Raw genomic sequence first — 113,210 nt, forward strand, 5'->3', positions numbered from 1 at the left:
TGAAATTCCGAGCGTCTCGGACCATCCCGCGGTTTCCTCCCTCGAGGCTTATCCGACGCCTGCCCACACGCGCCGCGGCACACTCACAGCCATGTGAATGAGGGCAGACGTCGAATAACCCTTAACGCTTACCGAAGCTCGCCGGTCAGTTCCGGCCCGTTCGTGGACAATCGGGAAACCCGGCAGCAAGGCAATGGTCGCTGGGATCGCGGCACCAGGGAGGCAACCGCTCCCGGGTTCCGGCGTGCGCCGAAGATTGACATTTCCGGCGCACAAGTCGTTCCGCGATTGATCAAGCAGCGGTTCCGATGTGGCACACCACAGCGGGAAGAAGGGGAAGGTACTACTCGCCTCCAAAATAGAGTTGCTTCATGTCTTCGGTAGAGGCGGGGCGAACGACCGCGCGGGAACCGGACGTCGATGAGCCGAAGGGCACGCCGCCATACGCGGTTGGGCTCTGGGTCGATATCCGTGCCTCCGCCGCCTGGATGTCGCTCGGATAACTCGCATCCTCGCCTTTGGCCGGATCATACCCGGCCTGTTCGAGCTGCTGTAGCTCCGCCCGCACCTGGGCACGTGTCGGTGTCGGATCGGTCTGAGAGAACGTGAAAAGAGGGAAGGAAAGCGCCGACGCTGCGGCAACCGCGATAACGACTGATTTCATGACAACCTCCTCATAATTGCCAGCAAGCAGGATTTCTCGACTCCCGTTTCCCGGCGCTGTCATATTGATTTTCGACGACAGCCCACGCCGCCGACACCCACGTAGGTAGGCGAGCGCCCGAAATCGAGCTGCGAAAGATGTAGGAATCCGGAAGCAGACAGGCACATTCGTACCGCTACATTTGTGTGTTCGGACTCGAATGACGTCCTGCTATTCTGTTTGAATGTCACGCTGCCGTATCCGCGGACGGCGACATTCCTGATCGAGTATCGCCATGAGATCGTCGGGCCTCTGGGTGCGCAGGTTCAGATCGGCGGCTCAGGAACGTGCGTTCCGGATGGACTACGCGCAGCGCTTCTCCGGACAGCGAAGACTGGCCATCGCAATCTTCACCGCGTTATGGATCGTTTTTTCCATCCGTGATTTCGGGCGACTCGACATACTCGATCCCACCTACCTGCACCACAACGAACTCATTTTCGTGAGAACCGCTGCGGCGATCGGCATGGGCGTGGCCGTCCTGTTGTGGACCCCGCGCGCACTCGACGAACGCTGGGCCGTCGGGCTGCTCTGCATGTGGACGCTCAGCGCCTGGTTGGCCACCCTCAGAATGCTGCAGATCGTTGACCTGCAGTGGCATGAACACTATTCGATCCTGACGCTTACCCTGTTCACGATATTCATGGCTTTCCGGCTTCGGGCGATCACGGCAGCGTGGCTGGTCGGGCTTTGCGTCGCGAGCTACCTGCTCATGCTCTACCTCCAGCCTCCGGGCGAGAGGTTCGGCATGCACCTGTCGTCGGTGATTGCGCACGGCACGAGCGTGCCGCTGACATATGCCATCGGGCTGGTTGTCAGTATTCCCTTGGAACGTTCGGCAAGACGCGAATTCATGTATCAGCGCAACTTGCGCGCGGCCAAGGCGCGCGTCGAAGCTGCGTCGCGTGCGGTCAACGAACAGAACAAGCGCATGCAGGAACTCGTCAAGGAGAAGGAGCGGTTCTTTTCGTCGGCGTATCACGACATCCAGCAGCCGCTCGCCGCGATCAACCTTTTCATCCGCAGTGCCCGGACGAGGATCAGGGACGAACGCGCGGTGGAACGCGACCTCGACGTCATCCAGGAGACCGCGTCCGACATCCTCGACATGTTCAAGGACATCCAGGACTATAGCGAGTTGGGCTCGTATGTTCCCCGCCTGACGTCGGTCAATACGCCCGACCTGTTGACCGAGGTGCTCGAGCAGTACCGGCAGACGGCCCAGTTGCGGGGAATCGATCTCAGACTCGCGCGGCGACGAGTGGCCCCGCCGTCCATCGAGACCGAGCGGTCACTCTTCAAGCGGGCCATATTCTCAACGGCACGTTCATGCTGCTGTGTGACGACGAACCAACCGTCCTCGAAGGCCTGCGACGCCTTTTCTCGAGCGCGGGCTCGCTTGTGCAGGCCGCGGAGTCGATGGCCGGGTTTGAAGCCATTCTCGCCGATGATAGCCGCATTCCCGATCTCATCGTGACCGATATCCGGCTGCGCGATGGGGCTTCCGGCAAGGAGGTTGCCGATCGGATCAGGCGTCACTTCGCGTGGGCGGGCGTTATTCCGGTCGCATTCATCACGGGCGAGTTACTCTCCGTTCAAGTGCTTCGCGACTTTCCGGAGCCATTCGTGCTGCTGCGCAAGTCCTCGGCACCGGAAGATCTGGTGGCGAATATCAGCCGGTTCGTTGCGGCCCATCGGAAGGCGAGTCTCGATCTCGCGAAGGATCAGTGACCGATAGCGTCCCGAGCGTTATGCCCTTGTCGGCCAGCATCACGATGAGTTCAGTGCGGCGCCGCAGGTTGAAGTGCGCAAGCAGATGACTGATGTACTTGCGCACTGTGATGTCTTCGAGCCCCATCTTCGACGCGATGGCTTTGGAAGGGAGCCCGCGTACGAGCCACGCAAGTGTTTCGTACTCACGCGGCGTGAGTCCAAGGAGCGGAGCGTCCCAAGGGTCGGCGCCGCCGTTCGTCGGCTGTGCTACTGCTGATTCGCGTGCCGGTGCCCCGGCGATGTCGATCGCGCGCCTCAGCCCGGCGATGCTCGCCGCGGGCAGGAACACGCCGCCTGAAAGCACGGCAACGATCGCGGCATGGAGTGCTTCGGGCGACGACGATTTCGGCACGTAGCCCATCGCGCGGAGTTCGAGGCATCGACCGACCGTCTCCATGCTTTCATCAGCCGATACGACGACCACGGGCAAGGACGATCGTGCGTCTTTCAACCGGACCAGCGCGTCGCAACCGTGCCCGTCAGGGAGTTCGAGGTCGAGAAAAACGATGTCCGGCTGCTCGGTCATCGCCAGATCGACTCCATGCGATAACGTATTCGCATGCAGCAGTTCGACATCCGGAAAAAGCTCCTTGATGAGCAGTCCGAGACCGGCTCTGAAGAGTTCGTGATCATCGACGAGCAGTACGCGCATCGCATCGTCTCCCGGCAACACATGCACATTCGTACGGATGAAGCAAGCGGCGTTCGAATTACAGCAATCGGCCACGGTGGCAGTATTCGAACGATCTTACACGCGGTTTGCCGTTGAGACCGGCCTATGTCACGCGATGCGAAAAGCGAACGAGTGTATCGGAGTCTGACTTCTTCCTGCTTGACTGGCTGGAACTGCTGATGGCGCACAATTCCAGCCGATCGCCTGTATCGGCGCTTGTCTTTCAAGGGTACTGTCACGTTATTGGCAGGTTGACGGAGATCCGGCGACAATCTCTGATATGAAACGAGCCGCCCTGCAGCACGACGCACCTGCCACCGACACCATTTCCTATGCCGGCTACCGATTCCCGCCCGACGTGATCGGCTACGCGCTGTGGTTGTACTACCGTTTCCCATTAAGCCTGCGCATGGTCGAAGAACTGCTGGGCGCGCGCGGCATCGATCTGACCTACGAGACGGTGCGGCGCTGGTCGGTGAGGTTTGGCCTGGGCATTGCCCGGCGTATTCGCTCTACCGCGTTGGCCCGCGGCGATAAGTGGCACCTCGACGAAGTAGTGGTCACCATCAACGGCAAGAAGCACTGGTTGTGGCGTGCGGTGGACCAGCACGGCGCGCCCCGCGTGTACTGATCACCGACAAGCTCAAGAGCTACGCCGCAGCGAACAAGGATCTGGGGTTGAACGTCGAACACCGCCAGCACAAAGGATTGAACAACCGGGCGGAGAACTCGCACCAGCCAACGCGGATACGCGAGAAAGTGATGCGCCGCTTCAAGTCAGTGCGTCAACTACAACGATTCGCTTCGGTCCATGATCAGGTGGGCAACCTGTCGCGCGAACGTGACAACGCCCTGCGAAGGCAATATAGTGAGCCGGTGCGACGGCGAACCCTGAGTATTCGTTGACGAGCGCAAGCGCACCCGCGGACTCGAAGCTAAAGCGGCAAACGTCCAGGCGTTTGGGTCGACCATGTGCGCACGGGGCGAGGCTTGCTTGGGTGACGAAATCCAGCATTATTTCGAGTCCATCGCGGTCCGCCGTTGCATGAATGCCGTCGTGACTCCCTTGGCGTAATCAAATAAATTTCAGATGCCCAACAACGACACTCCCGAACCACAAGCCGTCTGTGATCCGATTTCCCGAAGTGCGATTTTCCTCACACTCACGGTAGCGCGCGGCGAAGGCCAAGCCGACACCGTGCGTGAATGGTGCGGCGACATTGCCGCGCTGGTCCGCGCGGTCGGCACACGCGCGCCTACCGCTAACCTTTCTTGCGTGTGCGGCTTCGGTTCCGAAGCGTGGGATTTTCTTTTCGGCGCGCCGCGTCCCGCGTCGCTGCATCCTTTCATCGAGGTCGGATCGGGCGAGCGCCGCGCCATTGCCACACCCGGAGACATCCTGCTGCATATCCGCGCGGATCACTTGGATCTATGCTTCGAGCTCGCGTCACAGTTGCTCATCAAACTGGGCGACGCCGTCACGGTCGTCGACGAGGTGCAGGGTTTTCGCTACTTCGACCTGCGCGACATGGTGGGCTTCGTCGACGGCACGGAGAATCCATCAGGGAGAAGCGCCCCGAACCACACGATCATCGGCGAGGAGGATTCGGAATTCGCGGGCGGCAGCTATGTGATTGTGCAGAAGTACTTTCACAATATGGATGCATGGGATGGCCTGACGGTGGAGCAACAGGAAAAGATCATCGGGCGCAAGAAGCTGTCCGACGTCGAACTAGACGCGGCTGTGAAGCCCTCGTGCTCGCATAGCTCGCTCACGACCATCGATGAGAACGGCCAGGAGATCAAGATCCTGCGGCACAACATGGCCTTCGGCCGTCCTGGCGCAAAGGAGTTTGGGACATACTTCATCGGCTATGCGCGCACGCCCGCGCCGATCGAGCAGATGATGGAAAACATGTTCGTCGGTCGCCCGCCGGGCAATTACGACCGATTGCTCGACTACAGCCGCGCAGTGACGGGAGGTCTCTTCTTCGTGCCGTCCGCCGATCTGCTCGATGCGCTCCCGGACAGAGGCTCTGCGGCGGCGTCGACGTCATCTCAGCCGTCCAGCACGCCATCAAACGAAACAAGCCGCAGAGGAACATTGAACATCGGCTCACTTAAAGGAACTTCACAATATGAATAACCTGCATCGCGAGCTTGCGCCGATTTCCGAGGACGCATGGGAACAGATGGAAGCCGAAGTGGCGCGCGCCTTCAGGCGCTCCGTCGCGGGGCGGCGCGTCGTGGACGTGAAAAGCCCGGGGCGGCACGGCCCTGGCGGCCATCGGCACGGGGCACCAGACGAGCGTCGCGGCGCCGAGGAAAGGCGTGTCGGCGAAGCTCTACGAAGTCAAGCAATTGGTGCAGCTGAGCATGCCGTTCACGCTGCAGCGCGAGGCGATCGATAGCGTGGAGCGCGGCTCGAACGACGGCGACTGTCAGCCCGCGAAGACCGCCGCGAGCGAGCTGACACTCGCCGAGGACAGCGCAGTCTTCGAAGCTGCGGCTCGCGGGCGTTGACGGCCCATACTCCGTGCTGCTTGGGGCGGATGCCAGAGGTGGCCTCGCGAATTCGGACAGTCGGCTAAGTGGACGGGCCGGGGCCTGAGCCAGCGGTAATGCTGGCAAAGGATAATTGTCTCGCACCACCGCCCGTTGAATATCATCGAGCCCTCTGGGCATCGCAGGATGCGATGCGCGTCGCACGCGCCGGCGCAGCCCGCGATCCAGTAGTTCGGCGCCCGGCCGTGCCGGGCGTGACGCGCTTACTGCTTGACGCCTTCGGCCTGGATATGCAGCGTGGTCTTCATGTTGAAGCCGTACGCCTTGCCGAAGTCGATGCCGAAATCGTCGCGATTGAACGTCGCGACCGATTCGGTGCCGCACACTTCGCGCTTCAGAACCGGGTGCTGGATGCACTTGAACGATTCGATCTTCAGGTTGACCGGTTTCGTGACGCCGTGCAGCGTCAGCGTGCCGATCACTTCGACCGGCTTGTCGCCGTCGAAGCGGATCTGCGTGCCCTTGTAGGTCGCGGTCGGGAACTTCGCGGTGTCGAAGAACTTGTCGCCGACCAGTTCCTCGTTGAGCTTGTCGTTGCCGATGCCGACCGAGGTCAGGTCGATCGTCGCCTCGACCGTGCCGGTCTTCGCCGCGCGATCGAGCACGACGGTGCCGCTGCTTTTCTGGAACTTGCCGCGCCAGATCGACAGGCCGCCGAAGTGGTCGGTCTCGAAGCTCGGCGACGTGTGCGTCGGATCGAGCAGGTAGGTTTCGGCGGCGGCCATCGCGTTGAACGAGCATGCAGCGGCGAGCGCGCCGGCGGCGAGCAGGAAGGATTGCTTCAAGGTGGACTCCAGGGGTCGAAGGGTAAGGCGGTGCTGCGGCGTTGTGGGTTATTTCTTCGCCGCGACCAGATGAAATTTGATGACGACTTCGTCGGCGACCACCGACGTGTCTTTCCATTCGCCGGTGCCGACGTCGAACTGCGTGCGCTTGATCGGCAGCGAGCCGTCGAAAGTTTGCGTGGCGCCCTGGCTCGCGATCACGACCGGCACGACGACCGTTTGCGATTTGCCTTTGATCGTCAGCTTGCCGGTCACCTTGTACTGGTTGCCGCCAGCCGGCGCGATCGAGCTCGACACGAAGGTCGCGCTCGGGAAGGCGCCGCTGTCGAACCATTCCTTGCCTTGCGCCTGCTTGTTGTAGTCGTCGGCGCCGAGGTCGTAGCTCGCGGTGTCGATCGACACGTTCGCGCTGCCCGCAGCCGGCTTCGCCGGATCGAAATTCAGTTGCGCGGAGAACTTCCTGAACTTGCCGTCGACGGGCACGTTCATCTGTTTGGTCGTGGCGATGACGCTGCTTTTCGCGAGGTCGACGTCGGCGTGCGCGAGGTTTGCGCCGAGCAGCGCAAGCGCCGCGAAAGAAGCGAGCGTCGCGCGATGAGCGGAGAGATAAAAGGGTGTCTTCATGATGGTACACATCCTATCCGAGCTTCGCGGCGTGATTGCACACCGCGAGGAATTTGATTGCCAACCAGTCGTAACCAATCGACAAAAGTGATGGCTTTCTTCAAGCTGTCGTATCGTTATGCGCGGGTCTTCAGAAACGGCACCATGCGCGCGAGCAATCCGTCGCGATCGACGAACTGATGCTTGAGCGCCGCAAGCACGTGCATGATCACGAGCGCGAGCAGCGTGTAGTTGAGCAGCACGTGCACCGTGCGCAGCGCGGCCTTCAGCGCCTGATCGGGACCGATGATCGTCGGCAGCGGCAGGATGCCCAGATACACGACCTGAATGCCGGCCGCCGAGTTGTAGAAGTAGCCGGACAGCGGAATCGCGAGCATCAGCAGATACAGCAGACCGTGCACCAGATGCGCGGCGGCCTTCTGCCACGCGGGCGTCGCGGCATCGAGTTCGGGCGCGCGATGCGTCGCGCGCCACAGCACCCGCAGCAGCGCCAGCGCGAACACGGTCACGCCGATCCATTTGTGCCACGAGAAGTACTTGAGCTTCGTCGGCGTGAAGCCGGGGATATCGGTCATGATCCAGCCGATGTAGAAGCCGCAGATCATCAGCGCGGCGACCAGCCAGTGCAGCGCGATCGCCGCGCCGTGGTAGCGCGTGGGAGCGCAAGCGTGTGTTTGCATCGTGTTCTATCCGTTGCTCGCGAGAAGCCGCGTGAGAATGCGGATAGTAGGGATGCCCATTCAAACTGAATAGGCGGGTGGGCGGGAACAGATCGTTGTCGCGGTGATGTTGATCGTGTCGAGAGGTATGCGCGCAGAAAGGTCCGCGCATGAAGGCACGCACACTGCTATGGAGCGCTCGCCGTGGTACCGCTGTGGTAATTTGTTGCCCCGAACAACAAGGTTGCGCGCTTTGCGCAGCCACGGACATAACCCATTATCCGGGCGTTAAGCCGTGAATTCCGTTTTTCTTTCCTGGAGTATTGCCGCGCTCGCTACCGCCGGCGTGATCACACGGCCGTTCAAATGGCCCGAAGCCGTGTGGGCCGTCGCCGGCGCGGTGCTGCTCGTCGCCCTCGGCCTATTGCCCTTGCATCTCGCGGTCGAAGCGATCGGCAAGGGCACCGACGTCTATCTGTTCCTGTTCGGCATGATGCTGCTATCCGAAGTCGGCCGCCGCGAAGGGCTGTTCGACTGGGTCGCGGTGCTCGCTGTCAATCATGCGCGCAGTTCGCCGCGCAAGCTGTTCGTGCTCGTGTATCTGTTCGGCGTGGTGATCACCGCGTTTCTTTCCAACGACGCCACCGCCGTCGTGCTGACGCCCGCCGTGTTCGCGGCGGCGAAGAAAGCGAAGACACCGCCGCTGCCGCTGCTGTTCGTCTGCGCGTTCGTCGCCAATGCGGCAAGCTTCGTGCTGCCGATTTCGAATCCGGCCAACATCGTGCTGTACGGCAATCACACGCCGCCGCTGGGACCGTGGATGCTGCGCTTCACGCTGCCGTCGGTGCTGTCGATTGCCGCGACCTTCGTGATGCTGCGCTGGACGCAACGCGAGGCGCTCGCTGGCGTCTGCGAGGCAAATCTCGACGCGGTCGAGCTGTCGGCGAGCGGGCGCGTCGCGCTCGCGGGCATCGCGGTGACGGCCGGCGCGCTGCTGACGGTCTCCGCCTACGACATCCAGCTCGGCCTGCCGACCGCGATCCTCGGCACGCTGACCGCGCTCGTCGTGCTGATCAAGGAGCGCAGATCGCCGCTGCCGATGATGCGCGAAATTTCGTGGAACGTGTTGCCGCTCGTCGCCGGGCTGTTCGTGCTGGTCGAGATGCTCGATCACACCGGTGTGATCAACATGTTCGCGGGTGCGTTGCGTCGCGCGACCGAACACAACGAAATGGAAGCGGCCGGGTGGGCCGGCGCGAGCGTCGCGTTCCTCAGCAATCTGATCAACAACCTGCCGGCCGGCTTGATCGCGAGTTCGACCGTGATGCAGGCGCATAGCCCCGAGCGCGTGATCGACGCGCTGTTGATCGGCGTCGACCTCGGGCCGAACCTGTCGATCACCGGCTCGCTCGCGACGATCCTGTGGCTCAACGCGATTCGCCGCGAAGGCGAAGACGTCAGCTTCATGAAGTTTCTGAAAGTCGGCGCGCTGGTGATGGTGCCCGCGCTCGTGCTGGCGCTTGGGGCGCGGATATTAACTGGCTGAACGGATGCCGGACCCGCCCGCCATCAGCGGGCTTGTGCAGGAACCGACGCGCGTCGCGCCGGCGAGCTGGTCCAGTCGCGCGCCGACCGAGCGCAGCCTTGCTTCGAGGTGGGCGACGCGCTGGCGTTGCGCGGGCACCATCGACGAACGGCTCAACGCATGCAGCCGACGATGCCAGTACGACAGCGGAAAACGGTCGCGCCCAGAAAGTGCGTTGAAAACGACTTCGAGGTGGGCGATTTCCTTGTCGATATCTTGGTAGCTCATCACAAAGGTCCAGGAAAGAAGGTGGGATAAGGGGCGCGCGAACCTGACAGGGGTCGCAAGGTCCGTTCCATCCCGCCTATATGTAGTCAATATCAGCCGTGCCGGCGCAGAGCGCCACATCGAGCGCGCGCCTGGCGCCGTGCGCGATGGTAAGAAGCGGCAAACTCCATGCAAGCTTTACGCGGCGCTCCACCTTTCAACGGGACAACGGGAATTCACCAGGCGTGCCCGCGAGGCGCGTGTCCTATGCTGAGTCAACGGCGTGGGCCGGTCTCGGGGCGATCGAAACCGCCAGCGCGACGGCCCGGCGCGCGCTTTCAACGCGGCGCGATCACGAGCGGTTGCGCATAGCTGACCGTCGGCGCGGGCACCACCGCATAGTTGAGCGCGGGCGGCGCCGCGACGATGGTCGCGGCCGCCACTGGCACGTCGACAGGCGGTGCCGATACATACACGGGATTGACCGGCACCGGGTAGTAGACCGGCCGCGGCGGCGGCGCGTAGACCACGGCGGCGGGCAGATACACGACGACTCGCGCGTAGGCAGCGGAAGAACAGGCGAGACCGATGGCGGTGAAAGTCGAGGCGCAGGCGAGACGGATAGTCATTTGGGACTCCTGATACGTGAATGCCGACGAACGGCAGACGGAACGATACGCAGCAGGCCCGCAAAACGAAACCGCGAACTCATTTCATTCGATGTCACGCTGCAGCGGCACCCGGCGCCGTGACATGATTCGACATGATTCTCGAATTGCGATCGCGCGGCGTCTGACCAACAATTCGGCCTGTCATCGAAACGGATCGCGGCACCCAGGCAGGCGACGGTCGATGTTCCAACCGAAGGAGTCAGTCATGAAGAAGTTGCTCGCCACCGTGCTGCTGTGCTGCGCGTCCACCGTCGCGTTCGCTCAGGCCGCCGCGCCGCAAGGTATCAGCCAGCAGCGGATGGAGCGCATGGAGCAGCAGTTGCAAACGCGTTTTTCAAGCGCGAACACCACCCACGACGGCAAGCTGACGCGCGACCAGGCAGCGGCCGGCATGCCGCTGCTCGCGCGTCATTTCGACGAGATCGACACGCAGAAGGCCGGCTACATTACGCTCCCGCAGATCGAGGCATTCATGCAGGAACGCGGGGCCGCACACTGAGCGGCTCGGTTATCGAGGAGCTTTCGGATGGAACGCCCCGCCAGGATCATCGTGCTCGACGACGAAGCCGAGTTGCGCAACATGCTGCTGCGCTTTCTGCGCGGTCACGGCTTCGACGTGCGCGCGGCCGAGGACGGCAAGCGCCTGAATCGCTACCTGGAGCGCGAGCCGTTCGACCTGCTGATACTCGATCTGATGATCGGCGAAGAGGACGGCCTCGAGATCTGCGCGAAACTGCGCGCTCAAGGGCAGACCTTGCCGATCCTGATGTTGACGGCGAAGGGCGATCCGCTCGATCGCGTGACCGGCCTCGAAACCGGCGCCGACGACTACCTCGCGAAACCGTTTCTGCCGCGCGAACTGGTGGCGCGAATCAATGCGTTGCTGCGCCGCCAGAAGATGGCCGCGGGCGACCTCACGCTGACGTCGCAGCGCGTGCGTTTCGGCGACTTCACGCTCGACATCGGCAAGCAGGAGCTGTCGCGCGCGGGCGAGCCGCTCGAGATTCATTCCGCGCAGATGCTGCTGCTGGTCGCGCTCGCGTCGTCGCCGAATCGCGCGGTGAGCCGCGACAACCTGCTCGCTCGTGCGCGAGGGCGCGACCATGACGCGCTCGATCGCAGCATCGACGTACAGGTACTGCGGCTGAGGCAGATCGTCGAGGACGATCCGTCGAAGCCGCGTTTCATTCGCACCGTCTGGGGCGTCGGCTATATGCTCGTCGCCGATGTCGAATCATGATGCGCTCACTGTCGCGCACACTGCTGCCGCGCACGCTGCTCGCGCGCAATATCGCGCTGTTGATCGCGCTCGTGATGCTGAGCCAGATCTGCTCGATCGTCGTGCTGCTGCATTACGTGCAGCGGCCACGCGTCGAACGCGCGGCGGCCGTGTTCGCGACCTACGTGACGACGCTCGACAACCTGCTCGCGGCCACTCCGCCCGCCTCGCGCGCGGCGCTGACCGCGCGTCTCGACGCGCGCGAACAGTTGCCGCCCGAAGCGACCGACGCACCGCCGCACGATCTGTTGCATGTGTACAGCACCTATCAGCACGGCGTTTTCGTCGACAGCTTGCAGAAGCATCTGCCCGCCGATATGCCCGTGCGGTGGCAGACCGAGGGCGGGCAGCGGCTGTGGATTCGCATGCATGCGCCGGCTGCCGGGTCCGACCACGCGGCCGGTTCGTTGGCCAGCGCGCCATACTGGATTGCGCTGCCGGTTCCCGAGGACGCGCAGGGCAGCGGCCTCGAAGCGGCGATCTTCCTGTCGTTGGGTCTCGGCGTGCTCGCCGCGCTCGCCGGCTACGCGATCCAGCTGCACCTGAACGAACCGTTGCACGAGCTCACGCAAGCGGCGCGGCGCGTCAGCGCCGGCGACCTGCCCGCGCCGCTGCCCACCGACGGCCCCGCCGAAATCGCCGCCGTGGGCAGCGCTTTCAATCAGATGACGCGCGCGTTACAGGACGCCGAAGCGACGCGCGCGTTGATGCTCGCGGGCATCTCGCACGACATCCGCACGCCGTTGACGAAGCTGCGCCTGTCGATGGCGATGGCGATGCCGCAGGGGGCCGACAGCAGTTTCGTCATCGCCGCCGAATCGTATCTCGATCAGATCGAGACGATTCTGCAGCAGTTCATGGATTACGCGGGCAGCGGCGAGCGCGAGGAAGCGCAGCCCGGCGATCTGAATGCGCTGATCGAACGGCTCGCGGGCGACTTCGCGGGGCTCGGGCACGAGTTCGACCTGTCGCTGGGCAGCTTGCCGGCCGTTCGATATCGGCCGATCAGCATGATGCGGCTGCTGATGAATCTGATGCAGAACGCGATCGTCTACGGCGGCAGCGGGCTTGCGGTGCGCACGTGGGCGACGCAGGACGCGGTCACGGTTGCGGTCGGCGATCGCGGTAAAGGTTTGACGGCAGAGGAGTTGGAGAAGCTGAAGGCGCCGTTCCAGCGCGGCCGCAATGCGCGTGCGCATAGCGGCGGCACGGGGCTGGGGCTGTCGATCGTCGATCGGATCGCGCGGCTGCACGGCGGCGGCCTGCAGTTTCATCCGCGCGACGGCGGCGGCCTCGAAGTGTGGGTCGTATTGCCGGTCGAGGCGGCATGACGGGATGAGGACGTGGCGTTCTTGCCGCTCACTCGCGATCGAGCCACGCGTCGAGCCCGACCCGAAACGCAACGCCCGCGATGACCGGCACCGTCAGCATCAGGATGATGCCGAAGTTCGGGATCTCGTCGCCGTACATGATCGGGTTGTACAGCACGACGCCCGACACGATCGTGAACATCACGACGCCAATGGCGACCATCAGGAGATTGCGCACGGACATGGACAGCGTCTTGCGCTTCGGCTTGTCCGTCGTGTCGTGAGCGCCGGGTGCTTCGTCGTGTTGGGCAGGCATGATGGTTCTCGTGGCAAAAAATGCGGCATCGGAAGCGGGTGCGGAGGGCACCGCGCCCGGCATCATACCCGCACCCGCGCGGCTGATGCAGATCGGGGCCGCGCCGTTGCGGTACTCATCCTTACCAACAATATATGCCATTCCAGGCCGCGATTTCAGGCGTCGGCAGTCGACCCCGCCGGAGGCGCCGAATCCGCGCGAGACGCCGATGCAAGCGCGCAACCGCTCAGGCCGAGCTCGTCGAGAATCGCGCTCATCAAGCCCGTGCGGCGCCATTGCAGCCACCTGATGTAGCACGTCTGCGACGGCGGAAACGTGCCGGGCAGCCGATGCCATTTCTCGTTGCGCGTGACGACCCACAGAATCGCGTCCAGGATCTCGCGCGGAGGACGCGCGGGCCGGCCCAGACGTTTCTTCGGGTCCTGCTTGAACAGATGACTGATGCGCGCCCAGGCGTCATCGGAAAGAGGAAGATCTAGCATGCCGCGAACACCTGACTGACCGGTTTATGTCGATCTTACGGTTTGGGCGGTTCCTTCTAATTCCGGATTTACGCGGGGTTTGGCCCGCTGAACCGCGGATTGCTTCGCGTCCGATGACGCTAGCGTTGCTTTCCTGACCTTCATCTGCGACGCGCCGGGGATTACCGCGACCACGTTGAAGGAGCTGACGCTGATCTCTTCGGCCCTAGGACGCCGCTTCGGTGTGGTCGAGCCATTGCGCGAACTCGCGTCGCAACTGCGCGATATCGAGCGGCTTGCCGAGTAGCCGTGCACCCGGAATCGCCGCCCCGATCTCCGCGCTGCGACCGTAGCCCGACACCAGCAGCACGCGTATCTCCGGCTGCACGCGCCGCACCGCGCGCGCGAGTTCGTGGCCGGACATGCCGGGCAGCGTGAGGTCGGTCAACAGCACGTCGTAGCGCTGCGTGTTCGCGAGCGGCAACGCTGCTTCCGCGCTCGCGACCGCGGTGCAGGCGAGGCCTAACGCGCCGAGCAGTTCGCCGAGCGCCTCGCGCGATTCGGTGTCGTCCTCGACGAACAGCACGCGCGCGGCTTCGTGGGCCGCACGCGGCTGGATCGGCTTGTGCGGCTTTTTCTTCGGCTCTTTGTTCGACGCTTTCCGCGGGCCCTTCGCAGTGGCGCACGGGTTGGCGCTTTCGTACGCGGCGGGCGGCACGCATGCGGCGATACGCGCTTCGCGCATCCCGGCCGCGTGGTCCGCGCGCGCGGCGCCCGCGCGTAGAACGTTACGCACCAGACGGGCAAGATCGTCGCGCCGGTACGGCTTCGACAGCAGCGTGATACCGGCGTCGAGCTTGCCGTGGTGGACGATTTCGTCGCGCGTATAGCCCGACGTGAACAGCGTAGGCAGCGGCGGCGTGCGCGCGGCCGCGCGTTGCGCGAGCTCGACGCTCTTCAGCTTGCCGGGTATCACGACGTCGGTGAACAGCAGATCGATCGGCACGTCGCTGTCGATGAATTCGAGCGCCGCGTCGCCGTTCGACGCGGTCAGCACCTTGTAGCCGAGTTGCGCGAGCATTTCGACCGCGGTCAGCCGCACGTCGGCATCGTCCTCGACGACGAGTATCGTTTCGCCGCCCCCGACCGATGCCGCGGTGCCATCGACGGTCTCCGGCGTCTCCGCCTCGCAGCAGCGCGGAAAGAACAGCGACACCGTGGTGCCGTATCCCACTTCGCTTTCTATCGACACATGCCCGCCGCTTTGCCGCGCGAAGCCGAACACCATGGACAGGCCAAGGCCGGTGCCGTGGCCGTCGGGTTTGGTCGTGAAGAACGGCTCGAACACGCGTTGCAGCACTTCGGGCGGCATGCCCGAGCCGGTGTCGGCAACCGAGAACTCCACGTATTCGCCGGGCGACAACTCCGGCTTGCCGCGGCAGAACGCGGCGTCGAGCGTGCGGTTGGTCGCGCGCACGGTCAGCACGCCGTCGGCGCGCATCGCGTCGCGCGCATTGATCGCGAGATTGAGCAGCGCGTTTTCGAGCTGGTTGCGGTCGACCTGCACGTTCCACAGATCGTCGCTGAGCACCGTGTCGATCCGCACCGTTTCGCCGAGCGCGCGATGCAGCATCTCGCTCATGCCGGTCAGCAGGCGGCGCGGATTCAGCACGGTCGGCGACAGCGGCTGACGCCGCGCGAACGCGAGCAGATGCGCGGCGAGCTTCGCGCCGCGTTTGACGGCATCGGTCGCGGCGGATAGACGCCGCTGCGTGACCGGGTCGTCGTCGGCGTCGGCCGCGAGCATCTGCAGATTGCCGTTGATCACCTGCAGTACGTTGTTGAAGTCGTGCGCGACGCCGCCCGTCAGGCTGCCGATCGCTTCCATCTTCTGCGCCTGGCGCAGCTGTTCCTCGGCGAGCGCGCGCGCCGCGATCGAATCGGCGACGCGCTGCTCGAGCGTTTCGGTCAACTGAAGAAGCTGCTGTTCGGCGATCTTGCGCTCGTGAATGTCGATCAGCACGCCCGGAAAGCGCGTCGGTTCGCCGTGTTCATCGAACTGGCAGCGGCCGTTCGCCTGTACCCACATATAGCCGCCGTCAGGCCGCCGGATTCGGTACTCGGCGCGAAACGGCTCGCCGCTGCGGATCGCTTCGGCGGTCAGGCGGTCGTTGAGCGCCTGGTCGTCGGGGTGGATCATCTGCGTCACGGCTTCGCGCGCGACGCCCTTCGACGCTTTGTCGCGCGCAAACAGGAAGGTCCGCGCGAAGCGTTCGTCGCCCGTGACCTCGCCGGTGCGCACGTCGAGCACCCAGGTGCCGAGCACCGCGCCGGTGTTCAGAGCGAGCTGCAGGCGTTCGTTGGTCTCGTGCAATTCGGTTTCGGCTTGCTGGCGCATCCGCTCGGTCAGCACGCGCCCAGTGGTCTCGACGACCATCGCGAGCACACCGGCCGGCGCGCCGCTGTCGCCCGCGACCGGGCTGTAGTACAGATCCATCCACACGTCTTCCGGCTTGCCGTCGCGCAGCAGCATGAGTGCCTTGTCGCGATACGACAGCGTGCCGCCCGCGAGGCAGGTGACCATCACGTGATGGTTGAAATCGGCGACTTCGGGCCAGCCCTCTTCGACCGGACGGCCGAGCAGATACGGATGCCGCCCGCCCGCGAAGACCGCATAGGCGTCGTTGTAGATCATGTAGCCGGGCTCGCCCCACAACAGCACGAGCGGCACCGGCGAGGCGAGCATCATCTGGACCGTCGAGGTCAGACTGCGCTGCCAGTTTTCGATCGCGCCGAGGGTGGTGGCGCGCCAGTCGAATTCGCTGATGCGTCGCGCCATCTCGCCGCGCCAGCCAGCGCAGCCGCAGTCTTGTGCCGGAAAAGGCATGCAGCGCTCCACGTGAAATCACGTCGAAAATGATTGGCTCTTGACCGAAGCTTCGAGGGTTCGCGCGCGTTGCGCAGCCTCGCGAACCCCAAATATTGTAGGGCACAACGCCTTATCGTTGATGCATCGCAGACGCTATTCGGGGTTTTGCCGGGTAAGCACCCGTGTCCGAAACCGTACCAATTTGGCACCTCGTTCGATGCGCGGGCAACATTTACCGCGAGGCGCATTTGCTGCGCGGCGAAAGCGGAAGAAGCGCCCGCATTTCAGGCGTGGCTCGATACCTTCGCGTAGGGCGTGGTCGTGCCAAGGTCAGGTGCGAATCGTGCTGTCGTCCCCGATTCCTGCGCGAGCTTCGAACTTCAACGGAACGCACCGTACGAAGCCTCGACCTCACCCAACGAGTGCGTCCGTCAGTTGGACAGCGACAGATACTGCGACGTCAACGGCACCGGCGGGAACGGCTGCAAGCCGGTCTGCTTGTTGAAGCTGTAGCGCACGTACACGGCCGCGAGCCACTCGCGATATTCATAGGCATTGCCGAGCGACGCGGTCGCCCCGACCGCGAGCTGCGGCGCGAGCTGATATTCACCGACGCCGCTGATCGAATACGACACGCCGGTCTTGCTCTGACCCGGGTAGACGGCGCTCAGACCGTTGCCGAGGGATTGCGCGGCGGCGGCCGCGTCGCCTTGCCGCGTCGAGCCGTCGTTCAGCGGGAAGTAGTTCGACGCATCCTCGCGATAATGCTGCACGCCGATCGAACCCTTCACGTCATATGTAAACAGGCCCGCGCGGCCCGACCATTCGACCGGCAGATTCAGGATCACGTACTGCTGCGGACTGAAGTAGCCGCCCTGGCCATAAGTGAAGTACGACAGATTGCGGTTGTAGCCCATGATCGTCGTGTTCACGCCGACCGTCAGCGTCTGGTCGGCGTCTTTCAGCAGACGCGTGTAGACGCCGCCGCCACCCTTGATCGCGTTGTTGCTCGGCACGTTGGTGCCCATGTAGTGCTGATACGACGCGTTCACGTACAGGCCGCTCGTGCCGTCGTCCCAGCTGAGGCTGGCAAGCGCGCCGTTCGACGTGACGCCGCCCCATTCGAGGCCGGCGGCCGCATCGCGCGCGCCCGCGTACGACAGCAGGCTGTCCGTCACCGCGCGCCGCGCGACCGCGATCGAGTACGAGACCTTGTCGGTGATGCCGCCGTTGTATTGCGCGCCACCGACGATGTTGGTCTCGCGCAAGCCGATCGGCGTCACGCCGATATCGCCGCTCATGCTGCGACTGTCATAGCCGACGGACAGGCCCACACCGCTCGCGGTCTGGCTGCCGTAGTTGTTGGTGCCGTTCTGCGCCGCCGATTTCGACGACGCGGTCGAAAGCCCCGCGCCGAAGCGCGCGAGCGTCGACGTGCTGTTCGACGCGGTGCCTGCGTCGAGCGTGACCGGGGTCGCGGTCACGACCACGTGACCGTTGCCCGCCTTGATACGCCCCTGAATCGGCGCCTCGATGTCGGTGAGCGACGACAGTCCGTCCTCGCCGACTCGATTGCGGAAGATCAGGCCGCCCGACACGGTGCTCGACTGCTCGCGATTGACCTGCGCAAGCTCCTCGGCGACGCCGAGCGTCTGCGCGTTCGCGACGTTCGACTGCGGGTTGTTCTGCGCGTTGCTGCCGGGCGGGTAGTACGGTTGCGCGTAGCCGGCCGGCGGTTGCGGAATGTACGGCTGCTGCGCGTAGTAGCCCTGGTTCGGGTAAGGCTGCGGTTGATAGGGCTGTTGCGGCGGGTACGGCTGATACGGCTGCGCGTAGCCCTGCTGCTGCGGATACGGCGGCGGCTGCGCGTAGACCGGCGCGGGTTGGCTCGTTTTCGCCGTGCTCTTCTTGGCGCTCTTCTGCGTGCTCGTGCGTGTCGATCCGTACGGCAGCGCCGTCGTCGACGCGGCGTTGGCCTGCGCCTCGCGCGCGGCTGGCGACATAGGCCACGGTGTGGCCGCATAGCCGTCCTGCGCGCCGTAGGGCTGCTGCCCGTATGCCGGTTGCCCGTACGCCGGTTGCTGCGGATACGCTTGCTGCTGCGGGTAAGGCTGTGGCTGCGGATACGCTTGCTGCTGCGCATAGGGCTGCTGCTGCGCATAGCCCGCGTCGTACTGCTGCCGCGGCATCGGCTGCCCGGGCGCCTGACCTTGCCCCGGATAAGGCTGCAACGGCGCGCCCGACTGGCTCGATCCGTTGGATTCCTGTCCGTAGCCGCCGACCTCGGCGGCGGAGCGAGGCGCTCCGTACGGTGCGGCGACCGGCGCGGGCTGTGCGGCAGGCGCGTTATAAGGCGTCGCGGCGGGCGCCGTATAGGGCGCGACATACGGCGCGGGCTGAAGGGGCGGCGGATAGTTCGGCACGGTCTGCGTCGGCGAGGAAGACTGCGTATTCAGGAACGGAAGCGCGGGACGCGCGGCATTGTCGGCGTCGCCCGAAGGGACGATCGCCGTTTTGCCTTCGAATGGATTGGTGCCCGGCAGCGGCGTCGCGCCGATCTGGCTCATCGCCGCTTCCCAGCCGCGCGGCACGTTGGTGCCTGCGTTGCGGGGCGCGTTCGCCGCCAGCGGCGTATTGGCCGCGACCAGCGAGCGTTGCAGATAGGTCGACGCGAGCGACAGCTTGCCCTGGGCGCGATACATGCGCCCCACGGTCGCGAGCACGCCCGGGTCGTTGGGCGCGAGGGCGAGCGCCTGGTTCGCGAGGGTTTCGGCGTAGCTGAACTGCTTCGCGCCGGCCGCGGCCGAGATCGCCGCCTGCAGCAGATTCAGATCGTCGGGGCGGCGCTGCAGCGCGACACGGAAGCTCGTGAGCGCGTTGCGGTCGTCCCCCGCGCTCGCATACATGCGGCCGAGCGCGGCCTGCAGGTCGGGGTTGTCGGGCATCGCGGCGAGCCACGGCGCGATCACGTCGTAGGCGCTCGCGAGATCGCCGCGCAGGCGTACCGCGTCGGCTTGTCGGATGACGATGCCGAGATTCAGGTTGTTGAAGTCAGTGCGCTGCTGCGGCGTCAGTTGCATGCCTTGCAACTGGCGCATCACGGCGCCGAGCTCGGCCTGCTGGTTGGCCGCGGACAGAATGCTCGCGTATTGCAGCAGCAGATCGGTGTTGCCGGGCGCCGCGCTCATCGCGCCGCGCACGAGTGCGAGCGCGCGGGTCGGGTCGCCGGCCTGCTGGTACGCGCCGGCGATCACGCCGATCAGCTCGGGGTTGTTGCCGGCCACCGGCTCGGCGGCGCGCAACGTCGCGATGGCCTGCTGCGTCTGGCCGTTCTTCGCCATGCGCGTCGCGAGGTCGGCCTGCCGATGCACCCACAGCCGATGCTGCAACGTCGTCATCGCATCGGTGCGCTGCGCGGGCGCAATACGGTCGAGCTGCGCGAGACCGGTCGACCAGTCCTGCGTTTCCGCCGACAGCAGCGCGCTCGCGTACAGCGCATCGGTCATGTCCGGATGCGTGGCGAGCAGACCGTCCATCATGCTGCGCGCATTCGCGACCGCGCCCTGGCGCACGTAGATGCGCGCGAGGTCGAGCCGCAGCCACGGATCGTCGGGCTTGTTCAGCAGCGCGTCTTCGAACAGGCTGCGCGCGCTGCCGAGATCGCCGCGCGCTTCGGCCGCGCGCGCCTGCGCCGCCTGCGCGTCGCCGCGCAAACGGTCGATGCCGCCGACCTTCGCCTGTTGCTGCGCGTTCAGCTGATTGGCGAACTGCAGCGCCTCGTCGGCACGGCCCTGCGCGGCGAGCGCACCGACGAGACCGCGAATCGCGTCCGGGTTGTCGGCCTGGCGGCGCAGCGCCATCCGGTATGCCTGCTCGGCGCCGGCCGGGTCGCCGGTCGTGAGCAGCATTTCACCGAGCTGCACCTGGGCGGTCACGTCGGACGGATTCAGCGCGATCGCGCGCTCGAACAGTGCCTTCGCCTTCGCGAACTCGCCATTGCTGCGCGCGCCGATCGCTTCGCTCGTGTAGGTCCAGTAGGTCGCGCTGTCGAGCGCGGTTTTCCAGCGCGCCGGATTCGGTCCGCGCGAGGCACGCTCGAGGTAGTTGCGCGCCTCGGCGAAACGCTCCTGCTTCAGCGCGGCGATGCCCATGCCGCCGAGCGCGTCGGTATCGTTAGGACTGTTCGCGAGTACCGACGAGAACCTGGCGCGCGCGCTCACGAGGTCGTCGCGGTCGAGCGCGGCGAAGCCGTCGGCGATCACGCGGCCGCGCGCGTCGGCGGCGGCGTTTTCCTGCGCGCGGGCGCGCGCCGCGCTGCCCTGCTGCACCATCGATTCGAAGCGCGCCTTCACGGCGGCATCTTCGCCGGCGGTCTGGAAGTACGACTCGTACAGCGCGGCGTCCGAGGGCCGCGCGTCGAGCCACAGCAGCGCCTGGCGCCAGCTCTTTTTCGCCGCCGCACCGACCGAGGTGTCGCCGGCGAGCTTTTGCAGCCGCGCGATACCGTCGCGCCGCGTGACGTCGCGATAGGTCAGATGCTGCGCGTACGCGAGTGCGAAACGCGGGTCGTTGGGGTTGTCGTGGGCGAGCTGTTCGAGGCCGCGGCGTGCTTCGTCCCAGCCCTGCGGCGTCGCCGACAGCGCCTGGTAATACTCGAGCTGCAACTGGGGCGTGGCGGGCTTGCCGGCCAGCGCGCGCTGATACTCCTGCGCCGCGCTCGCGCTCTGACCGGCTTGCGCGAGCCGTCGCGCCTCGCTGATGGTCTGGTCGCGCGGGCTCGTTTCGCCAAGGCGGCGGCCGAGCTCATCGAGATTCGGATAATTCGGCGCGACCGCCTTCAGCCGCGCGAGGTACTGCTGCGCGCCGGCGCCGTCCTTGCGGTCGGCCAGCACCATGCCCATGCCGAACAGGGCGTCGGGCTGCTTCGGATCGATGCTGAGCACCTTCTGCCAGGCTTGCTCGGCGAGGTCGCCGCGCTGATGCGACTGCCAGTACTTGCCCTGATCGATCAGCACGGTCAGCGGATCTTTGCTCGCCTGCGCGAGCGCATCGGGCGCGGCCGCGGCCGCGCACAAGACCGCGCCGACGGACAGCGCGATATGCAGCGCGATATGCAGCGACCCGGCGAGGGCGTTCAATCGCATGCGGTCCTCCAGGCGGGCACGAGAGCGCCGGCTTCATCGAAGCGATAGCGGCCATCGATGAACCCCGTGCCGAACAGACCCAACACACGATCGTAGTACACCGGTTCACGGCCCGGAACGTTCGCGTCGAGCGCGGCGAGCCGCGTGCGCGCGAGGCCGAGTCCGTGCTCGTCGCCCAGCGTCTTGAAGTATGGCGCGAGCGCGCCCCAATAGCTGAGCGGGCCTTCGCCGCTCGCCGCGCCGCTGGTCGACGACACCTTCTCCGGCGGGAAGCCGTTCTGCGCGACCTTCGCGCGCATGCCGCCGAGCGCGCCGAGCCACGGCTTCGCGAGCGGATCGGCGGGCGAAGCGAGGCCGGCCCACAGATAGACGCGGATCGCATCGTAGCTGCCGACGTCGCCGTTCTTCGGATCGACGACGAACCGACCGTTCTGCCACGCCGCCCAGTCAGGCGCGAAGCCTTGCGGCGACACGGTTTTGACGAACTGATAAGCGTTGTCGGCGAGCTTGGCCCACGGGCCGTCCGGCACCTCGTGCGCGAGCGCGCGCAACACCGGCAGCGGCAGATAGCTCGGATTTAGACGCGTGACGTTGCCGTTCCTGAAGCCCTGCGCCCCCGGCAGCAGCATCGGCCCGAGGCCAGATAGATTCGCGACTTCGTCGCGCGCGATGCGCTCGGCGAGTGCCTGGCCCAGTTGCGTGTAGGCGGGGTTGTGCCACAGGCGGCCGGCCTGCAGCAGATCGTAGGCGATCCACAGGTCGGAATCCGATGCCGAATTCGGATCGAGCACGCCGTACGAGCCGTCCGGCTTCTTGCCCCATTGCCATGCGGGCAGCCGCAGGTTCTCGGCGTCGAACTGGTTGCCCGCGAGATTCGCGCGGGTCCAGCCGAGCAGCTTGTCGAAGGTCGCGCGGTCGTTGGCGACCAGCGCGAAAAAGAGCGCGTAGGACTGGCCTTCCGAGGTGGTCTGCTGGGCCGGCGTCGAGTAATCGATCACGCGGCCGTCGGCCTGGACGAAGCGTTGCACGAAGCTTTGCCAGGCGACCCAGTCGCCGCATGCAGCGCCGTTCTGCGCGGCCTGAGCGGCGCCGCTCAAACCCGCCAGACTGGCCGACGCCGTCATGCCGATACCGAGCGCCAGCGCAAAAGTGGTTCTTCTGTTGATCCGAAACCGCATACGAGTCATAGCCGTTCCATTAGGGTCTGTTTACATATGGAACGCACGTGCGTTGCCGCGAGAAGGGCCGCTCGCAAGGACTGCGACGCCGCGAATACTCGACGTATTCGCAAGGAGCATGACGCAGCGAGCGGCCCTTCTCGCGGCAACCCCATTGCCTGGATTTCATTTCAGGGGAATGCCCGCTATCGGCCGCATGGCGGCGTCGCGCGTCGCTCACGTGGCGCGGCCACGCAGCGCTCCTTACTCCTTGCCCTGCGGCCGATAGCGGGCATTCGCACGTGCGTTCCATATGTAAACAGACCCTAGTCCTTCAGTCGACGCGCGGCGATCGCGCGAAGGGTCCGGTAGCACAAGGCCGCGATGATCAGCGCGGCGAGCACGCCGCCGAGCAACAGCAGCAGCGGATGCGACGACAGTGCCCAGCGCAGATACTCCTGCGGCGACAGACGGCCCACGTAGTATGCGGTGCCGTTCGACGTGATGGTGACGGCGCGGCCATGGATCACAGCCATCGCGCCTTGAATCTTCGGCAGCACGTCGGCGTCGAGCAGCGCGGCGGACAGATCGGCATCCGACGGGCCGGCCGCGCTGATCAGCGCAACCGCGCTGCGGCCTCGCTGCAGCGGCGACTCGAAGCCGGTTAGCAGCGCCGCGCCGTTCGAGCTGACCATCGTCAGATCGGCACGCGCGGGCGTGCGCTCGACGCCGCGCTCGCCGTGCCACCAGTCCCGCAGCTTGAACACCAGGTCGGTGAGCTGGAACGTGTGCGCGGCGCCGTCGCTGGAGAACGGCATCGACTTCGACCAGCGCTGCAACAGCGGCTGCTTGCTAGGCGCGCCGAACACCAGCAAGTCCTTGTCGGCGAGGCGGTCGACGTCGGCCGCATGAGCGACGGTCACGCCGGAGACCGGATAGCCGGTCGATTCGCCCATCCGGCCCATCGTCAGCAGATACAGGCTGTAGTCGCTCGCGTCCGGGTCGTCCGGCAGCACGACGGCGGTCTCGGAGAGGTCCGCCATCCGCGTGAACGGAAAGCCGCTGTTGGCGAACGCGGCCAGATCGGGCAGCGCCATGTAGTGCGGGAACGACGACAGGTCGATCGTCGAGTTCGGATCGATCGCGCCGACCACGTTCTGCAGCAGGCGGCCCGCGCATTCGCCGGTGTTTGGGATGTCGTAGTAGAAGTGCAGCCGCAGCTGTGTGCGCGGCGTCATCAGCAGCGGCGGGATGCGGATGTTGCGGCGCGCGTCGGCGGTGCCGTCGGGCATGATGAGGTTGAAGTAGCGGCTCAGGTCGAACACCGACGCAGGGCGCGCCGGAATCGGCAGCGCCTGCACGAAGCCGTTGTTCACGCCGATATTCAGCGACGAGCGGTCGCGCGCCGGCCGCACCGTGTAGCGGTAGCGCAGATCGATCGGCACGCCGCGCGTGTGCCACATGAACAGATCGGGCGGCACCCGCATGTTGATGCGCACCGCGTCGGCGTCGTAGCCGAACACGGTCAGGTCTTTCGGATCGGCTAGCTCGCCGAAGCGCACCGCGCGGTCGGTCGGCAGCCAGTTCGGCGCGTCGTACGGCACGCGCGGCGTAATTTCGTTCAGCGACGTGATCGTGGCGCTCGCGCCGGACAGCGCGCTATGGCCGATCCCGAGCGACCTCGCGGCGGTCTTCAGCTCGGCCTCGTTGCGGCCGAGCACGAGCAGCAGCTTGCCGCGCGCGGTCGCGTCGCGCTCGACCACCGCGATGGTCGGCCCGGTGATCTCGGGAATCGTCACGCCGGCCGGATGCTGGTCGCTGGTCGCGAACACGACCGCGTTGCCCGACAGCGGCGCGTTGTCGAGCTGGGTGGGAAACACCGCGCCGCGGTAGCCGGCGAGCGAGCCGAACCACGACGCGACGATGCCGGCGGCTTCGAGCGTGCCGTTGCCCGGCTTCTGCGCGAGCACGAACGGCAGCTCGAGGCGGCGCAGGTCGCGGCGGTCGAAAAACGGCTGCGGCAGGGCGGCCAGCTCCGCCTTCGTCGCGAGCGACGAGTAGGTCAGGTCGAGCGAGCTCGCGTTGCTGATCGTCGCCCACAGCGACGAGTTCGCGGGGTCTTCGCAGGCCGTCGTGTAGTGGCCGATCAGCTGCAGGTTCAGGTGGTTGAAGTCGGTGATGAAGCGCGGATCGATCGTGATCTCGCGCGCGACCAGCATGCCGGCCTGCTCGTGCGGCAGCGGCAGGGTCGCCGCGACTTCGCCGTTGACCAGCACCTTCAGCTGCGACAGGTTCGCCAACAGCGCGGGCGAATAACTGTAGATCAGATGCAGCGTCGCGCCGGTCACGACCTCGTCGCCGCGCACCGAGAAGGCGATGCCGTTCTGTCCGTCGACGCCGCGCAATTGCAGCGGGTCGAGCGCGCCGAAGTCGGCGAACGTCAGCGTCTGGCGGCGGCCTCCGGGCACCAGCGTGCCGGGCTCGGCGGTGGTCGGCGTGCGCATGCCGAGCGCCTTCACCGACGCCGCCGCGAGCGCGGGCGTCGGCGTGGCGAGCTGGCCCTGGGCGATCGCGTTCGGATCGAACGGCACCGCCGCGCTCGGCGCGGGCACGTTGCCGACACCGGTCGCGACTTGCGGGGTTTGCGGCGCGCCGGCGGGTGCCGCCGCGTCCGACGCCCGTTTGGCCGCGGCGGCGGCAGGGCTGGCCGCTTCAGCGAGCGGCACGAACGACGCCAGCGCGGTCTGCAGCGCGAGCCAGCAGGCGACGCCGCGCATGATTCGCCGCGAGTGTCGCAAGCCGTGACAAGCAAACAGGCGCGATTGGGGTCCAGTGCTGTTGCGCCCGTGTGCCGGGCGTTCGATATTGTCCGTGGCCATCCGGTAGCCCATAGATCAGTCTTTCGTTTTTAGCTTCTTGACGTCCGCGGGACGGCTTTTGATCGAACTGCGCAAGTCGTCGTACAGATGTTCGAACAGCCCCGCGATGCCGCGCACGCCGACCTTCAGCACGTGCGACAGACCGCGCAGCGGTGTGTCCGTCTCGCGTCCCTCGGCCCAGCCGGTCCACGCGTCCGCGCGGGCGAAGGTGGTTTTGACGAACTCGTACTCCTGTTCGTGCGACATCGACGAAAAGCGCAGCCCCACGCGGCCCGGCTCGGTAAAACTGACGGTGGCGGGGAACGCGTACTCTTCGTCGCCGCGGAACAGCGACACGGTCACGCGCTCCTGCATCGGCACTTCGATGGTGCTGGGCAGCGCGACGCCGACGCCCCCTTCCGAGTAGTCGATCGTTTCGCACGCGAGCGTGCGGCCGGTCGAGAACTTCAGCATCACCGGCATCTTCATCGCGACGCGCGGCACCGCGCGGATCTGGCGGCGCTCGCTCGCGGCGGCCACGCTCGCGCCGAGGATCAGCATGTTGTAGCTGGTCCACGCGAGATTGAGCAGCGTGGTCTCGACGATGCTGCGCACGTGCCAGTTCATGTAGATGTGCACCAGACCGGCGAGGAAGCCGAGCAGGTTCAGCAGCAGCAGGAACAGATACGGCCGCGAGATCGACCAGTCGAAGTAGCTCTTCTCGATCACGCCGCCCTTGGCCGTCACGTTGAACTTGCCGAGCTTCGGGTTGATCAGCGCGAGCAGCGTCGGCGCGGTGATGTACGACGCCAGCACCGACTCGTACACCTCGGCCCAGAACGAATGGCGGAACAGGCGCTGCATCCGCGAGTTCGTGATGCTCGCGTGCATCATGTGCGGCAGCGCGTAGATCGCGATCGTGCTGGCCGCCGCTTCGATCACATGCGCGCCGAAGAACAGATACGACAGCGGCGCGGTCAGGAACACGAGACGCGGCACGCCGTAGAAAAAGTGCATCATCGCGTTCAGGTAACACAGCCTCTGGCCGATCTTCAGCCCCTTGCCGGTGAGCGGATTGTCGATGCGGAAGATCTGCGTCATGCCGCGCGCCCAGCGGATGCGCTGGCCGATGTGGCCCGACAGGCTTTCGGTCGCGAGGCCGGCGGCCTGCGGAATCGCCAGATACGCGGTGGTGTAGCCGAGGCGGTGCAGCTTTAGCGCGGTGTGCGCGTCCTCGGTGACGGTCTCCACCGCGATGCCACCGATCTCGTCGACCATGCTCCGGCGCAGCAGCGCGCACGAGCCGCAGAAGAACGTCGCGTTCCACAGATCGTTGCCGTCCTGCACGAGGCCGTAGAACAGCTCGCCTTCGTTCGGCACCTTGCGGAAAGTGCCGAGGTTGCGCTCGAACGGGTCGGCGGAGAAGAAGTGGTGTGGCGTTTGCAGCATCGACAGCAGCTTGTCGCGCAGGAACCAGCCGAGGCCGATCTGCAGGAACGAGCGGGTCGGGATGTGATCGCAGTCGAAGATCGCGAGGTACTCGCCGCTCGTGATCTTCAGCGCCTCGTTGATGTTGCCGGCCTTCGCGTGGCGATTGTGCGTGCGGATCGTCCAGTTCACGCCGACTTCCTCGCAGAACGCCTTGAACTCGGCGCGGCGGCCGTCGTCGAGCACGTGGATCGACATCTTGTCGGCCGGGTAGTCGAGCGCGAGCGCCGCGTAGACGGTCGGCTTCACGACGGCGAGCGGCTCGTTGTAGGTCGGGATGAACACGTCGACGGTCGGCCATTCGTCGCGATTGGCGGGCAGCGGCATTGGTTTGCGCTTGAGCGGCCACGCGGTCTGGAAGTAGCCGAGCATCAGCACGATCGTCGCGTAGAGCTCGGCGGACACGAGCAGCAGACCCCAGGTGGCGTCGAGCGGATGCTCCCAGTAGGTCGTTTCGGTCAGCCGCCAGTACATGTAGCGGCCCGACGCGACGATCGACAGCATGATCATCACCATCGTCGCGTAGCGGCCGGGCCGACGGCGAAACAGCAGCGCGAGCACGAAGCACAGGGTCGCGAAGGTCAGCTGCTGATAGAACTCGAGCGGCACCGTGAACACGAAGTACAGCATGTACAGCGCGAGCATCGTGACGAGCCCGGTGACGATGCGGCTGTTCCAGAAGCTTGCGTCGATGAAGCGTTGGAACCGCGACGGCTCGCCGCCCTCGGGCTCGCGCGAGGAGGCTGGACTGCTCATGCGACGTTCCTCGGCTGGGCGGCGATCGCGTCGAGCGCCGCCATGAGCCAGGCGGCGCATGCGCGGAAATCGGCGGCGGCCTGGCTCAGCGGATCGTAATGGATCAGCGTGGTGTCGCAGGCGAGCGCTTCGCTGACGCCTTCGTCGAGATGGATCACGCCGGGGAACACCTTGCCGGCGAGCATCTGACGCAGCACCTTCAGCACGTCCTTGGTCAACTGGCGGGATTGGTCGATCTGGTTGATCACGTAGCCGACGCCGCCGAAGTCCGCGCGCGGCGCCGCGTAGGTTTCGATCAGCCGCTCCATCTGCGGGATCGCCGCGTACGACGCGGCGTCGGCGAGCACGATGTTCAACGCGAAGGTGGCCGCGCTCAGCGCGGTTCGCACGTAGGTCGACGAGCCGGGCGGCGTATCGACGATCACGATGTCGGACGCATCGAGCCGCAGGTGCTGCAGCGACTGCGCGAGCCATTGCGGACGCTGGTCGATCTGCGCCTCGAGGCGGCGGCGGTCGTCCTCCAGCAGCGCGCCGTACGGCAGCACGGTCACGCCGTCGATACCGTCGAACATCACCGTTTGCCACGGGTTGCCCGAGAGAGTCGCGCGCGACAGGCCGTCGATGCTGTCGAGCGGCACGCCGAAGTGCAGCCGCAGGGCGTTCTGCGGATCGAGATCGAGTGCAATCACACGCCGGCCGCTGTTGGCGAGCACGGAGGCGAGATTGGCGGCGAGGGTGGTCTTGCCGACGCCCCCTTTGGCGGACACCACGGCAATGACTTTCATGAGCGACGCGGACCGTCGGTGAGCCACGAGGCGAAGCCGCCGCGCGCGGTGCCGGCGGGTGCTTGCGCGCCTTGGGCGGACGTGCCGCGCAGACGGTCGAACACCGAGTTCAGCGACGCGGCCGCGGCCGTTTGCGGCGGCGCGCTCGGGGTTTGCGCTGCAAACATCTTGCCGAGGATCGACGGCGGTTGGGCCGGTTGCGCGGGTTGGGCCGTATAGGTCGGTTGCGGCGCTGGTGGCTGTGGCATCGACGATGCCGGTGCCGTGCTCGCGCTGCCATAAGCGGGCGCGGCGGGCGCGGCGGGGCGTGTCCTGCCTGGCGCGACAGGCGCAATCGTTTGCGCGGCCGCCTCGTCGAGTTCGTCGGCCGTGCGAAAGCGTGACGCGCCGCTCGGCGCCGCGGGCTGGGCTGCGGCCACAGGTACCGGTGGAATGTCACGCCGGTGCGGGCGCGTGAACAGCGGTGCCTTCGCGCGCGTCACGGATGCCATGTCCTTCGGTGTCGTGTCCTCGTGGACGGCGGCCCGTGGCGCCACGCTTATCGGCGGCTGTGGTTTCGCGTCGCGAAGCTGGCCGATTGCCGGAATCGCCGGTTGCGTCAGATCGAGCGTCACGAGCAGCGGCCAACGAGTGCGCGCGGTGCGCGCGTCGTTCTCGCGGCCAATCTCCTGGTACGCGGTTGCGTCGCCGCCAAATTGCTCGAACAGTTTTTCGATGTCGCTCGATGAACTCATGATGCCGTCGTCTGTTACATACCGTGCATGGCCCCAAACCGACTGCTCGGGGTGCTGTTTATTTGAACTGCCTTCCCTGATTCTGCATGGCGGCTGTATCGCCGTCGCACGCTCGTTCGCACGTGCGCGTGCAGCGCCCGCTGGTGCTCAGGCGGGGTGACGGCCGAGGCGGAATTCGAGCGAGCTGTCCTCGCCGAACGCGCTCGTCTGCACGACCGACAAACCCTGCGCGCCCAACGCGCTCAACCACGTCTGATAGGCGCCTTCGAGAAATGCCGGCGTCCAGGCGAGCGCCGATTCGCCGAAGGCGGGCAGCGGCGCGCAATAGTGAATGATGCGCAGCGACTCCGCCTCATCGGCGAGCGCGACGTAACCCCAATCCATCTGATGCCAGTAAGAATTCAACACCTGCTCGAGCTCGGCCGTCGATGCGCAGGCGGGCAGCGGATACGCGAGCGCGAAACGGCTGCCGACGCGATGCATCAGCTGGCGCAGCTCGTCGTGTCCGATTTGCGCTTCGAACTCGCTCGCCAGCGCGCTCAGCATGCCGCGCCATTGCGGCGAGATTTGGCGTTCCAGCAGATAGTTGAGGATTGGGACCATGTTTTCCGGAAGTGGTCGCGGCCCGTTGCACATCGCGAACGTGACACCCATTGAGCATTGGAGTCGTTCGGCAATCGGGCGCCGATTACGTCATTTCTACCGGGTTGTCTAGGGTTCCCGGCACACATCGTGAGAAGTCTACTTAAGAGACCGGCTTTTAGCCACTTCCATTGCTCAGCTTATACGTTAATAAACACGCATCGAGACACATGAATTGCGTAATTTTTGCTGCTTAAAAGAAATTGAAAGGTTAATCTTTGCCTGGCGCGCGAAAACGCTTGCGGAACCATAGGTGTATTAGCCGGCAATCCGGCCTGCTTTGAGCTTTAGTCTTTTAATCATGCATTCGGCGGATAGTGAGTCGCGCGAAAGATCGGCGCGGCGTCGTTCGATTCAAATAATTTGCAATGCTCAATCCACTCACTATTCTGCTGGTCACGATTCTGGCGGACGCAATGGCGAAGGCCGTGCGGTGTGAACTACTGGATCGCCGCCAACGCGCTCGCGGCCGTGGCCCGCTTATGTGGGGCTGCTGTTCGTGCTGGTCGGCATGGTCTACTGGACCTTCGTCGCGCCGAACTTCAATGCGCGCGTCGCGCTGGTGTCCGCCCATCACGCGAGCCTCTATGGGGTGCTCGGGCTGCTGATGCTGACCGGAACTCGGCCAACCGGCCGCGCTACAGCTTCTACTTTCTCGCGACAGCGGCGCTGCTGCTGTGCCTCGGCCACACGATGCGCGGCGCCATGTACGGCTCGCGCAGATGATGGCGCGCGCCGACCGTGCGTTGTACGCGGCGAAAGCTGCGGGGCGCGATCGGGTGATGGCGGCGTAGCGCGGCCCGGCCGGTGGCCGGATCGCCGGATCGCACAGTGGGAAGCAGCGCGACTTTCAAGCACGCAGGCGCCGAATTTATACGTCGTGTTACGTTAGCCATAAATGTTTATCGAACGTTTGCCGATAACTATTGGCGGAGTGACCGGAAACCCTGATCAGCTATCTATGTCTGCCATCCCGACGCAGCACCTCCCCGAGCCAAGCATGCGTGAGCGCTTTCACCGGCGCTCGCTCGACCATCAGCGGCCGCTTTCCCTCGTGACGATGGGCTTCACGGTGGTTGCGTTCCTGTGCATGGTAACGGCGCGCGAACTGGTCGGCGCACCGGCCGGGCCGCTCGCGTACCGGCTGCTGTGCGCGCTCCTGCTCGCGCTGCTGGTGCTGGCGATCCCGCGCGCGAAGTCGACGGCGCTGTTCGGCGCGATCGGCGTCGCGTACGAACTGGTGCTGATCGCCGGGCTCGTGCTGAACGCGAAGGGCCTCGCGTATCCGTTGCCGTGGCTATTGCCCGCATTCGTGGTGATACCGATCTGCGCGGCGCCGCTATGGCTCACGCCCGCGCATTTCGTCACCGGCAGCGTGGTGTTCTACGCGGCGGCCATCGCGCTGCTGCGCGGCAAAGCTCATGCGCCCGAGGTCGAGGCGGCCGTGTGGACGTGGGGCATCGCGATCGGCGCGCCGACGGCGGCGGTATTCCATTTCGGCTTCTACCGTTTCCGGCGCAATCACTTTCTGCTCGAGAGCCAGCTCGCGCAACTCGCGGCGACCGATCCGCTGACGGGCCTGCAAAATCGTCGCTCGTTCGTCAAGCACGCGGAGGGACGCCTCGAGACGCTGGCGCCAGGGGCGCAGATCAGCGCGATCTTTCTCGACATCGACAGCTTCAAGTCGCTCAACGACCGCTTCGGTCATGCGGTCGGCGACCATGCGCTGTTCCAGGTCGCGCAGGTGCTGAAGGACGCGGTTGCGCTCTACCCAAGCGTGAGCCGCATCGGCGGCGAGGAATTCGCGCTGCTGCTCGACGACGATCTCACCGGCGCGCTGCAGCTCGCCGAGCGGCTGCGCCTCGACATCGCCGCGATCGAACGGCCGGACGGCCATCTGACCGCGAGCTTCGGCGTCGCCGAGCATCGGCGCGGCGAAAGCTTCATGATGCTGCTCGATCGCGCGGACGAAGCCTTGCTGCGCGCGAAGCAGACGGGGCGCAACCGTGTCTGCGCGGAGCGCGCGCTGCCGTTCGACGCGCTGCAGTCACCGTTCGGCGACCCGAGCGCCGACGCGGCGCGTTACCGCTGGGAAGACTTCTATCTGATCTCGCACTTTCAGCCGCTCTACAGCCTGTCGCATCAGAAGCAGGTCGGCTTCGAGGCGCTGCTGCGCGGAGAGCATGGCGACGGCACGCTGGTGCCGCCGGTCGTGATGTTCGCGCCGAAGCCGTCGAGCGACGAAGGCGCGCTCGACCGCGCGAGCCACGCGGTGCATCTCGGCAACGCGCGTCGCGCGCTGCCCGGCGACGCGTGGCTGTTCCTGAACATCCTGCCGTCCACCTTCGTCGCCGAAGGCTACGCCGACCAGTTGACGAAGATCGTGCGCGTCGCGGGGCTCGAACCCGAGCGCGTGATTCTGGAGATTCTCGAATCGCATGGCGGCAGCGTCGACGAGATGTCGCGCGCGGCGGCGCGCTATCGCCAGCACGGCTTCCTGATCGCAGTCGACGACTTCGGCGCGGGCCAGTCGAATCTCGACCGGCTGCTGCGGATCCGGCCGGACCTCGTCAAGCTCGACGGCGAGCTGATTCGCGCGACCACGTACGGCACGCAGCAGCCGATCCTGCCGAAACTCGTGTCGCTGCTGCACCAGGCGGGGATGCTGGTGGTCGTCGAAGGCGTCGAGACGGCCGACGAGCTGATTCTCGCGGTCGAGTCGAATGTCGATTTCGCGCAGGGCTATCTGCTAGGGCGGCCCGCGGCAGAAATCGCGCCGCCCGAGTCGGTGCATCGCCAGATCGACGATGCGTTCGACGTGATCGCGCAGGGCCGTGCGCATCAGCATGCGTTGTTCGAATCGGAAATGGAGCCGTACCGGCTCGAACTGCGGCGCGCGGCCGACGGCTTGCGCGCCGGCGCCATGATGGACGACGCGTTCGCGCTGCTCGCCACCTTCAAGCGTTGCATCAGCTGTTTCATCCTCGACGACACCGGCCGCCAGATCGGTCACGAGGTGCGTGGGCCGGCGTGGTGCGAGGACGCGGCGTCGCTGCAGCCGGTCGCGAATCCGCGCGATGCGCGCTGGGATCATCGGCCGTACTTCCGCAATGCGGTGCTGCTGCCCGGCGAGGCGGTCACCAGTAATCCTTATCTGTCGCTCGCGAGCGGGCGGCCGTGCATCGCAGTGACACTTGCCGTGCAGCTGGCGAGCGGGCGCTGTGTGATGGGGGTCGAGCTGGATTGGTCGGCGCGAGGCTTGCCTTGGCCGGCGGGCGAGTAGGGGAAGTGAAAGGCTTTCGCTTCAATACCCGCCTTTGACCTGCGGCGCGCTCGCCGCCAGCTCCTTGTACGACGCGGCGAGGTCCGCGGCCGCGCGGCTCAGCAAGCCGGTGTCCGTGCCGACCGCGACGAAGGTCGCGCCCGCCGCCAGATATCCGGCCGCCAGCGCGGGATCAGGGGCGAGCACGCCCGCTGCCTTGCCAGCGGTGCGCACGGTATCGATGCCGTGGCGAATCGCGTCGCGCACGCGCGCGTCGCCCGGCTTGCCGAGCAATCCCATCGATGCGCTCAGATCCGACGGCCCGAAAAACACGCCATCGACGCCATCCACATGCGCGATCTCCACGAGATTGTCGAGGCTCTGCACGGTCTCCGCCTGCACGATCACGCACAGTTCGTCGGCGGCGGTGTCCAGATAGTCGGGCACGCGATTCCAGCGCGACGCACGCGCGAGCGCGCTGCCGACGCCGCGAATGCCTTGTGGCGGATAACGCGTGGCCGCGACCGCATCGAGCGCTTGCGCGGCCGTGTCGATCATTGGCAGCAGCAGCGTTTGCGCGCCGATGTCGAGCAACTGCTTGATCAGCGCGGCGTCGCTGCGTACCGGCCGCACGACCGGATGCGACGGATACGCGGCGACCGCCTGCAATTGCGACAGCGTGCTGCGTACGTCGTTCGGTGCGTGCTCGTTGTCGATCAGCAGCCAGTCGAAGCCGGCGGTGGCGAGCAGCTCGGTCACGTAGGCGTCGGCGAGCGCGGCCCACAGGCCGAACTGCGGTCTGCCTTCGGCGAGCGCGCGTTTGAAGGAGTTTTTCGGCAAGGACATATTGATGCGTTCAGATGAAATTCAAACCAATGCCGCCGAGCGGGCCATAGTCGATGTGGAACGTGTCGCCCGCGCGGGCGGGAATCGGGCTCGTGAACGAGCCGCTCAGGATCACATCGCCCGCATTCAATGATTCGTCGTGCGGAGCAATTTTGTTGGCGAGCCACGCGACGCCGATGGCCGGATGGTTGAGCACCGCCGCCGCGAGCCCGCTTTCCTCGACCGCGCCGTTCCTGTACAGCAACGCGCCGACCCAGCGCAGGTCGACGTCGAGCGGACGCACCGGCCGGCCGCCGAGCACGACGCCGGCGTTCGCGGCGAAGTCGGAGATCGTGTCATGGACCTTGCGCGGCGCGCGTGTTTCGCGATCGAACTGCTCGATGCGCGCGTCGATGATTTCGACGGCCGGGCTCACGTACGCGGTCGCGTCGAGCACATCGAACAGCGTGACGCCGGGGCCCTTCAGCGGTTTGTTCAGCACGAACGCGAGTTCCACTTCGACGCGCGGCGCGATGAAGCGATCCACGCGAATGTCCTGGCCGCTTTCGATGAACATGCTGTCGAGCAGGGGCGCGTAGTCCGGTTCGTCGATCTGCGACGAGCGCTGCATGGCGCGCGACGTCAGGCCGATCTTCCTGCCCTTGATTACGTGGCCTTCGGCGAGTTTCAGCTTGACCCACTCGCGTTGTATCGCGTAGCCGTCCAGTACGGTCATCTCTGGATACTGCGCGGAAAAATGGCGCAGCTGCGTGCGGGTCTTTTCCGCGTGATCGAGTTGCGCGGCGAGGTCGCGGATGGTTTGTTCGTCTAGCATGATGATGTCAGCCCTTGAGCCGCGCGTGCAGATTGTTGTGCTTCCAGGTGCCCGCTTCGCTGAACTCGTTGATTTCGAGCGACAACGCGAGCCCCTGCCGTTCGAACCCAGTGGCGAAGCGCTGCTTGATCAGCGCGAACAGTGCGTCGCCGGTCGCCTTCTTGACGGCCTCCGGGCGGCCCGCGCCGATCTTCAGATTCGCGTGCAGGAACGCGGCGTCGGGCCGCCCATCGGCGATGCAGTACTGGTCGCAGCGCAGCGCGCGCACGCGGATGCCGCCGAGCGGATAGACGCGCTCGCCGTTATCGCGCTGCGCGTCGAGGCACTGCGCGAGGTCTTTGCATAGATCGCCGAGGCGTTGCGCGTCCGCGAGGTTGGCGCTGTATTCGAGTGTCAAGTGAGGCATGGCGATCCCTTCGCGAGTGTCAGACGGGTAGCGGCGTGACCGGGAAGATCGCGTTGATCTGGCCGGTGCCCGAACTGCCGAAATAAGGCGTGACGACTTCGACCTTGCCGTCGTAACGATCCCAGCCGAGCGCACCGAGCAGCATCGCGGTATCGTGCATGCCGCCTTCGCCCCAACATTTCTCGTTGTAGAGCGGCAGCATGTCGCAGAAGGTCTTCCAGTCGCCGGCTTCCCACATGCGCACCACGCTGCGATCCATCTGTTCGAGGAACGGGCTCCAGACTTTGTGCATGAACTGCTCGGCGGTGCCGTTGTTCGCGAAGTGATGCGACAGCGAGCCGCTCGCGAGAATGGCCACGGTACCGTCGTAGCGTTCTTCGATGGCCTTGCGTACCGCGAGGCCGAAACGCGCGCTGGTTGCGAGGTCGTGCCACATGCACCAGCCCGCCACCGACACCGCCTTGAAGTGCTGATCGCCGTTCATATAGCGCATCGGCACCAGCGTGCCGTATTCGAGTTCGAGCGTGGTCTCGCTGTGCGCGCGGCTTTTCACGCCCATTTCGTTGGCGACGTCCGCGATCTGCTGACCAAGCCCGACATTGCCCGGATACGCGTACGGCATGTTCCTGATGAAATGCGGCAGCTCGTTGCTCGTGTACACGCCTTCGAACTTCGGCGCGCAATTGATGTGGTATTCGCTATTCACTAGCCAGTGCACGTCGAACACGACGATCGTATCGACGCCAAGTTCGCGGCAGCGTCGGCCGATTTCATGGTGTCCGTCGATCGCGGCCTGACGGCAACCCTTGTGCGGACCGTCGAGCTCGGATAAATACAACGACGGCACATGTGTAACTTTTGCTGCCAACGCGAGTTTGCCCATCGCGGTCTCCAGTGTCGAGCGGAGTTAGAGCGTCAGCTCTTACTCCGGTCCCATGCTTTAGCAATTTCGTTTGACGTCGCGATTAAATGCCCCAGCGCGGAATATGATGCGAGCCGAGCGACACGCAGACGTTCTTCGGTTCGAGGAACACTTCATAACTCCACGTCCCGCCTTCACGGCCCACACCCGACGCCTTCGTGCCGCCGAACGGCTGGCGCAGATCGCGCACGTTCTGGCTGTTCACGAAGCACATGCCGGCTTCGACGGCGGCCGCCACGCGCAACGCGCGGCCCGTGTTCTCGGTCCAGATATAGCTCGACAGACCATACGAAACATCGTTGGCGAGACGGATCGCCTCGGCTTCATCGTCGAACGGAATCAGGCACGCGACCGGTCCGAAGATCTCTTCCTGCGCGATGCGCATACGGTTGTCGACGTCGACGAACACGGTCGGCGTGACGAAATTGCCGTGACGCAAGGCGTCGGGCAACTCGGGCGTATCGAGCCCACCGCACGCAAGCGTGGCACCTTCCTTCGGGCCGAGCTCGATATAGCTGCGCACTTTGGCGAGATGCCCCTGGCTGATCATCGGGCCGACGATCGTGCTGTCCGCGAGCGGATCGCCCACCGTCAGGCGCTTCGCGCGCTCGACGAAGCGCTCGGCAAACCGCGCGTAAATGGAGCGCTGCACGAGAATGCGCGAGCCCGCGGTGCAGCGCTCGCCATTGTTCGAGAAGATCATGAACACCGCGGCATCGAGCGCGCGTTCGAAGTCGGCGTCGTCGAAGATCACGAACGGCGACTTGCCGCCAAGCTCCATCGAGAACTTCTTCAGGCCTGCGGTTTGCACGATGCGATTGCCGGTCGCGGTCGACCCGGTGAACGACACCGCGCGAACGTCGCGATGCGCGACGAGTGGCTCGCCCGCTTCCTTGCCATAGCCGTGCACGACGTTCAGCACGCCCGCCGGGATGCCCGCTTCGAGCGCGAGCTTGCCGAGCATCGAGGCGGTCAGCGGCGACAGCTCGCTCATCTTCAGCACAGCGGTGTTGCCGAACGCGAGGCAGGGCGCCACCTTCCAGGTGGCCGTCATGAACGGCACGTTCCACGGCGAGATCAGCGCGCACACGCCGACCGGATGAAACAGCGTGTAGTTCAGATGCGAGTCGGTCGGGTACGTGTGGCCGTCTACGCGCGTGCACATCTCGGCGAAATAGCTGAAGTTGTCGGCCGCGCGCGGCACCAGTTGCTTGCGCGTCTGCGAGATCGTCTGGCCGGTGTCCTTCGTTTCGGTCTCCGAGATTTCCGGCACGTGCTTCGTGATCAGCTCGCCGAGTCTGCGGATCAGCTTCGCGCGTTCCGCGGCGGGTTTCGCGGCCCAGGCGGGGAAGGTGCCTTTGGCCGCTTGCACGGCCGCATCGATCTCCTTCGCGCCGCCGCGTGCGACCTCGGCGAGCACTTCCTGGGTGGCCGGATTGACGGTTTCGAAATAGTCGCTCGAGGTGCACGCCTCGCCGTTGATCAGATGGTCGATCGGCATTGCCTTGTCCTTTCGCTGTTCGGTGGGTTTTTGCTGTCCATCAGGCGCGGCCGAAGTCCGCGTCCGAGGCGATCGTGTTGACGAGACGACCGAGGCCGTCGATTTCGCAGACGACTTCGTCGCCCGTGTTGACGTTGACGATGCCTTCGGGCGTGCCGGTCAGGATCACGTCGCCGGGCGCGAGCGTCATGAAGCCGCTCAGGTATTCGATCAGTGCGCGGATGCCCGTGACGAGATCGCGCGTATTGCCGCATTGCTGACGCGTGCCGTTGACGAACGTGCGCAGCTCGAGCTGAGTGACGTCGGCGATGTCGGCGGCGTCGACGAACCAGGGGCCGAGCACCGTGCCGCCGTCGCGATTCTTCACGCGCAGATTCGGGCGATAGTAGTTTTCGAGGTAGTCGCGAATCGCGTAGTCGTTCGCGATCATGTAGCCCGCCACGTGCTGCATGGCGTCTTCACGCGCGACGTTTTGCGCGGTTCGCCCGATCACGACCGCGAGCTCGCACTCGTAGTGCATGAACGTGACGTCGGCGGGGCGACGCGTGACGCCGCGATGGCCGAGCACCGTGCCGGGTCCCTTCAGAAACACCAGCGGTTCTTCCTGTTTGCTGAACTGCAATTCCTTCGCGTGCTCGGCGTAGTTCAGGCCGAGCGCGAAGATCGTGCCGACTTCGATCGGCGCAAGCCAGACCACTTCGTCCTCGCGACGCACGCGGCCGTCGGCGAGGCGGACACCCTGCTCGTGCGGATACGCTTCGTGAATCGCTCCCGCATAGGCGACGCGGCCGCGCATCATGACGGTTCTCGGTTGTGTTGATCCATGCCGATGAACGATATGGTCAAGGGCGGCAGCGTGCCGATCGACAGCGTGGCCGTATCGCCGACGTGCGCGACCGGCGAGCCGTGCCGGACGCCGAGCGTGAGCACGTCGCCCGCGTTCAGCGTCATGAAATCGGTGAGGTCGGCGAGCAATTGCGCGATGTTGCGCACCGACGTTGCGGTGCTTGCCGTGAACGGTTCGGCGCGGTTCAGCGAGACGGCGATGTCGAGCCGATCCGGCGCGGCGACGTGGCGCGCGGCGACGAGCGCCGGTCCGATCACGCAGAAGCCGTCGCATGCGCGCAGTCGCACGTTCGGGCGATACACGTTGGTATGCGGCACGCTCAGATCGCCGACCAGCGTATAGCCGGCGATGTAGTCCGCCGCGCGCTCGACGCCGACGCGCGTCGCGGTACGGCCAATCACGATGCCGAGTGACGCGCCGACCTCGACGCCGAGCGTGTTATCCGGCACGACCACGCGCGCCCGATGCCCGGCCAGCGTGTTGCGCGGCTTCAGATACAGAATCGGCGCTTTCGGCGGTGCCTTGTACGGTGCCGCATGCACTGCGTTGCCCAGCGCGTTCAAGGCGGCGCGATCGTTCAGCAGGGCGCCGTACACGGCGCCGCTGACCGGCGCGCGACACGCAACGCCGCGTGCCAGCAACGCGGCCGCGGTGTGCGCGTCCACGTCGCGAGGCAGCGCGTCGCCTTCGGGATGCAGCAGATGATCGGCAAGGGCAAACATAAATGCGCAGCCTCGTGGCGAAAGTTTGGCGAAAACACTAAGATGTTAGTAGTATCCCGCTTGAAATCATCGACGGTCAATAGGCTGCCGGTTGATCGCGGGTTTTCCCGTAAGTTTCGACAGCTGTTTTTTTCTGATTCCTTGCCACCATGTCCGCTGCGTCCACCCGAGTTTTGCACCGCAATTTGCCGATGCTGTTGTTACGCGCCCGCGAAAAAATGATGGAGCGTTTTCGTCCGTTGATCACCGCGCATGGACTCACCGAGCAGCAATGGCGCGTGATTCGCGCGCTCAACGAGCACGGCCCGATGGAGCCGCGCCACATCTCCGACATCTGCACGATTTCGAGCCCGAGCATGGCCGGCGTGCTCGCGCGCATGGAGAGCATGGAACTCGTGACGAAAGAACGTTTCGCGGAGGATCAGCGGCGTGTGCTCGTGTCGCTGACCGATACGAGCGTCGAACTGGTGCGCGTGATTTCGAAGGATCTCGAGGCGCACTATCGCGAGCTCGAGCGCAAGGTGGGACCGGAGATCGTCGAGCGCGTGTATCGCGCGCTCGACGATCTGTTGGCGGGGTTGTCGGAAGAGGATGAGTGACCGACGTTTCGCGGCAGGTTTGGGGCTATCTATTCTCTCAGGAGACGCTTCACTTCATCGAGAAATGAGGCGGTCGTGTGGCCCCACGGTTCGGGATCAACGTAGAGGCCATAGATTTCCTCAAAGTATCCGTCCAGGTTGGCGGAATGGTCGCTTTCAAAACGATCGATTTCATCCACGACTAACTTATGAAGGGTCTTGTCGCTCTCTTTTTTGAAGCACGTGACAATTTCCTGTACGTCGTTGCCCCATAAATCGAAATCTTCATTGAAATAACCATGAATCAGAAAATCCAGATTCGGGTAAGGTGATTCGTCTTTCACAGTAAGCTCATGGCATCAGGTAGGCGGTCAGGACGTAGTATGGCATGCCGTTATATTCCTTCCGGATCAAGAACATGTGAACCTTGCTCAGATTCACCATCTCCCCCGTCTTGCGAATGACCCCGTACCCTACCTGCCTACCTGCATCGCCCGTCAGTTCCAGTCGTATGGAACCGGTATGAGATTGCGCCCACGTCGTTATCCGGGCCGCGTTGTCCTGCATGACCTTGGAAATCGCCCACTCTGCCGTTTGTAGATCAGTGAACGATGAAACAACCCGGCGCTTTGGTTCGCGCGCCAGTCGCTCACGCAACTGTGCTTCAGTCCGCGCCACATGCTTTTCGAATGTATGCCCGCCAAAGCGGCTGCCAGGCTTTGCTTCATGCTGCATCAGCCTGAACCGGCCCATCGTGATCTCGGACGCCCGTACTGCCTTGATCGATCCGGCCACGCCCACCGAGACTGCTAGATCAAGAAAGAGGCCGATGTTGTTCGCCGCGTCAGGACCCGCCCTCATTGTCTCGGCCAGCTTCGTCGTGCCCAGCTGTGTCAGCGTGGCCGTATCCCGGGCCGTCCAGATTTGACGCAAACCCGCCGACGCCGTATCAGACCCATGTGCGCCGAACACAATACACCCGGCCTTGCTCGCCATGGTCGGTTCCGGCATGACACACAATGCCCCAGCACCGACCATTTCCAGCAAACCGCCGACGAGTTGCAACCCGCCCCATAGCCGGTTAGAAAGCATTTCGGTCTGACTGATCGACTGGCGGGTCAGCACCGCCGCCAGTTGCGGGGCGCTCAGCACGACGCGAACGCCGTCTGGTTCATGCAACTCGGACATGCAAGAATCCTCTGTATTCCTGTGGAGATTCCACGCTAACGGCGGGATTCACGTCCGTCTATGGGCGATGGATGATTCTGACAGAAGCCGTTGGTTCTCCTTGAGTGTGGCGAGTGCGCCGGGCATGTTTTGAAGCCGCCGACCTACCAGCCGTAAAATCGCTGCCATTCGACGCTGCTGCCGTCCGGCGCAACCGCGTGATACTCGGGGAACTGCGCGCCGGTCGCACAAGCGTGGTTCGGCAGGACGCGCAGTTTCATACCGATCGGAAAGCGCTGCGCGATGTCGTCGGTCTGTGCATCGGCTCGCGCATCGGCTGGAACCGCCGCAAGAATCCCATGCTCCTGATTGGCGCCGCTCACGAGATAGTCCGGCAGCAACGTGCCATTGAGCAAACACGGCTGCCCATAGCCGAAATCGTGCGACTGCCGCGACGTACCGCGATCACGGCTTAACGCCATCCAGCCCGCGTCGAGAATCGCCCAGCCTTTGTCTTCCTGATGACCGATCACGGTCGTGAGTACGCTAAGCGCGATGTCGTCGAGCGTGCAAACGCCCACGTTGTGCATGACCAGATCGAACAGCACGTAGACGCCGGCCCGCACCTCGGTGACGCCTTCGAGATGCCGCGCGGCGAGCGCGGTCGGCGTCGAACCGACGCTGACGGCCGGACACGCGATGCCCGCCTCGCGCAACCGTTCGGCGGCGCGCACGCAGCCCGCGCGCTCCTGCTCCGCGAGCGCGGCGAGCGCCTCAGGCGTATTCAACTCGTAGCTCGAACCCGCATGGGTCATCACGCCGCCGACCTTCACGCCGTTCTCGTGCAGGATCCGCCCGACGTCGAGCAGCGTCTGCTGTTCGGGCTGGATGCCCGAGCGATGTCCGTCCGTATCGACCTCGATCCAGACCTCGAACGTTTCGCCGTGCTGGTCGCCGAACGCGGCGATCGCCGTGGCGGCGGTCGGATTGTCGACCACGAGCTTCAGTTCGCAGCCCTGGCGGCGCAGCGCGAGCGCGCGCGGCAGCTTCGACGGAACCATGCTGACGGCGTACAGGATGTCGTCGACGCCGGCCGCGAAGAACGCTTCCGCTTCCTTCAGCGTCGACACCGTTATGCCGCGCGCGCCGGCGGCGATCTGCGCGCGCACGACGTCGATGCACTTGGTGGTCTTCACGTGCGGCCGGAACGCGACGCCGAGCGCATTCATCCGCCCCTGCATCCGCGCGATGTTCTTCTGCATCCGCGCGACGTCGATCAGCGCGGCCGGGGTTTCGATCTGTTCGAGTTTCATGTTTGCACCTGAGGAGCAGGGTGAGGTTGGAGATTCAGTGACGACGATCGCGGCCAAAGCCTGCGAGCCACGGCACCAGCCCATCGAGCGATGCCGCTTCGACCTCGGGCGCCTGCGCTCCCGTGACGAGCGGCAGGCCGACGTGGTTGTGCCAGTAGGTCCGCAAGCCGACGGCCGCGGTGCCGAACATGTCATAGCTCGAGCCGGCGACGAACGCGGCGCGGCGCGGCTCGACGCCGAGCTTGTCGAGCGCGAGGCGGTACGGTTGCGGGTCCGGCTTGTAGACGCCGGCTTCCTCGGCGGTCACGATCGCGTCCCAGCGCACGGGCAAGATCGCGGCCGCCTGCGAGCCGAGCCGCGTCGAGCAATTGGTGACGACCGCGAGCTTGCAGTGCGGCGCGAGCGCGCGCAACGCACCGAGCGCGCCGGGCCACGGCGTCAGGTTCAGCCAGTTCGCCTGGAGCGCGTTCGCGGCCGATTCGGACAAACCGACTTGCGCGGCGGCCTCGCGCACCAGTTGTTCGTAGGGAACGTAGCGGCCGCAGCCGTATGTCAGACGCAGATAGGCGGCACGCCATGCGCGGCCCGCTTCGTCGGAGCCTGCCGCACGGTTCCATGAGGTCCACGAGTCGAGCAGGGCGGTTAGCAGGTCGAACAGGACCGCGTCGGGGTAGGCGGGGGTGTCGGTGGAATGGGCGGCGGCAGTCATGATTGCATGGGGCCGGCTGTTGAGGATGAGTCAATTATAGGTTTTCGATAGTACTTCAGCGTTCAGATAGGTTGACTGTTAGATTCAGATGGACTGAATCACCGCCGCCACGGCGGCAACGGCCTGAAGCGGTCTTGCAGATACTGCATGAAATGGCGCGTGCGCGCGGGCAGTCCCGCCCGCTGATGCGTGAGCGCGATCACGTTCGCGTCCGGCGCTTTCCAGCCCGGCAGCAGACGCACGAGTTTGCCCTTCGCAAGATCCTCGGCGACGTCCCATTCGGAGCGCAGAATCACGCCGCGTCCCTCGCAGGCCCATTGGCGGATCACGTCACCGTCGTTGCAACTCAGATGCGCGGACACGCGCACGCCGCGGCGCGCGCGGCCCTTGCTGAACTGCCACAGTGACACGTCCTCATTGTTTTCGCGCAGCACGATGCACGGTAGCCGGCTCAACGCATCCGGCGATTCGGGCTGGCCGATTCGCCTGACGAGCGCGGGCGCCGCGCAGACGAAGCGCGCGTTCGGCGCGATCGTATAGCCGACCAGGTTCGACGGCGGCAGCTCGCCGATATGCACGACGATATCGAAGCGATCGAGCGTTTCGGTCAAGGGCCGGTCGGACAGCGTCAGCGCGACGTCGATGTCGGGGTTCTGCTGCTGGAACTCGCCGATCAGCGGCGCCAGATGGCGTCGTCCGAAACCGAGCGGCGCATTGATCTTCAGCGTGCCGACGAGGCCGCCGCGGCGCGTTTGCAGATCGTCGAACAACGCGTCGAACTGCTCGATAAGTTCGGCGCCGCGCTCGCACAGCAGCAGGCCTTCGTCGGTGAATTGCAGGCGGCGCGCGCTGCGGTTCACGAGCTGCATGCCGAGCTTCTTTTCGAGTTGCTGCAGGCGCTGCGTGACCGCCGACGGCGACAGCGCGAGTCGGCGCGCGGCGGCGATCAGGCTGCCGCTCGCGCGCAGCGTGAGCAGGAAGCGAATATCGGCCGAATCGTTCATGGGTGCGAGGTGGGTGCAATGGCGGGAGCGGGGAATCTCGCAGCATAATGCGTCCGGATCGATCGCAGGGTAAAGTGGCGCTTCCAGTCTATTGATCCAATCATTGGAAGAGAAGTCCCATGCCGTTGCCTCATGAGTCGTCCGCGTACGACGCCACGCCCAATACTCCGCTGAAACAGGCGGTTTTTCTGCACACGGGCTGGCGCAGCGCGGGCACGTGGGTGTGGTCGCGGCTGCGCGAACACGAGCGCGCGGCCGGTTTTTACGAGCCGCTCAGCAATGTGCTCGCCGATCTCAAACCCGCCGACGTGCCCGCCTCGCGGCCGACCTTGACCTCGGGGCACCCGCCGCTCGCCGCACCATACTTCGACGAATACCGCCCGTTTCTGCGCGAAGATGCGCGCGGCGTGGCGGGTTACGACCGGCGCTTCAGCATCGATCGCTTTACGCGCGATCCCGATGCGACATTCCCGTCACTGCAGGCCTATCTGCGCGCGCTGAGCGAGCACACGATCGAGCAGGGCCGCGTGCCCGTCTTCAAGTTTTGCCGCACGGGCGGTCGTCTGCCGTGGCTGAAGCGCGCGTTTGCCGAGGCGCTGCACGTGGGCGTGCTGCGCAATCCCGCATCGCAGTTCGCATCGGGTTGGATGCTGCGGCAGCAGTGGAGCAATGCATTCTTTGTCGCCGCGCCGTTTCGCGTGCTCGGTCTGAATCAGATGGACCCGCTGGTGCGCGAAGCGATCGGCGTGTGCGGCGTACGCCTGCCGCCGCTACCGTCGATGCCCGATGACGCGTATGCCGTCGCCTGCGAGCAATTCGCGCGCACGGTGGACAGCGACAACGCGTATCGCGCGTTCATTGCGTTGTGGATCCTCTGCGCGCTGCGCATGGGCGAGGGCGTCGATTTGCTGATCGATATGGAGCGGCTCGGCGAGTCGCGCGACTACGCGGCCGCATTGCGCGCCGCGTTCGACGCGCAATGCGGCTTGTCGCCCGACTTCACGAGCGCGCGCGATCTGGTCGAGGAAACGCGCCGCGGCGCGGCGCGTATGACGGGCATCGACGGCGGCGCGTTGCGCGCCGTGCATTCCGCCGCGCTTAAATTCCTGAAGGCGCAGGCGGGCATCGACGCGGCCTTCGTCGAGGTGGTGCGCCAGAAGATGGTGCTGGCCAACGAGTTGACCGAAACATGGCGCTAGCCGTGCGAGGCCAGCGCCGCGCGGCGCGTTCCCGTGGCTAGCCCGCCGCCGATACCGCCGCGCGCAGCCCGAGCAGATAGCTGTCCACGCCGAAGCCGCAACTCTGTCCTTTGACCAGAGCGGCACGCCCGCCTCGGCCGCGAGCGACGGGTCGACGATCGCCGACAGCGTGCACGCGTCGCTTTGCTGCGCGACCGCCAGATGGGCGCGGCCGATGTACCCCGCGCCGGCGACGGCGATCCGGGCGCAGTTCGTGAGCGGGTTCCCTGAAAGACCTGATCAAGACGCGTTAAAGGGCAAGCGGGCTCAAGCAGCGGCCTTTTTCGCATCGGCCATGCTCTGCGCGCGCATTGCGTCGTAGCTGAGCTTGTCGAGCGGCACGACGTTCTTTGCGCCGAGGTCGCCAAGCCGCACACGGAAGTTCTCACGCGCGCTCCATGCGGCGATTGCGCAGACGATCGTGATGGCGAACGTGATCGCGCCGATCGTCAGGGGCACGTTGTGCGATCCCGGCGGCGCGACGTAAGCGAACAGCGCCGGCAGCAGCGCGGTGATCGTCGTGCCGATGTTCTGGCCGATCGCCATCGCGGAGACGCGCGAACGGGTCGGGAACAGTTCCGGATAGAAGCTCGGGAAGATCGCGTTGTAGCCTTGATAGATGACGCCCCACATCAGGATCGACACGACCATCGCAAGCGGCACGTTTTGGATGCTGATCGCGTACAGATACGCGAAAGACAGCAGTCCTGCGCCGAGCGAGCCGACGATGATCGGCAGACGCCGCCCGATCCGGTCGGACAGATTGCCCACGTACGGAATCACCAGCACCGCGACGATGTTGCCGATCACCGGAATCCACAGATACAGGCTCTTCGAAAAGCCGATGCCGTACGACGGCTGCACCGCGTACGCCGCGCCGAAGATCGTCGCGACGACCGGGATCACGTTCATCAGCGAGCACAGCACGACGCGCAGCATGTCGTCCCAGTTGTACTTGAATGCTTCGACGATCGGCGAGCGCGGCACGCCGCCGCTCGCGTCCTCCTTCTCGAACGCGGGCGTTTCCTCGACTTCGCGGCGGATGATGTACCCGGCGATCAGCACGACCGCGCTGAGCAGGAACGGAATGCGCCAGCCCCACGCATTGAACGAGGCGTCGTTCATGAAATAGGCGAGCGGCAGGAAGACCGCGGCGGCCAGAATCTGGCCGGCCTGCACGCCTTGCAGCGTGAAGCTCGCGTAAAAGCCGCGTCGCCCGAATGGCGCGTGTTCGAGGATCATCGAACTGGCGCCCGAGATTTCACCAGCGACCGCGAAACCCTGGATCAGTCGCAGCACGACGAGCAGCACCGGCGCGAGAAAGCCGACGTGCTGATAGGTCGGCAGCAGACCCACCGCCATCGTCGACAGACCCATCAGGAACATGCAGACGAGCAGTACGTTCTTGCGCCCGTGTGTATCGCCCCAGTGCCCGAGCACGACCGCGCCGATCGGCCGCGCGACGTAGCCGACGCCGTAGGTTGCGAGCGATGCGACGATCGCGATCTTGGGATTACCGGAAGGGAAGAACAGCTGAGGAAAGATCAGGGCGGCGGCCTGCGCATAGATGAAGAAATCGTAGTACTCGAGTGCCGAGCCGATCCAGCCGCTGGCGGTAGCCTTGCGCGCCTGCGAGCTATGCCCGCTGCTTGCCGATGCGTTCGTTTGCATGACGCCTCCTGAATGGGAAATGTTTTTGTCAGCTTCTACGGCTGAATCATTGGCGCCCTTAAACGGGCGCCGCGCAAGCCAGGATTTTCCTGGTCTCGTTGGCGCGGTGCGGCACAACGGGATGGATCGACGTGTGTCACGAGCTGCCGCGGCGCACTCCGGGTTAACCACGGCCTGAGTGCGCCGGGCATTGCATTCAAACCGGCTTCAAACGACTGCCCCTTGCCCCACTGTTTCGCGGCCGCGACGACCGCTTCGGGGTCTGGCGCCTGAGCGGGCCGCATGGCGAAAGGAGCGTGAAGGTGACGGGCACGGTCGCGTCGAATCTGAGCGACATCGTCGTGCAGCGGGCGAAGGAGGGATACGGGAGTGTGGGCGGCGACGGCCGAGCGCTTGTCGTCGTCGGCGCGGATTCAGGTGTGCATCGAGTTTCTCCGGGAGCAGCTGACGCACGGACCGTGTGCACTGGCGACGCGCGGCGCGGGCGGACTCTGAGCGGCGCCTGCCTGGATCCGGTGCTCACACGCTTGCGCTTTTACACGCTCGAAGCCGTATGCTCTTCCGCCTCGTCCAGCTCGCTACGCTGAACCGTCGTGACGGAGTCGGGAATGACCGCGGTGGCCGTGACGGGCCGCGGATCTTCGATGCTGTAACGCAGGCGCCAGCCTTCGCGATAGAAACGCAGTTGCCGGTATCGCATCAGATAGGCAAGTCCGACGAGCGCGGCGCCGAAGCCCGATGCAGCGCCGACGCCGAGCGCCCAGCGCGGCCCGAAACGGTCGGCGACCCAGCCGACCACCGGCGCGCCGAGCGGTGTGCCGCCGAGCGCGATCGCGAGCAGGATCGCGATCACGCGGCCGCGCATGGCCGGTTCGGTGGTCAGTTGCACGAGGCTATTGGTCGAGGTGGTGAAGGTCTGCGTCGACACGCCGATCGCGATCAGCACGATGCCGAACAGCACGTAGTTCGGCATCAGCGCAGCTGCCGTGCAGCCGACGCCGAACATCGCGCCGGCGCCGAGCAGCAGCCCCATGGTGGGCCGCGCGCGGCGCGCAGCGAGCAGAGCGCCGGTGACCGAGCCAATCGCCATCGTCGAGCTGAGCACGCCGTACTCGCCCGCGCCCGCACGGAACGCGGTGACGGACATCGTCGAGATGAAGATCGGGAAGTTCAGGCCGAAGGTGCCGATCAGGAACAGCATGAGGAGCGCCGCCTTCAGATCGGGGCGTGTCCAGACATATTTGAAGCCTTCGACGAAGCTGCCGCGCGAGCGCACATTGCGCGGCTTGATATGTAACTGGTCCAGCCGCAGCATGCGCAGTGCACCGAGCACGGCGACGAACGAAAGCGCGTTGATCAGAAACACCCAGCCACTGCCCACCGACGCGATCAACAGACCCGCGACCGCTGGCCCGAGCATGCGCGCGGCGTTGAACGACGTGGAGTTCAGCGCGACGGCATTCGCGAGATCGCGTTCGCCGACGAGGTCGGATACGAAGGTTTGGCGTGCGGGGGAATCGAACGCGGTCACGCAGCCGAGCAGGCCCGCGAATACGTAGACCTGCCATAGCTGCACGAGCCCCGTGACCGTGAGCAGACCGAGCGCGAGCGCCAGCGTACCCATTGCCGCCTGGGTCGCGAACAGCAGCTTGCGGCGGTTGAAGTGATCGGCCGCGTAGCCGGTGAGCGGCAGCAACAGCATCTGCGGTCCGAACTGCAGCGACATCACGATGCCCACCGCCGTCGCGTTGTGATGCGTAAGCTCGGTGAGCACGAGCCAGTCCTGCGCCGTGCGCTGCATCCATGTGCCGATGTTCGAGACGATCGCGCCGCTCGCCCAGACACGATAGTTGAATATGCGCAGCGAACGGAACGTGGTGCTCACGGCAGGGGTTTCCTCAACGCGGGGTGGGCCGCATGCGGGTAGCGGACCGCTTCAATTCAGGCTTTAAGCACGCGAACGTTCGAGCAGATCGAGCACTTCCCGCGTCGTGCCGGTTTCGCCGAGGCGCGGGAAGATGCGCGTGATGCTGTTGGTGTGCGCGTCGGCGTTCAGATCGGTCATCGCGTCGACGACGAGCGCGACGTTCAGGCCCGCCTCGCTCGCGAAGCGCGCGGTCGATTCGACGCCGATGCTGGTCGCGATACCGACGAGCACCACTTGCGTGACGCCTTGCTGTTGCAGATACGCGGCCAGGTCCGTGTTCGTGAAGGCGCCCCACGTGCGCTTCGTGACCAGATGGTCCGACGGCTGCTGCTTCAGTTCGGGCAGAAGGTCGGCGAAGCCGGGCGGGAAGTCGGCGGAGTGGCGACCCTGGTCGGTGCGGCCCGGTGCGCCGGCGGTGACGTTCACGAGCACGACGGGCAGGCCGTGGCGGCGGAACGCGTCGAGCAGCGTAACCGAGCGTTCGACGATTTCGCTGGCCGGATGGGGGGCGGTGGGCAGCGCGACGATGCCGCGCTGCAGGTCGACGACGACCAGTGCGGTTTTGGCGTCGAGAGTAGTGAGTGCCATGGAGTGCTCCTGCGAGTGCCGAGACGCGTGTGCGCGAATCGCGAGTTACAAATCGACGAGGCGTTTCAGCAGATCGACGCCCGTCGCGAGTTGTTGCTGTTCGGCTGCCGTGAAACGCGTTTGAATCGTGCGGTACAGCCAGTCTTCGCGTGCCGCGCGGCTTGCCTTGACCTTCTTGCGAAAGGAGGGTGTCAGCGACAGAACCGTCTGCCGTCCATCGTTAGGATCGGGCGTGCCGCTGACGAGCCCCGCGGCTTTCAGTACCGCGAGCGTTTCTCCCATCGACTGCGGCCGCATGCCGTGCGCACGCGCGAGCGAGGTGACGGTGGCCGGGCCTTCGCGTTCCAGCAAGTTCAGCACCTGCACCTGCGACGGCGTGAAGTCGCCGACATGCGACTCTTCGCGCAGACGCCGGCGCAGCTTGCCCGCCAGCACGCGCAGATCTTCGGCGAGCGTATGAAGTTCTTCCGGCGTAACTGCGGGAGGGGATTGGGTCATGCGGTGAACTCGTGCGATGACATGATGTGAAGGTTTCCTGATAAGGTTACCTTCGTATCTCGCCCGGGTCAAGTTTTGAGGTGGTGGGAGCCGTACGCCGAAACGTCGCCACGATGGCCTCAGCGCGCCCGCATGCGCCGGTTGAAAAAGCGCCATACCGCTCCGCCGACGAGCATCGCACCGCCGAGCGCGAGGCCCAGCAACACCAGCGAACTCAGATGCTCGCGCACCACCGGCACGTTGCCGAACAGATAGCCGCCAGCGACCAGCGAGACCACCCACAGCGCCGCGCCCGCGGTGACGAACGTGACGAAGCGCGAGAACGTCATGCGCGACACGCCCGCGGCGAACGGCGCGAACGTGCGCACCACGGCGATGAACGGCGACAGCAGGAAGGTCAGGCGGCCGCGCGTCTCGCTGAACACGTGGGCGCGGCGCAGCGCATCGCGATTGAGCCAGTAGTAGTTGCGGGTATAGACTTTGTCGCCGACCGCATGGCCGATCGCGTACCCGACGCTGCTGCCGGCCACCGTCGCGACCAACAGCACGGGCGCGATGATCCACACGTTCAACGCGCCGGTGGCCGCGAGCGCGCCGCAGATGAAGATCAGCGGATCGCCGGGCAGAAAGAACAGCGGCAGAAAACCGTATTCGACGAACACGACGACAAACAGCAGTGCGTAGATTGCCGTGCCGAACTGCACGATCAGCGCGCTCAGGTGCTGGTCGAGGTGCAGCGCGATCTGCAGCACGTTCATCAGGTTCATCTTGGCGTGGCCCCGGGTGGCGTTCGGATGTGATGAGTGTAGTCCCGCGAGCGTGCGTGCAGGGCGCTTGCGCGAGTTTATGCCATATGCCGCTTGTCGATGTTGCGGTGCCGATGTCAAACTCGGGCGGTCTTCATCGGACGCAACGCCATGTCGCACGATTCCGCCATCACCTTCCGATTTGCCGCTTTGCACGATGCCGAAACGATTCGTGCCATCGAATTCGAAGCGGGCCTGCGTTTCGTCAGCGTCGGCATGACCGGGATTGCCGACGCGCCGCCTATGGCGCGCGAGGTCGTCGAGCGCAAGATCAAAGCGCGCGAGATCATCGTCGCGCTCGACCAGCAGACGATCTGCGCGGGCTTCGTGATGTTCGAGCCGCAGCCGACGCGCATCTACGTTCAGGAACTCGATGTGCTGAGCTCGCACGCGGGCAGGCGCATCGGCGCGGCATTGATCGAAGAGGTCGCGCGAATCGCGCGCGCGCGACAATTGACACAGCTGGTGCTGTCGACGTATCGCGACGTGCCGTGGAATGCGCCGTATTACCGGCGGCTCGGGTTTCGCGATCTCGACCCGTCTGAGCTCGACGCGGCGTTGCTCGCTCGGCGCGACGCGCATATCGCGCGCGGACTCGATGAATCGAAACGGGTGTTTATGCGGCGCGAGCTTGTCTAGCGCACAAAAAGCGGCGGGCGTGACTGGAATTCAGTCACGCCCGCTGCTTTGTCATTTCATACAGCGGACATGAGCCCGCTGTCGCTACCGATTACACCGTTTCGAGCGCCGGATAATCGGTGTAGCCGACTTCGCCGCGCGCATAGTACGTCGCCGGGACCGGCTTGTTCAGCGGCGCATCTTCAGCGAAGCGGCGCACCAGATCCGGATTCGCGATGTACAGCTGACCCCAGGCCACCGCATCCGCTTCACCGGAGTCGAGCACCTGCTGCGCGCTTTCCCTGGTGAACTTCTCGTTCGCGATATACGGGCCGCCGAACGCTTCCTTCAACTGCGGGCCGAGGCGGTCGTCGCCGAGCGCTTCACGTGCCGCGATAAACGCGATCTTGCGCTTGCCGAGTTCGCGCGCGACATAGCCGAACGTTGCGGCCGGATCGGAATCGCCCATCGTGTGCGCGTCGCGGCGCGGCGCGAGATGCACGCCGACGCGGTTTGCGCCCCACACGCTGATGCACGCGTCGGTGACTTCGAGCAGCAGACGCGCGCGGTTTTCGATCGGGCCGCCGTAGGCATCGGTACGCTTGTTGGTGCTGTCCTGCAGGAACTGGTCGAGCAGATAGCCGTTCGCGCCGTGCACTTCGACGCCATCGAAGCCCGCGGCCTTGGCGTTTTCCGCGCCCTTGCGGAACGCTTCGACGACACCAGCGATTTCATCGAGTTCGAGCGCGCGCGGCGTCACGAACGGACGCTCGGGACGCACGAGGCTCACGTGACCACCCGCCGCGAGCGCGCTCGGCGCGACCGGCAGCTCGCCGTTCAGGAACACCGGATCCGAAATACGGCCGACGTGCCAGAGCTGCAGGAAGATCTTGCCGCCCGCGTCGTGCACGGCCCGCGTGACGAGCTTCCAGCCTTCGACCTGCACCTGCGACCAGATGCCCGGCGTCTCGGCGTAGCCGACGCCTTGCGGCGTGACCGATGTCGCTTCGCTGAGGATCAGACCGGCGCTCGCGCGCTCGGCGTAGTAGCGCGCCATCAACGCGTTCGGCACGCGGATTTCCTCGGCGCGCTGACGCGTGAGCGGCGCCATGATGATGCGGTTCGGCAGCGTGATATCGCCAATTTGCAGCGGATCGAAAAGAGTCGGCATAAAAGTTCACCTTTGGCGGCGGGCAAGGCCCGAGCCTCAAAAAACTGCGTGAAAAAAGAAGCGCGGCGATGCGAATGCGGCGCTCAGAGCTTCGCGTTCATGTATTCGAGGAACGCCTGAATGACGGGCTCGTTGCGTTTGAAAAACACCCATTGACCAACCCGTTTCGACGTGACGAGCCCCGCGCGCTGCAACGCGGCCAGGTGCGCCGACACGGTGGACTGCGACAGGCCACAGCGCGAGTCGATCTTGCCCGCGCACACGCCGTGGTCGAGCGGCAACTCCTGATCGGCAAAATGCGCGTACGGCTCACGCAGCCAGCCGAGAATCTCCCGGCGGACCGGGTTGGCCAGCGCTTTGTGGATCGCGTCGAAATCGGGCGTCATGTGGATGGTTTTCAGGTGATTCGGCAACCGGCACGCCGCATGGCGTGCGCGACATGCATCGCTACAGAACGAATCATATATCGGAACTTAACGATATGGGTGAAAACACTACTGGGGATGGGGCGATAGGTATCGACATACAAAAAGTCCGCATTTTTGGAGCAACGCTCCAAACTGAACCGCCCCGGATTTGGTGGAGGCTCCAACTTTTGAGAAAAATGGTATGGGCGCCTCCGCCTTGGGGAAATGGTAGGAATTTCGCAGGTAACCAAGGTCGACTTTCACGGGCCTATGGCATGGGCATGCTCATGGTGCAAGATTATGTGGATGTTCAAAGGCAAACCGGAGAGGCCGGGATGAAGTTGACGCCAGTTGGAATCGATATTGCAAAGACGGTCTTCCAGGTGCACTACGTGGACGAGGACACGGGCGAGATCGTGAGCAAACCAATCAAACGTGCGGCGTTACTCGAACATTTTGCGAACCGGTTGCCTTGCCTTATCGGCATGGGAAGCGTGCGGTGGTGCGCACCACTGGGCGCGGACACTGGTGAAGATGGGCCATCAAGTCAAGTTGATGCCAGGAGAATTCGTGAAGGCATTCAACATCCGAAACAAGAACGACGCAGCGGACGCCCGGGCGATCTCGCTTGCTGTGCAGCAGCCTAGGGCCTGTTCACGCTAATAACGGGCTTGCGCTGGCCGCCAGAAGGGCCGATCGCCGCGTCATGCTCCTTGCGAATACGTCGAGTATTCGCTGCGTCGCAATCCTTGCGCTCGGCCCTTCTGGCGGCCAGCGCAAGCCCGTTATTAGCGTGAACAGGCCCTAGCTTTCTTCCTGTGTTTCGATTGGCTGACGCACATAGTAGATATCCCATTCTCCTTCGTCAGTCTGTACAAATCCGTACCGCTGGTAGAAGCGGTTTGAATCACTGCCGCGTAGAGCACCGAGGCGGATTGGCATGCGTTGCGCGTCGGCGTTCGCGAAGACGTCCCGCAAGACGGCTGCGCCGATTCCTTTCCCTTGGTGCGCCGGCAGAATGTAAAGGTGGTCCAGTAGCCAGTAGTCTGCCTGTGGGCGGATGAGGATAAAGCCCGACCGAACGCCATCGACCTCTATGAATCGACACCGCGCAGGGTCGAATGACGCGAGGAAGCGCTCGCGGGCACGCTGCGGGTCGAAACGACCGATGCGCTCCAGACTCTCGCGCATCGCGGCGATACGAATGGCGACCAGCGTGTCGGCGTCGGACTCGGTTGTATCGGAAAAGGCGATGTTCATTGGGAACGGCTTCCGGTCAAAGGATTCGCGAGGCTTACTTCTTGTGCGAATACTATCGCGCCGAATCGATTGTCACCAATTTGCACTTTGGGGCCGAAGGTCCGTATATGGCCGACTTGAGACTTCTGGCAACACGGCAAGCTGTCACAGGTCGATGCCTGCAAGTAACACATGGCATAATGCGCCGCATTCACCTTCACCAGACCAATATCGAATCGTCGGCCTTATGCTGAGCTGCTTCTGCCGGAAATTGGGCTCCTATCTGGGATTGCTGGCAATCCTGATGGCAACGCTCGCGCCGACGGTTTCGCAGGCACTGGCTGACCGCAACGAGGCTGGGCTTCCTTCAGCCTCGCTCTGCTCCGCACATTCGACTCCAGGCAATCCGCCGGGCAACGAGGACACCTCCCACTCGCTGGCTGCTCACTGGCATGCTTGCGGCTACTGCAACCTGATTGCGCACATGCCCGTGCTGCCGAGCGTCCGGCCTGAATTTGCGGTCACGGTCTGGGCCATCCAGCATCGCGTTGCGACGCGGTTCGAGAGCATCCGTCGCGTCGAACCGCTGGCATCCGCCCAGCCGCGCGCGCCCCCCGTTTCATCCTGAATTGAGCCCTGGTGGCGATGCCGTGCACGAACGCATCGCCAGGCGTCGTCGTGTCTCTTCACAGACACGCGGCGGCGCGATGACGACCTCAATCAATGGATGAAACATGAATGCCAATACCTTGCGCCATGGGAAACCCTTCTTCGCCACGGCATCGATCTCGTTCGCCGCAACTGCGCTCCTGCTCGCCTCATCGCCAGCCGCTGCCCATGCCATCGCGGGCGACCGCGTCTTTCCGTCAACGTTGGCTGTCGATGATCCAGGTGTCGGCGATGAAGCTAACTTCGAATACGGGCATCTGCGTGTTCCTGGAGACAACGGCGATCAAAGCATCAATACGTTCAGCTTCGAATACGACAAGCTGATCACGTCAAGGCTTGCCCTGTCCGTCGACGGCGCTTACGTGATGCAGAACAATCCGACTGCGCGCGGGTTCGATAACTTTGGAGTCGGCCTGAAGTATCTGCTGTATGTGAACGCCCCGCACGAATTCATGACTTCAGTCGGGGTGCATGCGGAATTGGGTGGAACCGGCAGCCACGCAATTGCGGACAGCTTTTCGACCATCTCGCCGACGATCTACGTGGGCAAGGGTATGGGCGATCTGCCTGACTCACTGGCCTATCTCCGACCCGTTGCCATTACCGCCGAAGCTGGGCCTTCGTTGACCACCGGGGCCGGCCAGCCCAATTCTTTCGACTACGGTTTCACGGTCCAGTACAGCCTGCCCTATCTGCAGCAGCAGGTGCATGATTTCGGCTTGCCGCAGCCGCTCTCGAACATTGTTCCCATCGTCGAGTTTCCGCTATCGAGAAGTCAGGGCCAAACCACTGGCACAATCAATCCAGGGTTCATCTGGATCAACCGCTATGGCCAGTTCGGTGTCGAAGCCCAGATACCAATCAACAGCGCGAGCGGTTCGCATGTGGGCATCCTGGTACAGGCCCATCTTTTCTTCGACGATATTGCGCCGAAAACACTCGGCAAGCCGCTGTTCTAACGTGTAAGGAGTCCTCTCATGAAACTGCACACGATTGCACGCGCGGCCATCGCCGCGCTGATGATCGCCGGCTGCAATCTCGCGCAGGCGCACGCCTACCCGACCCAGGAGGCGCCGGGGGCCGGTGCGACCGTCACGACCTCGCAGAAGGACGTGGCGATCGATTTCGACGATGGTCTGGAGCCCGCCTTCAGCTCGATCGCCGTCACCGACTCGCGAGGCAAGTCCGTGACGAGCGGCAAAGCTGCGGTTGACCCGTCGAACAGGAAGCACATGTCGGTAGGGCTAAATCCCCTCGTGCCGGGCGCCTATACCGTCTCGTGGGTCGCCGTTGCCGACGACGGCCATCGCACCCAGGGGCATTACACGTTCACGGTGAAGTAACGGTGGATCCGCTCGTCGTCGCCCAGATTGCACTGGCCGCGATGCAGGACATTCTGTTTGCCGTCGCTACCGGCGCTCTTGCATGCGGCGTCCTGGGCGCGCGTAGCGGATTGCCAGGGCAAGACACGACGCGAGTCTGGCGGACCGTCGCGTCAGTCGCACTCGCTCTCACCGCCCTGGCGTACCTCTGGCTTCAGGCCGCAATCATGAGCGGTTCGCCGCTCGGTGAAGCTGGTTCGGCTATCGCCCCAGTACTGACGCAGTCCCACTTCGGTAAGGCATGGTCGATCGGCGTTGCCGGCGCGCTGCTCGCGGCATTGAGTGGCCTCAAGAAAGAGCGCGGCTCAGCGCTCTTTGCTGCGGGGTTCGTCCTGTGGGTCGCGGGCAAGGCAGCCGCGAGCCATGCGGCCGACTCCGGCGACTTCTCGTGGCGTGAGGCGATTCACGTCGTCCATCTTTCCGCGACTGCGCTTTGGGCCGGCAGTGTCATCGTCGCCGCGATCCTGTTGCGCCGACTCGAACGCGAACCAGGCCGTCCGCCCGGCCGGAGGGCTGCGTTCTGCTCGGCGCTGTCTCATCTGGCGACGGCTGCGCTCGTGTTTGTTCTCGTCACCGGTTTCTACAACGCCGTTCAGGACACGGCGCAGGCCAGCGCGCCGCTGCTGCGCACACACTGGGGCCGGTTGCTCGCCGCAAAGCTTGCATGTGTGGTCCTCGTGACATTGCTCGGCGGCTGGAACCGGATGGCGATTCTGCCCGATCTGCTCGTGCTTGCCGAGCGGAACGATCCGGATTACCCTGCCGCGCAACGCCGCTTCGACGGCGTTCTCTCTGTTGAAGCGATCGTCATGCTCGCCGTACTTGCGCTGGCTGCGGTGCTGGGCCATACGTCGCCGACGGGCGGATAGCGGAGCGACCATGTAGACATGCGACCGATATGACGATCGAGCGGCGCCCGGGTGCCGCGACGTACGTCCCGCCAACCCATCACATTTTCATTAACGTAGAACAGGAGGTTATGCCATGCACCACCCCTTCTTCCGCCTGGCTATCGCGCTGCCGCTCGCGGCTGCTTCGCTAACCGCTTTCGCCGCTTCGTCGGGCGCCATGATGGTGTCCGACTGCTGGATCCGCTCGATGCCGGGCGATGTGCCGTCCGGCGGCTACTTCAAGCTGATGAACATGGGTGACAAGCCCGTCGATCTCGAAGGTGTTAGCACCGATGCGTTCGGGATGTCCATGCTGCATCAGACGCAGACTACCGGGAGCACGTCGAAGATGGTCATGGTCGACAAAGTGACCGTCCCGGCCAACGGGACACTCGCATTCGCGCCGGGCGGCTATCACGTGATGTTCGAGAAGGAAAAGAAGCCGCTGACGGTCGGTTCGACGGTTCCCGTCACGTTCAAATTCAGTGACGGGGAGAGTATCGTCGGGCAATGCGCGGTGAAGAGCGCAACCGGCCAGTAATGACGCTTGCAGGCCGCGCGAAATCGATCGCGAGACTCGAGAGCGCGGGCTGCAACGATTCGGGCAACCGGCGGACGTTTGTATCTGGTCAATGATGCTCGATGCGCTCGGCGATGTGAAATGATGCTGTGCCGTGGCGACGAGCGAAAAATGCGTGGTTTTTACGCATCGCCGCGCACGGAAATTGAACGTCGCTGTCCGAGGCGTAAGCCGACCTTCGCGCGTTCTGTGGCAAGGGCGGCTGTTGGCCGCGTGCCGCCTCATGCATTGGGCTGCGCAGCTTGAACCTCGCAAGACTGCTTTCGGCGGCACGCGACCCCGAGCCGCCTTTCGGACTCGCGACACCGCAACGGCCGCTTCGGAGGCGCAACCTGTCGTCTGTTGTATGGCGATGCCCCGAAGCACCCAGCGGATCGTCTAAACTGCAGAATCGACGAACAGGCCATTCCCGCTCGGCTACCCCGCCATGGCGCACATCTTCTTCGCTGCTTCGATTCAACGGCATATCGCAACGCCCGAGCGCGAGATCGACGCGCGCACGCTCGGCGAAGCACTGAAGGCCGTCTTCGCCGCGCAACCTCGACTGCGCGGCTACATCCTTGACGATCAGGGCTCACTGCGAAGACATCTCGCCGTGTTTGTCGACGGCCGGCCGGTGCGCGACCGACAACATCTGTCCGATGCGCTCGGCGAGGAAAGCCGGGTTTACGTCATACAGGCGTTGTCGGGCGGATAAGAAGGTTCCACTCTTACTCGAGCTTTGCATGGGACCAGAGTAAGCGCTAAAGCGCCAACTCTGGTCGACAGGAGACACTCCACATGAGCGATCGATTGCTTCTTGCAACCCGCAAGGGATTGTTCGTTCTGCAAGCCGACGGCGAGGGCGGCTGGACGCTCGGTGAGCCGTATTTCGTCGGCGAGCCGGTGAGCATGGTGCTGCCTGATCCGCGCGACGGTTCGCTGTATGCCGCGCTCAATCTAGGCCACTTCGGCGTGAAGCTGCATCGCCGGCGCGCGGGCATAGAGGCTTGGGAAGAGTGCGCGGTCCCCGTCTACCCGCCGCAGCCTGCCGACGAGACGCATACCGGTGACGGCGCGGACACGAGCGCGGACAATGCGAGCGCGGCCGTGCCCAGCCCGCCGGCTCCTCCCTGGACGCTCCAGCAAATCTGGTCGCTTGAAACCGGCGGCCCGGACGAGCCGGGCGTCCTGTGGGCCGGCACGATTCCCGGCGGGCTCTTCCGTTCCGACGACGGCGGCGACACATGGCTGCTCAACCGGGCGCTGTGGGATCGCCCGGAGCGCCGAGAATGGTTCGGAGGCGGCTACGACGCGCCGGGCATCCATTCCGTGATGGTCGATCCGCGCGACAGCCGGCACGTGACGATCGGCGTGTCGTGTGGCGGCGTCTGGCAAACCGCCGACGGCGGCGCGACCTGGTGCGTTAGTGCCGAAGGCATGGAGGCCGACTACATGCCGCCGGAGCGGCGCGGCGATGCCAACGTGCAAGACCCGCACCGCGTCGTGCAATGCGCCGCAAATCCAGATGCGCTGTGGGCGCAGCATCACTGCGCGATCTTCCGCTCGACCGATGGCGCGGCGCACTGGCAGCGGATCGAAGCGCAGCCATCGAGCTTCGGCTTCGCGGTTGCCGTGCATCCGCGCGAGCCGGACACCGCGTGGTTTGTGCCCGCCGTGAAAGACCAGTGCCGGATCCCGGTGGACGGCCAGTTCGTCGTCACGCGCACACGCGACGGCGGCCGCACGTTCGAGCGTTTCTCGGACGGGTTGCCGCCTGCACCGGCGTATGACCTCGTGTATCGGCACGGGCTCGCTGTAGATGACTCCGGCACGCGCCTCGCAATGGCGTCGACCACCGGCGCGCTATGGACGTCCGACGACGGCGGCGAAAGCTGGCATTTGATTTCAGCGCATTTGCCGCCTGCTTATTGTGTTCGGTTTGGATGAGGGCGCGGGGCGGGCTGGTGAGACATGAAACGCCTACATTGCCATTCATGCGCCGGACATAGCCTGAATGCGTGCATCGGCGTGATGGATCGATACTTCGAGCCGTACGCGCCGGCGAACCGCTTTGTGTAGCTCGGCTTGTCGCAAGAGACCTTTTGACACTTCGCCGAATCTCCGATCAGCACCAGCAGTCACGCGGACGCTCCTGCGCGAGAGACAGCTTTTGGCGGAGGACGCAGCAACTACAGCGTCAAGGCGTGCGAGTCTTCAGTGCTACTTTTCCGCCTTTTTCTCCTCGTCTGCTGTACGTAGTGCTGCGTTGGCTGTGACCAGCAGTTTCGCATCGTGGTCTTGGACTGCAGCGTCAACCGTGTCGAACGCTTTCTTCAGATCCTTTTGTGCCAGCTTTGTCGCGCTTCCATTTTCCAAAATGGTTTCGGCTTCCTTTCTCAGGCGCTTAACTAGTTTCGCGGCGCATCTGGTGTCGAGCGTCCCATTGATGACGAACTCACTGATGTAATTCGCCAGCGCGGCCAGCGTCGCAGCGGTCGACTCATTCGCGCCGCTCTTACCGCTCGTTTCGGACTTCTTGCTCATCAGGACTCTCCCGTTAGGACACGCTTCCGCAATGCAGGACCAACGCTACGCTCACGGTCGGTGTCGCATGAAATGGTGACAGATTTCGAGCGAAAATAAGACGGTTTTTTTGGATGAAGAGGCGCTGTCATATCGCAACGTTCGGATATCGGTCGATTGTTGCCGCGTGGGGCTATGGGCGCGGTACCGCGGGGTGAATTTTGGTTTGCTACAGAATTGCTACAGCAGGAGTGAGCGGCTATATCTGGCGGGCCTTGGGTTTGTCATTCCACCCTCTGAACCATCACCCACGTGAAGGGGCAAAGCAACTTTGAACGTCCCAGTTCGACGGCGGATTCAACCGGTCGATGCAATAGTTCGATGGAACCGCTTGCCGGCCCGCAGCGGAGGATCGTCGCAAGTCGACCCGGAGCCGTCCTTCGCACCGTTGCCATGAATGCCCATAGAGCGATCGTGAGCGGTCGTTCATCGCTCGACCATCGGCTACCGGTATGTGCCGCAGTCACTGATGTGCGCGCCGCGCCCTCGGGCAAGATGGCAATCGATCAGGTACTGCATGCTACGATTCCTCGCCAACCCTGAGGGAGATTGCGACGCCTACTTATCAACTAACACGGGACGCGCTGATACGAATCGCTCAGGCGGTGACCGCGGTGCTTGATGGAAACGCGGGCTATAGCGAAAGGGCTGCAACTGACGGCAAAATAAAAGTCTTGGTCATTCGCGACCCACGCGGGAAAGGAACGCCATACATTTCGCTTCGTTTTCCGGACAATCTACTTGACCGTTATGACGCTTTGCCGGGCGTTGGTCGGACAGTTGTCGAAGACCGGATAGTCACGGTAGTGCGCAAACTGCTTCCGGACTATGAAAGTCAGTTCAAGAGCGGCGTGCTGCTGGCCCATGAACCATATCCCATAGAGTTCGATGACCAGTTGGTTGACGGCATTTGATGTCATGGGCCGACCTTCCTGATTTCGACTATCCAAACCCACGGATTGACATCCCTGCCGTAGCTGCGAGCGTGGTTCGTATCATCGCGCCAAATGCAATATCGGGAGTTCACGCATGGCATACATCCTTGCTTGGGTTGAAGCTCATCCAGGCCTTGCAGCTTGGGTCCAGGCAGTAGGAACGATCATCGCTATGTTCATTGCGATTGCAGTTCCAGCCTTTCAGATCACTGCCGCAAGGAGGCAGGCGCGCCGTGATGCGGCGGCGAGCTTTCGCTCAACTGCTCAAATCGCTCTCCTGGGTCTCGGGCTTGTCCAAACCGCCAACAAGGAAGTGCAGGGTGCCGATGGTGGATGCAAATACTTCGCGAGCGACTACCGCCGATTTCACTTTATGCAGATTTTGGATCTGCTCGATCGCGTCAATACGCAAGTCTTGCCTACGCCCGATGCAGTCATTGCGTTTGTCAGTGCGCGTCGACATATAGCCGAGTGTGTCGAGTGGATTGACTGTGCAATCCAAGAAAGCGCAAACCCGAAGGGTGCTTTGGGCTCTGTCCGTGAAGAACTTAGAAAGAACCAAATGATCCTGGTCTCGGACGTCCAGTGGCTGCTCAACGAATCCTATGCAGTGGAGCGCGGTGAGGACCGGTGGAGCGAGCGTGTCAAGGAGATTCTGACGGTCCCCGATTCTGGGACATAACCGCTTACCTTGACGGTCTCCTCGTGCGCGACAAACGGCCAGTGGCGCGTTTTCGACGAATGCCGGGTCATGGCCGAACCGAGCCGGATGCCGATTCGGCCGAGTTCGCCCCCCTTTGCGACCATCCGGCGCTCGGAGGACAATGCCCTTGCGAATCTCTTCCGAGGCTGCCCGACATGGCTAAATTTCAGCCCGATGGATGGCATACCGTCACGCCCCGAATCGTCGTACGGGATCCGGAAAACCTGATCACATTCATCAAGATGGTGTTTCAGGCACAGGGCGAATTCCGTCACGGGCGGCCTGCCGAAATCATGATCGGCGATTCCGTCGTGATGGTTAGCGGCGGAGACGGCCTTCGCGATCCGATGCCGGCATTTCTGTATGTCTACGTCGAGGACGCCGATTCGACCTACCAGCGAGCGATTGCGGCGAATGCGATCTCACTCGAAGTTCCGACCGACATGCCCTACGGCGACAGGCGAGCGATGGTAAGAGATCCGTGGGGAAACACATGGCAGATTGCCACACATCAGCGCGACCTCTGTGCTGCCGAGATCCGTTCAAGGTAGGGCGTTACCGACAGCAGCACTTTTCTGTCGGTTCGTCTATTCGCTAAAGCTCAAGAACGGTGCGGCACGCTCGGTCGACGTTGGGTGTTTTGCCTCCCGACGAATGCCGTCACCCCTTCGACGAAACCGGGCTCATCTGCGCAATCGATCCATTTGCGCCGTCCGCCAACCAGATGCGCCGGCAGACTGATGTCGTAGGCAGAGCGGTGTCGCTTCGGTGCAAGCCTGGCAGCGGCCCGGACTTACTGACGAGGACCACTTACTGGCCGAATACGCGTTTGAGTGTCAGATTGTTTTTCACGGTTGTCACGCCCGGCACGGTTTCGGCAACCCCGGCCGCCCTGTCGATCTGCGCTGCATCGGGCACCGTGCCAAACAGCGTCACCGCGCCACCTCTCGCACGGACACTGATGTTCGAAGCACTGATCTCCTTGTCCTTCATGAGCGCAGCGCGTACCTTCCTGCCGAGCGCGCGATCAGCCTGTCTGGAACTCGCCGAAGCGCCGCTGCCCGGCGACGCCATGACGGTTGACGCTGGCCCACTGCCCGATTCGCCAGGCTGGGACCATGCATTGATCCATGTCGTCACGATCAGTGCGCCGACCGCCAGTTTGAGTGCCCTGATTACCTTCATTGCTTTCTCCAGTCTTCCTGAGTCTTGTGGGATCCCCGTTGGAATCGCTGTTCTGCTACCGCGGGGCGAGCCGGCACGCTTCACCGGCCAGCGGTCTTCATTTCGAGCCCAATACGGAGGATCCCTAGAAGTAGTGGCGCATCCCGAGCATGACCGCCGTCGTCCCGAGGCCAGGCGCGACGGGCTGGCCGTACGTAATCGTCTGCGTCATATCTCCGTGGTTGTTCACCCAACCCACCTGGCCATAGAGCAAAGTGGCCTTGGACAGACTGTATTCGGCGCCTCCGGCGACCTCGAGCGATTTGTTGGCCGAGCTGTTCCTGTCCTTCAGGTAGTACACGCCACTGGTGAGCTTGAATGCCGGTGAAAACTGATAGCCGAGGCCGGCCGAATACAGGTCGAGGTTGACCAGATTCGCGTGCGCCGGATTCCTGCCGTTGGTATATGACGCGGAAATGGAGAAGGCGTGATAGGTGTACAGCGCCCCGAGGTAGTAGAGGCGGTTGTTGGCGAGTCCGGTGGGCACCGTCGTCGGTCCGGGATTGGTGTCGTGACCGTTGTAGTAGACGGCTCTCAGATTGAGGCCATAGTTCGAGTATTTGAGCACGGCGGACTCGCGCGTGCCGCCCTGGAAGCTGCCTGCCACACCGCCGGGCGCATATTCGAGCGCTGCGGACACGCCGGCGAATGTCGGCGACTCGTAGACGATCGCATTGCTGTCGTACAGCGCGCCGATCGGTCCGTTGGTGCTGGTGCCGGACCAGCCTGCGGCCTGGTTCATGCCCAGCCATGCCGTCAGGATGCTGCCGAAATACTGGCCCGCCCGCACGTCGGTATCGGCCATCGCGTAGGCCATCGGCACGATCTGGCGACCGAGGTTCACCGTACCGAACGGTCCCGACACGCCGAGCGTCGCGAACTGGTTGAACTGGGCCACCGCGCCCGGCGTATCCGCCAGGCCGAACTTGCCGGTGCCGCTGTCGAACGACCCCTGCAGCTTGAAGTTCACGTGATAGCCGCCGCCGATATCCTCGGTCCCCTTCATGCCCCAGATGCTCGCGTAGATCCCGCCGTCCTTGTAGCGATAGACCGCTCCGAGGTTCTTCGCCGCCGGACTGAACGAGGCCGCCGTGGTGCTTTGATATAACAGCCCCGAATCGACGACGCCGTACAGCGTCACCGACGATTGTGCGTATGCCGTGCTTCCCATTGCAGCCACCGCAGCCGCCGCTGCCCATTTCACTTTCATTGCGTCTCCAGTTTTATAGCTTTAATCCACCCGTACCGACGTACGTTCAATACTCAACACGCCAGGCCACCTGCTTGCTTAAGACGGCAACAGATAGTCCTGAAACGCTTCGCGCAGCTGGTTCTTCAGCACCTTGCCGGTAGCGCCAAGCGGCACCGCATCGACAAATACGACTGCATCCGGCGTCCACCATTTCGCGATCTTTCCTTCGAAGAACGCCAGCAATTCTTCGGCTGTCAGCTGTGCACCGGGCTGTTTCACGGCGACAAGCAATGGCCGCTCGTCCCACTTCATATGCTTCGCCGCAATGCAGGCCGCGCTCGCTATCGCGGGATGCGCGGCTGCGAGGTTCTCGATCTCGATCGAGCTGATCCACTCGCCGCCGGACTTGATCACGTCCTTGCTGCGATCGGTGATCTGCATGAAGCCGTCGGCGTCGATGGTCGCGATATCGCCGGTCGGGAACCAGCCATGCGCGTCGGCATCGATCCGCAGCGGGTTGCCACCTTCATTGCGGAAGTAGTTGCGCACCACCCATGGGCCACGCACCAGCAGATCGCCCGAGCTCACGCCGTCCCATGGCAGTTCCTGGCCGTTCTCACCGAGGATCTTCATATCGACGCCAAATACCGCGCGCCCCTGTTTGGATTGCAGGGCGCAACGGTCTTCCGGACCCAGTGCGAGGTGCCTTGCTTTCAACGCGCCGATGGTCCCGAGCGGACTCAGTTCGGTCATGCCCCATGCGTGCAGGACCTCCACGCCGTACCCATCCTGGAACGTGTGAAGCATTGCGGGCGGGCAGGCTGCGCCGCCTATGACGGTGCGCTTCAGGGTCGAGAAGTTCAGGCCGCCTTGCTCGAGCCAGGTCAGCAGGCCTTGCCAAACTGTCGGCACGCCAGCCGCGAAGGTGACCTGCTCGGCTTCGACGAGTTCGTAGAGCGCTTGGCCGTCCAACCCGGGGCCGGGGAAAACCAGCTTGGCCCCGACCATGCACGCGACATACGGAATGCCCCACGCATTGACATGGAACATCGGCACGACCGGCAGGATCACGTCGCGCGCCGAGCAGTTCAGCGCATCCGGCAGTGCGGCAGCGAAGGTGTGAAGCAGCGACGAGCGATGCGAGTAGAGGACGCCCTTCGGGTTGCCGGTGGTACCGGACGTGTAGCACAGCGCACAGGCGGTATCCTCGTCAAAATTCGGCCACACGTAGGTCGACGAGCTGCGCTCGAGCAGATCTTCGTAGCACAGCAGGTTGGCAATGCCGGTATCCAGCGGCATATGCGCGCGATCGGTCATCGCGACAAACGCCTTGACAGTCTTGCAGCGGCCGGCAATGGCCTTGACCAGCGGCAGGAACGTCAGATCGAAGAACAGGACCTGATCTTCCGCATGGTCGACGATGTAGGCGATCTGGTCTGCGTGCAGGCGCGGATTGATCGTATGCATCACCGCGCCCATGCCGGATATGCCGTAGTACAGCTCCATGTGGCGATAACCGTTCCAGGCGAGGGTGCCGACACGGTCGGACGGCCTGATGCCCAGACTCGTGAGCGCATTGGCCATCTGTCGCGCGCGCCGGTGACAGTCGCGGAAGGTGTAGCGATGGATGTCACCCTCTACCCGCCGCGACACGATCTCCGTATCCCCATGATGGCGATCGGCATGCACGATCAGCGAGGAAATCAGCAACTGCTTTTGCAGCATCAAACCGTTCATTTCGTTCGTCCATTCTTTAAAGCAGGGTCACGAACCGACATCGCCTGCGGCAGCATTCGAGCCATTGGGCGCCTGCGGTCTTTTACCGCCGGTCAGTCGTCTTTTGTCAAAGACCGATCTCCAGAAGCGCTCACAGTCCTATTCGCACAACTGATTGTTATGGCAGATGCTGAAGAGGTCGATGCAAGGATTTTCAGGCGTGATCGCTTCAGGTCACGCGGCGCATCCGGTCATATCACTACGCCGCCATTCGGGCTGATCACCTGGCCGACCAGGTAGTGGTCGCCGGCCAGATAGGTCACCATCGAGGCGTATTCCTCCATCGTGCCCAGGCGTCCGGCTGGCACCACTTGCCAGAACTGGTTGCGCTTTTCCTCACCGGCGGCCTCGAAGTATTCCGTGAATTCGGGAGTGGCCACACCCCCAGGCGCCATCGCGTTGACGAAGATATTGGCACCCGCGACTTCGGCTGCGACCGACTTCGTGAAGGCGACCACCGCGCCCTTGGTGGCGCTGTAGTGCGGGCTATGGGCGCTCATGGCCGAGATGCCCGCAATCGACGCGATGTTGATGATCCTGCCGTCGCGCTGCGGCTGCATCAGCCTGAGCGCTTCGCGGGTGCAGTAAAAGAGGCCGTGCACGTTGACGTCCCAGTAACGATGCCACTCCTCGTCGCTGATGCTGCTGGTGAAAGCCAGCGATTGCCGCGGCACGGGCGTGGTGATATAGGCGTAATGCCTGTTGCGGCGTTCCGTATCGATCGGCGTGTTCGGCACGAGCGCGGCGTTGTTGACGAGAATGTGCAGCGTCCCAAAACGCTCGACGATCGCGGCGAACAGGTTGGCGACTTCGCTGCTGGACGAGACGTCGCAGCGCAGCGCCAGACACGGTGCGCCGGCCGCTTCCACGGCAGCGCGCGTTTCTTCGAGGGCCGGCATGTCGATATCGCAGATCGCGACCCGTGCACCGGCGCGGGCCAGATCAACGGCGATGGCACCGCCCATCCCACGACCGGCACCGGTGACGAGGGCGACACGCCCTTCCAGATTTCGACGTTGGTCTTGCATTTCCATTACCTCGCAGGTTGTATGTTTTGCAGCGCGAGCGCACGCTGCCTGCGCGAGGCGCGCGCCGCGAGGGCGAAAAACAGCGCCGAACTGATCGTCAGCACGTCGGTGGCGATCAGGACACCCGTCAGCGGAGCGGTGGCGCCAGCCTTGATGAAATGATCGGCGGCCATCCCGATGACCACGGTGCCGATGGCAAGGGCGAATACGTTGATCGACAGCATCGTGAATCCGAAGATCGTCGAGCGCATTTTCTGGGGTGCCATGCTCATGATCGCCGCCGCCCCCGGGCCGTACACCGCCAGCGGCAGGAAGAATCCCGCGCACATGCCGATGTAGAACAGCGGCGAACTGACCGGGACGAAACGACAGGCCAGCATCAACGGCGCGCAGATCACGACAAGGAGCGCCATGAAGCTGGCGTGTCCGCCGCGCAGTTTGCTCGCCACACGATCGCCCATGACGCCACCCATCACCGCGCCCAGCGTGCCGAACACCAGTTGTAGCGCGCCGATCCTGGTGGCAATGCCAGCCGCGTTCATGCCGCGTTCGTTGACGAGCCACAACTGCGAGAAGGAAAAGCTGGCAAAAACGAGGTGGACCAGTACGAAACCAACGATCACGAAGCCCAGCGCACGGTTGCTGCCGACGGTGCGCAACACCGCGAGCGCCTGGGCTACGAACGGTGCGCCGCGTTCCTGCGGTGCGAGCTGGCTACGGTCTTCCTTGAGCAGCGCGAGCGGCAAGGCAACGGCGACGCCGACGATGCCAAGGACATAGAACGTGGTCCGCCAGCCATGCGTGGCGCCAAAGCTGCCGGCGAGCAGGAAACTGCAGCCGACGCCCATGGGGATCCCCATGAAGAACAGTCCCAGTGCCGTGCCTCGTCGCTTCTCCGAGAAGAGTTCAGCCAGCAGGGCCACCGCGGCAGGTACCAGCGCCGCCTCGCCGCTGGCAACGAAAAAGCGCGCCAAGACCATCTGCTCAAAGCTCTGGGCATGGCCCGAGGCCAGCGTGCAGGCGCTCCAGATCAGCACGCCGGCGGCGATGACCCGGGTGCGGCTGAAGCGGTCCGCAAGGGTGCCCATGAACATCGCCATCACGCCGAAGCTCAGCACCCATACCGCGCCGACCAGAAAGCCGTATTGCGTGTTGCTGAGCGCCAGATCTTTAATGATCTGCGGCGAGAAACCGAGCAGCATATTGCGGTCGATGTGTGCCAGCAGGTGGATCACCAGTAGCGATGCCAGAACCGCAGAGGGGTTTTTCTTCCAGAACATCATCTGTCTCCATGCCTGAGAGGGTTCAGAGCGAGGCGCAACGCGATACGCTGCCGCGTTGCGCCCCGTTATCCCCGCTCAGGCAACCTTGCGTGCCGGCACGTCGCGCCGGCCGGACGTGCGATTAGGGACCATGCGCAGTTTGTCCAGCGTCTCGTCGACCGAACCCCACTGGGTGCCGATCTGATAGATGCGGTGGGCATCCTCGCCGCTCGCGATGTCGCGATTGAGCTCGCGCGCCATGCGCACCATCTGCTCGATCTGCTGCACTGAAGTCGCCCGCTCGCCGTTCGGGCCGAACAGCGTGTCTTCGATACCGACCCGTACATGCAGGCCCAGCGCAATCGCCAGCGTATTCATCGGCACCACGTTCCGGTTCAGCGTTTCGAACGTAAGCACCGCGCCCTCCGGGGTGCGGCGGGCAAACTCGATCATGTCGGCGGGATGCAACCCGGCCGCGCCGCCGCCAATTGCCACGTAATTGATATTCAGCGGACCGCTATACGCACCGTTGCGAATAAGACGCTCGACCGTTTCGAGTTGCGTCAGATTCCCCAGCATGAACTGCGGCTGGATGCCGTTGGCGACGAGACGCCTGATGTGTTCGACGTGCCATGAGGGATTGGACGGCACGATCATGTCGCGATAGGCAGCCTGCAGCGCCGGGTTCATGAGCGAGGTACCCGCGATGTCGGCCTCGGTCATCAACTCCATCACGTTCATCTGGCTGGTGTTGATCGCAACGGTGACCTGATCCGGACGGGGGTTCAACTCCGCGAGCATGTGACGTGTGTCATCGTTTTGCCATTGGGCCGCTTCGCCTTCATTCTCCGGCGCGAATGAGATCGAGCCGCCGACCTGCAGCACCATCTTCGGCACAGCATCGCGCAGACGGGCAAGCATGTCGTTGAACTTCGACAGACGCTTGCTGCCCTTGCCGTCCTCCTCGCGCACGTGCACGTGCAGCACGGTCGCGCCTGCGTTGTAGCAGTCGACGGCCTTCTGCACCTGCTCGTCCATCGTGACCGGGATATCGTCCGAATCGCCGGGGATCCATTGCGGCCCATAGGGCGCCACCTGAATCACGAGTTTTTCCTGGTTCTCAGGCAGCAGGGAGTCGTCAAGGAAATGCATGGTCTGTGTTCCTCTTTGAAAATTAATGAAGTGACGGCGCTGACGTCAGGCACCGGCCTGCGCAGCGTCGACGTTTGCCTTCTCGAAGGCGGCCAGTTCTTCCAGCAGGATCGGCGCGCCGAGACTGGAGGAATGAATGCCAAGGACGCTCACCGCCTGTAAGACCGCAGCGATTTCTTCCCTGGTGGCGCCCAGTTCGAGCGCGCGGCGGATGTGACGGCGTGTGCCCGGCGCATACATATGCGTGCAGGACGCGTCGACCGCGATGGCGAGGAACTCGAACACCTTCGGTTCCAGCACACCCGACATCACGGTGTGCATGCCCATCGCCATGAATTTCTCGGCCCAGACAGGATCGAGTTCTGCAATCGCATCCCAGGCGGGATTCCAGTTGCCGGTTGCGCGCAGCTGATCGCAAACCGGGGTCGCGCTGCGGCTCGTCTCATTGCTCATTGTTTCGCCTCCTCTCGAACTTCTCGAATTTCCGTACGCGTTGGTCATCACGCGTCTCTGGAGGCAAGTATCGGATACTGGCAAAAAGCGGTTTGACAGATTGAGGCAAAAAATTTACATTTTGATGCACGAGGGAAAACCATATGTCCTATCTGCTTCGCAGTGCCGCCCTGACCAGTTACGTCGAAGTGGCCCGATCGGTGGGCCTTGATCCCTACCAGCAGTTAAGTGATGCCGGCATTGACCGTTCTGCGTTGCTGAACCCCGACATCATGATTCCGGCCGAGGCAGTGGCGCGGTTGCTGGAAACCTCCGCCCAGGCCGCTGCCGTCGAGGATTTCGCGCTGCGCATGGCCGAGACCCGCCACCTCTCCAACCTTGGCCCTCTCGGTTTTGCGATGCGGGAACAGCCGACGTTGCGCCGCGCGCTCGAATCGATGGCGCACTATCTGCGCCTGCAGAACGAAGCGGTGGTGATGCGCGTCGAGGAAACGGCAGGACTCGCCATCATCCGGGAAGACCTCATGGGCGGCATGCCTGGCTCGATGCGCCAGGCAACGGAGTTGATGCTGGGCGTCATGTATCGGACGCTTGGCCTGGTGCTGGGCGCAGCGTGGAAGCCGCGCACCATCTGTCTCACGTACAGCGCTCCAGCCAGCCTCGCCATGCATACGCGTGTATTTGGCGCGCCCGTTGAGTTCAACCAGGATTTCGACGGCATCGTGTGCCTCGCAGCGGATCTCGACGCCGCGATTCCAGCTTACGATCCGGTCATGGCGCAGCAGGTGCGCCAGTATCTGGATTCGATGCTGCTTCAGTCCAACGCAACCATGTCCGACAAGGTCAGGAAACTGGTCATTGCGCTTTTGCCGTCTGGCACCTGCTCGGCCGACCGGATCGCGCAGCATCTGGGCGTGGATCGCACGACCGTGAATCGCCACCTCGCCCGTCAGGGTGACAGCTTTCTGTCGATTGTCGATGCGGTGCGGGTTGAACAGGTGATGCGGTATGTCAGTAGCGGCGACCGGCCGCTGTCTGAAGTGGCTACGCTGGTAGGCTTCTCATCGCTGAGCGCGTTTTCCCGCTGGTTCAACGGCCGCTTCGGCTGCAGCGTTTCGACGTGGCGCCGCGAAAATGCACAACGAAGTGCTGGGGCCCGCGATGCATCGCCTGGCTAGCCAGCGCGTTGGGCCGCTGATTCTCGTAGCAAGACGACGGGCGAAGCGGAGCGGTGAACCAGGGATCAAATCAACATCGACGAGTGTTTCGTGTCCAGCCGGAAGGGGACGACCAACGAGCCTTTTCGAGTGGCTGAAATTGGCCGGCCCTTGCCGGTCGTTGCCCTACGTCGGCGCTGCCTGGCTTCGGATCGGTCATCAAAATCGATCGAGCGGCTTTGGAATGCCCGGAAGGCCATTATTCAACGACTCATCTGTTCGCTGTCCCGATATCTGATCGGGAGCGGGCGCGAGGCCGTACGGCTGCCGGCGACTGCTGATGCCCTTACTCGTTTCTTCCTTGTTCAACCTGTCCGTGCATCGCCGCGATCAGCGCATGCAACTGTTCGATCGCGAATGGCTTGCGCAGCGACGTGCAATCGAATCCGACCTCCTCTGGCGTCGGAGCGTCGCGGCCGGAAGCAAACACGATCCTGATGCCCGGATTGCGCTCGACGGCAGCTCTCGCCAGCTCGATACCCGACCGCCCCGGAAGGACGATGTCCGTGAGAAGCACATCGGTCTTCCCTGTCATCAATGCGCGCATTGCTGCTTCTGCATCGGCAGCCTGACGCACGTCATAGCCCAGGGTGGTCAGCAGTTCACTGATCGCCTCCCGCGCGCTTCTGTCATCGTCCACGACAAGGATTGCGAAGCTTTCTGGCGCGTGAGACGGCTCGGACGACGGCGAATCTGCCGACGGCGATGCGACCGGCGGGTGCACATCGGCCGTGCGGGCCGGTCCCAGCATCCGGCGGATTTTCGATGCAAGCTGCTCCCGGCTGTACGGCTTGCTCAGCAGATGCACACCCGTGTCCAGCCGGCCGCCATGGACGATGGCATTCTGGGTATATCCCGATGTAAACAGGACCTTCAGATGCGGCAGCACCCTGGTCGCGAGTTTCGCGAGTTCGGTGCTGCGCATCGTGCCGGGCATCACCACGTCCGTGAACATCAGATCGATATGTATCCCGCTTTGCACGATCACGAGCGCGCTCTGGGCGTCGTCTGCCTTCAGTACGGTATAGCCAAACTGTCTGAGCGTTTCGACCACGGTTGCCTGAACGCGTCTGTCATCCTCAACGACCAGAATGGTTTCAGACCCGCCGGTGAGCGCCACCGGCTGTCTGGGTTCGAGGTCAACGGCTTTCTCCATCGAGCGGGGCAGATAGATCTTCACGGTTGTCCCGTGCCCGGGCTCGCTGTAGATCCTGACGTGACCTCCGCTTTGCTTGATAAACCCGTACGCCATGCTCAGGCCCAGGCCCGTGCCTTGCCCTTCCGGCTTGGTCGTGAAGAACGGCTCAAAAGCGCGTTCGAGGACATCGCGGGTCATCCCTGTTCCAGTGTCGGTGATGGCGAGCAGCACGTATTGCCCCTCGCGAACGTCAGCGGCCAGCGCGCTGTAGTGCTCGTCGAGCATGGCGTTCGACAGCTCCAGCGTCAGCTTGCCGCCTTCCGGCATGGCATCGCGCGCGTTGATGGCCAGGTTCAACACCACGTTCTCGAGGTGGTTCGGGTCGACCAGCGTGTTCCACAGCCCGCCGGCAATGACGGTTTCGACCTCAATCACTTCGCCCAGCGCCCGTCTGAGCAGGTCGTCCATGCTCCGCAGCATGACAGCCAGATTTACGACAATGGGCTGCAACGCCTGACGGCGTCCGAACGCGAGCAGTTGAGAGGCCAGGTTGGCCCCGTGCTCGACCGCATCAATTGCCTTGTAGAGGCGCTCTCTTGTCCAGGCATCACGGCCATGGCGGCCTTCGAGCAATTCCAGATTGCCGCGTAACACCTGCAGCACATTGTTGAAATCGTGTGCGACGCCCCCCGTCAGTTTTCCAAGCGCCTCCATCTTCTGAGACTGAAGCAGCGCCGCGCGTGCCTTTTCCAGTTGCTCCTGAGCGGTCTTGCGCTCCGTCACGTCGCGGGTAATCTTGGCGAAGCCGACCAGCGTCCCTTCCTCGTCGCGGATTGCATCGATCACGACATTGGCCCAGAACCGGCTGCCGTCTTTCCTGACCCTCCAGCCCTCGGTCTCGAACCGCCCTTCCGTTGCGGCTGTATGCAGGCCGTGTTCCGGCAGACCCTGAGCCGCCTCTTCGGCTGTGTAGAACCGCCTGAAGTGCGTTCCGAGCACTTCGCTGGCCTCATAGCCCTTGATCCGCGCCGCGCCCAGATTCCAGTTAGTCACGTGGCCCTCGGGGGACAGCATGAAGATCGCGTAATCGGCTACCCCTTGCACCAGCAGCCGGAACCGCCGCTCGCTTTCGATCACGGCTTCATAGGCCATGCGTTTGTCGGTTGTGTCGCGCACAATCTTGCCAAAGCCGATGAAGGTGCCGTCGGCCGCATAAAGAGGCGTAATGAGAACGCTGGCCCAGAACCTCGTGCCGTCCTTGCGTACGCGCCAGCCTTCGGAATCATATTGGCCGTGCTCGCGCGCCGCGCGCAGCGCGGCGTCAGGAACACCGGTGTGCCGGTCGTCGTCCGTGTAAAAGACGGAGAAGTGCCGGCCAATGATTTCATCGGCCGCGTAGCCTTTGATGCGTCTCGCGCCGGGGTTCCAGCTGGCGACCTCGCCGTGCCCGGTCAGCCTGAAGATCGCGTACTCCGATACATGCGCGATCAGCAGCGGCGGCCAACTTGATTCGATATCGTCCTCGTCGCCGTGCATTCGCCTCCCGTTGAGTATTAGCGGTCCGACATATCCTTCCAGGACTGCACACGAATCATCCCTCGAGCAGTACCCGGGGCGTTCCATACCACCTGCCATTGTGCCCTGGCCGGCGAGTGGCGAGGCAGGAGTGACCGGATAACGCTTTCGCAACGTAATGGCCAGGCGGACAAACCACTGAGCATTCGGAACTGCTCGATCGGCGGAGAACGGACAAGGCCTTCACAAACGGGTTCGGGGGCGAAACAGGAACGAAGCGTTTAGCTTCGCACACCATACGTCAGCCCAGGCTCGAATCTGCGAACCCGGCGCCATCTGTTTTGGCTGGGCAACCGAGATCTGGCTCTGCGCCGGATGTCCGGCGTCGACGACCGCGTTGAACTTCAACCGGTATGCGCAATGAAGCGCGTCATGCAGGTCAACGCCGTTTCTCCGCTAGCGATGACGGCCGTGCAATCCGGCTTTGTGTCGTTCGGTTGCGCCGCGCTCGCTCTGGGCGTCGCGAGATGGGCGCCTTTCGCTAGCGTTTGGCCCGGGGAAGGGGTATCTGTGCTTGCGGCAATCGGTGGTGAGTTGATCGTCCTTGCATCCGTGCTGGCATCGATTAAGGGTAAGGATCGGCGCGATCGGGATGTCGTCCCGGAATTCGAAGAGCCGAAACGGGTAGCCATCTAACGTACGAGCGCCGAGAGAGTTGGGCCTTGATGGTTCGAAAGTGGCGTTGGATGCAGAGCGTTGATCTGTGGCTGACGCGATACGATCGATTGGACTGCCGAATGTCACCAGACGTAGCGATGCGCTCATCCCGCGTGCGATCATCAAGACCGATGGCTCGGATCGACCCACTGCGGTCTCAAGTCGTCTGCGCGATGGACAATTCCACCAACGTCGCGCCAGGCTAATGTTCCACTTGCCACCGCAGCACTGGATGCGTGGCGCCCGTCGGCATGACCCACACGCCGTTCGGCCCGAAGTCCCAGCCGACGAAGCTGGCCGGGTTGCTCATCTGGGCCGTGGTGAGCCCGTTGGATGCAGGTAGATTGCCGCCGCTCGACGCTTGCCCAGTACTCTGGACGTCCCAGTAAACGTCGCTGCCAAGACCACCGGAGCAGCCTGCGCAGATGCCGCCCATCACCAACCGGTTGCCGCTGGAGACGCTGCCCCCCCTTTTCCGCGTGGGGCGCGCAATGGCTGACGACGACCCGCAGAGCCGGCCTGAACCGCGTTAGTCGTAGCGTCTGAAGAATAGCCGCTGGCGTGGCGGATGCATGCCGATACCTCTGCTTTTTGCGCCTTTTTGACCGGGCGTTTGTGGCCGCTCGTCCTGTGGGGACCCTTCCGACGCGCTTCTTCTATCCCTCAGGTTGTGCGTTGTTCAAGTGCCCAGGACTAATATTCTCCCGATGAAATATAAGCGGTCTCGCAAGCGATTCTTGAACTGGACTCTAAGGCTTGCTAAATTTCAGGGACACTTCCAATGTAAGTTGATGCGGCGATCGATAAGCAAAGGGGAAAGATCTATGGCTGTCGTCGTTCACAACATCGCTGTGGGTCATTCGAGCTGGAGCGTGGCGTGATGCCGAACCAGGCAGCGCCCGGTACGTGCGCCTATCAGCATATCGTGCGCGCCCAAGGTATCAGCCTGTCCTACGGCAAGATACGGGCGCTTTCCGGCATCGATCTGGCCATTGGGCGGAACGAGATCGTCGGCCTGATCGGTGATAACGGCGCGGGTAAGTCGACGCTCATCAAGGTACTGACTGGTGTCGTGCGGCCGAGCACGGGCAAGCTGTTCATCCGCGACGAGGAGGTCGACTGGAACCGCTTTTCGGTGCGCGAGGCGCACCGACTGCGCTTCGAGACGGTCTATCAGGAAAAATCGCTGGGCGAGAAGCAGCCGCTGTGGCGTAATTTTTTTGTCGGCCGGCAGATCACCAACCGGTTCGGCTTCATCAAAGTTGCCGAACAGCGGCGCATTGCCAACGATATTTTGAAGCGCCAGCTCGGTTTCCGCGGCGTGGGGATCGACGCGGATTCGCTGATTGCGAAACTCTCCGGTGGCGAGCGCCAGGGCATCGCGATCGGACGGGCGATGTATTTCGACAGCGATCTGATCATTCTCGATGAACCCACGGTTGCGCTTGCCATTAGCGAGGTACGTAAGGTTCTCGACTTCGTACGGTCGATCAAGGAGTCCGGCCGCGCCTGCATCTACATCGAACATAACCTCGCCCATGTGCACGAGCTCGCCGATCGGCTCGTCGTGCTCGATCGTGGCCGGATCGTCGCGGATATGAAGTCGGGTGAGATGAGCCTCGAGGAACTCACCCGGTTCCTGATTTCGCTACAGCAGAGCGGGCACGGGCCGGCGCTGGCTGCGGGGCAAGGACGTGAGTGATCCGATAAAAGACGAACAGCCGGCGCGGCTGGTGCGTTTTCGCCTGCCGGATTTTGCACGCATCGAGGGAGTGCCGAGCCTGGTCGTGTTCGCGTTGGTGGTCGGCCTGTTCATGGCAACCGCACCGCGCGTCTTTTTAGGCTGGCCAATCTACTTCTCGTTCCTGACCACCGTGCCACCGCTGGCGGTGTTGGCGATCGGGCTCACTCTGGTGGTTGCGGCGGGGGAAATCGATCTGTCCTTCCCCTCCGTGATGGCATTCTCGGGCTTCCTGTTCGCCTGGTGCGTGAACACCACCGGATCAGCCTGGCTAGCCGTGATCGCGGCATTGGCGGGCGGCGCGCTGGTCGGCGTGGTGAACGGGGTGCTGGTCGCGGTGGTCGGTGTGCCTTCGATCATCGTGACAATCGGCACGCAGTTCCTCTGGGCTGGGGTTGCTTCGATCCTGTCCGGCGGGCTCTCCAATGCGCTACAGGAGCTCGCCAACGGTTCAGCCTATGCAGTATTCGCGGGCACGTTGTTCGGTGTGGTCCCGATGCAAGCGCTCTGGGCGCTCGGGCTTGCAGTGTTCATGTGGTTCATCCTCAATCGTCACCGTTTTGGCGAGCACCTGCTGTTCATCGGAGACAACCGAAACGTGGCGAAGGTCGTGGGCATCAATGTCGTGCGTGAGACGGTGAAATTGTTCACGCTGATGGGTGTGCTGGCCGGTTTCGCCACGGTGCTGCTCACGCTCGAGAATCTGAACTATTTTTCAACCCAGGGGCAGGGCTATCTGCTGCCGGCGCTGGCCGGCGTGTTCATCGGCGGAACCTCGGTGTTTGGTGGCACGGCGACGATCGTGGGTACCTTCTTCGGCACTTTCGTGATAGGCATGCTGGAGGCCGGAATCGTTGCGACAGGTATCGCCGGCTTCTGGGTACAGGCGATCGAAGGGGTGGTGTTCATCGTCGCCGTGACGCTGCATCTGTTGGTAGAGAATCCCGCCAAGCTGCGCGTGTTGCGCGAAAGATTCAGGCTTGGGGGGCGATAAAGCCGTTAAATCAGGAGAAAGGAGCAGAAATGATCAAGATCATGACGGGATCCCTCCTGGGGGCGAGTATTCTCGCGTTTGGCCTCGCGCAGACGGCCGGTGCCACTGAGCCGACCACGACGGGGCCGCTCGGCGCCGGTATGACAATGTATATGCAGATGGGCGGAAACCCTGGCGACGGCGCGACGCTGCCACGTCAGACCGGGGCTGCGGACGCGGGGCATGCCTTAGGCATCAAGGTGATCGAGCAGTTCTCGGCCTGGAGCCCAGAGACAATGCTTGCGCAGTTTCGCCAGGCGATGGCGGCGCATCCGACGTGCATCGGCATCATGGGCCATCCGGGCGATCCAGCCTTCGCGCCACTGATCAAGCAGGCGGTAGACCAGGGCATCATCGTTACCGTCGGCAACACGCCGCTACCCGAGAACCAGAAACTTTACGACGCGAAGGGCTTCGGCTACGCCGGCGTCGAACTCTACGTAGGCGGGCAGATCACCGCGCAGGCGATGCTCAACGCTGGGATCAAGAAGGGCGACGAGGCGCTGGAATACGGTGTGTTCAACGAGAGTGTGCGCAGTCAGTCTGACCGTGGCCTTGCCGAAACGCTGGAGAAGGCCGGCGTAAAGGTGACCAGGCTCAATATCTCACCTCAGGTGGATTCCGATTCATCGCTCGCCGTGCCGATCCTGGTCGCCTTTATCCAGGCGCACCCTAATCTGAAGGCGATTGGGACTCAGCACGGCGGTGTAACCGGGTTCATTCCGCAGGCGCTCCAGCAGGCTGGCAAGAAGCCGGGGCAAATCATCATTGGTGGCATCGATCTGGCACCGGCCACGATTTCGGGGCTGCAGAGCAAATACATTACCGCGACGCTCGACCAGCAACTTTATCTGCAAGGCTTCCTGCCGGTCACGCAATGCGTGCTCTCGGCTGCTTATCATTTCGCGGGACTGACCATCAACACCGGCGCAGGCGTCCAAACACCTGCGACGATCGACTCGCTCATTCCGTTGATCAAACGCGGAATCCGCTAAGGTCGGATGATGTGAGATGGAATGGCGTGTGTGTTGCCGTCACACACGGATCAGGGTTGGCGTTTGCCGCGACCACCAGCGGGTTTGCCAGCCGGCTTACGTGAACCCGCAGCTGGCTTGCTGGCGGGTTTGCTGCGTGGCTTTTGCACGCTGAATGGGCTACCGCTGGACAAGCTTGTGCCTTTACCCGCGGCCACAGCGCGTTGCGCTGCAGGCTTGCGTTTGTTTTCGCCACTTTGCGGGCGCGGTTTTTTGCTGAGCACCTGCATGGCGCCCGGCGCAGCTTGCGGCACTTTGGGCTTCTTAGGCTTTTTGGGTTTCTTGATGATCTGGCCCGTCGCGCTAGTTTGCGGCACGCGGTGTTCGGCTTCAAAACCCGGCTCTTCTTCACGGGGCAGCGTTTGCCGGATCAGCGCTTCAATCGCGGCCAGTTGCGGGGCTTCATCGGCGCACACAAGGGACACCGCCACGCCGCTGGCGCCCGCTCGGCCGGTACGGCCAATACGGTGCACATAGTCTTGCGCCACGATCGGCAGATCAACGTTGATCACCAGCGGCAGATCGTCGATATCCAGCCCGCGCGCAGCCACATCGGTAGCTACCAGCATATGTACTTCGCCCGTCTTGAAGCGCTCCAGCGCACGCAGGCGCGCGGGTTGCGGTTTGTCGCCGTGGATCGTGTCGACCGCATAGCCCGCTTCATCCAGCATGGCCGCCAGGTAATCCACGCCATTGCGGGTTTTGACGAACACCAGCGCGTGCTGCCAGTCGTTCTCAGCCACAAGGTGCATGAAAAGGTCGGGCTTGTTCTTTTTATCCACCGGCACCACCCACTGCTTGATCTTGCTGGCCGTGGCATTGGGCGGACTGACGCTGATATTGACCGGGCCGCGCAGAATGCCCGCCGCCATGGCGCGGATCTCATCGGTAAACGTGGCAGAGAACAGCAGGGTCTGGCGCTGAGCGGGCAAGGCAGCGAAGACGGCGTTGAGCTCGCGCGCAAAGCCCAGATCCAGCATGCGGTCGGCTTCATCCAGCACCAGCGTTTGTACCTGATCAAACTGCACTGCGTTCTGGCGATGGAGATCTAGCAAACGGCCCGGCGTGGCGACGAGCACGTCCACGCCTTTGCGCAACTTCATCATCTGCGGGTTGATGCTCACACCGCCGTAGGCGGCCAGAAATCGTAAGTCGAGGCCTTTGCCGTAAGCGATAAAGCTTTGCAGCACCTGTTCGGCCAGTTCACGCGTGGGCACCAGCACCAGAACACGCGCGCGGTTGCTGGACACCGCCGGGCCGTGTTGCACCAGCCGTTGCAACAGCGGCAGCGCAAAACCCGCCGTTTTGCCCGTGCCGGTCCGTGCCGCAGCCATGACGTCCTTGCCACTGAGCACAGCAGGAATCGCCTTGGCCTGCACCGGCGTAGGTGTCTGGTAATTGAGGTCCTGCACATTGCGCAGCAAGGGATCGATCAGGCCAAGCGAGGCAAAAGACATTGGCGTATTCCGGGCTAAAGCCGCAATTCTAGCGGTTACCGCCTGAACCGTCGGGCTCTGGATGGCCCCTGCAAATCCCGCCGGAATGATATATGATGGTCATCATGAAAAATCCATCCATCACCCGGAAGCCAGCCAGCCGCAAGGAAATCACGCATGAGCGCATCGTCGAGGTCGCCGCACGCGCGATTCGGCGCAGCGGCTACGCCGGCACGGGCGTGGCTGACATCATGAAGGAGGCAGGTCTGACGCATGGCGGCTTCTATGCCCATTTCCCGTCGCGCGAGGTGCTGCTTGCCGAAGCCGCTGACCGCGCCGGAGCTGAATCCGTGGCGCTGTCGGAGCGTATCGCCGCGTCCGTGCCGCCGGAACAGGCGTTGCCGGCGATGATGCGCGCCTATCTGTCGAAGGAGCATTGCGAGAGCATCGAGACAGGTTGCCCGATCTCTGCCCTCGGCTCGGAGATGCCGCGCCAGGCGCCGGCCGTACGGCGCGCGGCCACCCGCCGCATCAAGGAGATGATCGATGTCGTTGCGCGCCAATTGCCCGATTGGGGTCAGCCAGGCGCGCACGAACAGGCGCTTTTGATGGTCGCCACAATGGTTGGCACGATGGTGATGGCGCGTGCCGTCGACGACCCCAAACTATCGGAGAGTTTTCTTGAAGCGGCATTGAAAAAACTCGCACCGACTGATGCGTAAAAACGCCGGCCCTGTGCCGGTTTTCGTTGCGCCACAAATATGACTGCCATCATATTCGAGTGAAACGAACGCTCAACCAACCACGCAAAGACATCTTGGGAAGAACATCATGCAAACCAAAATAGCGCTCGTGACGGGCGCCTCGTCAGGAATCGGCGAAGCCACGGCAAAGCGGCTTGCGAAGGCCGGATACAAGGTCTACGGCACCAGTCGGCGCGGCCAACGAGCCGGCCAACAGTCGTTCGACATGCTGCCGCTCGATGTGACCAGCGATGCATCCGTTGCAGCCGCCGTCAGCGAAGTGCTGCGCCTGCAGGGCCGCATCGACCTGCTGGTGAACAATGCCGGTTTCGGCGTCGCCCCTGCCGCCGCGGAAGAGAGTTCGATCGACCAGGCACGCACGATCTTCGATACGAACTTCTTCGGGATCATCCGCATGACGCGTGCTGTCGTGCCTCATATGCGGCGTCAACGCAGCGGCCGCATCATCACAACATCGGTTCCGTGCTCGGTTTTCTGCCAATGCCCTATATGGCGCTGTATTCCGCCACCAAGCACGCGGTGGCAGGTTATTCGGAGTCGCTCGACCATGAGTTGCGTACGCTGGGCATCCGCGTATCGGTCATTGAACCTGCCTACATCAAGACGCCTTTCGACGCGAACTTCATCGCGCCCGACGCCCCTCTCGACGAATACCGCGAGGTGCGCTCGGCCGTGGACAAGCGAGTGAAGGAAGTGGTCGAGGGCGCCGACGGTCCCGAGGTCGTGGCCGAAACCGTACTGCAGGCCGCCATCGCGGCTCGTCCGAAACTCCGCTATACCGCTGGCGGACTCGCCGCCCGTCTGCGATTGCTGCGCAGATTTGCGCCCGCTGGACTGGTGGACGCCGGTATCCGCAAAGATCTGCGGCTGGCAACGTAGACGACGTGACTGTCCCCTCCCTGTTCAAAGGCTCTGCATCCGTGCTATTGCCAGCGAAACAACCAGACTTAACGAGCAACTGACAAGGAACCATGATGCAAGCATTCGTCGTCGATCGATATGGACGCAAGAATGGCTTACGATCCGACGATATGCCGGTTCCAGAACCGCGCGAGGACGACGTATTGATCCAGATCCACGCCGCGGGCGTGAACCCGCTCGATGCCAAAATCAGAGACGGAGAGTTCAAGCTCATTTTGCCCTATCGTTTGCCGCTGATTTTGGGCAACGATCTGGCAGGGGTTGTCGTGCGCGTCGGCTCGCGCGTGCGGCGATTCAATCCCGGCGACGAGGTCTACGCGCGCCCGCACAAGGATCGCATCGGCACTTTCGCGGAATTCATTGCGGTCAAAGAGGATGGCGTGGCCCTCAAGCCGACAGCGCTCACGATGGAGGAAGCGGCTTCAATCCCGCTGGTGGGATTGACCGCCTGGCAGGCGCTGATCGAAAAAGGGCAATTGAAGAAAGGGCAGAAAGTGCTGATACATGCCGGCTCGGGCGGTGTCGGCAGCTTCGCCATTCAACTGGCGAAGCATGTGGGCGCGACCGTCGCGACAACAGCGAGCGCGCGGAATATCGAACTGGTGAAGCAACTCGGCGCGGATATCGTCATCGATTACAGGAAGGACGACTTTGCGACCATCCTGAAGGACTACGACCTGGTACTGGATACGCAAAGGCGGCAATGCGCTCGAGAAGTCGCTGCGTGTGCTCAAGGCCGGCGGCAAGCTCATCGGGATCGCCGGTCCGCCTGATGCCGAATTTGCGAAAGAGATCGGTGCGTCGTGGTTCCTGAAAACGGTGATGCGCTTTCTGAGTTATGGCATCAGAAAGGCCGCGAAACGTCATGACGTCAGCTATACATTTCTCTTTATGCGGGCCAGCGGAGAACAGCTCAGCCGGATTGCCGCACTGATCGACGCGCGAGCGATACGACCCGTCATCGATCGGGTCTTTCCGTTTGAGTCGACCCAGGAGGCTTTGGCTTATGTCGAAACCGGACGTACCAAGGGTAAGGTTGTCATCAAGATCCGATAGTCAGCGTGAAGCAGGGCAAATGGCAAAAGAGGCGCGATCGAAAAGATCGCGCCTCTTTTTGCAGCGGACCCCGATCGCCATCACGTCAATCGATCGCCCTACCCGCGGTCTCTCGCATGAACGGCAACGGCAGCAACGACACGACGCTGCAACCGATCAGATACCACGCCGGCGCGAGATTGCTGCCCGAAATCTGGATCAGCCAGGTCGCGAAAAACTGCGCGAAGCCGCCGAAGACCGACACGCCGAGGCAGTACACGATCGACATGCCGGTCGCGCGGATCGCGCGCGGAAACAGCTCGGGCAGCATCACGATATTGGGCACCGCGGTGAACGTGACGAGCAGCGCGAGGCCCGCGACCACCGCAAGCAGCACCGGCACCGTCGGCGACGCGTTGATCGTCATGAAGGCCGGGTAGACGGCGAGAATCAGCAGCACGCGCGATACCCACAGCACGCGCTTGCGGCCGACCCGATCCGACAGCGCGCCCGCGAACGGCGAGCAGATCACCGTGACCACCGCGCCGGTCCACGCGGCCCACAGCGCGGTCGCCATCGGCAGATGCAGGATGCGGATCGCGTACGTCGACAGATAGAACAGCACGATGTAGTTCGCCGCGGTGCCGCCGATCGTCGTCAGCACGCCGGTCGTGATCGAGCGCGCGTGGTCGCGGAACAGGTCGCGCACAGGTAGCGACGGAACTTGCGCAGCGGGCTTCGCAACGGTATCCGAAGCAGCCCGCGCAACAGCGCCGCCAGACGCTGCCGTGCCATCTTCAACACCCGGCAGCGTCTCGTCGAGATGCCGCCGGATATAGATGCCGACCGGCCCCATCGCCATGCCGATCACGAACGGCACGCGCCAGCCCCAGCTTTCGAGCGCGGCCGGCGACAGCGTCGCGGCCAGGGCAACGCCGAGGAGCGACCCCACCACCGTGTTCATCCCCTGGCTCACGAACTGCCAGCTGCCGTAGAAGCCGCGCGTGCGATCGCTGCCGTATTCGAGCAGCAGCGCCGTCGATGCGCCCACCTCGCCGCCCAGCGCGAAACCCTGGATCAGCCGCGCGAGAATCACGAGCAGCGGCGCCGCGACGCCGATCGCCGCATAGGTCGGCGCGAACGCGATGATCGCGGAACCGAGCGTCATCAGCCACAGCGTCAGGCTCATCGCGGCCTTGCGTCCGGCGCGGTCCGCGTAGCCCCCCAGCACGATGCCGCCCACCGGCCGCATGATGAAGCCGACGCCGAACGTGCCGACCGCGAGCATCAGCTGCACGAGCTGACCTTCGACCGGGAAATACAGCTTGCCGATGATCGTCGCGAAGAAGCTGTAAATCGTGAAGTCGAAAAACTCGAGGCCGTTGCCGAGCGTGATCGCGGCGATCGCCTGCGCGTGGCCGACGCGCTTTTGAGGTTCATCGGCGAGGCGCTGCGCATCGAGCGCATCGAGCGCATCGAGCCCATTGGCGCTCGCGGACCGCGGTGTGGCTGAATAGTCCATCTGTGTCTCCGTCATTATCTTGTGGCTGCTACGGCAAGGCGCTCGCGCGCCGCCGCCGCGTCAAACGAGGAACGTCTGCGCGAGCTTGACCCAGTAGGCCGCGCCGGTCGCGAGGCAAGCGTCGTTGAAGTCGTAGCCGGGGTTGTGGACCATGCAGCCGCCCTCGCCGTCGCCATTGCCGATGATCAGATAGCTGCCCGCGCAGCGTTCGAGCAGGAACGCGAAGTCCTCGCTGCCGGTCAGCGGTTGCATGTCGTGAATCAGCCCGTCGACGCCCAGCCAGTCGAGCGCGACCTGGCGCGCGAGCGCGGTCATGGCCGCATCGTTGACGAGCACCGGGTAGCGGCGCTGATAGTCGACCTCGGCACGCGCGCCGAACACGGCCGCCTGCCCGGTCGCGACCTCGGTGATGCGCTGCTGCAGATGGTCACGCACCTCGGGCCGCAGCGCGCGCACCGACAGGCGCATCTCGGCGGTTTCGGGGATCACGTTCGGCGCTTCGCCCGCGTGAATCGCGCCGACCGTGATGATCGACATATCGAGCGGCGCGATGTTGCGCGACACGATCGACTGCAGCGCGAGCACGATCTGCGCGCACACGACGACCGGATCGACCGCCTTGTGCGGCACCGCGCCATGGCCGCCGCGGCCGATCACCTTGATGATCACCGTATCCGACGACGCCATGAACGACCCCGGCATGAAGCCCAGCTTGGCCGTAGGAAAGCCCGGCATGTTGTGCATCGCGAACACGGCGTCGCAGGGAAACTGTTCGAACAGGCCGTCGTCGAGCATTTTCTTCGCGCCGGCGAGCCCTTCCTCGGCCGGCTGGAAGATCAGATTCAGCGTGCCGTCGAAGCTTTTTTCGCGCGCCAGATGCCTGGCGGCGGCGAGCAGCATCGCCGTATGGCCGTCGTGACCGCATGCGTGCATCTTGCCGGGCAGCTTGCTCGCGTACGGCAGGCCCGTGGTTTCGTGGATCGGCAGCGCGTCCATGTCAGCGCGCAGGCCGAGCCGGCGGGTGCCGTGGCCGAGCTTCAGTTGCCCGACCACGCCGGTCTGCCCCAAGCCGCGATGGACGCTGTAGCCCCACTCCCGCAGGCGGTCGGCGACCAGATCGCCGGTTGCGAACTCCTCGTAGGCCAGCTCCGGATGCGCGTGGATGCTGCGTCGCAGCGCGATCATTTCCTGTTCGACTTCGGCGATGCCCGCCGGAATGACCATCGTGTTCATGCCATCTCCTGTCGATCGGACCTGGCGCTTCAGCGCTCAGTCCGATCCCATGCAACTGGTTGCGCCCCTGTCAGCGTGAACCCAGCATAGCGGCGCCGATATTCGGGCGGCAGGCGTAAAATTGTTGCGGGTGCCAACCCATGGTTGCCCCTTTCACGCCTCTCATTCGAATGAAACTGCATCAGCTCAATACCTTGGCGGCGATCGCCGATACCGGAAGTATTCGGGCGGCCGCCCGCTCGCTGGGGCTTTCCCCGGCCGCCGTGACCAAGGCGATGCGCGAGCTCGAAGCCGATCTGCACGCGCCGCTCGTCGTGCGCAGCGCGAGCGGTGTCGCGTTCACCGAGTTCGGCCGTGCGCTCGTCGTGCATGCGCGGCTCGTGCTCGGCCAGTTGCAGCGCGCGCAAGCCGAGATCGAGGCGTTGCGCGGAGCCGCCGCCGGCAAGCTGTCGATCGGCGTCACGCCGTGGGTCGCGCTGACTTTTCTGCCGCCTGCCGTGCGGCGTTTTCGCGAGCGGATGCCGGAGGTGCAACTGGAATTTTTCGAAGGCCTGCTCGCGGTCGTGCAGCCACGTCTGCGCGACGGCAGCCTCGATTTTTCGATCGGTCGGCCGCCGCCCGCGTCGCCGCAGTCGGAGTTTCAGAACGCGCCGCTCTTTTCGACGCACGCGGCGGTGGTCGCGCGGCGCGAGCATCCGAAGGCCGGCTGCCGCACGCTGCTCGACCTTCAAGACGCGGAATGGATACTGAACTGGGACCCGGCGAGCCGCGAGTCGATGTCGAACAATCTGTTCGTCAAGCGCGGCATGCCGGTGCCGCACACGATCGTGCTCGCGCATTCGCTCGCGATCGTGCTGGGCCTGCTCGCGCACACGGACATGGTCAGCATCTTTCCGTGGCCGCTCGTCGAGGCGATACGCGCGAAGGAAAACCTGTGGGCGCTGCCGCTGCGTGAAACGCTGGACGAAACCATCATCAGCATCACGTCGCGGCGTGGCGCGCCCACGAGCCCGGCGGCCGCCTGCTTTCTCGACTGCCTGCGCGAGACGATCGACGAAGGCGCGCGCTCGCAGGACCCGGAACAGCGCCGCCTGTTTCATTCGATCGAGCTGTTGCTATAGCAACTGCCGCATTTCTGCATGCGGCACCGCCGCGTAGTCAATCGAGAAACTCGCCCGCCCGCTTTCTGAGCATCGCGCTGAAATCGTCGAGCCAGCCGATCGACAGACGCCAGCTCTGCCAGTACAGATCGACGTCGATATGCTTGCCCGGCGCGATCTCGACCAGTTCGCCGCGCTGCAGAGGCCCGGCGATCATCCGCTCGGGACACATGCCCCAGCCGAGGCTCATCACGCACGCGCGCAAAAAACCGGCGACGTGCGGAATCCAGTGCAGCGGCGGATCGAGCTCCGCGCGCGTAATGCGCCGCATGAAGCGCTTTTGCAGCTGATCCTTCGGATTGAAGTCGACGCACGGCGTGCGCCGCAGGCTGTCGCGCGTGACGCCGTCGGCGAAATAGCGCGCGAAGAACGCCGGCGAGCACACCGCCAGGTATCGCATGCGGCCGAGGCGCGTCGAGCGACAGCCCTGCACCGGTTCGGCCTGCGTCGTGATCGCGCCCTGCACGCTGCCGTCGCGAATGCGCTGCGCGGTGTAGTCCTGGTCTTCGATCACGAGGTCGAGCAGCATCTCGCGTTCGACGCAGAACGGCGCGACCGCGTCGACGAACCAGGTGCCGACGCTGTCGTCGTTGACTGCGACGCGCAGTGCCGGCCACTGCTCGACGAGCGCGCCGGGCAGTGCCGGCAGGCGGCCGTTCAGCTCCGCTTCGAGCAGTTGCACGCGTTCGGTATGGCGGCATAGCAGCGCGCCCGAGGTGGTCGCGACGCACGGCTGCCCGCGCTTCACGAGCACGCTGCCGACGCGCTCCTCGAGCAGCTTGACCCGCTGCGACACCGCGGACGGCGTGATATTGAGCTCGCTCGCGGCACGGTCGAACGAGCCGTGGCGGACCACGGCGGCCAGCGCGTCGAGCAAGGCGTAGTCGAGCATTAGCGTTCCTTAATCGGCATTAAGCAAATTAGCTTCTCTTATGAGATGCCAACCCGCAGACTAGCGCTGTTGGATTTTCCCGTCTATCCCCGCTGCTTTCCTTTTTCCGGACCATTTATGAACTGGTTGTCTTTTTCCCATGGCGCGGCGCTGTGCGCGTCGCTGATCGTCACGATCGGCGCGCAGAACGCGTTCGTGCTGCGGCAGGGCATCATGCGCTCGCATGTCGGCAAGATCGTGCTGTTGTGTACGTTGTCCGATTTCATTCTGATCGGCGCGGGCGTCGGCGGCGCCGCGGTGCTGATGGAGCGTTTCCCGCGCTTCGTGCACGCGATGCTCTATGTTGGGCTCGCGTATCTCGCCTGGTTCGGCATCAGCGCGCTGCGCCGCGCGGTGCGGCCAGGACACGCGGTGCTCGATGGCTCGGCGGGCGCGTCCCGCGATCAGGCGCCGCCTGCGCAACGCGCGCTGCCGATCATCCTGATGACGCTTGCGTTCACGTGGTTCAACCCGCACGTCTATCTGGACACGTTCCTGTTGATCGGCACGGCCGGCGCGCGTGAGCCGGAAGGCGCGCGGGTCGCCTTCGCGCTCGGCGCGATGACGGTCAGCGCGGTGTGGTTCGTCGCGCTCGGCTATGGCGCTCGCATGCTCGCGCCGCTGTTTCGCCGCGCAACCGCGTGGCGCGTGCTGGATGGCGCGATCGGCAGCATGGTGTTGCTGCTCGCGTTCACGCAATTGCGTTGAGCGTTCGACGCGGGCCTTATTTCAGCGCCGATTCTTGCGGCTCGCCTCGCGCGGCGGGCGCATCGGCTTCGTCGCGCGGCACGAGGTTCATCAGCCGCGCGAGCACCGGACACTTCAGCAGCGACTGCTGGTAAGCCTCCTTCGCCTGGGCATCGAAATAGCGCCCCGTCTCGACCTCCGGCAGACGCAGCGCGAGGCCGCCGATGTCGTCGACGGGCCAGCCGCCGCGCGCGGCGGACCGCTGCGCTTGGCGGGCGGCGCTCGTCGGCTATCTGATCGTGAATCGCTGGAACGTCGGCGGCAATCAAGCGATGGCACATCTATTGCTGAATTCCGCTCGCCGGCATCTCACCCGTGAAGCCGCGTGACGTACGCAACGGGGCGCCGTTCAAACGTCATTTCAACAATCCACCGGTGGAGGCACCATGCTTCGATACGCTGTGATTTTCTTCATCATCGCCATCATCGCCGCAGTGTTCGGCTTTGGAGGCATTGCCGCGGGCGCAACCGAAATCGCCAAGGTGTTGTTCTTCATCTTCCTGGTGATCTTCCTCGTCACCCTGCTGATGGGCGTGATCCGACGCTGACGGCTGCATACAGCGTTCGGTGAATTCACGCCTCGCCCGATGCGAACCGGCCACGCTGCGTGGGTACCGCGTTGAGGATTGCGCGGCCGCTGTCGCCGTTGCAATACTTGCCGCAGCATATTGCAATAGTTGCCGAAGCATCGGGCGCTTCAACTCTGCTTTCCTTCCGCTTCTTTTCTCCGTATGCCGGAGGCGTATGCGGCATCGCTTCAGGCCGCATACGCGATCTGCGGCGTCATGGAACGCGATCTGCTGCGTGGCCGGTTGCGGCGTATCGAGTGCGAGTTGCACATAGCCACGCCTCGCGGCCCAATGTTCGGCGAACGCGATCAGTAACGTGCCGATGCCGCGCCCCTGCCATGCGGGATCGACCGCGAACTGACGCAGGCTCGCGACATCGCCGTGCCGGTATAGCTCGCACGATGCTTCGCCATCCGAAGCATAAAGCGTCATCGTGCCGACGATGTGTCCTTCATACACCGCGACATGGCAATCGCCGCGCAGCACACGGCCGCGGGTCGTCTCGATGGTTTGATCCACGCACGTGCAATTGAGCCCCTGCGCGCCGAGCGGCGCAAACGCGCGACCCACATAGCGGACCGGAACGGATTGCGGATGGCTTGCGCGACGCTTCACGTTGAGCACCTCGTACTGACTGGATGCCCGACGTGTACGGTTGGCCCCGTCGTTCACGAGATGTTTTCGGCCTCGTACAGACGACGGCCCGCCGCATCCTTGCTGCCGAGGATGGGCTGAAAGTCGATCGGCCACTCGATGCCGATGTCGGGATCGGACCACAGCAGGCAGCGCTCGAGCTCGGGGAACCAGTACTCGGTGGTCTTCCACATGCATTCGGCGACATCGGACAGCACGACGAAGCCGTGCGCGAAACCGGGCGGCACCCAGATCTGCCGATGATTGGCTTCGCTCAGATACTCGCCGCTCCATTTGCCGAAGTTCGGTGAGTTCAGGCGCACGTCGACCGAGACGTCGAAGATCTCACCGCGCACGACGCGCAGCAGCCGCCCCTGGGGACGCTGCACCTGATAGTGCAAGCCGCGCAGCACGCCATGCACGGCGCGCAGATGGCGGTCCTGCACGAAGTTGAAACCTTGCGCGACGTCGTCCGAAAACTCGTCCGCGCTGAAACTCTCGAAGCAGAAGCCGAACTCGTCGATGAACACTTCCGGCTCGATGAGTTTCACCTCCGGCAATGCCGTCGCCATGACCCTGTTGCCCATCGCCACTGTGCTCGTAAAAAGGCTGACCAGCGGACATACGGCCGCTCTCGCGACCGCGTCCGACAGACGAGGCGCGCCCGCAACGCGGGCGCCCTATCGCATGCTAAAGATACATGCTACGCCTCAGTGGCCGCCCGGCTGCGAGCGCGATACTCGGTTGGCGACAAAGCCATACGCTTGCGGAAAATTTTCGCGAGACGATCGCCGTTGCCGGTGCCGCTGCGACGCGCGATCTTGTCGACCGGCAATTCGGTCTCGGTCAGGAAGTTGCACGCGATACGCAGCCGCACCTGCAGCAGGTAGTCCGACGGCGTGATCTGCATCTCGTGCTTGAAACGGCGCAGGAAATTGCGCTCGCTCATTGCGGCGACCTGCGCGGCATCGGCGACCGATACCGGACGGTCGCAGTTGGCCTCCATCCAGCGCGCGGCCGCGCGAATCTTTTCGGCGACGCTCAGCGTGCCGCCCTCGGCCGGCAGCGGCACCCACGTCGCAGCCATGCCGGGCATCACGCGATCGGCGACGCTGCGCGCAAGCTCGGCGCCCAGGTCGCGCTTGATGAACATCAGCGCGCTGCGGGCGCAGTCGTGACGGTCGTTGGCCGCGCTGAACGCCCCTTCGCTGGCGCTCGCGCCCGGATAGCGGCTCATCAGGCCGTCATGCTCGGTCGGGCCGGCCGCTTCGAGCACGAGGCGCCCCTCGCCGATCGTTTCGATCGCGCGTGTGCGCGATTGCACGGCGCGCAGCCAGTTCAGCAGGCGTTCGTCGCGCGCGGCCACGTGGGCGCCGTAGCCGCCAGCGATGAACAGCGCATCGAAACCGCCGCCAAAGCGCGTGTCGATGCGGTCAGTCCAGATGCGCGCCGACGACGAACTGGCGACATTGCCGCCGTCCATCGACAGGAACTGCACTTCGTAGGGCGGATCTTCGCCCGCTCGCGTGCCCGCGAACTCATTGGCGGTCTGGAACATTTCCACGACGGTACCGGGGCCGAGCAGCCAGAAGCCGTCGAACAGCAGAATGCCGATTCGCCGCGCTGCAGTACGGACGTTCAAAGCGGGCGTGTGTAGCCACGTAATTCTCGTTGTATCAAGGTGCATGTGCGGCATGATCTTCCCCAAACGGTCATACGTTGCGGACCCCGATTTGCCCCGCCATCAGACGGAACGAGAGAATGCGTTATTACGGCGAAAAAGCAGACTCACGCCGCATAAAGGATTAAGCGTGATGTTAGCGGAATGGATCGCTATAGTAAATTTGAAAAACAAATCTCATCACGACAGCCCATGTCTGAGGAAAAGCGGTTATTGAGCAATTGATATGAGCGCGCGACAGGCCGGGCAACTATGCAAGCCGCGCGAAGAGCTTGAGGAGATCTTACCGCAAAGCCTTGATGGACGGCACTCTCGCGCATTCGGACAAAGTTGCCGATAATGCGAAGCCCGGCCATTGCGCGTTACCGAGTACGTTTCTTGCGCGGTTCAAAAATGTTTCAATTGTGAACTGCTTATCGCCCTATTATGTCCGGGCAATTCGGTAGTTTATTCGCAAAGCGTAAATTTATTGCCCGCGGCATTAGGCATTTCCGTGGCATTCGCTCCGCACCACAAATTAATATCCAAATGCTGATTTATCGGGGGTTCTAAAAATGTTTCTATTTTGAAACATCGCTGGTCTCTTTCGTATGATTTAAATGCGCGCATGGCCGCATTGATCGAACCTCAGATGATTGGATGCAGCGCAGCAATCATGTGTGGCGGACACGCGACGAGGCGCCGGCCGTTGCAACCTGCGAAGTTGCAACGGCATACCTGATGCGCGCGTCTGGGAATGCGAGCAAACAGTCGGCTGGGGAACGGCATCGCGGCGCGCAACGGCCGCGCCACCGCTCGTCACCGTGCCTCAGCCATTCGTCCCTTCGCCGGCCAGCGTCGACGTAGCGGCCGTGCGCGCGAGCACCGGCCGCAGAGCCGCGCCCGTGTGACTCGCGGCCACGCGCGACAGGCTTTCCGGATCCGTTGCCGCAACGATCGTACCGCCGCCCACGCCGCCCTCCGGACCGAGGTCGATGATCCAGTCCGCCTCGGCGATCACATCGAGATCGTGCTCGATGACGACGACGCTATGCCCGCCATCCACGAGCCGGTGCAGCACGCGAATCAGCTTCGCGACGTCCGCCATGTGCAGCCCGACCGTTGGCTCGTCGAGCACGTACAGCGTGTGCGGCGGCTTCTGGCCACGCCGCGTGATGTCGTCGCGCACCTTGCTCAGCTCGGTGACGAGCTTGATGCGCTGCGCCTCGCCGCCCGACAGCGTCGGCGACGGCTGGCCGAGCGTCAGATAGCCGAGCCCGACGTCTTTCATCAGTTGCAGCGGATGCCCAATGTTCGTAATCGACGCGAAGAACTCGACCGCTTCGTCGATTTCCATGGTCAGCACGTCGCCGATGTTCTTGCCGCGCCACGTGACCGCGAGTGTCTCCGGATTGAAGCGCTGGCCGTGGCAGACGTCGCACGGCACCTTCACGTCGGGCAGGAAGCTCATGCCGATCGTGCGCACGCCCTGGCCCTCGCATGCGGGGCAGCGGCCCTCGCCCGTGTTGAACGAGAAACGCGACGCGGTATAGCCGCGCGCGCGCGCCTCCAGCGTGCCCGCGAACAGCTTGCGGATCGCATCCCACACGCCGATGTAGGTGGCGGGACACGAACGCGGCGTCTTGCCGATCGGCGTCTGATCGACTTCCAGCACGCGGTCGATGCTTTCCCAGCCGGTGACCGAATCGCAGCCCTGCCATATGTGCGTGACGTTCAGCGGCGCGCGCGGCGCCGAGCGCGCGAGCACGCTCGAACGCCGGTTCGCGACCGGCTTCTCCTCGGCGGCCGCACGCGCGCGGCGCGTGGCCGGCGACGACAGCACCGAGCGCCCGACCGCATCGAGCAGATTGGTCATCAGCACGTCGCGCGCGAGCGTCGATTTGCCGGAGCCGCTGACGCCCGTCACCGCGACAAGCCGCGCGAGCGGAATGCCGACCGTCACGTCGCGCAGGTTATGCAGCTTGCCGCCATGCACGGTCAGCCAGTTCTCCGGCACCGCGGCCGCACGCTTGCCCGGCGCGACGACCTCGCGGCGCGGCTGCAGCGGATGCACGATCGGCTGCGCAAGGAAACGCCCGGTCAGCGAATCGGGCTGTGCGGACAGGTCCGCGACGCTGCCCTGCGCGATCAGCGTGCCGCCGCGCTTGCCCGCGCCCGGCCCGATATCGATGATGTGATCCGCGCGCCGGATCGTATCTTCGTCATGCTCGACGACGACGAGCGTATTGCCCTTGTCGCCGAGCTTGCGCAGCGCGTTCAGCAGAATCTGGTTGTCGCGCGGATGCAGACCGATGGTCGGCTCGTCGAGCACGTAACACACGCCCTGCAGATTGCTGCCGAGCTGCGCGGCGAGCCGGATGCGCTGCGCTTCGCCGCCCGACAAACTCGGCGCCGCGCGATCGAGGCTCAGATAGCCGAGCCCGACTTCTTCGAGGAACTGCAGCCGGCTGCCGATTTCGCTGACCACGTCGCGTGCGATTTCGGCGTCGCGGCCCGTCATCCGCAGCGTATCGATCCACGCGCGCGTGTCGGACACGGTCCATTGCGCGACGTCGACGATCGCCTGCGAGTCGAACGTGACCGCGCGCGCGACCGGATTCAGACGCGTGCCCGCGCAATCCGGACACGGCTCGTCGACGAGTCCTTCCGGTTCCTGCTCCTCCGAGGGCAGGCTCTGCTCGCGACCGCGATTGTCGTCGACGACGATCGTGTCGTCGTACGCGGCCCGCTGCTCGCGCGTCAGTGACAGCCCCGTGCCGACGCAGCTCGTGCACCAGCCATGCTTGCTGTTGTACGAGAACATGCGCGGGTCGAGCTCGGGGTAGCTCGTGCCGCACACCGGACACGCGCGCTTCGTCGACAGCACCTTCACGTCGCCGAGCTTCGCGGTGGACTCGCCGCCGTTGAGCGCGTCGTGCAGACCGTCGAGCGGCGCGAGCAGATGCATGATGCCTTTACCGATGTCGAGCGTCTGATCGAGCGCTTCGCGCAGCTCCGCTTCGTGATCGGCCGAGATGACGAGGTCAGCGACCGGCAGCTCGATCGTGTGCTCGCGGAAACGATCGAGCTTCGGCCACGGATCGACCGGCACGAACTCGCCGTCCACACGCAGATGCGTATTGCCGCGCGCTTTTGCCCATTTCGCGAGGTCCGTATAGACGCCCTTGCGATTCACGACGAGCGGCGCGAGGAAGCCGACATGCTGGCCCTTGTGATCGCGCAGCAACTGCGCCGCGATCGATTCGGCGCTTTGCGACGTGACCGGCGTGCCGTCGTGAATGCAGTGCTGCAAGCCGAGCTTCACGTACAGCAGACGCAGGAAGTGCCACACCTCCGAGGTCGTGGCGACGGTACTCTTGCGACCGCCGCGCGAGAGCCGCTGCTCGATCGCGACGGTCGGTGGAATGCCATACACCGCGTCGACTTCGGGCCGTCCGGCTGGCTGCACGATCGAGCGCGCGTACGCGTTCAGCGATTCGAGGTAGCGCCGCTGACCTTCGTGGAACAGGATGTCGAACGCGAGCGTCGATTTGCCCGAGCCCGACACGCCGGTGATTACGTTGAACTTGCCGTGCGGAATGTCGACGTCGAGCGCCTTCAGGTTGTGCTCGCGCGCGTTGACGATGCGCACCACGTCCTCGCCTTCGATCGCGCGACGTGCGCGGGCCGCGCTCAGGGCCTTCTGCAGCGGGATGCCCTGGGGCTCCGCCGCGGTTGCGGTGTCCATCGCGCGGTCGTATTGCAGCAACGCCTCGCCGGTATGCGATTCGGCGCACGCTTTCACTTCGTCCGGCGTGCCCGCGCACAACACGCGGCCACCGCCGTCGCCGCCTTCGGGACCGAGGTCGATGATCCAGTCGGCCGCGCGGATCACGTCGAGATTGTGCTCGATCACGATCAGCGAATGACCGCTCGCGAGCAGCTTGCCGAACGCCTGCATCAGCTTCGCGATGTCGTCGAAATGCAGACCCGTGGTCGGTTCGTCGAACATGAACAGACGCTTCGCGATCACCTGCTTCGCGCCGCGTGCGCCGCGCGCCTGTGCCGATTCCGCGAGAAAGCCCGCGAGCTTGAGCCGCTGCGCCTCGCCGCCCGACAGCGTCGGCACGGGCTGGCCGAGCTTCACGTATTCGAGCCCGACCTCGACGATCGGCTGCAGCACGCGCAATACTTCGGCGTCCTGCGCGAAGTACGCGGCAGCCTCGCTGACGGTCAGTTCGAGCACGTCGGCAATGCTCAACCCGCGCGCCGGCTGGTCGCGCTCGATCTTCACCTCCAGAATTTCCGCGCGATAACGGCGCCCGTCGCAATCGGGGCAGCGCAGGTACACGTCGGAGAGGAACTGCATTTCGATGTGCTCGAAGCCCGAGCCGCCACAGGTCGGGCAGCGGCCATCGCCCGAATTGAAGCTGAACATGCCGGGGCCGTAGCCGCGCTGTTGCGCGAGCGGTGCCTTCGCGAACAGCTTGCGGATTTCGTCGAACGCGCCGACGTAGCTGGCCGGATTCGAGCGTGCGGTCTTGCCGATCGGCGACTGGTCGACGAACACGACGTCGGTGACCTGGTCCGCGCCGTTCAGCGCCTTGAACGCGCCCGGCGCTTCGGTGGCGAGCCCGAAGTGGCGCGCCATCGCCGGATACAGCACGTCCTGCAGCAGCGTCGATTTGCCGGAACCCGACACGCCGGTCACGCAGACGAGCCGCTGCAATGGAATTTCGACCGTGACGTCGCGCAGATTGTGCTCGCTCGCACCTTCGAGCACGATGCGCGGCGTGCTCGCCTCGACCGCGCGACGCGACCAGTGCGCGGCATCCGCGACATGGCGCCGGCCGCCGAGGTACTCGCCGGTCAGCGTGCCGGTCGAGCGAATCGCCTCGGGCGCGCCGTCGAAAATGATCGAGCCGCCGCGCTCGCCCGGTCCCGGACCCATGTCGATGAGCCGGTCCGCCGCGAGCATCACCGACGGATCATGCTCGACCACGACCAGCGTATTGCCCGCGTCGCGCAGCCGGTGCATCGCTTCGACGATGCGGTTCAGGTCGCGCGGATGCAGGCCGATGCTCGGCTCGTCGAGCACGAACAGCGTCTTGGTCAGCGACGTGCCGAGCGCGGTGGTCAGGTTGATACGCTGCACCTCGCCGCCCGACAGCGTGCGGCTTTGCCTGTCGAGCGTCAGATAGCCGAGACCGACGTCGCATAGATACTTGAGGCGCGTGCGCACTTCGGCGAGCAGCAGCTTCAGCGCGTCGTCGAGCAACGCGCTCGGCAGCGTGATGTCGTCGAAGAAGCGGCGGATGCGCTCGATCGGCATCAGCATGAGATCGTGCACGGTCAGGCCCGGCAACGCCTCGAGTTGCGCGCGCGACCACTTCACGCCGCGCGGCATGAAGCGCTGCGCGGGCGCGAGCACGTCGTTCGCATTGGCCTTGCTGCCGAGGCGCCACAGCAGCGATTCGGTTTTCAGACGCGCGCCGCCGCAGGTTTCGCACGGCGTGTAGCTGCGGTATTTCGACAGCAGCACGCGGATATGCATCTTGTACGCCTTCGATTCGAGATAGTCGAAGAAGCGTTTGACGCCGTACCAATGCGTCTGCCACTTGCCGTTCCAGTCCGGCGAGCCGTTGATGACCCAGCTGCGTTCGCGCTCGCTGAGCTCGCCCCACGGCGTGTCGCGGCGGATGTCGGCTTTCGCCGCGTAGCGCATCAGGTCGTCCTGGCACTCCTTCCACGCGGGCGTCTGCATCGGCTTGACCGCACCTTCGCGCAGCGTCTTGCGCGCGTCGGGGATCACGAGACCGAGGTCGACGCCGATCACGCGGCCAAAACCGCGGCAGGCATCACAAGCGCCATAGGCCGAGTTGAACGAGAACAGCGCGGGCTGCGGGTCGGCATAGCGCAGATCGCTTTCGGGGCTGTGCAAGCCGGTGGAGAAACGCCAGATGCGCGGCTCGGCGGCTTCGGCCTGCGGCTCGTCCGAGGTAGCCGGCAGCACGTAAATATTGACGCGCCCGCCGCCGCGCTTCAGCGATGCCTCGATCGCCTCGATCGCGCGTGCTTTATCCACCGAGCGCAGCCGGAAGCGGTCGGCGACGACGTCGAGCAACTTGCGCTTGCCGGTCGGCGAATCGACTTCGCGCTGCGCCTGCACGCGCGTATAGCCGCTCGCCGACAACCACTGCTCGACCTCCTGCGCGGACGCCGACTCCGGCAGCTCGACCGGGAACGTGACGACGAGCCGCGGCTCCTCCTGCGCGGTGCGCTCGAGCAGTTCCGCGTAGATCGTCTCCGGCGTGTCGTGCCGCACCAGATACGCGCTCTGGCGGTCGAACAGCTCGGCCGCGCGCGCGTACAGCAGCTTCAGGTGATCGTTGAGCTCGGTCATCGTGCCGACCGTGGAGCGCGAGCTGCGCACCGGGTTGGTCTGGTCGATCGCGATGGCGGGCGGCACGCCGTCGACGCGGTCGACCTGCGGCCGATCCATCCGGTCGAGGAACTGGCGCGCGTACGCGCTGAAGGTTTCGACGTAGCGGCGCTGGCCTTCCGCATACAGCGTGTCGAACACGAGGCTCGACTTGCCCGAGCCCGACGGCCCCGTGACGACCGTCATTTCGCCGGTGCGCACGTCGAGGTCGACATTTTTCAGGTTGTGCTGGCGGGCGCCGCGAATGCGGATCGTGCCCTGGATCTTGTTGCCGCTCGGGTTGCCGCCTTGGGGAGTGTCAGCGAGGGTGTCAAGGGTTGCGTCGTTGGAGGACAATTTTTCCGACCGTCTGAAGGAGTGGGTCACCTCTCACGGCCGGCTCTCGTGACCGCGCAAGTTCGGTGCAGCCGGGTCGGCGCGAGGAGCGCCCGGAAGCCTGGCTGTAGGGGGATACTATACTGTATGTTTATACAGTTTTCCATGGCGGGCTCGGGCGCGCATTGCGCCCTGATGTCGGGAACCGGAATTCGTTGGACTAACGTGCAATTAGCTAGACCCTAAAGCACGGAATTGATTGGACTATCGGGAATCTGCAGAAGTCAGTGGCCTACCGCGCGGCGGTTGTCCGCGACATTCTGGTCCGTTGTTTGCGGTGGGCGACTATGGTTTGCATCACGGGCGTTGCGCGCCTTCTTTCGTTCGTTTGTGATTCGGGGCTTTGCACCGTCTTTTCACTACTGCGGAGTTCGGAGCGGGTGCAGTCGGCCAACGCGATTGATTCCGGACACAGGTCGGTCGTTCGCCCCAGCGCTCGGATTGCCGACAAACCAAACTCAACAACTCGAAAAGCATGGCAAAAGCCAATCTCAGTGTCGAACAGATGCGCGCCGCGATTCCAAGACTGCAAAAGCGCATGGCCGAGCTTCAGCCGGTAGAGGCCAACGATCCTGGAATTAGCTCCCTTGAAAAGAAGCTGGGCGACGTTCTGTCGGAACTGTTCAGCGGCACTCAGACTGGCAACGCTTCCGTTGTCATGCGCTTATCGATGGGAGCTATCGCATCGAGTAGCCGCTGCTGCATCGGTCATGGCATGGATCCAGACGAAGCGTTTTCAGGAACTCGCCGCTTCGTACACTTTGACGGCACACGAGATTGGATTGCTGCGCATTGCCCTGCCGACGCCTCCGGCCGAGGATAAGTTCTCGGTCTATGTGGGCGATGCTGAAAACGCGTTCTCTCGCGAGCACACGCAATGGCAAGCTCGTCGCGACGCCGATTGAAGGCAGAGGCCCGTCCGAATCGTTGAACGGCCGTCTCGGCGTTGAAATCGATGAATCCGCAAAGGCCGAAAACTTCGCGTTGGAGATCGGGCGGTTTTCGGAGTCAAGCAGTCGTTCAGATGAACACTCAGCTTGCAGGGCGAGCGGCGGAAACTGGCCGACTGCTGCCCGCTGGCGTCTCAAGCTAGGACCGCCTTGCCGCCGAGCATTTGCATCAATGACCTTGCGTTACGCTGCCCCTAATCCTCGTAATTGTTGTTCTCTACACCGACAAGCGTTGACCGCGACAGCGAGGGACCGCGAGCGAGATAGGAACAGTCATCCCATCATCCGTAACGGCCGCCACGTGCTCGACACTAGCGATCTCGTCAAAGCGGGCAGCGTTCCGAATCAATCGGCGGCCGAGATGGATGCGACATAGTCGCTCGCCGTTAGTAACTGCGCAGTGCACATAAGATCCTGACTAGCTCGTCGACACACGTTGATGGGTTCGTGAGCCCGCGGCCTTGCCCATGCGCCCGTAGCCGTTCCGCATTAGCGTATGCCCGATCAAGATGCTGCATCGTTGCCTCGAAAATACCGTGACGTCCCTTCTCGTAGCCTTGCAAGTAGCGATCGCGGAGTAGGCGAAACACGTCGGTGCGGTGTATGTGGGCCTCATGTGCCTGGAAATGCAGCAGAAACCACAGTTCGAAGCACGGATTGGAGGGGATCGCGGAAAACACGATCGGTTGTCCAAGCTCATTTGGGTATTTGCCGTCGAGGGTTTGCGCCAAGTTCAGCGCTTCGACGTAACGTTGATGGTCGTCGCGGTCGATGACACAAAACACGCGTTCCCAGTCGAGCGTTTCGCGGCATCGGTCGCGTGCATATTCCACCACCTGCAACGGCGTCGTTCCATAGGGGCTGTTACAGACCCGTATGTGTGCGGAACTTAGACGGTAAAAACGCCTGATCTCTTCAAAATAGTTAACCTCGGTCTTTTCTCCCTCGGTAACAATCAAAATTCGATCATAGGCGGGCCGTTGTGGTTTCTTTCGTTGAAGCTGGCTCGCTCGACGTTGCCGCGGATGATTGTCACGCCCCAAGACGTTCGTCTCCCGCAACGAATTCCGACGTCAGCGGCAGCGCACCATATCGACCCTGTAGGTAACCCCGCCCGAGCGCTTCGTTCTTGCGGGGTGAGAAATCAGTGAGCGGCACGAGCGTACTCGCCTGATCGCGGCCCTTCTCCATCAGCCAGATCTGGTCCCGCCGGAAGATTCCTGCATCGAGTAAGGCTGTATCGTGCGTGGTAAAAATCAGCTGTGCCGCACGACGCCCTTCGGGTGGCCGATGGTGGAATAGACCAACCAGGAACTGCACGATTTGCGTATGCAGGCTTCCATCCAGTTCGTCGACAACGACGGTTCGACCGGTCTGGAGCGCTTCGACCACCGGGGCGGCAAATGAGAACAGTCGCTGTGTGCCGGTCGATTCTTCCTCGTATTGAAGCAAAGCCTGCCCGTTTGGTCCCTTATGGACGAACACCGGGAATTGAACCTCAGATTCTGAAACAGCGTGCTCCGGCCGGTCGTTCCGGATTTCGACATTGAATCGATGTTGTTTACGCGTCTGGACGCTCAGATCCGAGATCCCAAGGTCAGCGGACGCCAGGAAATTCAGGAGCATCGGTTTCGCTACATCATTGGTGATCCAGGCAGTCGATTGGTCAGGGGTCGGCTGCATGTTTGCGCCGATGACCAGGAGGTCCTGCACAATCCATTTATACACAGGTAGCAGGCTTTCACTATTGAGCTGGGCTGAGGTGGACAGAAACAACGCGTTGCGTCGCGTTGCGTCCTGCCAGACCTTTTTCTTGCCCGTCAGCGATGCGCCGAACTTGTATGTCGCGACCTTCGACGTAGCGTCGTAAGCTCGCTCAAACCACACCTGCGACTTGTGTGTCTTATAAACAAGCAACCATTCTTCGGTTACGCCGGCCGAATCGGCAGCGAAGCCGTATTGGTAGCGCGTCCCATCGAGGACGAATGTGAACTCGAATTCCGAGGGAGCCGAGGCGGAGTTCGTGTCCAGCTTGAACGGAAAGTGATTGAGAGGTTGGCCTGGCATCAGCGCCGCAGACGTCGCCACAAACGACTGAGCATATTGCATCGCACCCACCAAAGCAGATTTTCCGCTTGCATTGGGGCCATAGATCGCTGCGCTGCGTAGCAAATCCGGCGCGCTGGCAGTCCCCGACGGCACCGTGTTCGCGTCCCTTTTTTCCTGATCCGCGCTCGCAGCCATGCTGAGACACAGATCGTCCCGAATCGACCGAAAATTTCGGACGCGAAATTCGACCAACATGATCGCCTCCGTAGTATGAAGGAGGATTTTGCACGAAATCCGCAAAAAAACAATCCATTTTTATCAAGCAATGCCTTTCGGCGATCTTTTTGCGAGGAGGGCTGACTGGCGGACGCCGGGATGACTAAACGACACACCGAAGGACAGCAGCCAATGCAAGGAAAGATCCGTCACAGCAACAAGCGTGGAGGCGTGTTTGAGAGATTGTTCGACCCGGCGCGAGAATTTCAGGCAGTGCAATCAATCGTGGACTCGACGGTCCGCAACCTCAGGGACCAGTCATCCAGCGCACCAATGCTAACGTCTCGTCTCGGCCGATGCTGTTGAAAAAGTCGGCCATCGTCTAAATCGCGAGGTTTTAATGGGCCGCTTTACCCTTACCCAAGGGCTTCGGGCGGCTTGTAGGCCGATCTGAGAGGTCGATTTTTTTGCTGTTGCTCGACAAACCGTCAGTCGCGACTTTTTCAACGGCATTGGCCGCAGGCAGCCTTTCGCTTAGCGTGCGATTCGGGCTGATCTTACTTTCGGTTGGTCCAACCATGCGACGCAATTCCCGCAAATTCAACGTATTCCGCTCCGCGTCAGCGATGAGCGTGGCCGAATTCGTTAGCAACTCGTTGATTTCCAACGAGGCCCAGTCCAACGAATTCAGTTTCCTTTCACCCGAAACGGCGGAACGACGAAATCGCCGCGCCGCGGTCACGCCACCCGACTAGCCGAGCGCGCTTTCCACCCGCGAGCACCCCGCCGCCTGCGGCGTCGCGCAACCCGCCGGTGTGCCACGTGCGACACCGTCGCCAAGCGCATACGCAACGCAACGCCTCGCCAGCACCTCGGTCGGATCGACGAGCCGCACCACGCGCCCGCCCGGAGACGCGAGCACCGGCTCACGCAACAGCAACGGCAACTCCGTGCACGCGAGCACGATCACCTGCACGCCCTGCGCGACCAGATCGTCGACGGCCGCCGCGAGGTCGTCGCAACAGTCGCCCGACGTATGCCCCGCCTTCACGCCGCGCGGGCCGTAGATCGCGTTCATCAGACGCGCTTGCGCAGTGGCGGACGGCGCGATCTGCACCAGGCCGCGCGCGTCGAGCGCCTGTTCGTAGACGCGGCTCGCGAGCGTGCCCGAGGTGGCCAGCACGCCCACTTCGCGCAGACCCGGAAAGGTCTCGCGCAGATAATCGGCGGTACAGGTCAGCATATTGACGATCGGCACGCGCAGCGCCGGCTGGAGCCGCTCGACGAACGCATGCGCGGTATTGCACGGAATCGCGATCAGATCCGCGCCGCCGTCCTCGAGCGTCTTGCAGGCCGCGTACAGCGCGAGGGTGGGATCGTCGCCCTGCTCGAGCAGCGCCGCGGTGCGGTCGGGGATCTGCGGATTCTGCTCGACCATGATCCGAATATGGTCCTGGTCGCGCGCGGCCGGCGTGTTGCGCACGACCTTGGCCATGAAATCGACGGTCGCGGCCGGCCCGATGCCGCCGACCACGCCGAGGCGGAACGCCCGCTCCGGCTGCGTGTACTGCGCCGCCGCGACATAGCGCGCATACACCTGGTTCGTATCGACGAGCGGCACCTCGATGCGCCCGAGCGCGCGCAGCACGAGGCCGATCTCCGCGAGCCCCGGCACGATCAGGTCGACACCCTGCGCGACCAGATCCGCGCACGCCGCGCGCAACAGCTCGACGGGCCGCCCGTGCAGGCGCCCATCGCGGATGCCCCCGACACCAAGGACGGCGCTCGTCACGCCGTCGTAACCGGTGTCGTTGCGCGGATAGCACACGTCGAACTGCCCGGCTTCGAAGTACCGCTCGAACAGGCCGTTCGCGCGAATCGCCGTCGACGTCAGCACGCCGATTCGGCGCGCCGACGGATAGGTGCGCCGCACGTGCGCGGACAGCGCGGTCATGACGTTGGCGACCGGCACGCTGACGTTGGCCGCGAGTTCGTCGATGAAGGTGTGGCTCAGAAAGCATGGCAGCACGATCGCGTCGACGCCGCGTTTTTCGAACGCGCGCATCGTGTCGAACACGTGGATCTTGAACTGCGGGTCCGTCGCCTCGGGCGCGGCGGGCCCCTGCCACGCGCGCGGTTCGAAAATCAGATCGAAGGGGTGCGCGGCGCCTGGCCGGCGCGACGCCATGCTCATCCGGCTGAGGATGTCGGCACTGGCGAACTGCGCCGCGCCCGTCGCCACACCCAGCGAACGAAAACGATTCATGATCAAATCCCCCGGTCGTTCTGTGCGTCCACCCTCGATCACGGGCGGCTTTCTGCGCGCTTGAGAATGACATTATGCGAGGCGCACATGTCCAGGCGTTAACCACGAAAACGCGTTCCTTTGCGTTTTTCGCTCCCTCAGCTCACCGGCTCGAAAATCTCCCGCAGCCACTGCGCGAACACCCGCACGCGCGACGACAACTGCCGGTTCTGCGGATACAGCACCGACACCGGCATCGGCGGCGGCGGATAGTCCGCCAGAATGACCCGCAGCCGCCCCGCCGCCAACTCGCCATCCACGCGGTAACGCGGTACCTGCACGATGCCGAGCCCGGCGAGGGCCGCGCCCGTGTACAGTTCGGCGCCGCTGACCGACACCGCCGACGGCAGCACGAGCGCGGTATCCCGCCCGTCGACGCGGAATTCGAGCGGCACCGGCTTGCCGGTCGCGCTCGACACGTAGTTGACCGCGCGATGCGTCGACAGCGCGTCAGGATCGGCCGGCTCGCCATACACGGCCAGATACGCGGGACTCGCGACCGTCACCTGCTGCAGTTGCGCGACGCGCCGCCCGACCATCGACGAATCCTGCAGCACGCCCGCGCGCAGCACGCAATCGATGCCCTCGCGCACGAGGTCGACGAGCCGGTCGTCCTCGCCGATCATCAGCTCGATGTCGGGAAAGCGCGCGAGAAACGCGGGCAGCGCCGGCACCACGAAGTGCCGCGCGAGCGTGCCCTGCACGTTCACGCGCAACAGCCCCTTCGGCGCGAGATTGGAAAACGCCCCCTCGGCCTCCTCCATGTCGGCGATCAGGCGCACGCAGCGCTGGTAGTGCGCTTCACCGTCGGGCGTGAGCCGCACCGTGCGGGTCGTGCGTTCGAGCAACCGCGCGCCGAGCCGCTGCTCGAGGCGCTTCATCAGGTTGGTGACGGTCGCGCGCGGAATTTGCAGATCGTCGGCGGCGCGCGTGAAGCTCTGGCGCTCGGCGATCCGCACGAATACGCGCATTTCCTCGAAACGGTCCATAGCGGCGGATTATTAAAGCAAACGGAATGATGATGGCGAGTCTAACCGGATTATCTCTGCGCGCGAAGCGTTCATGATTCACCTCACCGATCCACCACCTTCTATGAGGAAACCAATCATGAGCACGAACCCACAACCGAAAGTCGCCATCGTCACGGGCGCATCGCGCGGCATCGGCACGGCGATCGCACAGCGGCTCGCGAACGACGGCTACGCGCTCGCCGTCAACTACGCAGCGAGCGCGGGCGAAGCCGACGCGCTCGTCGGCGCGATCCGCGAAGCTGGCGGCAAGGCGGTCGCGGTGCAAGCCGACGTGTCGAAGCCCGGCGACGTACGTCGCATGTTCGAAATCACCGAACGCGAACTCGGCAAGGTGGATGTGCTCGTCAACAACGCGGGCGTGATGAAGCCCACGCCGCTCGCCGACACGCCCGACGCACTCTACGACCAAGCCTTCGACATCAACGTGCGCGGCACCTTCAACACGCTGCGCGAAGCGGCCGCGCGCCTGAACGACGGCGGGCGCATCGTCAATTTCTCGACCAGCGTGCTCGCGCTGAACCTGCCCGGCTATGGCATCTACACGGCGACCAAGGCAGCCGTCGAAGCGTTCACGCGTGTGTTCGCGAAGGAACTGCGCGGGCGCAACATCACAGTGAATGCGGTCGCGCCGGGACCGATCGCGACCGCGCTGTTCCTCGAAGGCAAGACCGACGAGCAGATCGAGACGTTCGCGAAGATGCCGCCGCTGCAACGCCTCGGCGAGCCGGAAGACGTGGCGGGCGTGGTCGCGTTTCTGGTCGGCCCGGATGCGGGTTGGGTCAATGGGCAGGTATTGCGGGCCAATGGCGGTTTGGCTTGATGGGATGCGCTGGTCCAGCGTGCGGCCGCGCTGGACCAGCGCATTGCGCCGGCTGCGGCGCCTGGAACGGGGTCGAGCCGCCGCTCAAACCGCCTTGGGATTGCGTTCCGCGAAGCCTTCCTGATGCCAGTACGGATACGCGGGCCGCACCGTGCTGGCCGCATCGAGCTTCGCGACCTGCTCCGGCGTCAGATTCCAGCCGACCGCGCCGAGGTTCTGCCGCAGTTGCTCCTCGTTGCGCGCGCCGATCAACAGCGTCGCGACGGTCGGCCGTTGCAGCAGCCAGTTCAGCGCGATCTGCGGCACGGTCTTGCCGGTTTCGGCGGCAATTTCGTCGAGCGCGTCGAGCACGCGGAACAGATAGTCTTCCGGCACCGGCGGCCCCATGTCGGCGGTCTTGTGCAGACGGCTCGTCTCCGGCAGCGGCTGGCCGCGCTTGAGCTTGCCGGTCAAGCGGCCCCAGCCGAGCGGGCTCCACACCACGGCACCGACGCCCTGGTCGACGCCGAGCGGCATCAGCTCCCACTCGTAGTCGCGCCCGACCAGCGAGTAGTAGGTCTGATTCGCGACATAGCGCGGATAGCCGTAACGGTCGGCGATATCGAGCGACTTCATCAGATGCCAGCCGGAGAAATTCGACACGCCGATATAGCGGATCTTGCCCGCGCGCACGAGGTCGTCGAGCGTGGACAGCACTTCGGGGATCGGCGTTTTCGCGTCGAAGCCGTGCAGCTGGAACAGGTCGATGTAATCGGTTTGCAGACGCTTGAGCGCTGAATCGACCGCCTGGATCAGATGGAAGCGCGACGAGCCGACGCCGTTCGGATCGTCGTCGAAACGAAACGTCGCCTTGGTCGACAGGATCGCCTTGTCGCGCTTGCCCTTCAGCGCCTCGCCGAGCACCGACTCGGACGCGCCCTTCGAATAGATGTCGGCGGTGTCGAACATCGTGACGCCCGCGTCGAAGCAGATGTCGATCAGACGCCGCGCTTCGGCGACGTCGGTCGCGCCCCACGCCTCAAAAAATTCACCCTTGCCGCCGAACGTACCGGTGCCGAGACTCAGCACCGGCACCTTGAAACCCGATGCACCCAGATGTCTGTATTCCATTGAAGAACTCTCCGTGGCATTGCCATCGATGAACGGAGGTTCAGTCTACGCGTGTCCGCCCAAAGGCGTCACGAAGGCGGGGCGCTCAGATCCCCCAATGCATCGCGCACGGCATCGATCGCGCCGCCCCAATCGCCGAGCGCCGGTTGACGGAACAGACGGGCGGACGGATACCACGGCGTGTCGCTGCGTTCGAGCAACCAGCGCCAGCAGGTGTCGAAGCGGTTCAGGATCCAGACGGGTTTGTCGAGCGCGCCGGCCAGATGCGCGGTGGACGTGTCGACCGAAATCACCAGATCGAGACTGGCGACGAGCGCGGCGGTATCGGCGAAATCGTGCAGCAGCCCGGTGTAATCGGCGACGCGTTCACCGTAGGCGCTTTCGGCTAATTGCGGCGCGGCCGCGCCCTTCTGCACGCTGAAGAAGCGAACGTTCGGCACCTCGAGGAGCGGCGCGAGTTGCTCGAACGTGAGCGACCGACGCGCGTCGATCTTGCGCAGCTCGGCGATCTGCGCGCGGTTCTCGCCGGCCCAGACGAGGCCGACTTTCAGCGGCCTGATTGCGTCGGCATCCGCGTTGATGTTGCCGTCGTGTTCGATCCGCTCACGCCATTCGCTGACGGCCGCCGGCTGCGCAAAAAGATACGGCGTCGCCGCCGGAATGCTCGCTTCGTTCGTGCAGAACGCAAGCGGCAAGCTCAGCAGCGGGCAATGACAATCGAACGGCGGCAACGGCTGCCCCGCTTCGATCAACTGATCGACACCATCGAGCGTCGACAGCAATCGCAACAACGCGCCCGGCACTTCGAGCACGACCTTCGCGCCGAGCTTCGCAACGAGCGGCGCATAGCGGCAGAACTGCAACGTGTCGCCCAGGCCCTGCTCCGCATGCAGCAGAATCGTTTTGCCGTCGAGCGGAACATCGCCGAGCCACAACGGCTGCGCGAACGCGCGCCTGCCGGCCTTGATGCGGCTGCGCTCCCAACGCCATTCGTATTCGCGCCAGCCGGTATCGAAGCGGCCCATTTGCAGCAGGCACAGCGCCTGGTTCCAGTGCGTTTCGACCGACGCCGGATTCAACGCAAGCGCGCGCTGATAGCTCGACAACGCCTGTTCGCGCTGATTCAGATCGATCTGCGCGAGACCGAGGTTGTTCCATGCATCGACGAAAGCAGGCGCAAGTTCCAGCGCGCGTTGGTAGCAGTGTTGTGCTTCGTGCGGCTGGTTCAGATCGCCGAGCACGTTGCCGCGATTGCTCCACGCATCCGGATAGTTCGGCTGCAACGCGAGCGCCTGGTCGCAGCTATCGAGCGCATCGGTATAGCGGCCGAGATCGCGCAGCACGCATGCGCGATTGTTCCACGCCGGCGCAAACTCCGGCACGAGCGAAAGCGCGCGTTCGTAGCTCGCGAGCGCATCGAGCGGACGGTTCAGCGCCGCCAATGCGTTGCCGCGATTGTTCAACGCATCGGCGAATTTCGGCTGCATCGCGAGCGCCCGCTCGGCACACGCGAGCGCTTCGTCATGACGCTGCAACGCGTTCAGCGCATAGGCGAGATTCGAATGCACGGCCGGCTGTCTCGCGTTGACCACGAGCGCCTTCTTCAGCAGATCGACGCCTTCCTGCAAGCGGCCCGTTTGCAGCGCGAGTTCGCCGAGCCAGCGCAACGCATCGCCATGCTTGGGCTTCAGTTCGAGTATCTCGCGATACATCTCCTCGGCTTCGACGAGCGCGCCGTTCTGCTGGAGCGCGACGGCTTGTCGAAGCAGATGGTCCAACTGTTGCGGCAGACTGGCGTGCTTGCTCATGCGGTACCTGGAATCGGAGGCGCGAAGAATCGTCGGAAGAAGCGCACGATTATCGCCGAAAAGCCCGGGTTCGAAGTACCGCCGCCTGCCGCGTAGCGACGTGACGCCGCTTATTGCGCGGCCACGGACAGATGCTTGCGCTTCGCGAGATCCTGCGCCATCGCATAGTGCTGCTGGATCGTCGGCAGCGCCTGTTTCGCGGCGGCCTTCAACTGCTCGTCGCGGCCCGCTGCGATTTCCGCCTGGAAAGCGGACAGCGCCTTCTGTTCACCCGCGAGCGCGACCTGCTCGATGTACACCTTGTCGAAGTCCGCGCCGCGCAGATGGTTGATGCTTGCGAGCACGGCCGCATCGGGATCGTTCTTCGGCACGTCGACACCGCGCGGACTCGCCGCGCGCAACGCGTCGGTGATCCTGGCGTCGTCGCTCGACACGCGCTCGGCGAAGGCCTTCACGTCGCGGTCGGCCGAACGCGCGGTGGCGATACGCGCGGCATCGCGCTGCGTCGCGACGGCTTGCGTGCCGTCCGCGATGAAGGTCTGGTCGGCGGCATGCAGGCGGCCCGTGTCCGTGGACGCGGCGCTCTGCGCGCTGGCCACCGAGGCGGCCGTCAGAAGACCACCGAAGCAGACAACGGCGGCGATGCGGGCCAAAGCGACGGAAGGGACGGAAGGCAGGCGGATCATACGTTCTCCTTGAGGTGAAAGCATCTGAAAGCAAAACGACGGACACGTGTGCGCCGCGAACGAAGCGTGCGATGCAAAACGCTGCGGACTGCTTGCGAGCCCAGCGCGGCGCCACGCTTTTATCGCTGCCGATTCTAGAAGCCACGCCGTCGGGCAGGTGAAACGCTGCTGTCGCTTCTGTAACCTTAGGTAACCCTCATATGAATGCGCACACGTTTGCCGTATTCGCGTGAATCGCGCGCGCCGCTCGACGCTGCCACGCAGTGCTGGATTTTTCGCCATCGGCGCCGATAACCAGATACAGGCACCGCTTAGCACCGCTCAGCACCGCAATTCTGGAGAACGATTCCGATGGCAGACGACCACCGTGCCAATCACGAGCGCCACACCGAACGCAGCAACCTGACGAGCTCCAACAAGTTCGAGCTGCTGCTATACCGCCTCGGCCACGTGCCGGGCAGCGACGCGCACGAGTTGTATGGGATCAACGTGTTCAAGGTGCGCGAAATCTCGACGATGCCGACCGTCACGCCGATCGCCGGATCGTCGCCTTACGTGATGGGCGCGGTCGACATTCGCGGGCAGATCATCCCCGTGATCGATCTGCCGCGGCTGATGGGCTGCGAGCCGACGCGCGGCCTGAACATCCTGCTGGTCACCGAATTCGCGCGTTCGACGCAGGCCTTCGCGGTCGAGGAAGTCGACGACATCGTGCGACTCGAATGGAACCAGGTGCTGTCGGCCGATGGCTCGGCGGGCGGCAAACTCGTCACGAGCATCGCGCGCATCGACGGCAATACCGGCGACTCGCGGCTCGCCCAGGTGATCGACGTCGAGCAGGTGTTGCGCGACGTGTTCCCGTCGCAGCATCCGAGCGTCGATCCGGCCTCGGTCGGCCAGGCGCTCGGCATCCGCCGCGGCGCGAAGATCCTCGCCGCCGACGACTCCGGCTTCGCGCGCAAGCTGATCGAACAGGCGCTCACCGCGATCGGCGCTGACTACATCATGACGAAGACCGGCGACGAAGCGTGGCAGACGCTGCAGCAGGTCGCGCGCGAAGCGCAGAAAAACGGCGCGCGCGCGAAAGACACCATCGCGCTCGTATTGACCGATCTGGAGATGCCGGAGATGGACGGCTTCATGCTGACGCGCCAGATCAAGGCCGATGAACGCACGCGCGATATTCCGGTGATCATTCACTCGTCGCTGACGGGCGCGGCCAATGAGGCGCATGTGAAGAACGCGGGCGCCAACGGCTATGTCGCGAAGTTCGCGGCGAGCGAGCTCGCCGATGCGATCCGTGATGCGCTGGGTGCCGCGCCGGCGAAGGCGGCGGCGGCTTGAGGTCTGGGGTGTCGAGCAGTGAATCGGGTCGCCGCGCTCAACGATGCGCGGCAAGCTCGATCGAGAAGTCGATCCGGCCGATCTCGACGCCCATCGTGTTGAGCCGCTGCGGCGCATGAAAGCCGTCGAGCGCCGCGCGTTGTTCAGGCGTACCGATATCGAGCACGGCGAGCAACTCGGCGGTGACCGCGTAGAGCACGGCGGGATTGCCGTCCTCGATCTTCAGCGCGATGCCTAGCGCGCCCTTCGCGCCGAGCCGCGCGGTCTGCCGCGATGCGCGTACGCCGATCGCATAGCTGCCGTCCGCGCCGACCTTGCCGACCAGCGCGCCATCGAAAGCCTGCATCAGCAGCGTACAGAAGCGCCCCTCCCCGCCGACCAGTTCCGGGTACGACGTCATCGCGCGATAGATGCGCGCGAGCGCGGCCGCGCGCGGCGTCGTCGCGGCGGCTTCGGTTTCCTGTTGATCCTGCGCCGCCGCGAGCTTCGCGAACAGACGTGCGAGCCGGTCGAGCGCAAACGCCGGCGTCGGCAGATTGCAGCCGTCGATCGCCCATTGCACGCCCTCGTCGGGCAGATCGCAGACGCTCGCGACCGTCTGCTTCACACGCACCTGCAACGGATGCCCCGGCAGTTCATAGCCGGCGAGCGCCGCGCCGATCGAACGCGCGCCGGCCAGCATGCCCGCGTGCTTGCCCGAACAGTTGCTGCACACGCCGGTGGGCGTAAAGCCGCGCCGGATCCAGTCGACGTACACCGCATCCGACAACGGCGGATGGCCGCCGCAACGCAGATCGGCCTCGCTCGCCTGCGCTTTCGCGAGCATGCCGCGCGTGCGTTCGATATGACGCGGCTCGCTGCTGTGCGATGCGCACATCAGCGCGAGATCGGCTTCGTCGAAACCGCAACGCTCGAGCGCGCCGGTTTCGAGCACCGCGAGCGCCTGGGCCGGCTTCGCCGCGGAACGCGCGAGCGTCATGCGCGCGGCGTCGCCGAACGAATACAGCAGACGACCGTCCGCATCGACGACCGCGACGTGCGCGAGATGCGTGTTCTCGACGGATTCGCCACGATAGATCGTCGCCGCGACCGGCGCGGCGGGGTGCAGTTCGGACTGGCTCATGTGGTTCGTCTCCTCGTCGTGTCATGGATCGGGCGATGGCGCCCAGGCCTTGGCAATCAGGCGCTCGCCGCGAGCGCCTCTTCGCGCTCGAGCGTGCGCGTGTGCCGCAGTTCCGGAAAGAACCGCATCCACAACAGCGCGATCGCGATCGTCGCGACACCGCCGACCAGCACCGCCGGCTGCGCGCCCCACCATCCCGCGGTCAGGCCCGATTCGAACTCGCCCAATTGATTCGACGTCCCGATGAACAACGAATTGACCGCGCTGACGCGGCCGAGCATTTCATCGGGCGTGCGCAATTGCACGAGCGACAGCCGCACCACCACGCTGATCGTGTCCGACGCGCCGAGCACCATCAGCGCGAACAACGACACGAGGAACTGATGCGACAGCCCGAACACGATCGTCGCGATGCCGAACGCGATCACGCCGCCGAACATCGCCGCGCCGGGCCGGTTGCGCAATGGAAAATGCGCGAGCCAGATCGTGCCCGCGAGCGCGCCGATCGCCGTGCCCGAGCGCAACAGGCCGAGACCGAGCGGGCCCGCGTGCAGCACGTCGCGCGCGAAGATCGGCAGCAACGCGGTCGCGCCGCCGAACAGTACCGCGAACAGATCGAGCGACAGCGCGCCGAGAATCACCGGCTCGCGACGAATGAACGCGATGCCCGAAAAGATCGATTCGAGCGTGACGGGCGCGCGGCTCGCCGGCTTCATCTGCAACGGAATGCTCCACACCGACGCGGCCGCCGCCGCGAACGTCAGCGTGCACGCGAGATACGCGGCACCGGGACCGATGCCGTACAGCAGACCACCGAGCGCGGGCCCGGCGATCTGCGCGGTCTGATTGGCGGACGTCGCCCACGCGGTCGCCTTCGGCAGATAGCCGCGCGGCACCACGGCCGGCAGCAGCGACGCCACGGCCGGCGATTCGAACGCGCGCGACGCGCCGACGCAGGCAGCCAGCACGTAGATGACCGGCGCGCTGATCCAGCCGCCGAAGGTGCCGATCGCGAACAGCAATGCAGCGACACTTTCGAGGCTCTGGCAGACGGCGGCGATGCGGCGGCGATCGTAACGATCGGCGACATGGCCGACGACGAGCGTCAGCAGGAACATCGGCAGAAACTGCGCGAGACCGACGAGGCCAAGTGCGAACGCGCTATGCGTGAGCGCGTAGACATGCCAGCCCATCGCGACCGCGAGCATCTGGAACGACAGCGACGACAGGATGCGGGTGCACCAGAAACGCTGGAACGGCGGGTGTTTCGGCAGGCTGAAATGCGGGGAATCGGCGGGATCGATGGAGGCTGGGGGCATCGGTTGTTGCTCGTGACGGGGCGCATCGGGGCGTGGGTTTGGCGGGCGCCAGTTTAGAGCAAGACCGGAGGGGCATGCACAAAGGAGGCTGGCACGGGCGGCGTGATGGCGGGCGGCCCGTGCCGGGGCGGGCGCGCTCGAACGCATGCTTTGGGCGCAGGCGGGTCGTCAACCCGGGTGACTGTGCGCGCGAGACGCGGACAAAGGTTTCGACATGCACTGTCCGCGAACTTGCCGAAGCAGGCCGCCTTCGCCTGCTTCGGTGCCACGCATGACTCAGGGCCGCAACGGCCGGCCCTCCGCGCGGCCGAAGTCGACGAAGTGATCGACCGGGTCGACGCCCGCCGCGCCGACGTCGGGATTCGCTTCGAGGTAAAGCTTCGGATCGAAACCGTCAGGCAGTTGGGCAAGCCGCGCCTTGCGTTGAAACGATTCGGCGCTGCTCAACGGGCGACCTTCGAATCGACCGTAGTAGATGTAGTGCTGCAATGCATTGCCGCCGCTCGCGGCGACATCC

98 protein-coding genes and 10 pseudogenes (1 of these 108 running past the window's edge) are annotated in these 113,210 nt (G+C 64.1%); 40 read left to right on the forward strand and 68 right to left on the reverse strand.

Translation table 11 applies throughout. The features are described 5' to 3' along the window. Positions 1 to 343 precede the first annotated feature (343 nt). Complete coding sequence (locus tag F6X40_RS21295; RefSeq protein WP_184071534.1) at positions 344 to 664, reverse strand: DUF4148 domain-containing protein; 321 nt, start codon at positions 662 to 664, stop codon at positions 344 to 346. Positions 665 to 1,001: 337 nt separating this feature from the next. Here F6X40_RS21295 and F6X40_RS42410 point away from each other — a divergent pair, with 337 nt between their 5' ends. Both F6X40_RS42410 and F6X40_RS21300 read left to right on the forward strand, forming a co-directional pair. After that, a complete protein-coding gene (locus F6X40_RS42410) occupies positions 1,002 to 2,180 on the forward strand; it encodes a sensor histidine kinase (RefSeq protein ID WP_262421497.1) in 1,179 nt (392 codons plus the stop codon). Then, a complete protein-coding gene (locus F6X40_RS21300; protein ID WP_262421500.1) occupies positions 2,072 to 2,434 on the forward strand; it encodes a response regulator in 363 nt (120 codons plus the stop codon). The genes F6X40_RS42410 and F6X40_RS21300 overlap by 109 nt, the downstream gene beginning before the upstream one ends. Here F6X40_RS21300 and F6X40_RS21305 read toward each other — a convergent pair. Next, a complete protein-coding gene (locus F6X40_RS21305; protein WP_184071530.1) occupies positions 2,376 to 3,128 on the reverse strand; it encodes a response regulator in 753 nt (250 codons plus the stop codon). The two genes, F6X40_RS21300 and F6X40_RS21305, sit on opposite strands and share 59 nt — an antisense overlap. Before the next feature lie 301 nt (positions 3,129 to 3,429). On the opposite strand from F6X40_RS21305, the pseudogene F6X40_RS21310 reads away from it, so the two are divergent. From F6X40_RS21310 to F6X40_RS21320, 3 genes and pseudogenes are all read left to right on the forward strand, one after another. Beyond that, a pseudogene (locus tag F6X40_RS21310) lies at positions 3,430 to 3,980 on the forward strand (IS6 family transposase); the annotation flags it as partial. A 259-nt stretch (positions 3,981 to 4,239) separates the two neighbouring features. After that, positions 4,240 to 5,295, forward strand: coding sequence for a Dyp-type peroxidase (locus F6X40_RS21315; protein WP_184071528.1), 1,056 nt, complete (start codon positions 4,240 to 4,242; stop codon positions 5,293 to 5,295). Next, positions 5,288 to 5,727 (forward strand): annotated as a pseudogene (locus F6X40_RS21320) (family 1 encapsulin nanocompartment shell protein); the annotation flags it as partial. The gene F6X40_RS21315 and the pseudogene F6X40_RS21320, both read left to right, overlap by 8 nt. Before the next feature lie 190 nt (positions 5,728 to 5,917). Here the strand turns inward: F6X40_RS21320 and F6X40_RS21325 are convergent. From F6X40_RS21325 to F6X40_RS21335, 3 genes are all read right to left on the reverse strand, one after another. Continuing rightward, positions 5,918 to 6,499 (reverse strand): YceI family protein, encoded by a 582-nt coding sequence (locus F6X40_RS21325; RefSeq protein ID WP_184071527.1) that lies wholly within the window; start codon positions 6,497 to 6,499, stop codon positions 5,918 to 5,920. Between the two features lie 48 nt (positions 6,500 to 6,547). Beyond that, positions 6,548 to 7,123 (reverse strand): YceI family protein, encoded by a 576-nt coding sequence (locus tag F6X40_RS21330; RefSeq protein ID WP_187629120.1) that lies wholly within the window; start codon positions 7,121 to 7,123, stop codon positions 6,548 to 6,550. A gap of 116 nt (positions 7,124 to 7,239) precedes the next feature. Beyond that, on the reverse strand, positions 7,240 to 7,803 hold the full coding sequence (locus F6X40_RS21335) for a cytochrome b (RefSeq protein WP_187629121.1): 564 nt from the start codon (positions 7,801 to 7,803) through the stop codon (positions 7,240 to 7,242). Positions 7,804 to 8,077: 274 nt separating this feature from the next. Here F6X40_RS21335 and F6X40_RS21340 point away from each other — a divergent pair, with 274 nt between their 5' ends. Continuing rightward, positions 8,078 to 9,328 (forward strand): arsenic transporter, encoded by a 1,251-nt coding sequence (locus tag F6X40_RS21340; RefSeq protein ID WP_184071521.1) that lies wholly within the window; start codon positions 8,078 to 8,080, stop codon positions 9,326 to 9,328. On the opposite strand, the gene F6X40_RS21345 is transcribed toward F6X40_RS21340, so the two are convergent. Together F6X40_RS21345 and F6X40_RS21350 are read right to left on the reverse strand one after the other, a co-directional pair. Beyond that, positions 9,317 to 9,595, reverse strand: coding sequence for a hypothetical protein (locus F6X40_RS21345; RefSeq protein ID WP_184036383.1), 279 nt, complete (start codon positions 9,593 to 9,595; stop codon positions 9,317 to 9,319). The genes F6X40_RS21340 and F6X40_RS21345 overlap by 12 nt on opposite strands. Positions 9,596 to 9,912: 317 nt before the next feature. Beyond that, positions 9,913 to 10,203, reverse strand: coding sequence for a hypothetical protein (locus F6X40_RS21350; RefSeq protein WP_184071517.1), 291 nt, complete (start codon positions 10,201 to 10,203; stop codon positions 9,913 to 9,915). A 247-nt stretch (positions 10,204 to 10,450) separates the two neighbouring features. Here F6X40_RS21350 and F6X40_RS21355 point away from each other — a divergent pair, with 247 nt between their 5' ends. Genes F6X40_RS21355 through F6X40_RS21365 form a run of 3 tightly spaced genes read left to right on the forward strand, consistent with a single transcriptional unit; the run spans position 10,451 to position 12,855 of the window. Further along, entirely contained in the window at positions 10,451 to 10,744 is a 294-nt protein-coding gene (locus tag F6X40_RS21355; protein WP_184065271.1) for an EF-hand domain-containing protein, read from the forward strand. Positions 10,745 to 10,771: 27 nt separating this feature from the next. After that, positions 10,772 to 11,485 carry a response regulator gene (locus F6X40_RS21360; protein WP_090806371.1) on the forward strand — a complete coding sequence of 238 codons (714 nt, stop codon included), beginning with the start codon at positions 10,772 to 10,774 and terminating at the stop codon, positions 11,483 to 11,485. Beyond that, complete coding sequence (locus tag F6X40_RS21365; RefSeq protein WP_187629122.1) at positions 11,482 to 12,855, forward strand: ATP-binding protein; 1,374 nt, start codon at positions 11,482 to 11,484, stop codon at positions 12,853 to 12,855. Before F6X40_RS21360 ends, F6X40_RS21365 begins: the two co-directional genes overlap by 4 nt. Positions 12,856 to 12,883: 28 nt before the next feature. On the opposite strand, the gene F6X40_RS21370 is transcribed toward F6X40_RS21365, so the two are convergent. The 10 genes from F6X40_RS21370 to bcsD all read right to left on the reverse strand — a co-directional run bounded on the left by F6X40_RS21370 (position 12,884) and on the right by bcsD (position 30,005). Further along, a complete protein-coding gene (locus F6X40_RS21370; RefSeq protein WP_184036397.1) occupies positions 12,884 to 13,150 on the reverse strand; it encodes a hypothetical protein in 267 nt (88 codons plus the stop codon). A gap of 155 nt (positions 13,151 to 13,305) precedes the next feature. Then, positions 13,306 to 13,632 (reverse strand): transposase, encoded by a 327-nt coding sequence (locus F6X40_RS21375; RefSeq protein ID WP_090806367.1) that lies wholly within the window; start codon positions 13,630 to 13,632, stop codon positions 13,306 to 13,308. A gap of 205 nt (positions 13,633 to 13,837) precedes the next feature. Beyond that, entirely contained in the window at positions 13,838 to 16,498 is a 2,661-nt protein-coding gene (locus tag F6X40_RS21380; protein WP_187629123.1) for a response regulator, read from the reverse strand. 413 nt (positions 16,499 to 16,911) lie between these two features. Next, on the reverse strand, positions 16,912 to 21,624 hold the full coding sequence (locus tag F6X40_RS21385; RefSeq protein WP_187629124.1) for a cellulose synthase subunit BcsC-related outer membrane protein: 4,713 nt from the start codon (positions 21,622 to 21,624) through the stop codon (positions 16,912 to 16,914). After that, positions 21,615 to 22,802 (reverse strand): cellulose synthase complex periplasmic endoglucanase BcsZ, encoded by a 1,188-nt coding sequence (gene bcsZ / locus F6X40_RS21390; protein ID WP_187629189.1) that lies wholly within the window; start codon positions 22,800 to 22,802, stop codon positions 21,615 to 21,617. Before bcsZ ends, F6X40_RS21385 begins: the two co-directional genes overlap by 10 nt. A gap of 305 nt (positions 22,803 to 23,107) precedes the next feature. Beyond that, on the reverse strand, positions 23,108 to 25,672 hold the full coding sequence (gene bcsB / locus F6X40_RS21395) for a cellulose biosynthesis cyclic di-GMP-binding regulatory protein BcsB (RefSeq protein WP_187629125.1): 2,565 nt from the start codon (positions 25,670 to 25,672) through the stop codon (positions 23,108 to 23,110). Between the two features lie 3 nt (positions 25,673 to 25,675). Beyond that, positions 25,676 to 27,883, reverse strand: a complete 2,208-nt coding sequence (gene bcsA, locus F6X40_RS21400) for a UDP-forming cellulose synthase catalytic subunit (RefSeq protein WP_187629126.1) — start codon at positions 27,881 to 27,883, stop codon at positions 25,676 to 25,678. Next, entirely contained in the window at positions 27,880 to 28,668 is a 789-nt protein-coding gene (bcsQ, locus tag F6X40_RS21405) for a cellulose biosynthesis protein BcsQ (RefSeq protein WP_187629127.1), read from the reverse strand. The genes bcsA and bcsQ overlap by 4 nt, the downstream gene beginning before the upstream one ends. Further along, a complete protein-coding gene (gene bcsP / locus F6X40_RS21410; protein WP_187629128.1) occupies positions 28,665 to 29,402 on the reverse strand; it encodes a cellulose biosynthesis protein BcsP in 738 nt (245 codons plus the stop codon). The genes bcsQ and bcsP overlap by 4 nt, the downstream gene beginning before the upstream one ends. A gap of 147 nt (positions 29,403 to 29,549) precedes the next feature. After that, positions 29,550 to 30,005 carry a cellulose biosynthesis protein BcsD gene (gene bcsD, locus F6X40_RS21415; protein WP_090806351.1) on the reverse strand — a complete coding sequence of 152 codons (456 nt, stop codon included), beginning with the start codon at positions 30,003 to 30,005 and terminating at the stop codon, positions 29,550 to 29,552. A gap of 1,000 nt (positions 30,006 to 31,005) precedes the next feature. On the opposite strand from bcsD, the gene F6X40_RS21420 reads away from it, so the two are divergent. After that, entirely contained in the window at positions 31,006 to 33,327 is a 2,322-nt protein-coding gene (locus F6X40_RS21420) for a bifunctional diguanylate cyclase/phosphodiesterase (protein ID WP_187629129.1), read from the forward strand. A gap of 21 nt (positions 33,328 to 33,348) precedes the next feature. Here the strand turns inward: F6X40_RS21420 and hpaI are convergent, their stop codons facing one another. The 7 genes from hpaI to F6X40_RS21455 all read right to left on the reverse strand — a co-directional run bounded on the left by hpaI (position 33,349) and on the right by F6X40_RS21455 (position 39,364). Further along, positions 33,349 to 34,152, reverse strand: coding sequence for a 4-hydroxy-2-oxoheptanedioate aldolase (gene hpaI / locus F6X40_RS21425; RefSeq protein ID WP_187629130.1), 804 nt, complete (start codon positions 34,150 to 34,152; stop codon positions 33,349 to 33,351). Between the two features lie 10 nt (positions 34,153 to 34,162). Then, positions 34,163 to 34,966: a 2-oxo-hept-4-ene-1,7-dioate hydratase gene (hpaH, locus tag F6X40_RS21430; RefSeq protein WP_187629131.1), complete on the reverse strand. Its 804-nt coding sequence runs from the start codon at positions 34,964 to 34,966 to the stop codon at positions 34,163 to 34,165. A 7-nt stretch (positions 34,967 to 34,973) separates the two neighbouring features. Continuing rightward, complete coding sequence (locus F6X40_RS21435) at positions 34,974 to 35,372, reverse strand: 5-carboxymethyl-2-hydroxymuconate Delta-isomerase (RefSeq protein WP_187629132.1); 399 nt, start codon at positions 35,370 to 35,372, stop codon at positions 34,974 to 34,976. Positions 35,373 to 35,391: 19 nt separating this feature from the next. Further along, the gene (gene hpaD / locus F6X40_RS21440; RefSeq protein ID WP_187629133.1) at positions 35,392 to 36,255 is read right to left on the reverse strand and encodes a 3,4-dihydroxyphenylacetate 2,3-dioxygenase; all 864 of its coding nucleotides are present in this window, start codon (positions 36,253 to 36,255) and stop codon (positions 35,392 to 35,394) included. An 82-nt stretch (positions 36,256 to 36,337) separates the two neighbouring features. Continuing rightward, complete coding sequence (gene hpaE / locus F6X40_RS21445; protein WP_187629134.1) at positions 36,338 to 37,795, reverse strand: 5-carboxymethyl-2-hydroxymuconate semialdehyde dehydrogenase; 1,458 nt, start codon at positions 37,793 to 37,795, stop codon at positions 36,338 to 36,340. 40 nt (positions 37,796 to 37,835) lie between these two features. Then, positions 37,836 to 38,594 carry a fumarylacetoacetate hydrolase family protein gene (locus F6X40_RS21450; RefSeq protein WP_090806337.1) on the reverse strand — a complete coding sequence of 253 codons (759 nt, stop codon included), beginning with the start codon at positions 38,592 to 38,594 and terminating at the stop codon, positions 37,836 to 37,838. Beyond that, complete coding sequence (locus F6X40_RS21455; RefSeq protein ID WP_187629135.1) at positions 38,591 to 39,364, reverse strand: fumarylacetoacetate hydrolase family protein; 774 nt, start codon at positions 39,362 to 39,364, stop codon at positions 38,591 to 38,593. Before F6X40_RS21455 ends, F6X40_RS21450 begins: the two co-directional genes overlap by 4 nt. Before the next feature lie 191 nt (positions 39,365 to 39,555). On the opposite strand from F6X40_RS21455, the gene hpaR reads away from it, so the two are divergent. Further along, positions 39,556 to 39,963, forward strand: a complete 408-nt coding sequence (gene hpaR / locus F6X40_RS21460; protein ID WP_187629136.1) for a homoprotocatechuate degradation operon regulator HpaR — start codon at positions 39,556 to 39,558, stop codon at positions 39,961 to 39,963. Between the two features lie 29 nt (positions 39,964 to 39,992). On the opposite strand, the gene F6X40_RS21465 is transcribed toward hpaR, so the two are convergent. The 5 genes from F6X40_RS21465 to F6X40_RS21485 form a co-directional block, all read right to left on the reverse strand. Beyond that, the gene (locus F6X40_RS21465; RefSeq protein WP_184071466.1) at positions 39,993 to 40,286 is read right to left on the reverse strand and encodes a contact-dependent growth inhibition system immunity protein; all 294 of its coding nucleotides are present in this window, start codon (positions 40,284 to 40,286) and stop codon (positions 39,993 to 39,995) included. Between the two features lie 7 nt (positions 40,287 to 40,293). Then, positions 40,294 to 41,130 (reverse strand): RNase A-like domain-containing protein, encoded by an 837-nt coding sequence (locus F6X40_RS21470; protein ID WP_187629137.1) that lies wholly within the window; start codon positions 41,128 to 41,130, stop codon positions 40,294 to 40,296. Between the two features lie 143 nt (positions 41,131 to 41,273). Then, positions 41,274 to 42,422, reverse strand: coding sequence for a DSD1 family PLP-dependent enzyme (locus F6X40_RS21475; protein WP_187629138.1), 1,149 nt, complete (start codon positions 42,420 to 42,422; stop codon positions 41,274 to 41,276). A gap of 34 nt (positions 42,423 to 42,456) precedes the next feature. Further along, positions 42,457 to 43,131 carry an HAD-IA family hydrolase gene (locus F6X40_RS21480; RefSeq protein ID WP_187629139.1) on the reverse strand — a complete coding sequence of 225 codons (675 nt, stop codon included), beginning with the start codon at positions 43,129 to 43,131 and terminating at the stop codon, positions 42,457 to 42,459. Positions 43,132 to 43,229: 98 nt separating this feature from the next. Further along, positions 43,230 to 44,135, reverse strand: coding sequence for a LysR substrate-binding domain-containing protein (locus F6X40_RS21485; RefSeq protein WP_187629140.1), 906 nt, complete (start codon positions 44,133 to 44,135; stop codon positions 43,230 to 43,232). Between the two features lie 119 nt (positions 44,136 to 44,254). On the opposite strand from F6X40_RS21485, the gene F6X40_RS21490 reads away from it, so the two are divergent. After that, positions 44,255 to 45,334: a hypothetical protein gene (locus F6X40_RS21490; RefSeq protein ID WP_187629141.1), complete on the forward strand. Its 1,080-nt coding sequence runs from the start codon at positions 44,255 to 44,257 to the stop codon at positions 45,332 to 45,334. A gap of 37 nt (positions 45,335 to 45,371) precedes the next feature. On the opposite strand, the pseudogene F6X40_RS42415 reads toward F6X40_RS21490, so the two are convergent. The 3 genes and pseudogenes from F6X40_RS42415 to F6X40_RS21495 all read right to left on the reverse strand — a co-directional run. Then, a pseudogene (locus F6X40_RS42415) lies at positions 45,372 to 45,458 on the reverse strand (3-dehydroquinate dehydratase); the annotation flags it as partial. Then, positions 45,449 to 45,574 (reverse strand): annotated as a pseudogene (locus F6X40_RS43250) (gfo/Idh/MocA family oxidoreductase); the annotation flags it as partial. The pseudogenes F6X40_RS42415 and F6X40_RS43250, both read right to left, overlap by 10 nt. A gap of 66 nt (positions 45,575 to 45,640) precedes the next feature. Continuing rightward, positions 45,641 to 47,044, reverse strand: coding sequence for an MFS transporter (locus F6X40_RS21495; protein WP_187629142.1), 1,404 nt, complete (start codon positions 47,042 to 47,044; stop codon positions 45,641 to 45,643). Between the two features lie 230 nt (positions 47,045 to 47,274). On the opposite strand from F6X40_RS21495, the pseudogene F6X40_RS42420 reads away from it, so the two are divergent. Further along, positions 47,275 to 47,539: pseudogene (locus F6X40_RS42420) on the forward strand (LysR family transcriptional regulator); the annotation flags it as partial. A 40-nt stretch (positions 47,540 to 47,579) separates the two neighbouring features. Here F6X40_RS42420 and F6X40_RS21500 read toward each other — a convergent pair. The 4 genes from F6X40_RS21500 to F6X40_RS21515 all read right to left on the reverse strand — a co-directional run bounded on the left by F6X40_RS21500 (position 47,580) and on the right by F6X40_RS21515 (position 50,824). Then, entirely contained in the window at positions 47,580 to 48,929 is a 1,350-nt protein-coding gene (locus tag F6X40_RS21500; protein ID WP_187629143.1) for an MFS transporter, read from the reverse strand. A 63-nt stretch (positions 48,930 to 48,992) separates the two neighbouring features. Continuing rightward, positions 48,993 to 49,559: an isochorismatase family protein gene (locus tag F6X40_RS21505; protein ID WP_187629144.1), complete on the reverse strand. Its 567-nt coding sequence runs from the start codon at positions 49,557 to 49,559 to the stop codon at positions 48,993 to 48,995. Positions 49,560 to 49,604: 45 nt separating this feature from the next. Beyond that, the gene (locus F6X40_RS21510) at positions 49,605 to 50,057 is read right to left on the reverse strand and encodes a MarR family winged helix-turn-helix transcriptional regulator (protein WP_184065162.1); all 453 of its coding nucleotides are present in this window, start codon (positions 50,055 to 50,057) and stop codon (positions 49,605 to 49,607) included. Positions 50,058 to 50,176: 119 nt separating this feature from the next. Beyond that, positions 50,177 to 50,824 (reverse strand): VTT domain-containing protein, encoded by a 648-nt coding sequence (locus tag F6X40_RS21515; RefSeq protein WP_187629145.1) that lies wholly within the window; start codon positions 50,822 to 50,824, stop codon positions 50,177 to 50,179. Positions 50,825 to 50,974: 150 nt separating this feature from the next. Between F6X40_RS21515 and F6X40_RS21520 the strand changes: the two genes are divergently transcribed. Further along, positions 50,975 to 51,502: a GNAT family N-acetyltransferase gene (locus F6X40_RS21520; protein ID WP_187629146.1), complete on the forward strand. Its 528-nt coding sequence runs from the start codon at positions 50,975 to 50,977 to the stop codon at positions 51,500 to 51,502. A 91-nt stretch (positions 51,503 to 51,593) separates the two neighbouring features. On the opposite strand, the gene F6X40_RS21525 is transcribed toward F6X40_RS21520, so the two are convergent. Together F6X40_RS21525 and F6X40_RS21530 are read right to left on the reverse strand one after the other, a co-directional pair. Beyond that, the gene (locus F6X40_RS21525; RefSeq protein ID WP_187629147.1) at positions 51,594 to 52,652 is read right to left on the reverse strand and encodes an alkene reductase; all 1,059 of its coding nucleotides are present in this window, start codon (positions 52,650 to 52,652) and stop codon (positions 51,594 to 51,596) included. Between the two features lie 83 nt (positions 52,653 to 52,735). Then, positions 52,736 to 53,038, reverse strand: coding sequence for an ArsR/SmtB family transcription factor (locus tag F6X40_RS21530; RefSeq protein WP_184036555.1), 303 nt, complete (start codon positions 53,036 to 53,038; stop codon positions 52,736 to 52,738). 356 nt (positions 53,039 to 53,394) lie between these two features. Here F6X40_RS21530 and F6X40_RS21535 point away from each other — a divergent pair. Next, a pseudogene (locus tag F6X40_RS21535) lies at positions 53,395 to 53,704 on the forward strand (transposase); the annotation flags it as partial. A 159-nt stretch (positions 53,705 to 53,863) separates the two neighbouring features. On the opposite strand, the gene F6X40_RS21540 reads toward F6X40_RS21535, so the two are convergent. Continuing rightward, positions 53,864 to 54,319: a GNAT family N-acetyltransferase gene (locus F6X40_RS21540; RefSeq protein WP_187619949.1), complete on the reverse strand. Its 456-nt coding sequence runs from the start codon at positions 54,317 to 54,319 to the stop codon at positions 53,864 to 53,866. Positions 54,320 to 54,545: 226 nt separating this feature from the next. On the opposite strand from F6X40_RS21540, the gene F6X40_RS21545 reads away from it, so the two are divergent. The 7 genes from F6X40_RS21545 to F6X40_RS21575 all read left to right on the forward strand — a co-directional run bounded on the left by F6X40_RS21545 (position 54,546) and on the right by F6X40_RS21575 (position 59,748). Then, the gene (locus F6X40_RS21545) at positions 54,546 to 54,926 is read left to right on the forward strand and encodes a DUF2946 domain-containing protein (protein ID WP_187629148.1); all 381 of its coding nucleotides are present in this window, start codon (positions 54,546 to 54,548) and stop codon (positions 54,924 to 54,926) included. A gap of 106 nt (positions 54,927 to 55,032) precedes the next feature. Continuing rightward, positions 55,033 to 55,926 carry a hypothetical protein gene (locus tag F6X40_RS21550; protein WP_187629149.1) on the forward strand — a complete coding sequence of 298 codons (894 nt, stop codon included), beginning with the start codon at positions 55,033 to 55,035 and terminating at the stop codon, positions 55,924 to 55,926. A gap of 18 nt (positions 55,927 to 55,944) precedes the next feature. Then, complete coding sequence (locus tag F6X40_RS21555) at positions 55,945 to 56,310, forward strand: copper resistance protein CopC (protein ID WP_184062103.1); 366 nt, start codon at positions 55,945 to 55,947, stop codon at positions 56,308 to 56,310. Positions 56,311 to 56,516: 206 nt separating this feature from the next. Beyond that, complete coding sequence (locus F6X40_RS21560) at positions 56,517 to 57,218, forward strand: CopD family protein (protein WP_187629150.1); 702 nt, start codon at positions 56,517 to 56,519, stop codon at positions 57,216 to 57,218. A 115-nt stretch (positions 57,219 to 57,333) separates the two neighbouring features. Then, the gene (locus F6X40_RS21565) at positions 57,334 to 57,780 is read left to right on the forward strand and encodes a copper chaperone PCu(A)C (protein WP_244145121.1); all 447 of its coding nucleotides are present in this window, start codon (positions 57,334 to 57,336) and stop codon (positions 57,778 to 57,780) included. A 466-nt stretch (positions 57,781 to 58,246) separates the two neighbouring features. After that, positions 58,247 to 58,516: a MoaD/ThiS family protein gene (locus F6X40_RS21570; RefSeq protein WP_090803938.1), complete on the forward strand. Its 270-nt coding sequence runs from the start codon at positions 58,247 to 58,249 to the stop codon at positions 58,514 to 58,516. An 83-nt stretch (positions 58,517 to 58,599) separates the two neighbouring features. Continuing rightward, positions 58,600 to 59,748 carry a WD40/YVTN/BNR-like repeat-containing protein gene (locus F6X40_RS21575; protein ID WP_187629151.1) on the forward strand — a complete coding sequence of 383 codons (1,149 nt, stop codon included), beginning with the start codon at positions 58,600 to 58,602 and terminating at the stop codon, positions 59,746 to 59,748. A 273-nt stretch (positions 59,749 to 60,021) separates the two neighbouring features. On the opposite strand, the gene F6X40_RS21580 is transcribed toward F6X40_RS21575, so the two are convergent. Then, the gene (locus tag F6X40_RS21580; protein WP_090803934.1) at positions 60,022 to 60,345 is read right to left on the reverse strand and encodes a hypothetical protein; all 324 of its coding nucleotides are present in this window, start codon (positions 60,343 to 60,345) and stop codon (positions 60,022 to 60,024) included. Positions 60,346 to 60,998: 653 nt separating this feature from the next. Between F6X40_RS21580 and F6X40_RS21585 the strand changes: the two genes are divergently transcribed. The 3 genes from F6X40_RS21585 (at position 60,999) to F6X40_RS43255 (ending at position 62,573) form a co-directional block, all read left to right on the forward strand. Further along, entirely contained in the window at positions 60,999 to 61,298 is a 300-nt protein-coding gene (locus tag F6X40_RS21585) for a hypothetical protein (protein WP_187629152.1), read from the forward strand. Between the two features lie 115 nt (positions 61,299 to 61,413). After that, entirely contained in the window at positions 61,414 to 62,001 is a 588-nt protein-coding gene (locus F6X40_RS21590; protein WP_187629153.1) for a hypothetical protein, read from the forward strand. Between the two features lie 23 nt (positions 62,002 to 62,024). Then, on the forward strand, positions 62,025 to 62,573 hold the full coding sequence (locus F6X40_RS43255) for a VOC family protein (RefSeq protein WP_316251828.1): 549 nt from the start codon (positions 62,025 to 62,027) through the stop codon (positions 62,571 to 62,573). A gap of 259 nt (positions 62,574 to 62,832) precedes the next feature. Here the strand turns inward: F6X40_RS43255 and F6X40_RS21600 are convergent, their stop codons facing one another. The 7 genes from F6X40_RS21600 to F6X40_RS21630 form a co-directional block, all read right to left on the reverse strand. Continuing rightward, positions 62,833 to 63,207, reverse strand: coding sequence for a BON domain-containing protein (locus tag F6X40_RS21600; RefSeq protein ID WP_187629154.1), 375 nt, complete (start codon positions 63,205 to 63,207; stop codon positions 62,833 to 62,835). Positions 63,208 to 63,331: 124 nt separating this feature from the next. Continuing rightward, on the reverse strand, positions 63,332 to 64,456 hold the full coding sequence (locus F6X40_RS21605) for a porin (RefSeq protein ID WP_187629155.1): 1,125 nt from the start codon (positions 64,454 to 64,456) through the stop codon (positions 63,332 to 63,334). A 78-nt stretch (positions 64,457 to 64,534) separates the two neighbouring features. Beyond that, positions 64,535 to 66,175 (reverse strand): 3-(methylthio)propionyl-CoA ligase, encoded by a 1,641-nt coding sequence (locus tag F6X40_RS21610; RefSeq protein ID WP_187629156.1) that lies wholly within the window; start codon positions 66,173 to 66,175, stop codon positions 64,535 to 64,537. A 230-nt stretch (positions 66,176 to 66,405) separates the two neighbouring features. Next, positions 66,406 to 67,242, reverse strand: coding sequence for an SDR family NAD(P)-dependent oxidoreductase (locus tag F6X40_RS21615; RefSeq protein ID WP_187629157.1), 837 nt, complete (start codon positions 67,240 to 67,242; stop codon positions 66,406 to 66,408). 5 nt (positions 67,243 to 67,247) lie between these two features. Next, a complete protein-coding gene (locus tag F6X40_RS21620) occupies positions 67,248 to 68,525 on the reverse strand; it encodes an MFS transporter (RefSeq protein ID WP_262421498.1) in 1,278 nt (425 codons plus the stop codon). Positions 68,526 to 68,600: 75 nt separating this feature from the next. Continuing rightward, entirely contained in the window at positions 68,601 to 69,656 is a 1,056-nt protein-coding gene (locus F6X40_RS21625; protein WP_187629158.1) for a 3-keto-5-aminohexanoate cleavage protein, read from the reverse strand. 45 nt (positions 69,657 to 69,701) lie between these two features. After that, positions 69,702 to 70,109 carry a carboxymuconolactone decarboxylase family protein gene (locus tag F6X40_RS21630; protein WP_187629159.1) on the reverse strand — a complete coding sequence of 136 codons (408 nt, stop codon included), beginning with the start codon at positions 70,107 to 70,109 and terminating at the stop codon, positions 69,702 to 69,704. 143 nt (positions 70,110 to 70,252) lie between these two features. Here F6X40_RS21630 and F6X40_RS21635 point away from each other — a divergent pair, with 143 nt between their 5' ends. Next, complete coding sequence (locus tag F6X40_RS21635) at positions 70,253 to 71,287, forward strand: AraC family transcriptional regulator (RefSeq protein ID WP_187629160.1); 1,035 nt, start codon at positions 70,253 to 70,255, stop codon at positions 71,285 to 71,287. Positions 71,288 to 71,612: 325 nt separating this feature from the next. Here the strand turns inward: F6X40_RS21635 and F6X40_RS21640 are convergent, their stop codons facing one another. Next, the gene (locus F6X40_RS21640; RefSeq protein WP_187629161.1) at positions 71,613 to 74,000 is read right to left on the reverse strand and encodes a PAS domain S-box protein; all 2,388 of its coding nucleotides are present in this window, start codon (positions 73,998 to 74,000) and stop codon (positions 71,613 to 71,615) included. Between the two features lie 354 nt (positions 74,001 to 74,354). On the opposite strand from F6X40_RS21640, the gene F6X40_RS21645 reads away from it, so the two are divergent. Continuing rightward, positions 74,355 to 74,675, forward strand: a complete 321-nt coding sequence (locus tag F6X40_RS21645) for a hypothetical protein (RefSeq protein WP_187629162.1) — start codon at positions 74,355 to 74,357, stop codon at positions 74,673 to 74,675. A 223-nt stretch (positions 74,676 to 74,898) separates the two neighbouring features. Here F6X40_RS21645 and F6X40_RS42430 read toward each other — a convergent pair. Next, a pseudogene (locus F6X40_RS42430) lies at positions 74,899 to 75,162 on the reverse strand (filamentous hemagglutinin); the annotation flags it as partial. Between the two features lie 414 nt (positions 75,163 to 75,576). Between F6X40_RS42430 and F6X40_RS21650 the strand changes: the two are divergent. Genes F6X40_RS21650 through F6X40_RS21660 form a run of 3 tightly spaced genes read left to right on the forward strand, consistent with a single transcriptional unit; the run spans position 75,577 to position 78,465 of the window. After that, on the forward strand, positions 75,577 to 76,398 hold the full coding sequence (locus F6X40_RS21650; protein ID WP_221307813.1) for an ATP-binding cassette domain-containing protein: 822 nt from the start codon (positions 75,577 to 75,579) through the stop codon (positions 76,396 to 76,398). Next, positions 76,391 to 77,431, forward strand: coding sequence for an ABC transporter permease (locus tag F6X40_RS21655; RefSeq protein WP_311548363.1), 1,041 nt, complete (start codon positions 76,391 to 76,393; stop codon positions 77,429 to 77,431). Before F6X40_RS21650 ends, F6X40_RS21655 begins: the two co-directional genes overlap by 8 nt. Positions 77,432 to 77,460: 29 nt before the next feature. Beyond that, on the forward strand, positions 77,461 to 78,465 hold the full coding sequence (locus F6X40_RS21660) for a substrate-binding domain-containing protein (protein WP_184070111.1): 1,005 nt from the start codon (positions 77,461 to 77,463) through the stop codon (positions 78,463 to 78,465). 50 nt (positions 78,466 to 78,515) lie between these two features. Here the strand turns inward: F6X40_RS21660 and F6X40_RS21665 are convergent, their stop codons facing one another. Continuing rightward, entirely contained in the window at positions 78,516 to 79,961 is a 1,446-nt protein-coding gene (locus F6X40_RS21665) for a DEAD/DEAH box helicase (protein ID WP_187629163.1), read from the reverse strand. Between the two features lie 92 nt (positions 79,962 to 80,053). Between F6X40_RS21665 and F6X40_RS21670 the strand changes: the two genes are divergently transcribed. The 3 genes and pseudogenes from F6X40_RS21670 to F6X40_RS21680 all read left to right on the forward strand — a co-directional run bounded on the left by F6X40_RS21670 (position 80,054) and on the right by F6X40_RS21680 (position 82,681). After that, a complete protein-coding gene (locus F6X40_RS21670) occupies positions 80,054 to 80,662 on the forward strand; it encodes a TetR/AcrR family transcriptional regulator (protein ID WP_187629164.1) in 609 nt (202 codons plus the stop codon). Positions 80,663 to 80,771: 109 nt separating this feature from the next. Further along, positions 80,772 to 81,583, forward strand: a pseudogene (locus F6X40_RS21675) (oxidoreductase). A 95-nt stretch (positions 81,584 to 81,678) separates the two neighbouring features. Continuing rightward, positions 81,679 to 82,681, forward strand: a pseudogene (locus F6X40_RS21680) (NADP-dependent oxidoreductase). Positions 82,682 to 82,766: 85 nt separating this feature from the next. Here the strand turns inward: F6X40_RS21680 and F6X40_RS21685 are convergent. Then, entirely contained in the window at positions 82,767 to 84,182 is a 1,416-nt protein-coding gene (locus F6X40_RS21685; RefSeq protein WP_187629165.1) for an MFS transporter, read from the reverse strand. Positions 84,183 to 84,242: 60 nt separating this feature from the next. Next, positions 84,243 to 85,415 (reverse strand): M20 aminoacylase family protein, encoded by a 1,173-nt coding sequence (locus F6X40_RS21690; RefSeq protein WP_187629166.1) that lies wholly within the window; start codon positions 85,413 to 85,415, stop codon positions 84,243 to 84,245. 170 nt (positions 85,416 to 85,585) lie between these two features. Here F6X40_RS21690 and F6X40_RS21695 point away from each other — a divergent pair, with 170 nt between their 5' ends. Further along, entirely contained in the window at positions 85,586 to 86,536 is a 951-nt protein-coding gene (locus F6X40_RS21695) for a LysR substrate-binding domain-containing protein (RefSeq protein WP_187629167.1), read from the forward strand. Positions 86,537 to 86,573: 37 nt separating this feature from the next. Here F6X40_RS21695 and F6X40_RS21700 read toward each other — a convergent pair whose 3' ends face one another. Then, positions 86,574 to 87,467 carry a LysR family transcriptional regulator ArgP gene (locus F6X40_RS21700; protein ID WP_187629168.1) on the reverse strand — a complete coding sequence of 298 codons (894 nt, stop codon included), beginning with the start codon at positions 87,465 to 87,467 and terminating at the stop codon, positions 86,574 to 86,576. Positions 87,468 to 87,584: 117 nt separating this feature from the next. Between F6X40_RS21700 and F6X40_RS21705 the strand changes: the two genes are divergently transcribed. From F6X40_RS21705 to F6X40_RS21720, 3 genes are all read left to right on the forward strand, one after another. Beyond that, complete coding sequence (locus tag F6X40_RS21705) at positions 87,585 to 88,214, forward strand: LysE/ArgO family amino acid transporter (protein ID WP_187629169.1); 630 nt, start codon at positions 87,585 to 87,587, stop codon at positions 88,212 to 88,214. A gap of 203 nt (positions 88,215 to 88,417) precedes the next feature. Beyond that, entirely contained in the window at positions 88,418 to 88,582 is a 165-nt protein-coding gene (locus tag F6X40_RS21715) for a hypothetical protein (RefSeq protein ID WP_187629170.1), read from the forward strand. A 57-nt stretch (positions 88,583 to 88,639) separates the two neighbouring features. Continuing rightward, the gene (locus tag F6X40_RS21720) at positions 88,640 to 88,801 is read left to right on the forward strand and encodes a DUF1328 domain-containing protein (RefSeq protein ID WP_013089029.1); all 162 of its coding nucleotides are present in this window, start codon (positions 88,640 to 88,642) and stop codon (positions 88,799 to 88,801) included. Positions 88,802 to 89,050: 249 nt separating this feature from the next. Here the strand turns inward: F6X40_RS21720 and F6X40_RS21725 are convergent. From F6X40_RS21725 to uvrA, 4 genes and pseudogenes are all read right to left on the reverse strand, one after another. Beyond that, positions 89,051 to 89,599 (reverse strand): annotated as a pseudogene (locus tag F6X40_RS21725) (GNAT family N-acetyltransferase); the annotation flags it as partial. Then, complete coding sequence (rfbC, locus tag F6X40_RS21730; RefSeq protein ID WP_184070130.1) at positions 89,491 to 90,042, reverse strand: dTDP-4-dehydrorhamnose 3,5-epimerase; 552 nt, start codon at positions 90,040 to 90,042, stop codon at positions 89,491 to 89,493. The pseudogene F6X40_RS21725 and the gene rfbC, both read right to left, overlap by 109 nt. Before the next feature lie 116 nt (positions 90,043 to 90,158). Next, positions 90,159 to 91,151, reverse strand: coding sequence for a GlxA family transcriptional regulator (locus F6X40_RS21735; RefSeq protein WP_184032677.1), 993 nt, complete (start codon positions 91,149 to 91,151; stop codon positions 90,159 to 90,161). Positions 91,152 to 91,944: 793 nt separating this feature from the next. Beyond that, positions 91,945 to 97,893 carry an excinuclease ABC subunit UvrA gene (gene uvrA / locus F6X40_RS21740; RefSeq protein ID WP_187629171.1) on the reverse strand — a complete coding sequence of 1,983 codons (5,949 nt, stop codon included), beginning with the start codon at positions 97,891 to 97,893 and terminating at the stop codon, positions 91,945 to 91,947. A 692-nt stretch (positions 97,894 to 98,585) separates the two neighbouring features. Between uvrA and F6X40_RS43560 the strand changes: the two genes are divergently transcribed. Next, positions 98,586 to 98,837, forward strand: a complete 252-nt coding sequence (locus tag F6X40_RS43560) for an SLATT domain-containing protein (RefSeq protein WP_410452423.1) — start codon at positions 98,586 to 98,588, stop codon at positions 98,835 to 98,837. A gap of 431 nt (positions 98,838 to 99,268) precedes the next feature. Here the strand turns inward: F6X40_RS43560 and F6X40_RS21750 are convergent, their stop codons facing one another. From F6X40_RS21750 to F6X40_RS21770, 5 genes are all read right to left on the reverse strand, one after another. Further along, a complete protein-coding gene (locus tag F6X40_RS21750; RefSeq protein ID WP_187629172.1) occupies positions 99,269 to 99,925 on the reverse strand; it encodes an RloB family protein in 657 nt (218 codons plus the stop codon). After that, entirely contained in the window at positions 99,915 to 101,186 is a 1,272-nt protein-coding gene (locus tag F6X40_RS21755; RefSeq protein WP_187629173.1) for an AAA family ATPase, read from the reverse strand. The genes F6X40_RS21750 and F6X40_RS21755 overlap by 11 nt, the downstream gene beginning before the upstream one ends. A gap of 358 nt (positions 101,187 to 101,544) precedes the next feature. Further along, positions 101,545 to 101,829, reverse strand: a complete 285-nt coding sequence (locus F6X40_RS21760; protein WP_187629174.1) for a hypothetical protein — start codon at positions 101,827 to 101,829, stop codon at positions 101,545 to 101,547. A gap of 69 nt (positions 101,830 to 101,898) precedes the next feature. Further along, entirely contained in the window at positions 101,899 to 103,413 is a 1,515-nt protein-coding gene (locus tag F6X40_RS21765; protein WP_187629175.1) for an amino acid racemase, read from the reverse strand. 137 nt (positions 103,414 to 103,550) lie between these two features. Further along, positions 103,551 to 104,441 (reverse strand): LysR family transcriptional regulator, encoded by an 891-nt coding sequence (locus F6X40_RS21770; protein WP_187629176.1) that lies wholly within the window; start codon positions 104,439 to 104,441, stop codon positions 103,551 to 103,553. A 118-nt stretch (positions 104,442 to 104,559) separates the two neighbouring features. Here F6X40_RS21770 and F6X40_RS21775 point away from each other — a divergent pair, with 118 nt between their 5' ends. Then, entirely contained in the window at positions 104,560 to 105,303 is a 744-nt protein-coding gene (locus F6X40_RS21775; protein ID WP_187629177.1) for an SDR family oxidoreductase, read from the forward strand. A gap of 84 nt (positions 105,304 to 105,387) precedes the next feature. Here the strand turns inward: F6X40_RS21775 and F6X40_RS21780 are convergent, their stop codons facing one another. The 3 genes from F6X40_RS21780 to F6X40_RS21790 all read right to left on the reverse strand — a co-directional run bounded on the left by F6X40_RS21780 (position 105,388) and on the right by F6X40_RS21790 (position 108,907). Next, positions 105,388 to 106,413 carry an aldo/keto reductase gene (locus tag F6X40_RS21780; protein WP_184070140.1) on the reverse strand — a complete coding sequence of 342 codons (1,026 nt, stop codon included), beginning with the start codon at positions 106,411 to 106,413 and terminating at the stop codon, positions 105,388 to 105,390. A gap of 68 nt (positions 106,414 to 106,481) precedes the next feature. Continuing rightward, the gene (locus tag F6X40_RS21785; RefSeq protein WP_187629178.1) at positions 106,482 to 108,221 is read right to left on the reverse strand and encodes a tetratricopeptide repeat protein; all 1,740 of its coding nucleotides are present in this window, start codon (positions 108,219 to 108,221) and stop codon (positions 106,482 to 106,484) included. Between the two features lie 110 nt (positions 108,222 to 108,331). Continuing rightward, a complete protein-coding gene (locus tag F6X40_RS21790) occupies positions 108,332 to 108,907 on the reverse strand; it encodes a DUF4142 domain-containing protein (protein WP_187629179.1) in 576 nt (191 codons plus the stop codon). A gap of 351 nt (positions 108,908 to 109,258) precedes the next feature. On the opposite strand from F6X40_RS21790, the gene F6X40_RS21795 reads away from it, so the two are divergent. Continuing rightward, the gene (locus tag F6X40_RS21795; protein WP_187629180.1) at positions 109,259 to 110,251 is read left to right on the forward strand and encodes a chemotaxis protein; all 993 of its coding nucleotides are present in this window, start codon (positions 109,259 to 109,261) and stop codon (positions 110,249 to 110,251) included. Between the two features lie 37 nt (positions 110,252 to 110,288). Here the strand turns inward: F6X40_RS21795 and F6X40_RS21800 are convergent, their stop codons facing one another. From F6X40_RS21800 to F6X40_RS21810, 3 genes are all read right to left on the reverse strand, one after another. Next, a complete protein-coding gene (locus F6X40_RS21800; protein WP_187629181.1) occupies positions 110,289 to 111,374 on the reverse strand; it encodes an asparaginase in 1,086 nt (361 codons plus the stop codon). Between the two features lie 56 nt (positions 111,375 to 111,430). Further along, positions 111,431 to 112,693 (reverse strand): MFS transporter, encoded by a 1,263-nt coding sequence (locus F6X40_RS21805; protein WP_187629182.1) that lies wholly within the window; start codon positions 112,691 to 112,693, stop codon positions 111,431 to 111,433. A 276-nt stretch (positions 112,694 to 112,969) separates the two neighbouring features. Next, positions 112,970 to 113,210, reverse strand: partial view of a phytanoyl-CoA dioxygenase family protein gene (locus F6X40_RS21810; RefSeq protein WP_187629183.1) — the end only. Its footprint extends 956 nt past the window's final position; 241 of the gene's 1,197 nt are visible here — the last part of the coding sequence; the start codon falls outside the window, past its right edge; its stop codon occupies positions 112,970 to 112,972.

The sequence above is a fragment of the Paraburkholderia sp. UCT31 genome (assembly GCF_014397655.1).
In the GTDB taxonomy this organism is placed as follows: domain Bacteria; phylum Pseudomonadota; class Gammaproteobacteria; order Burkholderiales; family Burkholderiaceae; genus Paraburkholderia; species Paraburkholderia tuberum.

What these genes read in the sequence shown, in the direction of transcription:
- F6X40_RS21295 (WP_184071534.1), bottom strand. Translation starts at nt 664, where the DNA reads ATGAAATCAGTCGTTATCGCGGTTGCCGCAGCGTCGGCGCTTTCCTTC.
- F6X40_RS42410 (WP_262421497.1), top strand. Translation starts at nt 1,002, where the DNA reads ATGGACTACGCGCAGCGCTTCTCCGGACAGCGAAGACTGGCCATCGCA.
- F6X40_RS21305 (WP_184071530.1), bottom strand. Translation starts at nt 3,128, where the DNA reads ATGCGCGTACTGCTCGTCGATGATCACGAACTCTTCAGAGCCGGTCTC.
- F6X40_RS21315 (WP_184071528.1), top strand. Translation starts at nt 4,240, where the DNA reads ATGCCCAACAACGACACTCCCGAACCACAAGCCGTCTGTGATCCGATT.
- F6X40_RS21330 (WP_187629120.1), bottom strand. Translation starts at nt 7,123, where the DNA reads ATGAAGACACCCTTTTATCTCTCCGCTCATCGCGCGACGCTCGCTTCT.
- F6X40_RS21335 (WP_187629121.1), bottom strand. Translation starts at nt 7,803, where the DNA reads ATGCAAACACACGCTTGCGCTCCCACGCGCTACCACGGCGCGGCGATC.
- F6X40_RS21345 (WP_184036383.1), bottom strand. Translation starts at nt 9,595, where the DNA reads ATGAGCTACCAAGATATCGACAAGGAAATCGCCCACCTCGAAGTCGTT.
- F6X40_RS21350 (WP_184071517.1), bottom strand. Translation starts at nt 10,203, where the DNA reads ATGACTATCCGTCTCGCCTGCGCCTCGACTTTCACCGCCATCGGTCTC.
- F6X40_RS21355 (WP_184065271.1), top strand. Translation starts at nt 10,451, where the DNA reads ATGAAGAAGTTGCTCGCCACCGTGCTGCTGTGCTGCGCGTCCACCGTC.
- F6X40_RS21360 (WP_090806371.1), top strand. Translation starts at nt 10,772, where the DNA reads ATGGAACGCCCCGCCAGGATCATCGTGCTCGACGACGAAGCCGAGTTG.
- F6X40_RS21365 (WP_187629122.1), top strand. Translation starts at nt 11,482, where the DNA reads ATGATGCGCTCACTGTCGCGCACACTGCTGCCGCGCACGCTGCTCGCG.
- F6X40_RS21370 (WP_184036397.1), bottom strand. Translation starts at nt 13,150, where the DNA reads ATGCCTGCCCAACACGACGAAGCACCCGGCGCTCACGACACGACGGAC.
- F6X40_RS21375 (WP_090806367.1), bottom strand. Translation starts at nt 13,632, where the DNA reads ATGCTAGATCTTCCTCTTTCCGATGACGCCTGGGCGCGCATCAGTCAT.
- F6X40_RS21380 (WP_187629123.1), bottom strand. Translation starts at nt 16,498, where the DNA reads ATGCCTTTTCCGGCACAAGACTGCGGCTGCGCTGGCTGGCGCGGCGAG.
- F6X40_RS21385 (WP_187629124.1), bottom strand. Translation starts at nt 21,624, where the DNA reads ATGCGATTGAACGCCCTCGCCGGGTCGCTGCATATCGCGCTGCATATC.
- bcsZ (WP_187629189.1), bottom strand. Translation starts at nt 22,802, where the DNA reads ATGCGGTTTCGGATCAACAGAAGAACCACTTTTGCGCTGGCGCTCGGT.
- bcsB (WP_187629125.1), bottom strand. Translation starts at nt 25,672, where the DNA reads ATGGGCTACCGGATGGCCACGGACAATATCGAACGCCCGGCACACGGG.
- bcsA (WP_187629126.1), bottom strand. Translation starts at nt 27,883, where the DNA reads ATGAGCAGTCCAGCCTCCTCGCGCGAGCCCGAGGGCGGCGAGCCGTCG.
- bcsQ (WP_187629127.1), bottom strand. Translation starts at nt 28,668, where the DNA reads ATGAAAGTCATTGCCGTGGTGTCCGCCAAAGGGGGCGTCGGCAAGACC.
- bcsP (WP_187629128.1), bottom strand. Translation starts at nt 29,402, where the DNA reads ATGAGTTCATCGAGCGACATCGAAAAACTGTTCGAGCAATTTGGCGGC.
- bcsD (WP_090806351.1), bottom strand. Translation starts at nt 30,005, where the DNA reads ATGGTCCCAATCCTCAACTATCTGCTGGAACGCCAAATCTCGCCGCAA.
- F6X40_RS21420 (WP_187629129.1), top strand. Translation starts at nt 31,006, where the DNA reads ATGTCTGCCATCCCGACGCAGCACCTCCCCGAGCCAAGCATGCGTGAG.
- hpaI (WP_187629130.1), bottom strand. Translation starts at nt 34,152, where the DNA reads ATGTCCTTGCCGAAAAACTCCTTCAAACGCGCGCTCGCCGAAGGCAGA.
- hpaH (WP_187629131.1), bottom strand. Translation starts at nt 34,966, where the DNA reads ATGCTAGACGAACAAACCATCCGCGACCTCGCCGCGCAACTCGATCAC.
- F6X40_RS21435 (WP_187629132.1), bottom strand. Translation starts at nt 35,372, where the DNA reads ATGCCTCACTTGACACTCGAATACAGCGCCAACCTCGCGGACGCGCAA.
- hpaD (WP_187629133.1), bottom strand. Translation starts at nt 36,255, where the DNA reads ATGGGCAAACTCGCGTTGGCAGCAAAAGTTACACATGTGCCGTCGTTG.
- hpaE (WP_187629134.1), bottom strand. Translation starts at nt 37,795, where the DNA reads ATGCCGATCGACCATCTGATCAACGGCGAGGCGTGCACCTCGAGCGAC.
- F6X40_RS21450 (WP_090806337.1), bottom strand. Translation starts at nt 38,594, where the DNA reads ATGATGCGCGGCCGCGTCGCCTATGCGGGAGCGATTCACGAAGCGTAT.
- F6X40_RS21455 (WP_187629135.1), bottom strand. Translation starts at nt 39,364, where the DNA reads ATGTTTGCCCTTGCCGATCATCTGCTGCATCCCGAAGGCGACGCGCTG.
- hpaR (WP_187629136.1), top strand. Translation starts at nt 39,556, where the DNA reads ATGCTGTTGTTACGCGCCCGCGAAAAAATGATGGAGCGTTTTCGTCCG.
- F6X40_RS21470 (WP_187629137.1), bottom strand. Translation starts at nt 41,130, where the DNA reads ATGTCCGAGTTGCATGAACCAGACGGCGTTCGCGTCGTGCTGAGCGCC.
- F6X40_RS21475 (WP_187629138.1), bottom strand. Translation starts at nt 42,422, where the DNA reads ATGAAACTCGAACAGATCGAAACCCCGGCCGCGCTGATCGACGTCGCG.
- F6X40_RS21480 (WP_187629139.1), bottom strand. Translation starts at nt 43,131, where the DNA reads ATGACTGCCGCCGCCCATTCCACCGACACCCCCGCCTACCCCGACGCG.
- F6X40_RS21485 (WP_187629140.1), bottom strand. Translation starts at nt 44,135, where the DNA reads ATGAACGATTCGGCCGATATTCGCTTCCTGCTCACGCTGCGCGCGAGC.
- F6X40_RS21490 (WP_187629141.1), top strand. Translation starts at nt 44,255, where the DNA reads ATGCCGTTGCCTCATGAGTCGTCCGCGTACGACGCCACGCCCAATACT.
- F6X40_RS21495 (WP_187629142.1), bottom strand. Translation starts at nt 47,044, where the DNA reads ATGCAAACGAACGCATCGGCAAGCAGCGGGCATAGCTCGCAGGCGCGC.
- F6X40_RS21505 (WP_187629144.1), bottom strand. Translation starts at nt 49,559, where the DNA reads ATGGCACTCACTACTCTCGACGCCAAAACCGCACTGGTCGTCGTCGAC.
- F6X40_RS21510 (WP_184065162.1), bottom strand. Translation starts at nt 50,057, where the DNA reads ATGACCCAATCCCCTCCCGCAGTTACGCCGGAAGAACTTCATACGCTC.
- F6X40_RS21515 (WP_187629145.1), bottom strand. Translation starts at nt 50,824, where the DNA reads ATGAACCTGATGAACGTGCTGCAGATCGCGCTGCACCTCGACCAGCAC.
- F6X40_RS21520 (WP_187629146.1), top strand. Translation starts at nt 50,975, where the DNA reads ATGTCGCACGATTCCGCCATCACCTTCCGATTTGCCGCTTTGCACGAT.
- F6X40_RS21525 (WP_187629147.1), bottom strand. Translation starts at nt 52,652, where the DNA reads ATGCCGACTCTTTTCGATCCGCTGCAAATTGGCGATATCACGCTGCCG.
- F6X40_RS21530 (WP_184036555.1), bottom strand. Translation starts at nt 53,038, where the DNA reads ATGACGCCCGATTTCGACGCGATCCACAAAGCGCTGGCCAACCCGGTC.
- F6X40_RS21540 (WP_187619949.1), bottom strand. Translation starts at nt 54,319, where the DNA reads ATGAACATCGCCTTTTCCGATACAACCGAGTCCGACGCCGACACGCTG.
- F6X40_RS21545 (WP_187629148.1), top strand. Translation starts at nt 54,546, where the DNA reads ATGCTGAGCTGCTTCTGCCGGAAATTGGGCTCCTATCTGGGATTGCTG.
- F6X40_RS21550 (WP_187629149.1), top strand. Translation starts at nt 55,033, where the DNA reads ATGAATGCCAATACCTTGCGCCATGGGAAACCCTTCTTCGCCACGGCA.
- F6X40_RS21555 (WP_184062103.1), top strand. Translation starts at nt 55,945, where the DNA reads ATGAAACTGCACACGATTGCACGCGCGGCCATCGCCGCGCTGATGATC.
- F6X40_RS21560 (WP_187629150.1), top strand. Translation starts at nt 56,517, where the DNA reads ATGAGCGGTTCGCCGCTCGGTGAAGCTGGTTCGGCTATCGCCCCAGTA.
- F6X40_RS21565 (WP_244145121.1), top strand. Translation starts at nt 57,334, where the DNA reads ATGCACCACCCCTTCTTCCGCCTGGCTATCGCGCTGCCGCTCGCGGCT.
- F6X40_RS21570 (WP_090803938.1), top strand. Translation starts at nt 58,247, where the DNA reads ATGGCGCACATCTTCTTCGCTGCTTCGATTCAACGGCATATCGCAACG.
- F6X40_RS21575 (WP_187629151.1), top strand. Translation starts at nt 58,600, where the DNA reads ATGAGCGATCGATTGCTTCTTGCAACCCGCAAGGGATTGTTCGTTCTG.
- F6X40_RS21580 (WP_090803934.1), bottom strand. Translation starts at nt 60,345, where the DNA reads ATGAGCAAGAAGTCCGAAACGAGCGGTAAGAGCGGCGCGAATGAGTCG.
- F6X40_RS21590 (WP_187629153.1), top strand. Translation starts at nt 61,414, where the DNA reads ATGGCATACATCCTTGCTTGGGTTGAAGCTCATCCAGGCCTTGCAGCT.
- F6X40_RS21600 (WP_187629154.1), bottom strand. Translation starts at nt 63,207, where the DNA reads ATGAAGGTAATCAGGGCACTCAAACTGGCGGTCGGCGCACTGATCGTG.
- F6X40_RS21605 (WP_187629155.1), bottom strand. Translation starts at nt 64,456, where the DNA reads ATGAAAGTGAAATGGGCAGCGGCGGCTGCGGTGGCTGCAATGGGAAGC.
- F6X40_RS21610 (WP_187629156.1), bottom strand. Translation starts at nt 66,175, where the DNA reads ATGAACGGTTTGATGCTGCAAAAGCAGTTGCTGATTTCCTCGCTGATC.
- F6X40_RS21615 (WP_187629157.1), bottom strand. Translation starts at nt 67,242, where the DNA reads ATGCAAGACCAACGTCGAAATCTGGAAGGGCGTGTCGCCCTCGTCACC.
- F6X40_RS21620 (WP_262421498.1), bottom strand. Translation starts at nt 68,525, where the DNA reads ATGATGTTCTGGAAGAAAAACCCCTCTGCGGTTCTGGCATCGCTACTG.
- F6X40_RS21625 (WP_187629158.1), bottom strand. Translation starts at nt 69,656, where the DNA reads ATGCATTTCCTTGACGACTCCCTGCTGCCTGAGAACCAGGAAAAACTC.
- F6X40_RS21630 (WP_187629159.1), bottom strand. Translation starts at nt 70,109, where the DNA reads ATGAGCAATGAGACGAGCCGCAGCGCGACCCCGGTTTGCGATCAGCTG.
- F6X40_RS21635 (WP_187629160.1), top strand. Translation starts at nt 70,253, where the DNA reads ATGTCCTATCTGCTTCGCAGTGCCGCCCTGACCAGTTACGTCGAAGTG.
- F6X40_RS21640 (WP_187629161.1), bottom strand. Translation starts at nt 74,000, where the DNA reads ATGCACGGCGACGAGGACGATATCGAATCAAGTTGGCCGCCGCTGCTG.
- F6X40_RS21645 (WP_187629162.1), top strand. Translation starts at nt 74,355, where the DNA reads ATGTCCGGCGTCGACGACCGCGTTGAACTTCAACCGGTATGCGCAATG.
- F6X40_RS21650 (WP_221307813.1), top strand. Translation starts at nt 75,577, where the DNA reads ATGCCGAACCAGGCAGCGCCCGGTACGTGCGCCTATCAGCATATCGTG.
- F6X40_RS21660 (WP_184070111.1), top strand. Translation starts at nt 77,461, where the DNA reads ATGATCAAGATCATGACGGGATCCCTCCTGGGGGCGAGTATTCTCGCG.
- F6X40_RS21665 (WP_187629163.1), bottom strand. Translation starts at nt 79,961, where the DNA reads ATGTCTTTTGCCTCGCTTGGCCTGATCGATCCCTTGCTGCGCAATGTG.
- F6X40_RS21670 (WP_187629164.1), top strand. Translation starts at nt 80,054, where the DNA reads ATGATGGTCATCATGAAAAATCCATCCATCACCCGGAAGCCAGCCAGC.
- F6X40_RS21685 (WP_187629165.1), bottom strand. Translation starts at nt 84,182, where the DNA reads ATGGACTATTCAGCCACACCGCGGTCCGCGAGCGCCAATGGGCTCGAT.
- F6X40_RS21690 (WP_187629166.1), bottom strand. Translation starts at nt 85,415, where the DNA reads ATGAACACGATGGTCATTCCGGCGGGCATCGCCGAAGTCGAACAGGAA.
- F6X40_RS21695 (WP_187629167.1), top strand. Translation starts at nt 85,586, where the DNA reads ATGAAACTGCATCAGCTCAATACCTTGGCGGCGATCGCCGATACCGGA.
- F6X40_RS21700 (WP_187629168.1), bottom strand. Translation starts at nt 87,467, where the DNA reads ATGCTCGACTACGCCTTGCTCGACGCGCTGGCCGCCGTGGTCCGCCAC.
- F6X40_RS21705 (WP_187629169.1), top strand. Translation starts at nt 87,585, where the DNA reads ATGAACTGGTTGTCTTTTTCCCATGGCGCGGCGCTGTGCGCGTCGCTG.
- F6X40_RS21715 (WP_187629170.1), top strand. Translation starts at nt 88,418, where the DNA reads ATGTCGTCGACGGGCCAGCCGCCGCGCGCGGCGGACCGCTGCGCTTGG.
- F6X40_RS21720 (WP_013089029.1), top strand. Translation starts at nt 88,640, where the DNA reads ATGCTTCGATACGCTGTGATTTTCTTCATCATCGCCATCATCGCCGCA.
- rfbC (WP_184070130.1), bottom strand. Translation starts at nt 90,042, where the DNA reads ATGGGCAACAGGGTCATGGCGACGGCATTGCCGGAGGTGAAACTCATC.
- F6X40_RS21735 (WP_184032677.1), bottom strand. Translation starts at nt 91,151, where the DNA reads ATGCCGCACATGCACCTTGATACAACGAGAATTACGTGGCTACACACG.
- F6X40_RS21755 (WP_187629173.1), bottom strand. Translation starts at nt 101,186, where the DNA reads ATGTTGGTCGAATTTCGCGTCCGAAATTTTCGGTCGATTCGGGACGAT.
- F6X40_RS21765 (WP_187629175.1), bottom strand. Translation starts at nt 103,413, where the DNA reads ATGAATCGTTTTCGTTCGCTGGGTGTGGCGACGGGCGCGGCGCAGTTC.
- F6X40_RS21770 (WP_187629176.1), bottom strand. Translation starts at nt 104,441, where the DNA reads ATGGACCGTTTCGAGGAAATGCGCGTATTCGTGCGGATCGCCGAGCGC.
- F6X40_RS21775 (WP_187629177.1), top strand. Translation starts at nt 104,560, where the DNA reads ATGAGCACGAACCCACAACCGAAAGTCGCCATCGTCACGGGCGCATCG.
- F6X40_RS21780 (WP_184070140.1), bottom strand. Translation starts at nt 106,413, where the DNA reads ATGGAATACAGACATCTGGGTGCATCGGGTTTCAAGGTGCCGGTGCTG.
- F6X40_RS21785 (WP_187629178.1), bottom strand. Translation starts at nt 108,221, where the DNA reads ATGAGCAAGCACGCCAGTCTGCCGCAACAGTTGGACCATCTGCTTCGA.
- F6X40_RS21790 (WP_187629179.1), bottom strand. Translation starts at nt 108,907, where the DNA reads ATGATCCGCCTGCCTTCCGTCCCTTCCGTCGCTTTGGCCCGCATCGCC.
- F6X40_RS21795 (WP_187629180.1), top strand. Translation starts at nt 109,259, where the DNA reads ATGGCAGACGACCACCGTGCCAATCACGAGCGCCACACCGAACGCAGC.
- F6X40_RS21800 (WP_187629181.1), bottom strand. Translation starts at nt 111,374, where the DNA reads ATGAGCCAGTCCGAACTGCACCCCGCCGCGCCGGTCGCGGCGACGATC.
- F6X40_RS21805 (WP_187629182.1), bottom strand. Translation starts at nt 112,693, where the DNA reads ATGCCCCCAGCCTCCATCGATCCCGCCGATTCCCCGCATTTCAGCCTG.